113 protein-coding genes and 3 tRNA genes (1 of these 116 only partly in view) are annotated in these 115,343 nt (G+C 39.0%); 10 read left to right on the top strand and 106 right to left on the bottom strand.

Annotated elements, in window-relative coordinates; translation table 11 throughout:
- The 3 genes in view from T498_RS0110625 to T498_RS0110615 are tightly spaced (at most 18 nt apart) and all read right to left on the bottom strand, a layout consistent with a single transcriptional unit that may run on beyond the window.
- A protein-coding gene (locus tag T498_RS0110625; protein ID WP_028235891.1) for a DUF4097 family beta strand repeat-containing protein crosses the window boundary here: on the bottom strand, window positions 1–21 show its beginning. Its footprint begins 762 nt before the window's first position; the window shows 21 of its 783 coding nt (coding positions 1–21); the start codon lies at window positions 19–21; its stop codon lies off the left edge, out of view.
- Window positions 11–979 carry a permease prefix domain 1-containing protein gene (locus T498_RS0110620; protein WP_028235890.1) on the bottom strand — a complete coding sequence of 323 codons (969 nt, stop codon included), beginning with the start codon at window positions 977–979 and terminating at the stop codon, window positions 11–13. The genes T498_RS0110625 and T498_RS0110620 overlap by 11 nt, the downstream gene beginning before the upstream one ends.
- 18 nt (window positions 980–997) lie before the next feature.
- On the bottom strand, window positions 998–1,333 hold the full coding sequence (locus tag T498_RS0110615) for a PadR family transcriptional regulator (RefSeq protein WP_028235889.1): 336 nt from the start codon (window positions 1,331–1,333) through the stop codon (window positions 998–1,000).
- Between the two features lie 203 nt (window positions 1,334–1,536).
- Between T498_RS0110615 and T498_RS15590 the strand changes: the two genes are divergently transcribed.
- Window positions 1,537–2,265, top strand: a complete 729-nt coding sequence (locus T498_RS15590) for an N-acetylmuramoyl-L-alanine amidase family protein (protein WP_051524715.1) — start codon at window positions 1,537–1,539, stop codon at window positions 2,263–2,265.
- Between the two features lie 62 nt (window positions 2,266–2,327).
- On the opposite strand, the gene purD is transcribed toward T498_RS15590, so the two are convergent.
- The 7 genes from purD to pyrE all read right to left on the bottom strand — a co-directional run bounded on the left by purD (window position 2,328) and on the right by pyrE (window position 9,684).
- Window positions 2,328–3,596 (bottom strand): phosphoribosylamine--glycine ligase, encoded by a 1,269-nt coding sequence (purD, locus tag T498_RS0110605; RefSeq protein WP_028235888.1) that lies wholly within the window; start codon window positions 3,594–3,596, stop codon window positions 2,328–2,330.
- A gap of 383 nt (window positions 3,597–3,979) precedes the next feature.
- Window positions 3,980–4,606 (bottom strand): phosphoribosylglycinamide formyltransferase, encoded by a 627-nt coding sequence (gene purN / locus T498_RS0110600; RefSeq protein ID WP_028235887.1) that lies wholly within the window; start codon window positions 4,604–4,606, stop codon window positions 3,980–3,982.
- A gap of 116 nt (window positions 4,607–4,722) precedes the next feature.
- A complete protein-coding gene (gene purM / locus T498_RS0110595; RefSeq protein ID WP_028235886.1) occupies window positions 4,723–5,748 on the bottom strand; it encodes a phosphoribosylformylglycinamidine cyclo-ligase in 1,026 nt (341 codons plus the stop codon).
- A gap of 234 nt (window positions 5,749–5,982) precedes the next feature.
- The gene (gene purE, locus T498_RS0110590; RefSeq protein WP_028235885.1) at window positions 5,983–6,489 is read right to left on the bottom strand and encodes a 5-(carboxyamino)imidazole ribonucleotide mutase; all 507 of its coding nucleotides are present in this window, start codon (window positions 6,487–6,489) and stop codon (window positions 5,983–5,985) included.
- Between the two features lie 114 nt (window positions 6,490–6,603).
- Window positions 6,604–8,658, bottom strand: coding sequence for an aminopeptidase (locus T498_RS0110585; RefSeq protein WP_028235884.1), 2,055 nt, complete (start codon window positions 8,656–8,658; stop codon window positions 6,604–6,606).
- A gap of 4 nt (window positions 8,659–8,662) precedes the next feature.
- The gene (locus T498_RS0110580) at window positions 8,663–8,998 is read right to left on the bottom strand and encodes a hypothetical protein (protein WP_028235883.1); all 336 of its coding nucleotides are present in this window, start codon (window positions 8,996–8,998) and stop codon (window positions 8,663–8,665) included.
- Window positions 8,998–9,684 (bottom strand): orotate phosphoribosyltransferase, encoded by a 687-nt coding sequence (gene pyrE / locus T498_RS0110575; protein WP_028235882.1) that lies wholly within the window; start codon window positions 9,682–9,684, stop codon window positions 8,998–9,000. The genes T498_RS0110580 and pyrE overlap by 1 nt, the downstream gene beginning before the upstream one ends.
- Before the next feature lie 157 nt (window positions 9,685–9,841).
- Here pyrE and T498_RS0110570 point away from each other — a divergent pair, with 157 nt between their 5' ends.
- Entirely contained in the window at window positions 9,842–10,474 is a 633-nt protein-coding gene (locus tag T498_RS0110570) for an endonuclease III domain-containing protein (RefSeq protein ID WP_028235881.1), read from the top strand.
- Here the strand turns inward: T498_RS0110570 and T498_RS15585 are convergent.
- The 10 genes from T498_RS15585 to T498_RS0110515 all read right to left on the bottom strand — a co-directional run bounded on the left by T498_RS15585 (window position 10,471) and on the right by T498_RS0110515 (window position 21,513).
- Entirely contained in the window at window positions 10,471–11,607 is a 1,137-nt protein-coding gene (locus T498_RS15585) for an AI-2E family transporter (protein WP_051524714.1), read from the bottom strand. The genes T498_RS0110570 and T498_RS15585 overlap by 4 nt on opposite strands.
- Before the next feature lie 744 nt (window positions 11,608–12,351).
- A complete protein-coding gene (locus tag T498_RS0110560) occupies window positions 12,352–13,638 on the bottom strand; it encodes an ABC transporter permease (RefSeq protein ID WP_028235880.1) in 1,287 nt (428 codons plus the stop codon).
- Window positions 13,632–14,363: an ABC transporter ATP-binding protein gene (locus T498_RS15580; RefSeq protein ID WP_036978381.1), complete on the bottom strand. Its 732-nt coding sequence runs from the start codon at window positions 14,361–14,363 to the stop codon at window positions 13,632–13,634. Before T498_RS15580 ends, T498_RS0110560 begins: the two co-directional genes overlap by 7 nt.
- A 10-nt stretch (window positions 14,364–14,373) precedes the next feature.
- Window positions 14,374–15,750: an efflux RND transporter periplasmic adaptor subunit gene (locus tag T498_RS0110550; protein WP_155951058.1), complete on the bottom strand. Its 1,377-nt coding sequence runs from the start codon at window positions 15,748–15,750 to the stop codon at window positions 14,374–14,376.
- A gap of 316 nt (window positions 15,751–16,066) precedes the next feature.
- Entirely contained in the window at window positions 16,067–17,356 is a 1,290-nt protein-coding gene (locus T498_RS0110540) for an ABC transporter permease (protein WP_028235878.1), read from the bottom strand.
- Window positions 17,356–18,066 carry an ABC transporter ATP-binding protein gene (locus T498_RS0110535; protein WP_036978421.1) on the bottom strand — a complete coding sequence of 237 codons (711 nt, stop codon included), beginning with the start codon at window positions 18,064–18,066 and terminating at the stop codon, window positions 17,356–17,358. Before T498_RS0110535 ends, T498_RS0110540 begins: the two co-directional genes overlap by 1 nt.
- Before the next feature lie 36 nt (window positions 18,067–18,102).
- The gene (locus tag T498_RS0110530) at window positions 18,103–19,584 is read right to left on the bottom strand and encodes an efflux RND transporter periplasmic adaptor subunit (RefSeq protein WP_028235876.1); all 1,482 of its coding nucleotides are present in this window, start codon (window positions 19,582–19,584) and stop codon (window positions 18,103–18,105) included.
- A 113-nt stretch (window positions 19,585–19,697) separates the two neighbouring features.
- Window positions 19,698–20,444, bottom strand: coding sequence for a hypothetical protein (locus T498_RS0110525; RefSeq protein ID WP_028235875.1), 747 nt, complete (start codon window positions 20,442–20,444; stop codon window positions 19,698–19,700).
- Window positions 20,444–21,154: an ABC transporter ATP-binding protein gene (locus T498_RS0110520; protein ID WP_028235874.1), complete on the bottom strand. Its 711-nt coding sequence runs from the start codon at window positions 21,152–21,154 to the stop codon at window positions 20,444–20,446. The genes T498_RS0110525 and T498_RS0110520 overlap by 1 nt, the downstream gene beginning before the upstream one ends.
- Window positions 21,155–21,159: 5 nt before the next feature.
- The gene (locus T498_RS0110515; RefSeq protein WP_028235873.1) at window positions 21,160–21,513 is read right to left on the bottom strand and encodes a GntR family transcriptional regulator; all 354 of its coding nucleotides are present in this window, start codon (window positions 21,511–21,513) and stop codon (window positions 21,160–21,162) included.
- A gap of 143 nt (window positions 21,514–21,656) precedes the next feature.
- Here T498_RS0110515 and T498_RS0110510 point away from each other — a divergent pair, with 143 nt between their 5' ends.
- Window positions 21,657–22,589, top strand: coding sequence for a P1 family peptidase (locus T498_RS0110510; protein ID WP_028235872.1), 933 nt, complete (start codon window positions 21,657–21,659; stop codon window positions 22,587–22,589).
- A 154-nt stretch (window positions 22,590–22,743) separates the two neighbouring features.
- Here the strand turns inward: T498_RS0110510 and T498_RS0110505 are convergent.
- The 12 genes from T498_RS0110505 to T498_RS0110450 form a co-directional block, all read right to left on the bottom strand.
- A tRNA-Leu gene (locus T498_RS0110505) sits at window positions 22,744–22,823 on the bottom strand.
- A gap of 126 nt (window positions 22,824–22,949) precedes the next feature.
- On the bottom strand, window positions 22,950–23,363 hold the full coding sequence (gene atpC, locus T498_RS0110500; RefSeq protein WP_028235871.1) for an ATP synthase F1 subunit epsilon: 414 nt from the start codon (window positions 23,361–23,363) through the stop codon (window positions 22,950–22,952).
- Between the two features lie 3 nt (window positions 23,364–23,366).
- The gene (gene atpD / locus T498_RS0110495) at window positions 23,367–24,767 is read right to left on the bottom strand and encodes a F0F1 ATP synthase subunit beta (RefSeq protein ID WP_028235870.1); all 1,401 of its coding nucleotides are present in this window, start codon (window positions 24,765–24,767) and stop codon (window positions 23,367–23,369) included.
- A gap of 2 nt (window positions 24,768–24,769) precedes the next feature.
- The gene (atpG, locus tag T498_RS0110490; RefSeq protein ID WP_028235869.1) at window positions 24,770–25,789 is read right to left on the bottom strand and encodes an ATP synthase F1 subunit gamma; all 1,020 of its coding nucleotides are present in this window, start codon (window positions 25,787–25,789) and stop codon (window positions 24,770–24,772) included.
- A 3-nt stretch (window positions 25,790–25,792) separates the two neighbouring features.
- The gene (atpA, locus tag T498_RS0110485; RefSeq protein ID WP_028235868.1) at window positions 25,793–27,805 is read right to left on the bottom strand and encodes a F0F1 ATP synthase subunit alpha; all 2,013 of its coding nucleotides are present in this window, start codon (window positions 27,803–27,805) and stop codon (window positions 25,793–25,795) included.
- A gap of 2 nt (window positions 27,806–27,807) precedes the next feature.
- On the bottom strand, window positions 27,808–28,290 hold the full coding sequence (locus T498_RS0110480; protein WP_028235867.1) for an ATP synthase F0 subunit B: 483 nt from the start codon (window positions 28,288–28,290) through the stop codon (window positions 27,808–27,810).
- Between the two features lie 41 nt (window positions 28,291–28,331).
- Window positions 28,332–28,553, bottom strand: a complete 222-nt coding sequence (atpE, locus tag T498_RS0110475; protein ID WP_015548814.1) for an ATP synthase F0 subunit C — start codon at window positions 28,551–28,553, stop codon at window positions 28,332–28,334.
- A gap of 12 nt (window positions 28,554–28,565) precedes the next feature.
- Window positions 28,566–29,252 carry a F0F1 ATP synthase subunit A gene (locus T498_RS0110470; protein WP_028235866.1) on the bottom strand — a complete coding sequence of 229 codons (687 nt, stop codon included), beginning with the start codon at window positions 29,250–29,252 and terminating at the stop codon, window positions 28,566–28,568.
- Window positions 29,253–29,541: 289 nt separating this feature from the next.
- Window positions 29,542–30,831: an amidohydrolase family protein gene (locus T498_RS0110465; RefSeq protein WP_028235865.1), complete on the bottom strand. Its 1,290-nt coding sequence runs from the start codon at window positions 30,829–30,831 to the stop codon at window positions 29,542–29,544.
- Window positions 30,832–30,839: 8 nt separating this feature from the next.
- Window positions 30,840–31,106: a hypothetical protein gene (locus T498_RS0110460; protein WP_028235864.1), complete on the bottom strand. Its 267-nt coding sequence runs from the start codon at window positions 31,104–31,106 to the stop codon at window positions 30,840–30,842.
- Between the two features lie 136 nt (window positions 31,107–31,242).
- Window positions 31,243–32,361, bottom strand: coding sequence for a glucose-1-phosphate adenylyltransferase subunit GlgD (glgD, locus tag T498_RS0110455; RefSeq protein ID WP_028235863.1), 1,119 nt, complete (start codon window positions 32,359–32,361; stop codon window positions 31,243–31,245).
- Between the two features lies 1 nt (window position 32,362).
- A complete protein-coding gene (locus tag T498_RS0110450; protein ID WP_028235862.1) occupies window positions 32,363–33,502 on the bottom strand; it encodes a glucose-1-phosphate adenylyltransferase in 1,140 nt (379 codons plus the stop codon).
- A gap of 253 nt (window positions 33,503–33,755) precedes the next feature.
- Between T498_RS0110450 and T498_RS0110445 the strand changes: the two genes are divergently transcribed.
- A tRNA-Glu gene (locus tag T498_RS0110445) sits at window positions 33,756–33,827 on the top strand.
- A gap of 88 nt (window positions 33,828–33,915) precedes the next feature.
- On the opposite strand, the gene T498_RS0110440 is transcribed toward T498_RS0110445, so the two are convergent.
- From T498_RS0110440 to T498_RS0110365, 16 genes are all read right to left on the bottom strand, one after another.
- Window positions 33,916–34,272 (bottom strand): ArsR/SmtB family transcription factor, encoded by a 357-nt coding sequence (locus T498_RS0110440; protein WP_028235861.1) that lies wholly within the window; start codon window positions 34,270–34,272, stop codon window positions 33,916–33,918.
- A gap of 9 nt (window positions 34,273–34,281) precedes the next feature.
- Entirely contained in the window at window positions 34,282–36,153 is a 1,872-nt protein-coding gene (locus T498_RS0110435) for a heavy metal translocating P-type ATPase (RefSeq protein WP_028235860.1), read from the bottom strand.
- Window positions 36,154–36,174: 21 nt separating this feature from the next.
- Window positions 36,175–36,393, bottom strand: a complete 219-nt coding sequence (locus tag T498_RS0110430) for a cation transporter (protein WP_028235859.1) — start codon at window positions 36,391–36,393, stop codon at window positions 36,175–36,177.
- A gap of 134 nt (window positions 36,394–36,527) precedes the next feature.
- Entirely contained in the window at window positions 36,528–37,949 is a 1,422-nt protein-coding gene (locus T498_RS0110425) for a hypothetical protein (protein ID WP_028235858.1), read from the bottom strand.
- 393 nt (window positions 37,950–38,342) lie between these two features.
- Window positions 38,343–39,011, bottom strand: a complete 669-nt coding sequence (locus tag T498_RS15575) for a GDSL-type esterase/lipase family protein (protein WP_207638276.1) — start codon at window positions 39,009–39,011, stop codon at window positions 38,343–38,345.
- Window positions 39,012–39,144: 133 nt separating this feature from the next.
- Window positions 39,145–40,326 carry an ABC transporter permease subunit gene (locus T498_RS0110415; RefSeq protein ID WP_036978377.1) on the bottom strand — a complete coding sequence of 394 codons (1,182 nt, stop codon included), beginning with the start codon at window positions 40,324–40,326 and terminating at the stop codon, window positions 39,145–39,147.
- Between the two features lie 17 nt (window positions 40,327–40,343).
- On the bottom strand, window positions 40,344–41,513 hold the full coding sequence (mmsB, locus tag T498_RS0110410; RefSeq protein ID WP_028235856.1) for a multiple monosaccharide ABC transporter permease: 1,170 nt from the start codon (window positions 41,511–41,513) through the stop codon (window positions 40,344–40,346).
- 14 nt (window positions 41,514–41,527) lie between these two features.
- Window positions 41,528–43,054, bottom strand: a complete 1,527-nt coding sequence (gene mmsA, locus T498_RS0110405) for a multiple monosaccharide ABC transporter ATP-binding protein (RefSeq protein WP_155951057.1) — start codon at window positions 43,052–43,054, stop codon at window positions 41,528–41,530.
- Window positions 43,055–43,147: 93 nt separating this feature from the next.
- Complete coding sequence (locus T498_RS0110400; protein ID WP_028235854.1) at window positions 43,148–44,284, bottom strand: substrate-binding domain-containing protein; 1,137 nt, start codon at window positions 44,282–44,284, stop codon at window positions 43,148–43,150.
- Between the two features lie 172 nt (window positions 44,285–44,456).
- On the bottom strand, window positions 44,457–45,488 hold the full coding sequence (locus T498_RS0110395; protein WP_028235853.1) for a sugar ABC transporter substrate-binding protein: 1,032 nt from the start codon (window positions 45,486–45,488) through the stop codon (window positions 44,457–44,459).
- A gap of 18 nt (window positions 45,489–45,506) precedes the next feature.
- Window positions 45,507–47,096 (bottom strand): response regulator transcription factor, encoded by a 1,590-nt coding sequence (locus T498_RS0110390; RefSeq protein WP_028235852.1) that lies wholly within the window; start codon window positions 47,094–47,096, stop codon window positions 45,507–45,509.
- Window positions 47,097–47,098: 2 nt separating this feature from the next.
- The gene (locus T498_RS0110385; RefSeq protein ID WP_028235851.1) at window positions 47,099–48,577 is read right to left on the bottom strand and encodes a histidine kinase; all 1,479 of its coding nucleotides are present in this window, start codon (window positions 48,575–48,577) and stop codon (window positions 47,099–47,101) included.
- A complete protein-coding gene (locus T498_RS0110380) occupies window positions 48,570–49,616 on the bottom strand; it encodes a sugar ABC transporter substrate-binding protein (RefSeq protein ID WP_028235850.1) in 1,047 nt (348 codons plus the stop codon). Before T498_RS0110380 ends, T498_RS0110385 begins: the two co-directional genes overlap by 8 nt.
- A gap of 17 nt (window positions 49,617–49,633) precedes the next feature.
- Entirely contained in the window at window positions 49,634–51,397 is a 1,764-nt protein-coding gene (gene aspS, locus T498_RS0110375) for an aspartate--tRNA ligase (RefSeq protein WP_028235849.1), read from the bottom strand.
- Between the two features lie 73 nt (window positions 51,398–51,470).
- The gene (locus T498_RS0110370; RefSeq protein ID WP_028235848.1) at window positions 51,471–51,935 is read right to left on the bottom strand and encodes a Fur family transcriptional regulator; all 465 of its coding nucleotides are present in this window, start codon (window positions 51,933–51,935) and stop codon (window positions 51,471–51,473) included.
- A gap of 68 nt (window positions 51,936–52,003) precedes the next feature.
- Window positions 52,004–52,387, bottom strand: coding sequence for a metal-dependent transcriptional regulator (locus T498_RS0110365; RefSeq protein WP_028235847.1), 384 nt, complete (start codon window positions 52,385–52,387; stop codon window positions 52,004–52,006).
- Between the two features lie 246 nt (window positions 52,388–52,633).
- Between T498_RS0110365 and T498_RS0110360 the strand changes: the two genes are divergently transcribed.
- From T498_RS0110360 to T498_RS0110350, 3 genes are read left to right on the top strand one after another with little or no spacing between them, the layout of a single operon-like run.
- Complete coding sequence (locus tag T498_RS0110360) at window positions 52,634–53,071, top strand: zf-TFIIB domain-containing protein (RefSeq protein WP_036978375.1); 438 nt, start codon at window positions 52,634–52,636, stop codon at window positions 53,069–53,071.
- Window positions 53,072–53,074: 3 nt separating this feature from the next.
- The gene (locus tag T498_RS0110355; RefSeq protein ID WP_028235845.1) at window positions 53,075–53,926 is read left to right on the top strand and encodes a DUF5685 family protein; all 852 of its coding nucleotides are present in this window, start codon (window positions 53,075–53,077) and stop codon (window positions 53,924–53,926) included.
- On the top strand, window positions 53,927–54,565 hold the full coding sequence (locus T498_RS0110350; protein ID WP_028235844.1) for a DnaJ domain-containing protein: 639 nt from the start codon (window positions 53,927–53,929) through the stop codon (window positions 54,563–54,565). It begins immediately after the preceding gene.
- Between the two features lie 709 nt (window positions 54,566–55,274).
- On the opposite strand, the gene T498_RS0110345 is transcribed toward T498_RS0110350, so the two are convergent.
- The 21 genes from T498_RS0110345 to T498_RS0110245 all read right to left on the bottom strand — a co-directional run bounded on the left by T498_RS0110345 (window position 55,275) and on the right by T498_RS0110245 (window position 71,170).
- Window positions 55,275–56,330, bottom strand: a complete 1,056-nt coding sequence (locus tag T498_RS0110345; protein ID WP_028235843.1) for an acyltransferase family protein — start codon at window positions 56,328–56,330, stop codon at window positions 55,275–55,277.
- Window positions 56,331–56,335: 5 nt separating this feature from the next.
- Complete coding sequence (locus T498_RS0110340; RefSeq protein WP_028235842.1) at window positions 56,336–57,316, bottom strand: acyltransferase family protein; 981 nt, start codon at window positions 57,314–57,316, stop codon at window positions 56,336–56,338.
- Between the two features lie 17 nt (window positions 57,317–57,333).
- Window positions 57,334–58,050, bottom strand: a complete 717-nt coding sequence (locus tag T498_RS0110335) for a carbon monoxide dehydrogenase (RefSeq protein ID WP_028235841.1) — start codon at window positions 58,048–58,050, stop codon at window positions 57,334–57,336.
- Window positions 58,050–58,208, bottom strand: a complete 159-nt coding sequence (locus T498_RS16945) for a hypothetical protein (protein WP_197019954.1) — start codon at window positions 58,206–58,208, stop codon at window positions 58,050–58,052. Before T498_RS16945 ends, T498_RS0110335 begins: the two co-directional genes overlap by 1 nt.
- A gap of 2 nt (window positions 58,209–58,210) precedes the next feature.
- Entirely contained in the window at window positions 58,211–58,996 is a 786-nt protein-coding gene (locus T498_RS0110325; protein WP_028235840.1) for an acyl-CoA dehydratase activase, read from the bottom strand.
- A gap of 108 nt (window positions 58,997–59,104) precedes the next feature.
- Window positions 59,105–59,869: an ATP-binding protein gene (locus tag T498_RS0110320; protein WP_028235839.1), complete on the bottom strand. Its 765-nt coding sequence runs from the start codon at window positions 59,867–59,869 to the stop codon at window positions 59,105–59,107.
- A 23-nt stretch (window positions 59,870–59,892) separates the two neighbouring features.
- Window positions 59,893–60,519 carry a uridine kinase gene (udk, locus tag T498_RS0110315; RefSeq protein WP_028235838.1) on the bottom strand — a complete coding sequence of 209 codons (627 nt, stop codon included), beginning with the start codon at window positions 60,517–60,519 and terminating at the stop codon, window positions 59,893–59,895.
- Window positions 60,520–60,528: 9 nt separating this feature from the next.
- Complete coding sequence (locus T498_RS0110310) at window positions 60,529–61,398, bottom strand: YitT family protein (RefSeq protein ID WP_028235837.1); 870 nt, start codon at window positions 61,396–61,398, stop codon at window positions 60,529–60,531.
- Between the two features lie 2 nt (window positions 61,399–61,400).
- A complete protein-coding gene (gene pepT / locus T498_RS0110305; RefSeq protein WP_028235836.1) occupies window positions 61,401–62,621 on the bottom strand; it encodes a peptidase T in 1,221 nt (406 codons plus the stop codon).
- A gap of 12 nt (window positions 62,622–62,633) precedes the next feature.
- Window positions 62,634–63,569 carry an AEC family transporter gene (locus tag T498_RS0110300; RefSeq protein ID WP_028235835.1) on the bottom strand — a complete coding sequence of 312 codons (936 nt, stop codon included), beginning with the start codon at window positions 63,567–63,569 and terminating at the stop codon, window positions 62,634–62,636.
- Between the two features lie 81 nt (window positions 63,570–63,650).
- Window positions 63,651–63,887, bottom strand: a complete 237-nt coding sequence (locus T498_RS0110295) for a hypothetical protein (protein ID WP_028235834.1) — start codon at window positions 63,885–63,887, stop codon at window positions 63,651–63,653.
- Window positions 63,888–63,988: 101 nt separating this feature from the next.
- Entirely contained in the window at window positions 63,989–65,089 is a 1,101-nt protein-coding gene (ychF, locus tag T498_RS0110290) for a redox-regulated ATPase YchF (protein WP_015549000.1), read from the bottom strand.
- Between the two features lie 284 nt (window positions 65,090–65,373).
- Window positions 65,374–66,327 (bottom strand): Abi family protein, encoded by a 954-nt coding sequence (locus tag T498_RS0110285; RefSeq protein ID WP_028235833.1) that lies wholly within the window; start codon window positions 66,325–66,327, stop codon window positions 65,374–65,376.
- Between the two features lie 391 nt (window positions 66,328–66,718).
- Window positions 66,719–67,057: a hypothetical protein gene (locus tag T498_RS0110280; RefSeq protein WP_028235832.1), complete on the bottom strand. Its 339-nt coding sequence runs from the start codon at window positions 67,055–67,057 to the stop codon at window positions 66,719–66,721.
- Window positions 67,058–67,079: 22 nt separating this feature from the next.
- A complete protein-coding gene (locus T498_RS0110275; protein WP_028235831.1) occupies window positions 67,080–67,406 on the bottom strand; it encodes a hypothetical protein in 327 nt (108 codons plus the stop codon).
- A gap of 223 nt (window positions 67,407–67,629) precedes the next feature.
- On the bottom strand, window positions 67,630–68,229 hold the full coding sequence (locus T498_RS0110270; RefSeq protein ID WP_028235830.1) for a class I SAM-dependent methyltransferase: 600 nt from the start codon (window positions 68,227–68,229) through the stop codon (window positions 67,630–67,632).
- A gap of 53 nt (window positions 68,230–68,282) precedes the next feature.
- Window positions 68,283–69,029, bottom strand: coding sequence for an N-acetyltransferase (locus tag T498_RS0110265; protein WP_028235829.1), 747 nt, complete (start codon window positions 69,027–69,029; stop codon window positions 68,283–68,285).
- 170 nt (window positions 69,030–69,199) lie between these two features.
- A complete protein-coding gene (locus T498_RS16280; protein WP_051524711.1) occupies window positions 69,200–69,583 on the bottom strand; it encodes an SMI1/KNR4 family protein in 384 nt (127 codons plus the stop codon).
- A gap of 538 nt (window positions 69,584–70,121) precedes the next feature.
- A complete protein-coding gene (locus T498_RS0110255; protein WP_028235828.1) occupies window positions 70,122–70,490 on the bottom strand; it encodes a nuclear transport factor 2 family protein in 369 nt (122 codons plus the stop codon).
- Between the two features lie 4 nt (window positions 70,491–70,494).
- On the bottom strand, window positions 70,495–70,638 hold the full coding sequence (locus tag T498_RS16595) for a hypothetical protein (RefSeq protein WP_330372314.1): 144 nt from the start codon (window positions 70,636–70,638) through the stop codon (window positions 70,495–70,497).
- Between the two features lie 10 nt (window positions 70,639–70,648).
- Window positions 70,649–71,170: a flavodoxin gene (locus tag T498_RS0110245; RefSeq protein ID WP_028235827.1), complete on the bottom strand. Its 522-nt coding sequence runs from the start codon at window positions 71,168–71,170 to the stop codon at window positions 70,649–70,651.
- 103 nt (window positions 71,171–71,273) lie between these two features.
- Here T498_RS0110245 and T498_RS0110240 point away from each other — a divergent pair, with 103 nt between their 5' ends.
- The gene (locus T498_RS0110240) at window positions 71,274–72,161 is read left to right on the top strand and encodes a LysR family transcriptional regulator (protein WP_028235826.1); all 888 of its coding nucleotides are present in this window, start codon (window positions 71,274–71,276) and stop codon (window positions 72,159–72,161) included.
- 134 nt (window positions 72,162–72,295) lie between these two features.
- On the opposite strand, the gene T498_RS0110235 is transcribed toward T498_RS0110240, so the two are convergent.
- The 14 genes from T498_RS0110235 to T498_RS0110170 form a co-directional block, all read right to left on the bottom strand.
- On the bottom strand, window positions 72,296–72,595 hold the full coding sequence (locus T498_RS0110235; protein ID WP_028235825.1) for a helix-turn-helix domain-containing protein: 300 nt from the start codon (window positions 72,593–72,595) through the stop codon (window positions 72,296–72,298).
- 238 nt (window positions 72,596–72,833) lie between these two features.
- Window positions 72,834–72,905, bottom strand: a tRNA-Leu gene (locus T498_RS0110230).
- 100 nt (window positions 72,906–73,005) lie between these two features.
- A complete protein-coding gene (locus tag T498_RS0110225; protein ID WP_028235824.1) occupies window positions 73,006–73,665 on the bottom strand; it encodes a hypothetical protein in 660 nt (219 codons plus the stop codon).
- Between the two features lie 100 nt (window positions 73,666–73,765).
- Entirely contained in the window at window positions 73,766–75,076 is a 1,311-nt protein-coding gene (locus T498_RS15565) for a DUF6557 family protein (RefSeq protein ID WP_036978372.1), read from the bottom strand.
- A 19-nt stretch (window positions 75,077–75,095) separates the two neighbouring features.
- On the bottom strand, window positions 75,096–76,136 hold the full coding sequence (locus tag T498_RS0110215) for an RNA ligase family protein (RefSeq protein WP_028235823.1): 1,041 nt from the start codon (window positions 76,134–76,136) through the stop codon (window positions 75,096–75,098).
- A gap of 151 nt (window positions 76,137–76,287) precedes the next feature.
- The gene (locus tag T498_RS0110210) at window positions 76,288–76,584 is read right to left on the bottom strand and encodes a HigA family addiction module antitoxin (RefSeq protein WP_028235822.1); all 297 of its coding nucleotides are present in this window, start codon (window positions 76,582–76,584) and stop codon (window positions 76,288–76,290) included.
- 18 nt (window positions 76,585–76,602) lie between these two features.
- A complete protein-coding gene (locus tag T498_RS15560; protein ID WP_242839234.1) occupies window positions 76,603–76,818 on the bottom strand; it encodes a type II toxin-antitoxin system RelE/ParE family toxin in 216 nt (71 codons plus the stop codon).
- 22 nt (window positions 76,819–76,840) lie between these two features.
- On the bottom strand, window positions 76,841–77,770 hold the full coding sequence (gene rhuM, locus T498_RS0110200; protein WP_028235821.1) for a RhuM family protein: 930 nt from the start codon (window positions 77,768–77,770) through the stop codon (window positions 76,841–76,843).
- A 55-nt stretch (window positions 77,771–77,825) separates the two neighbouring features.
- A complete protein-coding gene (locus T498_RS17300) occupies window positions 77,826–78,017 on the bottom strand; it encodes a DUF7695 domain-containing protein (protein WP_028235820.1) in 192 nt (63 codons plus the stop codon).
- Between the two features lie 264 nt (window positions 78,018–78,281).
- A complete protein-coding gene (locus tag T498_RS0110190) occupies window positions 78,282–78,998 on the bottom strand; it encodes a sulfite exporter TauE/SafE family protein (protein WP_036978368.1) in 717 nt (238 codons plus the stop codon).
- Between the two features lie 54 nt (window positions 78,999–79,052).
- A complete protein-coding gene (locus tag T498_RS0110185) occupies window positions 79,053–79,835 on the bottom strand; it encodes an aminoglycoside N(3)-acetyltransferase (RefSeq protein ID WP_028235818.1) in 783 nt (260 codons plus the stop codon).
- Window positions 79,836–79,999: 164 nt separating this feature from the next.
- Window positions 80,000–80,950, bottom strand: coding sequence for a ketopantoate reductase family protein (locus T498_RS0110180; protein WP_028235817.1), 951 nt, complete (start codon window positions 80,948–80,950; stop codon window positions 80,000–80,002).
- Window positions 80,951–81,200: 250 nt separating this feature from the next.
- Entirely contained in the window at window positions 81,201–82,160 is a 960-nt protein-coding gene (locus T498_RS0110175; protein ID WP_028235816.1) for a Gfo/Idh/MocA family protein, read from the bottom strand.
- Between the two features lie 522 nt (window positions 82,161–82,682).
- Entirely contained in the window at window positions 82,683–83,366 is a 684-nt protein-coding gene (locus T498_RS0110170; RefSeq protein WP_028235815.1) for a TIGR00266 family protein, read from the bottom strand.
- A 146-nt stretch (window positions 83,367–83,512) separates the two neighbouring features.
- Between T498_RS0110170 and T498_RS0110165 the strand changes: the two genes are divergently transcribed.
- Window positions 83,513–84,376 (top strand): DMT family transporter, encoded by an 864-nt coding sequence (locus T498_RS0110165; protein ID WP_036978365.1) that lies wholly within the window; start codon window positions 83,513–83,515, stop codon window positions 84,374–84,376.
- Between the two features lie 634 nt (window positions 84,377–85,010).
- Here the strand turns inward: T498_RS0110165 and T498_RS16275 are convergent.
- From T498_RS16275 to T498_RS0110090, 15 genes are all read right to left on the bottom strand, one after another.
- Window positions 85,011–86,321, bottom strand: coding sequence for a sensor histidine kinase (locus T498_RS16275; protein ID WP_051524709.1), 1,311 nt, complete (start codon window positions 86,319–86,321; stop codon window positions 85,011–85,013).
- On the bottom strand, window positions 86,314–86,985 hold the full coding sequence (locus T498_RS0110155) for a response regulator transcription factor (protein WP_028235813.1): 672 nt from the start codon (window positions 86,983–86,985) through the stop codon (window positions 86,314–86,316). The genes T498_RS16275 and T498_RS0110155 overlap by 8 nt, the downstream gene beginning before the upstream one ends.
- Before the next feature lie 3 nt (window positions 86,986–86,988).
- Window positions 86,989–87,576 carry a GTP pyrophosphokinase gene (locus T498_RS0110150; protein ID WP_242839233.1) on the bottom strand — a complete coding sequence of 196 codons (588 nt, stop codon included), beginning with the start codon at window positions 87,574–87,576 and terminating at the stop codon, window positions 86,989–86,991.
- Window positions 87,577–87,591: 15 nt separating this feature from the next.
- Window positions 87,592–87,990, bottom strand: coding sequence for a hypothetical protein (locus T498_RS16270; protein WP_051524708.1), 399 nt, complete (start codon window positions 87,988–87,990; stop codon window positions 87,592–87,594).
- Between the two features lie 7 nt (window positions 87,991–87,997).
- Complete coding sequence (locus T498_RS0110140) at window positions 87,998–89,689, bottom strand: amino acid ABC transporter ATP-binding/permease protein (protein WP_028235811.1); 1,692 nt, start codon at window positions 89,687–89,689, stop codon at window positions 87,998–88,000.
- On the bottom strand, window positions 89,689–91,425 hold the full coding sequence (locus T498_RS0110135; RefSeq protein WP_028235810.1) for an ABC transporter ATP-binding protein/permease: 1,737 nt from the start codon (window positions 91,423–91,425) through the stop codon (window positions 89,689–89,691). Before T498_RS0110135 ends, T498_RS0110140 begins: the two co-directional genes overlap by 1 nt.
- 2 nt (window positions 91,426–91,427) lie before the next feature.
- On the bottom strand, window positions 91,428–93,539 hold the full coding sequence (locus T498_RS0110130) for an amylo-alpha-1,6-glucosidase (RefSeq protein ID WP_242839232.1): 2,112 nt from the start codon (window positions 93,537–93,539) through the stop codon (window positions 91,428–91,430).
- Between the two features lie 94 nt (window positions 93,540–93,633).
- Window positions 93,634–94,725, bottom strand: coding sequence for an ATP-binding protein (locus tag T498_RS0110125; protein WP_028235808.1), 1,092 nt, complete (start codon window positions 94,723–94,725; stop codon window positions 93,634–93,636).
- 209 nt (window positions 94,726–94,934) lie between these two features.
- Window positions 94,935–95,477, bottom strand: coding sequence for a glutathione peroxidase (locus T498_RS0110120; RefSeq protein ID WP_028235807.1), 543 nt, complete (start codon window positions 95,475–95,477; stop codon window positions 94,935–94,937).
- 118 nt (window positions 95,478–95,595) lie between these two features.
- Window positions 95,596–97,290, bottom strand: a complete 1,695-nt coding sequence (locus tag T498_RS0110115; RefSeq protein WP_028235806.1) for a phospho-sugar mutase — start codon at window positions 97,288–97,290, stop codon at window positions 95,596–95,598.
- Window positions 97,291–97,311: 21 nt separating this feature from the next.
- Window positions 97,312–98,418, bottom strand: a complete 1,107-nt coding sequence (locus T498_RS0110110; RefSeq protein ID WP_028235805.1) for a cation diffusion facilitator family transporter — start codon at window positions 98,416–98,418, stop codon at window positions 97,312–97,314.
- Between the two features lie 5 nt (window positions 98,419–98,423).
- On the bottom strand, window positions 98,424–98,768 hold the full coding sequence (locus tag T498_RS0110105; protein ID WP_028235804.1) for a helix-turn-helix domain-containing protein: 345 nt from the start codon (window positions 98,766–98,768) through the stop codon (window positions 98,424–98,426).
- A gap of 689 nt (window positions 98,769–99,457) precedes the next feature.
- Window positions 99,458–101,107: an ABC transporter ATP-binding protein gene (locus T498_RS0110100; protein ID WP_028235803.1), complete on the bottom strand. Its 1,650-nt coding sequence runs from the start codon at window positions 101,105–101,107 to the stop codon at window positions 99,458–99,460.
- A gap of 1 nt (window position 101,108) precedes the next feature.
- A complete protein-coding gene (locus T498_RS0110095) occupies window positions 101,109–102,914 on the bottom strand; it encodes an ABC transporter permease (protein ID WP_028235802.1) in 1,806 nt (601 codons plus the stop codon).
- Window positions 102,915–102,968: 54 nt separating this feature from the next.
- Complete coding sequence (locus T498_RS0110090) at window positions 102,969–104,342, bottom strand: hypothetical protein (RefSeq protein WP_028235801.1); 1,374 nt, start codon at window positions 104,340–104,342, stop codon at window positions 102,969–102,971.
- Between the two features lie 237 nt (window positions 104,343–104,579).
- Between T498_RS0110090 and T498_RS0110085 the strand changes: the two genes are divergently transcribed.
- Complete coding sequence (locus T498_RS0110085; RefSeq protein ID WP_028235800.1) at window positions 104,580–105,863, top strand: hypothetical protein; 1,284 nt, start codon at window positions 104,580–104,582, stop codon at window positions 105,861–105,863.
- A gap of 67 nt (window positions 105,864–105,930) precedes the next feature.
- Here the strand turns inward: T498_RS0110085 and T498_RS0110080 are convergent, their stop codons facing one another.
- The 8 genes from T498_RS0110080 to pyrF form a co-directional block, all read right to left on the bottom strand.
- On the bottom strand, window positions 105,931–106,692 hold the full coding sequence (locus T498_RS0110080; RefSeq protein ID WP_028235799.1) for a response regulator transcription factor: 762 nt from the start codon (window positions 106,690–106,692) through the stop codon (window positions 105,931–105,933).
- Entirely contained in the window at window positions 106,685–108,394 is a 1,710-nt protein-coding gene (locus T498_RS0110075) for a sensor histidine kinase (protein WP_028235798.1), read from the bottom strand. Before T498_RS0110075 ends, T498_RS0110080 begins: the two co-directional genes overlap by 8 nt.
- The gene (locus T498_RS0110070) at window positions 108,387–109,454 is read right to left on the bottom strand and encodes an extracellular solute-binding protein (RefSeq protein WP_028235797.1); all 1,068 of its coding nucleotides are present in this window, start codon (window positions 109,452–109,454) and stop codon (window positions 108,387–108,389) included. Before T498_RS0110070 ends, T498_RS0110075 begins: the two co-directional genes overlap by 8 nt.
- A complete protein-coding gene (locus tag T498_RS0110065; RefSeq protein WP_036978362.1) occupies window positions 109,417–111,657 on the bottom strand; it encodes a glycoside hydrolase family 31 protein in 2,241 nt (746 codons plus the stop codon). The genes T498_RS0110070 and T498_RS0110065 overlap by 38 nt, the downstream gene beginning before the upstream one ends.
- Before the next feature lie 91 nt (window positions 111,658–111,748).
- The gene (locus tag T498_RS0110060) at window positions 111,749–112,462 is read right to left on the bottom strand and encodes an adaptor protein MecA (RefSeq protein WP_028235795.1); all 714 of its coding nucleotides are present in this window, start codon (window positions 112,460–112,462) and stop codon (window positions 111,749–111,751) included.
- Window positions 112,463–112,573: 111 nt separating this feature from the next.
- Entirely contained in the window at window positions 112,574–113,482 is a 909-nt protein-coding gene (locus T498_RS0110055) for a dihydroorotate dehydrogenase (RefSeq protein WP_028235794.1), read from the bottom strand.
- A complete protein-coding gene (locus tag T498_RS0110050) occupies window positions 113,482–114,246 on the bottom strand; it encodes a dihydroorotate dehydrogenase electron transfer subunit (RefSeq protein ID WP_197019952.1) in 765 nt (254 codons plus the stop codon). The genes T498_RS0110055 and T498_RS0110050 overlap by 1 nt, the downstream gene beginning before the upstream one ends.
- 32 nt (window positions 114,247–114,278) lie before the next feature.
- Window positions 114,279–115,202, bottom strand: coding sequence for an orotidine-5'-phosphate decarboxylase (pyrF, locus tag T498_RS0110045; RefSeq protein WP_028235792.1), 924 nt, complete (start codon window positions 115,200–115,202; stop codon window positions 114,279–114,281).
- Window positions 115,203–115,343: the final 141 nt, after the last annotated feature.

Here is a 115,343-nt window from a genome sequence, read left to right as displayed (position 1 = left end):
CTTTTTACATTTATTCTCCATCTACAGCCTCCTTCGTAAATACGATTTTCAGTATCTTGTGAAGAATCCCAGCAACAGGCCAAATAATCCATGTAGTTTCCCAATCAAAGGTTATGAAACTGATGACTAGATAAATACAGGTAACTGTTGTCCAATACACTTCCATGATGGCTGTAGCAGCTTTGTTGATATACACATCTTCTTTACCATATGTGCCAGCCATTGTAGACTTATCATTTATCTTGAGGACCTGCTCATAACTTCCCATTCTTGTGCCGGTATAAATCAGAATAAAAACGCCAACGCCAATAGCTGCCAGCATAAACGCAACAAATATATCAGGGTCTGCAACAATGGCAGGAACCCAAGAAAAGGCACATAGAATTACACCAACTGCCATCAAAATCGCATGTGTCAGCTTATAATCTTTTTTTCTTTCTTTTACTGCATCAGCTGTAGTGGCATCTATCTGACAAGGCTCCTTCTTGATAAAATCCCAATCACTACCTCTAGATGACGAAAAAATGAACAACCCAACTGCCACTGCAATAAATGCAAACATCAATACAAATCCGTATGATGTAGTACGCCCGTAATTCATCTCTTCTATGATGATATTTGGCGCAGCTGCTATAATACAAAGCATAACCCCAATTCCAACCAACAAACCATTGCTTTTAGTCACATCAAGATATTCCATTATCTCGCCATAACTAAGCAAGCGGCTAGGATTTGTCTTTTCTCTTTCACGAGTCTCTTTAACCTCTTCTTCAAGACCCAAGTCCTCAGCAAGCTCATCCAAATTTCCGAATTCAGAAATAACAGTTCCAATGGCACTATTTTCGGTTTCACCCTCAGCAATAAGATCGTTATATTTATCCTTCATCATGCAAAATAGCTCTTCCTTTGCCTTTCTAACCTCAGCTGTGTTTGGCATATTGGCAAACATTGCATCCAGATAACTCTTAATTGTTTCCATTTCTTCTCCTTTGATATCCTATCTAATAAACTTTTCAACTACATCCTTTGTCAGTTCCCATTCAGCACATTTGGCCTTATAGAACTCACGCCCTGCCTCTGTAATTCTGTAATAAGTACGCTTTTTACTATTACCTTCCAAGTCCTGACTTGCCACAAATGATTCAATGTATCCATTCTTCTCCATTCTGGTGAAGGCAGAATATAGAGTGGTTTCTTTTATTACATATTTTCCATCTGTAATCTGCTTAATCTGCTTTGAGATTTCATAACCATATGATGGTTCATTCATCAGAATACTAAGGATAATCGTATCATTGTAGCCCCTAATAACATCGCTACTGATTTCAACCATTTGATTCTCCTTACTATGTCTGACGTACTACGACTGTCGTAGTACGTTTGTTGAAGTAAATATACTACGACAGATGAAGTATGTCAAGTCTTATTATCAATAATAAATTTTTCTGACAAATTTTCAGAAAACACATGATTTTTTCACACAAATGTCCGATAATATACTTAGATAATTTTTTGGGAAGGGAGTGTGATTTACATATGAAAAAAACAACAAAACTTAAGGGCAGAAAATGTATAGTTGCAATGCTCCTAGCGGTTATGGTATTCCCTACCATGAATGTTGAGGCAAAACAAGTTACTACAGCTGACCCAACCAAAATAATTGTAATAGACCCTAGTGGTCAAGAAACTGCCAATAAGAGAAAGGAACCTGTAGGGCCTGGAGCATTTAAAACAACAGCTGAAACACCTACAAGTGAAAATGGTGCAAAAACTGGTTGCGCAGATTATGATATCAATCTACAGATAGCACTTAAGCTTCAGGATATCCTAAAAGACCAGGGCTACACCGTTTTACTTACACGTGAATCTAACGATGTAGATATTAGCAACAGCGGCAGAGCAATGATTGCAAACACTGCTGGTGCTGATGTGTTTGTTGTAATCAGTGGTAAAGAAAACCCAGGTATATCAGTTGTATGCCAGTCTGAAGATAATCCTTACAACTACGGCAACTACAAAGACGGCAGACTCCTATCCGATGCTATTGTTGGTTCTGTATCACAAAACACCAACACAAACGATGCCACAGTAGAAGAAATGGATGACAAAGCTGCAATCAATTGGTGCGAAGTTCCTACAGCAATCGTAGAAGTTGGTGCAATCACAAACAAGAATGACGAAGAAAAGCTTGTAACAGACGATTATCAATCAGAAATGGCTCTCGGAATAGCCAACGGAATAGATAGCTACTTTACTCAAAAATAAATATGACTTCTTGCTGACAAAACAGGGGCTGTGGAAAATCCACAGCCCCATATTTATTAGTACTATTTCAATATCGCATTTGCGATATCATGTCTCATATATTTGTTTTCAAACTGAATCCATTCTGTAGCCTCATAAGCTTTTGCTCTAGCTTCTACTAAATCTTTTCCAAGGGCTGTAATGCCAAGAACACGACCACCGTTTGTAACTATCTCACCCTTGTCATTTTTTGCTGTGCCAGCGTGGAAGCAATAATAATCCTTATTATTAAACTTCTCAAATCCTGTTATAGGAAATCCCTTCTCATAAGAAACAGGATATCCATCAGAAGCAAGCACAACACATACACATGCTTCGTCAGAGAACTTAAGATCAATCTTATCGAGTGTTCCATCGATACATGCATTAAATACATCGATAATATCATTCTCAAGACGAGGAAGTACAACCTGTGCCTCTGGGTCACCAAAACGTGCATTGTACTCTAACACTTTAGGGCCTTCCTCTGTAAGCATAAGACCAAAGAAGATAACTCCCTTAAACTCTCTACCCTCTGCCTTCATAGCATCTACAGTAGCCTGGAAGATATTCTTCTGACAGAACTCTTCTATCTCCTTTGTGAAGAATGGAGATGGTGAGAAGTTGCCCATTCCACCTGTGTTAAGACCTGTATCACCATCACCTGCGCGCTTATGATCCTGAGCAGATGACATAATCTTTACTGTGTTACCATCTACGAAAGAAAGAACTGAAACCTCGCGGCCTGTCATGAATTCTTCGATAACCATAGTGTTACCAGCATCGCCAAACTTCTTATCAGTCATGATTTCTGCAACACCTGCAACTGCCTGCTCATGGTTTTCGCAAATAAGTACCCCCTTGCCAAGCGCAAGGCCATCAGCCTTTAAAACGATTGGATACTTGGCTGTCTCAAGATACTTTAAAGCAGCCTCCGGGTCTGTAAAATTCTCATAGCCTGCAGTAGGGATATTGTACTTCTTCATCAAATCCTTTGAAAAAGCCTTTGAGCCTTCGATAATAGCTGCATTCTTTCTAGGGCCAAAGCAGCGAAGGCCAGCCTCCTCAAACTTATCTACAACACCACCTACAAGTGGGTCATCCATACCAATTACTGTAAGGTCAATCTCCTTTTCCTTTGCAAAAGCTACAAGCTTATCAAACTCCATAGCCTTGATATCTACGCACTCTGCAAGCTCTGCAATACCTGCGTTGCCTGGGGCACAGTAAATCTTATCTACCTGTGGGCTTCTCGAAACAGCAAGTGCTATCGCATGCTCTCTTCCGCCACTACCTACTATTAAAACTTTCATGACTTATCCTCCAATATTTGCTCCATTACCACTAGCATAGCTACTTTCACAGTCATGATAGTGGTAATAATTTGCTTGATTACCTCTGTATATTATATTTTTCTTCCTACAGTGGTAATACTGTCCTTCTTTTACCTCTGTATTTCACATTTTTCTTCCTACAGTGGTAATACCTCTCTTCTTTTACCACTGTATTTCATGCTTTTCTTCCTACAGTGGTAATACTGCTCTTCTTTTACCTCTGTATTTCGCATTTCTCTTCTCACAGTGGTAATGTCGCCCTTATTTTACCTCTGTATTTCATGCTTTTCTTCCTACAGTGGTAATACCTCTCTTCTTTTACCACTGTATGTTACATTTTGCTTCTCACAGTGGTAATTGATTTAGTTTTCAGCGATATGTACCTTGCCCTCGACCACGCTTACGCAACCACGGGCGATTAAGTCAATGGCACGGGGCATGATTATCCACTCAGCCTGCTCCATTACGCGGCGCTGGAGGATTTCAGGAGTGTCGCCTTCAAGAACCTCTACTGCCTTCTGCAAGATGATTGGGCCTGTGTCAGTGCCTTCGTCCACAAAGTGACATGTGGCTCCAGTGACTTTTACACCACGAGCGAGAACGCCCTCGTGTACCTTCAATCCATAATATCCTGTACCGCAAAAGCTTGGAATAAGAGATGGATGAATATTGATAATTCTATTAACGTATTTACGAATCATCTCTGGTGGTATCACAACTAAGAAGCCAGCAAGGACAACCAAATCGACATTATAAGAATCCAGCTTCTCTAAAAATGCTTTATTGAATTCTTCACGGGAAGCATAATCCTTCGGGCTAACGCAAACGCCCTCAATACCTGCTTTAGCTGCTCGCTCTAACGCATATGCGTTTTTATTATTAGCAATTACAACTGCAATCTCAGTATTGTGAATTTCGCCAGAATTAATCTTGTCTATAATCGCCTGGAGGTTTGTACCACCTCCGGACACACAAACTGCAATCTTCATTTATTCTCCTAACTGCGGCGCCTTCTTACATCCACAATCCAAAGCTTAATTCATTCGACCACATGTCTCATTCATTAAACTTTGAGATTGTTAACTAGAAGTCACCTTATTTATGATTATACCAAGTCTACGCCCTTTTCACCGTCTACAATCTTACCTACTACGTAAGGTGTATCGCCTGCTGAGCGCATAGCTTCCATTGTCTTATCAACGTCAGCTGGATCAACAGCAACAATCATACCAAGACCCATGTTGTATGTGTTGTACATCATCTGCTCATCTACGTTACCCTTCTTAGCCATAAGCTTGAAGATAGCTGGTACTTCGTATGAGTTCTTCTCTACAACTGCACGCTTGCCTTCTGGAAGCATACGTGGAATATTCTCGTAGAATCCGCCACCTGTAATATGTGAGCAAGCCTTTACACGTACACCTGCATCCTTTACAGCCTTAAGAGCCTTAACGTAAATACGTGTTGGAGCAATAAGTGCCTCACCAAGAGTGCAGCCAAGTTCATCATAATATGTATCAAGACTTTCCTTTGTCATTTCGAAAATCTTACGAACAAGAGAGAAACCATTTGAATGAACACCTGTTGATGCCATACCAATAAGAACATCGCCATCCTTTAATTCCTTACCTGTGATGATGTCCTTCTTATCAACGATACCTACTGCAAAGCCTGCAAGATCGTACTCTTCCTCAGGCATAAGGCCTGGGTGCTCTGCTGTCTCACCACCTACAAGGGCGCAGCCAGACTGCTTACAACCCTCAGCAACACCACTTACGATTGTTGCAATCTTCTCTGGGATATTCTTACCACAAGCAATGTAATCAAGGAAGAAAAGTGGCTCGCCACCTGCACATGCAACGTCATTTACGCACATTGCAACTGCGTCAATACCGATTGTGTCATGCTTATCCATTAAAAATGCAAGCTTAACCTTTGTACCGCAGCCATCTGTACCAGATAAAAGCACTGGCTCATCCATATTCTTAATTGCGCTCAAGTCAAAAGCGCCTGAAAATCCGCCAAGACCACCAAGAACCTCTGGTCTCATAGTGCCCTTCACAAACTTCTTCATGAGCTCCACTGACTCATATCCTGCCTCAATATCCACTCCTGAACTCTTGTAATCCATGTTTCTCTCCTTTTTCTTTACCTTAGTCCGCTAGCACATCCATATTTTTCATGCTCCCGCAGGGCACCCCTCGCACTCGTGCAAGGGAACCTCCCCCGCCGGCGTGGGGGTCCCCCTCCTTGCACGGCGCGATACTTCCCTGCTAGCGCTCGCCAATTTTAACGAGTGCTAGCTCTTTTTAAATATTAAATAAAAAGAAACCCTTGAATAATGCAAGAGTTTCTTATATTTACATCATGATAAAAACGCTTTATAACCATCACGCTGCAAACGTGAATCCTTAGACTCCACCTGTTCCTTCTGCTCTACGATGAAATCGTGTAATTTAGACGCAAGTGCAGAATCTGTCATGGCAAGCATTTTAACCGCAAGGATACCTGCGTTTGCTCCACCATTAATAGCCACTGTAGCTACAGGTACACCTGTAGGCATCTGAACAATCGAATAAAGGGAATCCACCCCACCTAAATCGCTAGTCTTCATAGGGATACCAATAACTGGCCCTTCAAAAATAGCCGCACACATACCAGGAAGATGTGCTGCTTTACCTGCGCCTGCGATGATGCACTGAACCCCACGGTCCTTTGCAGTCTTTGCATACTCAACAAAGATATCCGGCTCCCTATGAGCTGAGATAATTCGCATCTCATAATCCACGCCAAATCTCTCAAGGATTTCCACCGCTTTAGCCATTACAGGCATGTCGCTATCGCTTCCCATAACAATACTTACTTTTGCCATTACATATCCTCCTAGTTGTTCTCTCGCCAGTTACGGCAACAAGCATTAGTGTTTCTACGCTTCGCATGGAAAGCTCCGCTTAAGAAACCTAATAGCTTGTTACCTACTGGCTATTTATACTTGTTCTAATACCTTATTAAGCTCTTCGGTGCCTTCTACCACGAACTTGCCATCTACGATGACGGGTAGCTTTCGACCATCGGCGCAAAGTACGGTGATGTCACCAAGCTCATAATAAGGTATGGTTATATCTGTATGGCAGTTAAAATATGCCTTTGAGATATCTTCATTTCTAAGAATAGAGCAGGAATTATCCCTAGCTATACATTCTTTACCATCTGGATTATACATTGGAACATCTTCTGCGTGAGAATAGCATGTATCTCCCACTGCAAAGTGTGGCCCAGTCTTTTCTGCTATCAAAATAGGTAGCTTGTCAGCTATGCCATACTTCTGTCCCATAACGTAAGCTCTTGTGTTTGTTCCAATTGCAAATTCACCCATTGGAAGTGTGTCATGCTTGAACAATACATTGTCATATATGAATTTTTTATTCTCTTCTTCAGATTCAAAATTGCTACATGTGTATGACGCAATCTTACCATCCTCAAACTTTAACTCAAGATTCTTGTAGCAAAGCTCATTTAAGTAGACCTGAGTCACGTGAAGCACACCATTTGTACCTTCAAGCACTGGTGATGTAAACACCTCCCCAACTGGAATGTTAACATCTGCTACGCAATTTTCAAAATTAGTCTGATGAGCTGGATCATCTAAATGATGAAGCTTTACAACAATATCAGTATGATTATCACCACGGCCTGTGATATGAACACTTTCACCTTGGTCAAGCACATCAATAATGTGCTGCTGAATGTTCTTATATAAATCGTAATCCATTCTGTTAACAGCTACAGTCTCATTGAAGATTTCGTTGAAATCCTTGCCGATTTCTGGGATTGGATAAGCAATAATAGTAAAGCTGCGCTCCTCACCATGGATATATTCGTTTGTAATCTGTCCACTCTGACTTGCATAATAAACATTGATTTCATTCTGCTTGTCAGTGTATTTGGCATTTGCTTCGAAATTGGCTGGCTCGAAAGGCGCCTCGCCAAATGTTTCGATGACCGCAGGGCCGCCAAAAACAGCAGCAAGCTCTTTATGTTTTTCGTATGTATTCTTAAGAACTTCAAGCATTCTATCAGCCATACCCTTATCCCAATAATATGCTCTATCGTCCTTGTGATCGTATAAGCACTGTTTGTTTGGAACAGTAGAATAAAGATTACGGCTTGTTGTGCCACCAAATCTAACTGTACAAGAAAGCCCTGCCTCATTAAACAAGCGAATTGCTTCACGGGTCATAAGCTCAAAGCCTACAGGTGATTCAACTCCAACTGTCTCTTTAATGGAAATGTCCTTGCCACATACCTCAAACCCTTTGATATATCCATCCACGTAGGTGCGAGCCATGGCTACCACATCTTCCTTTGGAAGGCTACGAAGATGAGCTGCAATCTGTCTTTCATTAGGGCCAATGTACATTCCATACTTGTACATATATCTATCATCAGACAAATCATCCTTCATGATGATATTGCTGTAGAAATCATATTCTGAATCAATCATGCTTATAACTTGCTCTGAAATAAACAGCTGGCTATAATCATGCTTAAACGAATAAAGAGCATCTATGATGCTTTCTCTGCGATATTTATCTTCCTCTTCCATCTGGCACTCGCCATATATCTGAAGGAAAAGCTCCAGGTAGATAGTGAATCTATCTGTACGACCTGCAAATGCCGCTGCAATAATGCCTGTAACCTCGTAGAAAACCGCAGATAAAGGTCCACCTAATTCCTGTCCCAACTGAGCAGCTGCGTATGTAGGACATAAAAAGCTTTTTTCGTATCTGTCCTTGGCATAAATCCCAAAGATAGCTGCATTGTCCCTCTCGCACTCTTCTAGTGAGCGCTCACTTAAGCTTCCTGATATTGCCTTATTCATAACAGAAAGAACAGTCATTATAAACTCTGCTACTTCTATAAAATACTGCTGTAACTTTTCAGGCAAATCTCTATCATCTTTGATAGTAGAGATTCGCTCTGTAGCAAGCTCGAAGCGTTCCATTATATCATCTGATTCTTGATAAAATGTCTTACTCATAAATCTATCCTCTAACAAGTCCAATAATAAGAGTACTCATCCAAACAATCATTACAAATGAGCTAACTCCCAAACAAATCAATCGATATTTAAACTCTGTCTTGGTGCTCATCTGCCTGATGTTGAATATCAAGGCGACTGCCGCTGCGATAAATCCCAGGGTGCCAATGCCACCAAGCCACTTTGGTGTCTCACCTGCAAGGTAAACCGCAATAATGATTATTATCACATGCAAAAACAACGTAAAAAGGGACACCCCAGAAGCATACATAGCCTCTATAGGCAGGGCCTTAAGCTGATTACCATATGAACTGCGTCTTCTTTTACGTCCTCGTGCCATTATTTAACTCCGTACTCCTTATAATAAGCATCAATGCGTGACTTCATCTCATCATCGATAACGACTCTGCCCTGGCACTGACGATTGTAAAGGTGCTCAACAACCTCTGACATGGAAACAATTGCACCAGTCTTAAAGCCGTATGTATCTGCAACTTCATCAAGAGCAGTCTTGCTTGTATCTCCTGAAAGACCTACCTCCTGGCGATTAAGCGAAACCATAAGACCAACGATTGTAACATCGCCCTGTGATCTAACGATTGGCACTGTCTCTTCCATGCTCTTTCCAGATGTTGTCACGTCTTCAATCATAACAACTCTATCGCCAGACTGAATATTGTAACCAAGTAAAGAGCCCTTATCTGCTCCATGGTCCTTCTCTTCCTTACGATTGCTGCAGTATTTTACTTCCTTGCCATAAAGCTTATAAAAAGCCTCTGCTGTGATAACTGCAAGTGGAATACCCTTGTATGCTGGACCAAAAAGAACATCGAAATCCTCTCCGTATGCTTCGTGGATAGCCTTAGCATAATACTCGCCTAAGCGCATAAGCTGGCTGCCTGTAACATAGGCACCTGCATTCATAAAAAAAGGAGACTTACGCCCTGACTTTAGTGTGAAATCACCAAACTTAAGGACATCTGCCTCCACCATAAACTCTATAAATTCTGACTTATAATTTTCCATAAAAAATCTCCTATACTAAAGATTCTCACAAACAATGCGATTGTACCATAGAAGACTTATCATTTCAATCGAACAATACCAATTCTTCTTTCTAAATTTTAGTTAATACAGACAAAAGGGAAGGCATTTTACATGGCGGACATGTTATAATACTTTCATGAGAAAAAAAGAATTAGCACTTATCGTAATTGAAAGATTAAAAAAAGAATATCCATATAGCGATTGTACATTGGACTACGACGAAGCATGGAAGCTTTTAGTATCTGTTCGCCTTGCCGCTCAGTGTACCGACGCCAGAGTCAACGAAATTGTCCCTAAGCTCTATGCAAAGTTTCCCACTATCGAAGCTATTGCTGACGCTGATGTAAACGAGGTTGAAGCTATTGTGCGGCCTTGTGGACTTGGCAAGTCAAAAGCGAAAGATATCGTCGGCTGTATGAAAATGTTAAGAGATGTCTATCATTGTCAGGTTCCAAATACTATGGAAGATTTACTGGCTCTACCAGGCGTAGGCAGAAAATCTGCCAATCTTATTTTAGGTGATGTATTTAAGTTGCCTGCCATAGTCACCGACACTCATGCCATCAGATTATCAAATCGAATCGGACTTGTGGACAATATAAAAGAGCCAACGAAGGTCGAAATGGCCCTTAGAAAAATAATTCCACCAGAGGAAGGCAATGAATTATGCCATCGACTGGTGGATCATGGTCGTGCAATTTGTACCGCTCGCACTGCCCCATATTGCGACAGATGCTGTCTTAATGATGTTTGCAAAAAGAGGATTTAATCCTCTTTTTTTATGTCTTCTTCTACTTCTTCAACATCTTCTCTTTCTAGAAAAGCTAAAACATATTCATGGTAAACCATATCTAAAATAGCCACTCCCGGTATTGCAAGCAAAACGCCTATCATACCAAACATACTTCCCAAGGCTACCACGCCAATCAAAATCCATAGCCCTGATACTCCAAGAGAATCTCCAAATAACTTTGGCTTTAAAATATAGCCATCTATAGTCTGAAGCACTAATACGAAAATCAAAAATGCTGCAGCATACCAAGGCTCAACCAATAATAGGAAAAATGCCCCAATTGCGCCTCCAACAAATGGTCCGAAGGTTGGAATGATATTTGTAAGCGCAACGATAATGGATACCAATCCCACATAAGGCATTCCCATCACCGTCATGAATATCGCATTTACGATACCTACAATAATGGCATCAATAAGATTAAAAACGATATAGCAATTTAATATCTCATCACTTCTTTTTATGAAATGTCTAACCTCTGGATAATTCTCTTTAAATACAGCCTTTAAAAATCTTGCTCCACCCTTCTTAAGATTATCTTTGCCTGCCAAGAAATACATAGACAACAGCAGCGCTATAAAGAAATGCCCCATAGATGAGCCAATATTTGCTGTAGTTGAAAGTATTGTGCCCATATTATCTGTCACGTAAGTTGCCATGTAATCAAGAATCTCTGTAGATGAAGATATTAAATCATCTAAATCTACAACTGATGACATCCCTATGATTTCCAAAGTCTTTTCAAGGCTCTTTACATACCCATTAAAATTCTTCGCAAACATACTTATACTATCCACAAGCTGTGGAACCACAAGAAGCAATACCATCATCAAAAAGGCAATCACCGTCATAAAAGCTAGTGTATTCCCAAATGTAGCCTTCAGCTTCTCATTCTTCAGCTTTCCAAAAATCTTCCGTCTATAAAACATAGCCAGTGGATTAATAATATACGCAATAATAGCGCCCAAAAATATAGTTGAGAAAAACCCCAAAAAGGTTCCCACTGCAGATAAAACGCTAGAAAACCTTAATAGCACCACAAACAAAATAACTCCTATACATATCGATACTGTAAGAGAATACCAAGGCTTATTCTTTATGTTTCTCATCATTCACCTCCACATGTCTATCTATTTCTAATATGTCAAAAAGACCTCGCAAAAGCAAGGTCAAAATTCTTAAAAAAATGTTAAATTGTTGCCATTCACAGCGATTATAAAACAGCCCGCCCCCTCATGGATGCCGCGGCCCACCACCCGTGCTAGGCTGACCGCCCACTCTTTGCGTGATTTTGCGAATATAGCTGTTTTTCTTATGGGCCAAATTTATGCATCGCACATGTGTCTTGTTGCGGAATGAACCATTTTGAAAAATGTTTTTCAGGTGGCGGACACTGGAGCTTTTTATGTACTTCTCAGGCTGAGGGGACTTGGTTTCATATTCCGCTTGCTAAGTAACATGACAAAGCAGGTTTTGCATATATAGGTACCGTGGCACATTCAACATCGTGTTTTAAGTGACCACTTGCGCTGCCGTCCATGGCAGCGCATACCTATATATTGCAAAACCTGCTTTTATGTTACTAAGCTCGCTCCAAAATCAACCAAGTCCCCTTCAGCCTAAGAAGTACAAATAGTATTAAGCTGTGTGTCCGCCACCCAAAAACCTTTTTCAAAATTGTACAGGCCTGCAAAAGACACATGTAAATTAAAGATGCATAAATGGCCCATTAGAAAAACACAATATTCTTGCAATGCGCAAAGAGTGGGCGGTCAGCCTGGCACGGGTGAGGGTGGGCCACGGCATCCATGAGGGGGCGGAGCCCAACAGACACAGCTGTGAATGGCACAATTTTATTCGTAGCGGAGGGCTTCGATTGGGTTGAGCTTTGCGGCCTTGTTAGCTGGGTAGTATCCAAAGAAGACTCCGATGGCCATGGAGAAGCCTACGGCTATCACAATGGCGATGACAGATACTGATGCTGAATATCCCATGTAGGTTGCAGCAATGGAACCAAGAGCTACACCAAAGATTATGCCTATTAGGCCACCCATTATGCAGATTACTACGGATTCAGTAATAAACTGCAAACGGATTGAACCGTTTGTGGCACCAAGAGCTTTTCTGGTTCCTATTTCCTTTGTACGTTCTGTGATAGATACAAGCATAATGTTCATAACGCCTATACCACCGACTACAAGGGATATACCTGCGATAATGGCAAGGGCCAGTTCTATGGTGCCTATCATGGTAGTCATTGATTCAATCATGCTGGCCATGCTTGTAACAGTCACCTCGTAGTCCTCGTTGTTTGAATAAAACATGGTGTTAAAGTAGCTTTCCACTGTATCGGCAAATGCTTCCGAATCTGTGTCGATTGTAGTAACTAAGGTGATGCTAGAATAGCCTTCATTTGAAGTGTGAAGCTGGTTGCGTGCTGTATCAAATGGAATATAAAAATCTGTAGTGGTATCTTCTGTTGAATCGCTAGACCAGGTGCTGGCATCATACTGATACACACCTACTATGTAATAAGTGTAGTATTTTCCACTAATGCTTATCTCCACTGCAGAGCCAAGAGCAGCATTGGCGTCACCATCAAACATGTTGTTAACAAAGTAGTCGGATACAATACACACCTTTTGGGCATTCTCATAGTCCTTGTCGATAAATGAACGTCCTGCAAGCATATCCAAATCAGTGTAATCCATGTAGTCCTGGTTGTAGCCGATGATGTTAACATAGGCATATAAATCTCCATCGATGGCTGTTCCGGAACCTACGGAAGATTCTAGCAAGGTGTATTTGACGTTACTGCCATACTCTTCTAAAAATGAATCAAGCATATCATCTGTCATATAGTCATCTGTATCCATGGTTCGCCTGTTGCCGGCTCCAAAGTGCAAACCAGATGAAGTAGTCTCCTCAGAGGTACTTTTAGCTGAAACACCTACAGTAAGGTTGTTAGCCCCCATCTCCTGCATCTGGGTGTTTACCATTACGGTGATAGAATTACCAACAGTCATAATTGCAATAACTGAGGCTATACCAATAATAATTCCAAGCATCGTCAGAAGAGAACGCATTATATTTGACTTCAGTCCGGCTAGAGCAAGAAGGACATTTTCAAGTATTAACATGCAAGTCCCTCCTTTATCTCTTCCCAGCGACCAGCCGTCTCCCCTTTGATGTCGCCGTCTCGTAAAGTAATTATGCGTTCTGTCTCCTGCGATAACTCTGGGGAGTGGGTTATTAAAACTATTGTTTTTCCCTGCTCCTCATGCAATCTATGGAAAATGTCCATTATTAAACGTCCAGTGGCAGAATCTAGAGCTCCTGTTGGCTCATCTGCCAGTATAATTGCTGGGTCATTGGCCATAGCCCTGGCAATTGCCACACGCTGTTTCTGGCCACCTGATAATTCATCAGGATTGTGAATCATTCGGTTTGTCATGCCCACTTGCTCTAATAGCATCTTTGCTCGCTCGTTTCGCTCTGCACGACCTACACCTGCATACATCATTGGTAGTTCAACATTTTTGATTGCGTTGGTTCGGGCAATAAGATTGTAAGTCTGAAAAACAAATCCGATTTTTTTATTTCTAAGAATCGATAACTCGTGATCTTTTGCTTTTTCGATATCCACTCCGTCCAAAGTATATTCGCCGCTTGTTGGCCTATCTAGGGCTCCAATAATGTTCATCAATGTAGATTTTCCTGAGCCAGACTGACCTACAATTGAAACAAACTCACCCTCGCGGACTGAAAAATTAACTCCATGAAGTACTTCGAACTCATTAGGTGTACCTATAAAAAAGCTTTTGTGTATATCACGAAGATCTAACATAATATCTCCTGCTGCCATATCACACCTCCTAGAATCCGCCACCTGGGCCACCCTGGCCACCGCCGCCTGGGCCGCCTTGACCGCCGCCCATGTTTCCGCCTTGGCCACCGCCCATATTCATCATCATATCTCCTGCTGAATCATCTGAGCTTTTGGTTGTGCTAGAAGCTGTAGCTTTTACAAGCATTCCTTCGTATAAATCATCGCTTATAATCTGTACATAATAATCACTTTCAAGTCCAAGTGTGACAGTTACCTTTGTCTCATTTCCTTCATCATCCACAGCTGTAACATAGCTATTTCCATCTGAATCAGTTTCAACGCAATCGTAAGCAACTGCAAATGCTCCTTCTGCAGATTCTAAGATTACTGATGCTTTAGCAGTCATACCAACTCTAAGTCTATCGTCTGTATCATCAAGTGTGATTTTTACTTCATAGCTTGCTGAGGAACTGCTAGATGAACTACTTCCTCCCGAGTTAGAGTTAGATGATGAGCTGGATGAAGTTGTTGTAGAATCAGATGTGACAGCAACGTATGTAAGTGTACCTGTAAATTCTTCATCATCAGTTGCATCGAACTTTACAACCGCTGACAGCCCTTCTGAAAGAGATGCTATATCATACTCGTCAACTGTTGCCTCAACTACATAAGAGTCTGTATTCGATATCGTAAATACGGTATTACCCTGTGTATAGTTGTTACCTTCCTCCACATTGATTGCTGTAATATATCCAGAAAATGGTGCAACAACCTGTGTTCCAGACTGGCTTTCTGTTACCGACTCATACTCATCACTCTTTGTGTAGGTGGTATCATACTCCTGCTGCAACTGAGCCAGCTCATAATTGTACTGAGCTTCCTCAATTTTATCTTGAAGCTCTTCTAGCTCGTCCTCCTTAGATTCATAATCTTCCATAGTAAATCCATACAGAGATTTTACAGCCGCTGCCTGTGTTTCATATCTGGATTTTTCATCTGAATATGGATACTTCTGATAATTCTCATATGCATCCTTCACATCAAGATAATAGATTTCGTATTCATCCAGCCATTCCTGAATTTCTGTCATCTCTTCCTGATAATCTTCTATTTCATCTAAATAATCCTGCAATTCTTTAGCGTTCTTCTTATCAGTGATGTTGTACTTTGCATTTAGCTCCGCAAGCTTTGTTGCGTAGTCATCAGCGTCAAACTCAACAACAACCGCTCCTGCTTCAACGTAATCACCAACGGAATAGTATACTGCTGCAACCTCAGTACCTGTAGCGACAGTAGATGTCACGCTTTGTGACTGACCTGCAGCAAGTGTTCCAGTAACACTTACCGATGACTGCAAGTCCATCACCTCAACTGCGGTTGTAAGAGTTGTCTGCTCATCTTTATCTGATGGCTTAGCCTTCACTAAGAATTTCTTGCCAACAAATGCACCTACCGCAATCAATATCAGTAAAATAATACAAAGCAGTTTATGCCCCTTTATAAATCTTCCAATTTTGCCAAAAAACCTTTTTAGTTTTCCAGGCTTTTTTTTCTTCCTTCGTAGTCTCTTTGGACATAATAAAATCCTCCTGATAATATGTAATACTCACGTCGACTTTACATACTATAGGAGGATTTATCTTACAAGTAAACCGATTCCACATAGGATTCAGAATTATTCAGTTTTTGTTCACATAACCCATCAAATACTCATCACATAACAAGCAATTTTGATGATTTTACTCGTATCGAAGTGCATCGATAGGATTAAGCTTGGCAGCCTTATTGGCTGGATAGTATCCAAAGAATACACCGATTGCCATAGAAAAACCTACAGCTATGATGATACTTTCCACTGATACAAGTCCTGAGTAACCCATAAGCTTAACTGCAAGCAAGCCTAAAGCCACACCAAGGGCAATACCTATTACACCACCAATCAAACAGATTACAACAGATTCTGTAATGAACTGCAATCTGATTGAGCCATTGGTTGCACCGAGCGCTTTTCTTGTACCGATTTCCTTGGTACGCTCTGTGATAGATACAAGCATTATGTTCATAACGCCGATACCACCAACAACAAGAGATATTCCTGCAATAACTGAAAGCGCTAGTTGGATTGTTCCAATCATCGAATTCATGGAATCCATCATTGATGACATACTGATAACCATAACTTCATAGGCATCATTTCTAGCGTAATAGTTCACATTGAAGAAGTCTCTTACTTTTGTAGCGAACTCGTCATTATTTGTATTGACGGATGTAACTATAGTGAAATAATAATCACCCTTATTTTGGTTATGATTCTGATATCTTGCAGTCTCATAAGGGATAACCAATTCTGTAGTTGGGTTGTCAGAAACACCAAAAGAGAATTGATCCTGAACATACTCATATACACCTACAATATAGTAGCTATAATATGTTCCGGAAATATTAACCTCGATTTCCTGACCAAGGGCAGCATCACTATCTCCGTCAAAAACTCTTTCAACAAGCTTATCTGTTACAAGACAGACCTTTTTATGATTTTCAAAATCCTGGTTCAAAAACTGACGGCCGTCTTGAAGCTTTATATCTTTGAAATGGAAATAATCATTGTTATATCCAACTATTTTTACATTGGCATTTTTGTTTCCTCTTGAGACAGTTCCCTTATCACCAACACTTTCCTGTCGAATGATATATTTTACATCATCTGGATACTCCTGTCTGAAAGCTGTAACCATGTCTTCTGTGATAAGATCTTGATCGGTCATATCACGAACATATCCAGCACCGTAGCTGGCACCAGAATCTGTAGTTTCTTTATCAACAGATTTCTGCATTACACCCATTTCAAGGTTGTTTGCACCAAGATCCTGCATGGTGGTGTTAACAATCAAAGTGATAGAATTACCAACTGTCATGATTGCAATAACAGATGCTATACCAATGATAATTCCAAGCATTGTCAAAAGCGAACGCATTATATTCGCTTTAAGACCAGCTAAAGCAACGAGGACATTTTCTGTAAATAACATTACACCACCTCCCCTGCTTTTTTATCCCAGTGTCCCTGGGCCTGACCGATAATATCGCCATCCTTTAGAGTGATAATACGCTCTGTTTCCTGTGATAATTCTGGAGAGTGAGTAATAAGTACGATTGTCTTGCCCTGCTCTTCATGAAGCTTATGGAAAATATCCATAATCATTCTACCTGTAGCCGAATCTAACGCACCTGTAGGCTCATCAGCAAGGATAATTGCCGGGTCATTTGCCATAGCACGTGCAATAGCCACACGTTGTTTCTGACCACCTGAAAGCTCATCGGGATTGTGATGCATTCTGTCTTTCATTCCAACTTCTTCAAGAAGCATCTTTGCACGGTCCGTTCTCTCTCCACGCCCCATTCCTGCATACATCATAGGGAGCTCCACATTTTTCAACGCATTTGTACGAGCTATTAGGTTGTAGGTCTGAAATACGAACCCGATTTTTTTATTTCTAAGAGCTGAAAGCTCATGATCCTTTGCCTTCTCAATATCTACTCCATCAAGAGTATATTCTCCGGATGTAGGTCTATCCAATGCGCCGATGATATTCATCAGTGTGGATTTACCTGAACCAGACTGTCCTACAATGGATACAAATTCACCTTTGTTTACCGTGAAATTAACACCATGCAAAACTTCAAACTCATTTGGAGTGCCAATAAAAAAGCTTTTATGGATATCGCGAAGGTCAAGCATTATATTTGAATCTGCCACTGTTTCCTCCTTAATATCCTAGTACTCCTCGTAGTCTGTGATGTAATCCATAACATCTGTACTTGGAGCATCTGTTACGATTGCCTCTACTGTCATACCTTCCTTAAGGCCCTCACCACTGATTTCAACATAATAGTCGCTCTCTAGGCCTTTTTTCACATCGATATCTTTCTTTGTGCCATCTTTTTCAATGACAGTTACAAAAGTCTTGCCATTGTCATCAGTCTGGACGCAATCATAAGGAACAGCAAGTACATTAGAAACAGAATCAAGCACTACACTTGCCTTTGCTGTCATACCAACTCTAAGTCTTTCATCATTTTCATCAAGCTTAATCTTGATTTTGTATGTAGCAGTTCCTGACATATTTGTTGACGTTGTATTAGAGTATCCTGATACCGGTGCTGTACTTGAACCAGAGATTGTTCCTTCTGAAGCAACAGAAACAAATGTAACTGTTCCTGGGAATTCCTCATCTCCTGTAGCTTCAAATTTGATGTTTGCTGGCAATTCCTGCTTGATGTTCGCTACATCATATTCATTAACTGTTGCCTCTACTACAAACTGGCTTGTATCTGCTATCGTAAATACGGTATTACCCTGTGTATAGTTATTTCCCGCTTCAACGTTCATTGTAATGATATAACCAGAAATAGGAGCTGAAACCTGTGTCTTTTCCATACTCTCGTATATATCATCCTTAGCATCTACCTGAGAATAATTCTGGGCGTAGCTCTGCTTAAGCTCTCCGATTTCGATTAACTTTTCGTAGCTTGCGATAGAATCCTGCAAGGTCTTGATAGTGTCCTTGTTCTTATCAAGTGCCTTTTGCTTAGCCTCATAGCTTTCGATTGTAAATCCATAACGCTCTTGAACAATAGCACTCTGCTCTAAATATCTTTGAGTCTCACCATTGTATGCATCCTTCTGGCCATTCTCGAAGGCATCCTTTATATCCTGATAATAAACAGCATTCTTATCAAGCCATTCCTGATCTTCGTTGATGTCCTTCTGTAAGTCGTCGATTTCCTTCTGAGCATCTACAATCTTCTGCTGATAATCAGAGATATCCTTTGCACTCTGAAGATTATCGATATTGTTCTGAGCATTAAGCTCTACAAGCTTTCTATCGTAATCATCGCCATCAAACTCAACTACAACAGTGCCTGCCTCAACATAATCACCTTCGTGATAATTAACCTTTTCTACCTTGATACCAGTGATTCCAGATCCTCCAATCGTGGATGTAACTGTCTTTGTATCGTTGGCAGTAAGTGTTCCTGTTACGGCTACCGACTGCTGCAAATCCATCTTCTTGATTTCTGCAGTAACTGGCTCATTAGCGGCTGCAAGCATAGCTTCCTGAGCCACCTTAACCTTGTGGCGTACAAATAGCACAATCGCGAGAATAATCGCAAGAATAATTACTAACTTAAGATGCTTTTTAAGAAAACCTCCGATTCTCTTAAAAAAGCTTCCAAACTTTTTCAATACCTTCAATTGTTCATCCTCCGTAAAATGTGTCCCTCTAAACTAATCCATTTGAAGTTAGTTTAGACTTATTAAAAAGCAAAGTAAATATCTCACCTTGCTTTTTAATATATTTTTTATATTTAGACAGACAGTTTATTATCCATAATCCATGCAGAAATTACGTACATAATGCATGAGAGCATAATGTAGTAGAATATGCTGAACATAACAGCTTCAAAAGAGTAGGTTAATATATCACCAAAAATACCCTCTAGAAACGCATGATGTATTTTTCCAAATATAATACATATAAATATGAAGATTAAAAAGCTAATTAACCCATTAAACTTTCTTCCATTCAACAAACTTGCGCAAACTATAACTGCAAAAAATCCTACGACAACAACATATGTCCATGAAGAAAGAGTTTCCAATCCCATCACAATCCAATCAGATGTCTCTATATTTATATTAAAAAACATTCGCAGTAATCTAAAAAATTCATCAACCTCTCCATAATGTGCAGCCAATGTAGTAAAATCTACAACAGCAAGGAGAATAAAAAACAATCCGCCTAAGAAAATGGAAGTTGCATTCTCAATAAGCTTTGCGCCAAGTATTGAATAGCTGCTGTGTGGTGTCATAAAAAGCATATAGCTTCGTTTTGTATTCAAATCCTTACTAAGTGTATAGATTCCAAAAACACCAATGATTAACACACCAAAGAATGTTGCAAGGGTTAATAGTCCCACTGAAAGCCCAATCATATCTTCATCATCAGCCCCAATTCCAATAAGAAACATTGCTTCAAAAATTGCAGTAATAACAAGGATAATTCCTTTTAAAGCCATTGTCTTTCTAAATTCATATTTAATAAGATTTCCCATTATCTTACACCTCCCATACTTACGTTAGAAAATACTTCACGGTATTTATCAGCCAATGAAATGTTATCGTAAACTCTAAGAGCTTCCACATCATAAACTCCAGCAAGATGTGATTCTTTAATAAAGATAGCCTTATCAACAACTGTCTCCAGCTCTTCTACCAGGTGGCTTGAGATAATAAGTGTCTTATCATTTGATGCTGCCTGCAAAATCATATTCATAACAGCATCTCTAGCTAAAAGATCGATTCCATTTAAAGGCTCATCAAGAAGATAAATCTTTGCGTCGCGTGCCATTGTAACTGCAACCTTAAGCTTTGCCATCATACCTGATGAAAGAGATTTAACTTTGAGCTTCCCTGTTAAATCCATATTCTGAATCATAAGATTGTATCTATCCATTGAAAAATCATCGAAGAAATCCTGATAGTACTTACCTACGTTTTCAACTGTCATCCAATTATAGAAATATGGTTCTGTTGACATGTAAGCGATTTCTTTTCTAGTGCCAATACCTATGAGATTTCCATTATATCTGATTTCACCAGAGGTAGGCTTAATCAAGCCTGACACCATCTTCATCCAAGTGGTCTTACCACTTCCATTTGGGCCAAGTAAGGCATAAATATGTCCCTGCTCTAGTCGCATTGAAATACCATCTACTGCTGTTTTTCCTACAAATTTCTTTGTGATTTGTATACTTTCTAACATAAATCTTATTCCTCCCTTTGTCTGATCATGTTAACAGCCTCTTCTACAGAAATTCCAAGTTCATTTATTTTCTTTAGGAATTCCACAATAGCTTCATCTGCCATTTGAGTTCGTATGTCCTTAATTATTGTCTCGTCTTCTGTTACAAATGTGCCCATGCCACGTCTGGTAAAGCACACACCCTCACGTTCTAGCTCCTGATAAACTCTGGCTGCTGTGTTTGGGTTGATTGTGTATGTAACAGCTAACTCTCGGTTGGATGGCAGCTTTTGACCACATTTAATGCGTTCATTAATGATATCCATTTTGATAGCATTAATTACTTGTAAATAAATAGGCAATTTTGAATCATATTGCATAAATACTCCTCCTAACCTCATTCACTAGTGTACTATATAGATAGTACACTAGTGATATATCCCTGTCAACACCATTTTCAAAAATATTTCTATTTATTCATATATGATGTATTATTAAGAAAAAGCTTATAAGGAGGAGGTTTATGCAAGAAATCAATATAACTGATATTGGGAATGTCAAAATTGGACAAGCTGAAAATGAAGCTGCTGGTACAGGTGTGACAGTTATCATTGCTCCTGACAGCGCACCTTGTGGTTTAGATATACGCGGTGGTGGGCCTGCCAGTCGCGAGTCAGGACTTATGGACCCACTTGCTGCTGCAGACATTGTTCACGCTGTAGTATTAGGTGGTGGTTCAGCCTTTGGCCTAGATGCCGCTGGCGGTGTTATGAAATATTTATCCGAACATGGTATAGGCTTCCCTGTTGGGGATGTTGTTGTGCCTCTTGTCTGCCAATCAGACATTTTTGATTTGGGATACAAAGCTTCTAATATATACCCTGATAAAGAAATGGGATACAAAGCTGCCACTGCTGCTTTCGAAGGGGCAGGTGGTAATTTTAAAGCTGGAGATTATGGTGCAGGCTGTGGCGCTACTGTAGGCAAGCTACTTGGAATGGAAAGATGCACCAAAACAGGAATAGCAAGCTATGCTGTACAAATTGGAGAATTAAAGGTGGGAGCAATTGTATGCACCAATGCCATTGGTGATATTTATGACTACAAGACTGGCAAAATGATTGCCGGCATCCGCACCGAGGATGGCTCAGCCTTAAATGATGTTTCCTGCGAAGAAATGATGTATGAAATGCTTAATGCACCACAGACAGATTTTGCAGCCAACACTACCATCGGCATCGTATTAACCAATGCTAAATTCAACAAAACTCAGCTTTGCAAGCTAGCAGGCATGACACACGATGGTTATGCCCGCTGCATTCGCCCTATCCACACATCTATGGACGGCGACAGCATCTATGCCATGTCCTTAGGTGATGTCTCAGCAACACTCGATGCTGTAGGCACTCTAGCAAATCATGTCATGTGCGAAGCTATTAAACGAACAGTTAAATAATGCCAATTATCAAAAAAGAAGCTAACACCTAAATATGTTAGCTTCTTTTTCTATCTTATTCTGTTTCTTTTAAGTCGATTTCACAATTGAAACCACTATCGAAATGATAGTAAATGAAAAAAAGAAATCTCACATACAGATGTATGTGAGATAATGCGGGTGACAGGACTTGAACCTGCACGGTCGCCCACTAGAACCTAAATCTAGCGCGTCTGCCAATTCCGCCACACCCGCTTGTTATCAAGGTTTCGATTAAAATCTACCGCCTCGACGTCGGCTCATCGACGAAGAATAATATATCATAATGACGTTCTAAAAGCAACAAAAAACTGCCAAAAAATTGGCAGTTTTTTTAATGATTTATTTACCTCTACTAACGCTCTTAAGTCGTGCCATAGCACGTGCCATATTTGCGGTAGAAATCTCGTATTCTATGCGGCTTTGTTTCTGCTGGAGTTGCTCTTGGGCACGCTCTAAAGCTTCCTGTGCACGGAATTCATCAATGTCTTCTGGTCGCTCACAAGAATATGCAAGTATCTTCACTGAGCCATCCCCATAAACGGTAATCAATCCATCAGATATTACTGCGTAATGCCACTGGCCTTCACCATCTTTGAAACGCAGCTCACCTATTTCTACTACACCAGTGAAAGTTTCATGATGAGCTAAAATAGCCAACTGTCCATCAATACCAGGCAAAACCAAGATTTCGCAATCCCCATCATAAAAGACGCCGTCGCATGCAGTTACTTTTAGATTATATAATGTTGCCATAAGCTACTCCTTTGCAAGTGCAGCTGCTTTTGCCTTAACATCCTCAATTGTACCTACATTGAAAAATGCTGCCTCTGGATACTCATCCATCTCACCATTAAGGATTGCCTTGAAGCCCTTTACTGTCTCGTGTACAGGTACAAACTGGCCCTTAACACCTGTAAAGTTCTCTGCAACTGAGAAAGGCTGTGATAAGAAACGCTGAACCTTACGCGCTCTGTAAACAGTAACCTTATCTTCATCTGAAAGCTCTTCCATACCAAGGATTGCAATGATATCCTGTAATTCCTTGTATTTCTGAAGAATCTCCTGAACTCCACGAGCAACATTGTAGTGCTCTTCGCCTAAAACATCTGGCTCAAGAATACGTGAAGTAGACTCAAGTGGATCTACAGCTGGATAAATACCCTGCTCAACAATCTTACGAGAAAGAACTGTTGTTGCATCCAAGTGTGAGAATGTTGTAGCTGGAGCTGGGTCAGTTAAATCGTCGGCTGGTACATATACAGCCTGAACTGATGTGATTGATCCGTTCTTAGTAGAAGCGATTCTCTCCTGCAATTCGCCAAGGTCGTTAGCAAGTGTAGGCTGATAACCTACAGCTGATGGCATACGGCCAAGAAGTGCTGAAACCTCTGAACCAGCCTGTACGAAACGGAAAATATTATCAATGAACAAAAGAACGTCCTGATGCTTAACATCACGGAAATACTCAGCCATTGTAAGACCTGTCTCAGCAACACGCATACGAGCTCCAGGTGGCTCATTCATCTGTCCAAACACTAGGGCTGTCTTGTCAAGAACGCCTGACTCACCCATCTCTGACCAAAGATCGTTACCCTCACGAGAACGCTCTCCTACACCAGTAAATATTGAATAACCACCGCTCTCTGTAGCGATATTGTGGATAAGCTCCTGAATAAGAACTGTCTTACCTACGCCGGCACCACCGAATAGGCCGACCTTACCACCCTTAGCATAAGGAGCAAGAAGATCGATAACCTTGATACCAGTCTCAAGCATCTCAACAACAGGGCTCTGGTCCTCAAATGTAGGTGGCTCACGGTGGATACTCCAGTGCTCACCATTTTCAAGGCTCTCACCATTATCTAATGTATCACCTAATACATTGAAAAGACGACCAAGAGTCTGTTCGCCAACAGGTACCTCAATACCGTTACCTGTAGCAACAACCTCCATATCTCTACAAAGTCCTTCAGAAGGAGCAAGCATAATGCATCTTACAACACCAAGTCCAATATGCTGGCTGACCTCCATTACTCTTTTTTCATCCCCTACCATAACATATAGGGCATCTCTGATGGCAGGTAGGTCATTATCTTTAAATTCTACATCGACTACAGGTCCTGAAACCTGTACGATTTTTCCTTTTAGCTCTGACATTATTAACCTCTCTTACCTTTTTCTTTCTTACTCTTAAGTGCCTTCGCTCCTCCGATGACCTCAGTAATTTCCTGAGTAATCTGAGATTGACGCACTCTATTGTATTCTATTGATAATTCATGAAGCATAGCCTCTGCGTTATCTGTTGCAGATTGCATTGCCATCATTCTTGCATTTTCCTCACTAGCCGAGCATTCTACCATAGCACCGTAAATAAATGCAGTGAAATGATTATGAACAAGTCTCTCTAATACTGTTGATAGTGAAGGATAAAATGGATACCAGGAGTCTCCACCATTTTGGATAGCTTCAAGCTCGTAGCTGTTGATTGAGTGTACGTGCTTCGTTCCTTCACTCAACTCTTTAGCTGCCTTACTTGCTCCTTCGGTATCATTGGCAATTTCTTGTGCCTGCTCCTTAAGGAACTTATGTGTCTTAAGTGGAAGTAAACGCTCAACACATGTTTCCTCTGAAACAGAATTCAGCATCTTTGTATAGATGACATCAATTCTATCCAGTTCTTCCTTATTGTATAAATCGATAAGGTACTCTGAGATAATTCTTGCTCTGTGCATTGTAGGGTTGTTTGATGAATATCTAAATGATTCATCTACATTGTAGCCATTGCTGACAAAGAAAGCTCGACCAACTTCACCTACAACGAACAGCTTGTACTCATCCTTTGAGAACTGCTTCACACGCTCTTGGGCAAGCTTGATTGCATTATGATTGTATGCACCAGCCATTCCCTTATCACCTGTGAATACTACAATACCTCTCTTCTTGATTGTCTCCTGCTCATCCTCCACACGGTTATCAAAATAGATATGTCTGATATCTGGAAAATGTGCAAGGTTTTCGGCAATACCTATTTGTGTGCCGATGAAGAAAGGTTCTGTATCTGCAAGCTTTTGCTTAGCCTTGCGAAGCTTCATTGATGACATCATGTACATGGCTCTAGTAATCTTCATGGTATCCTGAATACTATTTATTCTATTTTGGATTTCCTTTGTACTTGCCATGATTTACTCCTGATTCTTCTTAAATTCCTCACAAGCATCGATGATGGCTTCCTTCAAATCATCTGTTAAATCCTTTGAAGTGTTAAGCTGACTAATAATATCATTATGCTCTGCTGCAAAATAATCTAACATTTCTGCTCTGAACTTCTTGATAGAAGAACTATCAACATCACTGAAGATATGAGCGTTTGCTGCAACAAGAATAATAACCTGCTGTGCCATAGAAAATGGCTTACTTAATGGCTGCTTTAGAAGCTCCATAAGAGCACGTCCATGAGCAAGCTGCTTCTTAGTTGCATCATCAAGATCAGATGAGAACTGAGTAAATACTTCCATCTCACGATACTGAGCCAAGTCGATACGAATTGAACCAGCGGCCTTTTTCATAGCCTTTGTCTGAGCTGCACCACCAACACGGGATACAGAAAGACCAACGTTTACGGCTGGACGCTGACCAGCGTTGAATAACTCAGACTCAAGGAAAATCTGACCATCTGTAATAGAAATAACATTTGTAGGAATGTATGCAGAAAGGTCACCTGCCTGTGTCTCAATGATTGGAAGAGCTGTGATTGAACCACCGCCTGCTTCCTCAGTAATACGCGCACTTCTCTCCAATAATCTTGAGTGAAGATAGAAAACATCACCTGGGTATGCTTCACGTCCTGGTGAACGCTCAAGCAAAAGTGAAATAGCACGATATGCAACGGCATGCTTAGACAAATCATCATAGATGATGAGTACATCCTTGCCTGAATACATGAAATACTCAGATAAAGCTGTACCTGCATAAGGCGCAATATACTGAAGTGGTGCTGGATCAGATGCTGTAGCACTGACAATAATTGTGTAATCCATTGCACCATTTTCTTTAAGTGTATTTACAAGCTTGGCAATTGTTGAAGCCTTCTGACCAATGGCAACATATACGCAAACAACATCCTTGCCCTTCTGATTGATAATTGTATCAGTTGCAATAGATGTCTTACCTGTCTGTCTATCACCAATGATAAGCTCACGCTGTCCACGTCCGATTGGGAACATTGAATCGATTGAAAGAATACCAGTCTCCATAGGCTGAGTAACTGATTTTCTGTCAACGATACTTGGAGCTGGGCACTCTACTGGTCTGAAGCCTGCTGCTGGGATTTCGCCCTTTCCGTCAAGTGGCGAACCAAGTGCATCAACGATACGGCCTAAGAAGCCATCGCCAACTGGAAGACCTGCCATCTTACCTGTACGAACAACCTTTGAGCCTTCTTTGATTTCTGTGTCACGGCCAAACAAAATAACGCCGATTTCGTCACGACGTACATCCTGCACCATACCCTTAACACCACTATCAAAGATAACAATCTCACCATAAAATGCATGATCAATACCGTCAACATTTGCGATACCATCACCAACCCATTTTACGATACCAACTTCCTGCTCTTTAGCCTGAAGTTCAAAATCTTCAACGCTTGTTTTTAAGATTGAGAGAATGCTCTCGTCAACAGCACTAACTCCAACTGCTGCGTTAATCTTTGTAGCAAGCTGTTCAATACGACCCTTTTCGCTCCAGTCGTATTCTTTAGTTCCAACTGAAAGGATAAATCCACTCTTTAATGTGGAATCCTGAATTAATTCTACCTCGATTTCCTTACCAAATTCTTTAGCAAGGAATGCCTTGATGCCAGCAAGCTGCTCGTCTGAAGGTGCTGTCACAAAACGTAACTTAGCCTTATCTACAGTAGTTGTCTTCGACTCTATAGACTCTCTGAGAGCAGTGTTTACATCATTAAATAAATCGAAATCGCCATTATCACATAACAGCTTTAAGAAATTACGAATTTCTAGAGGGAAAATTCTATCGATTACTATATGCTTTTTAGCAATAGCAACAGTAGGATCAGATAATTCCTCTCCAATGGCAGGTACAGCCTCTAGTATAGAAGCGGCAGTCTGCATTAAATTCATAGCCTCTGGCTGATTCTGTAAATCACGGGCGTAATTTAAAGATTTCTCTGTCACTTTTATTCACCTGCTTTATCTAAAAATTCATCAAACAGTTCACTGTCAACTTCAGCCCCTGTTTTACTACCAACAACCTTTGTGGTTGCATCAACAACGATATCAGCAATCTCTTTCTTAGCACCAGCAATGATCTTGCTCTTTTCCTGGTTAGCTTCTGCTACTGCTGCATCTTTAATGTTCTTTGCATCATTCTTTGCATCAGCAACGATTTTCTGATACTGAGTATCAGCACTCTTTCTTGCATCAGCAATGATCTGCTTCTTCTCTGACTCAGCCTCAGCTACCTTCTGCTCATACTGTGTTGCAAGGTCTTTAGCTTCGTTCTCCTTTGCTGCAGCCTTTGCATAAATCTCATTTGCTTCTTCCTGGCGCTTGGCAATAATGTTACCAATTGGCTTAAAGAAGAAAATTCTGAAAGCTACAACTAGGATAAGAAGATTGACTACTGTCCAAAGAATACTCCAAAATGAAACGTTAATCATATCTATTACCTATCCTTTAAATTTAAAATAGAAAGTGTTTATTATAATACAAACATAATCATAAGAGCGATAACGAAACCGTAAATAGCTGTTGCCTCGGCAAGGGCACAACCTAAGATAAGGTTCTTCTGAATCTTGCTCTCTGCTTCTGGCTGACGTGCGATACCTTCGCAAGCCTTACCTGTTGCAATACCGATACCAATACCAGCACCAAGACCTGTTACTACTGCGATACCTGCTCCAACTGCGATTAAAGTGTTCATAAATTTTTCCTCCTACTCAATTGCTTCTTTTAAATATAATGATGTTAAAAATACAAATACATACGCCTGAAGTAATCCATCAAACAAATCAAAGTATAATGAAAATACAGCAGGAATAACTGGTGGAACCACTATCTTAAGTAATTCCATGATAACAAAGGCACCAAGTACATTACCAAAAAGTCGCATACATAACGACAATGGTCGTGTAAATACATCAAGAATGTTGAATGGTGTCACTATTGCAACTGGCTCAACAAATGAATGTAACCATTTCTTTACACCTTTCTGATAAATACCAGCAGCTTCAACTAACACAATACTCATAAGTGCAAGCGCTGCTGTAACATTAACATCCTTAGTTGGTGACTTGAAACCAAACAATCCTATTACGTTGGACAAACCAATATACAAAAGTATAGTGATAAGGTAACCAGTATATGCCTTTCCCTCTTCACCTAATGTTGCTCCAACTATAGCATTTAGTTTCTCATAAATAAGCTCGGCAAAAGCCTGCTTTTTACTGATGTTTTGTGTCTTTAGTCCCGTAGTCAAAAAAATGGCCAAGAGAATAAGCACTGCCATTACGATCCAGGTAACAACAACTGATTCCATGATTGGGATTTCAAAACCACCAATATGGAGGCTAAATACCTCTTCGCAATTTAGCTCTTCTACAAGCTTTTCTGCTAAAGTCAAAAAAACACCTCCTTATCTTTATCTTGTCCGGGCAGACATGATTTGCCCGACACAAACCCTATTTTAGACTTTTCACACAAAAATATAAGATACAAATTAGGCAATGTGTATAGATTCCTAAAAAACATCAGTTTTTCAGGAATCGTAAATACCATTACCAGACTAGGCTTTACTTTTCTGCTAAAGTCTAAAACATCTGTTTTCAAGATACACCTAAAAAAGTGTCTAGGCAATGCTAGACACTTTTATTTAACAGTTTTTTCAATTCTTTTTAACATTAGATTTAGCGCTAAATAATTGCACTAAAAATCTTTTTTCCTTTGACAAATTTGTCTCTAATTGATACATCTGCGTCATTGTAACACATGCGCTCTATTCTCTCTCGAACAGACATATCGCGCATTGAAAACATTTTGCTATCATCAATGACTACAGCATCAAAATCATAACCATCCTTGAATGTACCAACCTTGCCAAAATAGCTTCCGCCACCTTCAGTAGCAAGATAAAACATTTCCTCAAATGTAAGTGGCTTTACGCTTGTATCCACTAGGCGATAATACATCTTGGAAGCCTGTAATGAAATAAGCATCGTCTTTAGCATGTTCATAGATGAACCTGCTGCAACATCTGTACCAAGTCCGATGTTAACACCTGCATCCAAAAACTTTTTGATAGGTGCAATTCCTGATGTAAGATTCATATTTGAATCAGCACAGTGAGCAATATACGCGCCATGCTTTTTAAGAATCTGCATCTCCAAACGGTCGGAATATACGCAGTGGGCCATAATTGTTGGAAGCTCCTTTGAACCCATAGTATCAAACATTTCGTATGCATTTGCATAACAGGTGGATTCTGGAACAAGCTCCTGTACCCAGGCAATTTCGGATTTGTTTTCTGAAAGATGTGACTGAATAGGAATTCCTCTTTCTTTGGAAAGCTTTCCTATGCCTCTCATCAATTCATCTGAGCATGATGGGATGAATCTTGGTGTAAGTATTGGCATTGTGTTCTTGTATTTGCCGGCAATAGCATCAAGCCATGCAACAGTATCCTTAAGAGACTGCTCAGCACTGGCTTCCTGCAAATTCTCGCCACCGTTCCTATCCATATTAACCTTACCAACGTAAGTGATTACACCAGTCTTTTCCAACTGATTCATAAGCTCTATGGTAGCTTCATTGTGAAGTGTAGCAAAAACAACTGCTCTGGTAGTGAAGCATCGACGTAAATCCTCAGTGAAATAAGTGTAGGCCTTTATTGCATAGTCAAGATTGGCATACTTAGCTTCTTCTGGGAAAGTGTATCTGCTAAGCCACTCCAAAAGCTCTTCATCCATACCTATGCCACGGAATGTGTACTGTGGAGCATGAACATGCAAATCAGACATACCTGGGATGATAAGATTATTGCCATAATCATATACACGCAATCCTTTATACATATCAGGAAGATCTGCAAAAGCTCCTTTACAAACTCCATCAACACAAACAACGTAGCCCTTGCTATATGTAATTATATTATTCTTTCCATTAGAAAAGGCTATACCTCCTCTAAGGATGAAGCTATTGTTCATAATATCTCCTAGCCCTGAAGACCTCTGGCCTGTCTGTCCATATCTTCAACAACGATATCATAAATCTCGCCAAGTGAACGGCAATACTCAAGTACCTTCCATGGCTCATTTGTATGGTAATGAATCTTGATAAGCTCCTCATCGCCTACAGCAAGTAAGCTGTCTCCAACAAAATTCTCAGTGATGTAATCGTTGATTGCATCCTCATCAAGATCCTCTCCTTCAATAAGAAGCTGAGTGTCATATCTAAATTCAATTGACTGCTCTGGTAACATATTTATATCCCTCCTAAATAAATCATCGGCTCCAATTTTATCATACATTGAAAAAAAAGGCGAGTAAGTCTTCTCTAACCATTTATCTGTATAGACAGAAATATCCCCCTGAATGAACAGGGGGATACTAATAATCTTATAATACGTCGTTTCGCTTTACATAGGCTGGGGTAAGATTTTCAGAGATAATTCTCTTAACTTTATTAACCTTCACCCATTTATCTACTACCGCATTTTCGATATGAGCGCCATCTCCTATATCTGTATAAGAAAGAATAATTGAATTCTTAATAACTGCGCCCTTACCAATATGCACATTACGTCCAATGATTGAATTTTCAACAGTTCCCTCGATGAGACCTGCATTACATACCATTGAGTGAGTAACTGATGCACCATGGAAATACTGTGTAGGGCAGGCATCTGTTGTCTTGGTGTAGAATGGCCAATCTGTCTTGAAGAAATCCATTGCTGTGGAATATTCTAAGAGCTCCATATTAGCTCTGTAATAATCATCCAAGCTTGTGATTGCTGCGAAAAATCCTTTGTGCTGATATCCTCTAACATCAAGTGTGTCACAAGCAATAGCAATCATATCTGCAAGTGAATATGCTGAAGATTCTTTTTTAGCCTTTTTAACCAGGTCGATAAAGATTTCTTTAGACATAACATAGGTATCCATGCTAATGTTCTTTTCCTTAGCAGTACCCATGTTTCTTTCAAGTGACTCAACACCCTTTTGCTTATTAAGAGTCACAACATTGCATGCTCTGTAATATTCTTTAGCCTGATCTACCTTATGATATAGCAAAGTGATATCAGCTCCAGACTCTACATGTGCATTTAAAAGCTGCTGATAATCCTGCTTGTATACCATGTAGCTAGGTGCTACTACTACATAATCCTGAGGCATTCTTTCGATCTGCTCAAGATTTTCAAGATATGAATTAATGTCTGTGTTGTAGATTGAGCTGGCGCCATTGTTCTGTGTAAAGAGAAGCTGTATGTTACCTCTCTTAGAGTTGATATTATAGTGACGGCCATCGCCAATATGCTCAACAATTGAGCGAGGTCTAGAGTTCAAATACACATGGATTCTATCTAAACCACTATTGCTCATATTTGAAATAGGAAAATCGATAACGCGGAATCTTCCTAAAAATGAGAAGGCTCCGATTGGTCTATAATCGTGAAGGCCCTCAACTCTTATATAGTTTGCTGCAGAATTTATAATTCCAAATGCTTTAGTTGCCATATTAATCCTCCCCCTTTACGTTCTTAGCCACGAGAAGGATTTCCTCGCTCTTTTTATTGCCTACTGTCGCATTTTTGCCAATTCTGATATTTGGAGCAACTAGCGCTCTAGTAACGGTAGCACCCTCTTCTACGATTGAACCAGGCATAAGCACTGAATCGATTACCTTGGCGTTAGGTGCGATCTTTACATTACCGAAAATTACAGATTTTGTAACTGAACCCCCGATATGAGCACCCTGATTGATGTATGCACAATCAATCTTTGCTGAATCTGCAATATACTGAGGAATTGTTCCAATGTCCTCTGTATAAATCTTCCATGATGTATCATCAAGATTTAACTCATTGTCACTATCAAGAAGATCCATATTAGCTTCCCATAATGAATCGATAGTTCCTACATCCTTCCAGTAGCCTGAGAATTCATATGCATAAAGCTTTTTGCCAGCATTAATCATCTTTGGAATAATGTCATTTCCGAAATCATGACTTGAATCAGGATTCTTCATATCCTCAACAAGAAGCTTTCGCATTGTCTTCCAATTAAAGATATAAATACCCATAGATGCTAAATTACTCTTTGGCTTTTCAGGCTTTTCTTCGAACTCAATGATTCTACGCTCGTCATCAGTATTCATGATACCAAAGCGACTAGCCTCTTTCATTGGAACACCACGCACTGCAATTGTGGCATCTGCCCCATTTTGCTTGTGGAAATCAAGCATCTTAGAGTAATTCATTTTATAGATATGATCACCAGATAAAACAAGTAAATACTCTGGTTCGTATGCATCGATGAAATCGATGTTCTGTGAGATAGCGTCGGCTGTGCCTCTGTATACATCTAATCCAGAATCAGCCTTCTCTCTTGGTGTTAGGACAAAGACACCACTATCTTTTGTGTCTAGTCCCCATCTGCCACCTGCAGCTACATAGCTGTTAAGTAAAACAGATTCGTACTGTGTAAGTACTCCTACTATATCGATACCACTGTTAGCGCAATTGCTAAGTGGGAAATCGATAATGCGATATTTACCGCCGTAAGCTACCGCAGGCTTTGCGACCTTATTAGTCAACTCATGCAATCTGCTGCCTCTTCCACCGGCTAATATCATTGCCAGCATGTTAGTTTGAGCCATAACTTATACCCCCTTCAAATTCTTTCATGCTCTCAGATTCAGCCCGAAAGCTAAACCCAATCCCTCAAAAATTAATATATTTCTAGTTTAATTGTTTTGCCTATAATACGCAACGAAATACTGATTTTTAAAGGATTTTTTTGTAATAGTTATGGCGAATGAAAACAATATAAAAAAAAATAAAAAAAGTTGTTGACTTATAGAAAATTATACTGTATTATTATCTTCGTTGCTGAGGCAGCGAAACAAATATGGTTCCTTGGTCAAGCGGTTAAGACGTCGCCCTCTCACGGCGAAAACAGCGGTTCGATTCCGCTAGGAACTGCTAAAAGACATCACCTTGGTGATGTCTTTTTTTGTATTGTTTATCGTAAAACAGCCCAAGACCATAATTCAATAGTCTTGGGCTAATTTTATTCTAATATATGATTTAATCCTTGAGCAATAATTGTTACTACATGCTCATCGGCGAGACTGTAATACATCTGCTTACCTTCACGACGCCCTTTAACAAGCTTGTTCGTACGAAGTATCTGAAGCTGATGCGATATGGCTGATTGAGTCATATCAAGAGCTTCCGAAAGATCACATACGCATAGCTCTGATTCAAAAAGAGCAAATAGAATTCTCACTCTTGTACTATCTCCAAATACTTTGAAAAGTTCAGCTAAATCATATAGGACTTCCTCATCAGGGAGCTCAGTTAATACTTTATTTACTAGCTCTGTGTGAACACACTGCTCATCACAGCATTCTGCATGTTTTCCCATTCTATCCTCCTATAAGTTATGTACTCGTAAAGCTCTAATTGCATTAAGCACAGCTATCACCATTACGCCTACATCTGCAAAAATCGCAACCCACATATTTGCCAGGCCTAAGGCGCCAAGGATAAGACATGCAACCTTAATTCCTATTGCGAAGTATATGTTTTCATATACGATTCTCATACATTTTTTTGCAATATTTATAGCCTTAGCTATCTTCTTTGGATCATCATCCATTAACACAATATCCGCAGCTTCTATTGCCGCATCTGACCCTAATGCTCCCATGGCGATTCCAATATCTGCTCGTGAAAGTACCGGCGCATCATTGATTCCATCGCCCACGAAAATCAATTGTTCATTCGCAGTTTTGTCAGCTAATAATTCTTCTACCATTGTCACCTTATCCTGAGGTAACAATTCTGAATATACCTTCTCTAACCCTAAGTCTTTTGCTACAATATCAGCCACCTGCCTGCTATCGCCTGTAAGCATTACAGTACTTCTGATTCCTGAATGCTTCATTGCTGAAATAGCAGATTTTGATGAAGCTTTGATTTCGTCAGATATCAAAATATATCCTGCATACAATCCTTCAATCGCTACATGGATAATTGTGCCTGGCGCTATTATTTCACTTGCTTTCACGCCAATGGACTCCATAAGCTTTTCGTTTCCAACATGAATTAGCTTGCCTGAAACAGTTGCCTTTATTCCTTGTCCTGATATTTCCTGAACATCTGATACCCTGCTGGAATCGATTGGCTTGCCATAGGCTTCCTTAAGGCTCTTGGAAATTGGATGATTTGAATATACCTCAGCCATGGCAGTTAAACTAAGAAACTCATCCTCAGCAATATCATTTGACACCACCTTTGTTACTTTAAATACACCCTCTGTCAATGTGCCTGTTTTATCCATCACTGCAATCTTTGCTTTAGAAAGTGCATCCAAATAATTTGAACCCTTAACTAACACACCCTCTTTGCTTGCACCACCGATTCCTGCAAAAAATGTAAGTGGAATGCTGATAACCAAAGCGCAAGGACAACTGATTACGAGAAATGTAAGGGCCCTATACACCCACTGCGACCACAATGGGTCCATTCCTATAATCAATCTGATTACTGGCGGCAATATGGCAAGAGCCACAGCCAAGTAGCATACAACCGGAGTGTATACTCTTGCAAATTTCGAAATAAAGTTCTCCGGTTTTGACTTCTTTGAAGAAGCATTCTCTACTAAATCCAATATCTTAGAAGCTGTAGATTCACCAAATTCTTTTGTGGTACGAATTGTCAAAACGCCTGTCATATTTATACAGCCAGAAATTACATCATCTCCTGCTTTTGCGCTTCTTGGAACACTTTCACCTGTGAGAGCAGCTGTATCCAAAGTAGAATTACCATCAACTACTACACCATCGATTGGTATCTTCTCTCCAGGCTGAACTACTATTTCGCTGCCTATTTCAATTTCATCTGGATCAACCTGCTCAAGCTTTCCATCAACCATTACATTAGCAAAATCAGGCCTGATATCCATCAGTGCTGAAATGTTTCTTCTGCTTTTTCCTACAGCGTATGACTGGAACAGTTCTCCAATCTGATAAAACAGCATAACTGCTACACCCTCAGTGTATTCACCAAGTGCCATAGCCCCCACTGTAGCTACCGCCATAAGGAAGTTTTCATCAAACACCTGTCTATTCATGATTCCCTTAAAGGCCTTTTTTAAAATGTCGTAGCCTATAGTAAAATAAGGAATCAAAAACAGCACGAATCTTATTGGACTCTTTTCCTTAAGAGGCAATAAAAGCAACACTATCATCATTACAGCTGCTGCAATTATCCTCACTAAAACCTTCTTTTGCTTTTTGTTCATGCCAATTACTCCTAATACTTCTTATAAAAATATTTCGCAGTCATCCTCTACCTTCTTGCAATTCTTAAGAACCTCTGCCATAACAGCCTTTACGTCAGCACCCTCTTCAAATTCTACGTTCATTTTGAGAGCCATGAAGTTTACAGTGGCATCGGCAACTCCTGCTGTCTCCTTAGCAGCCTGCTCCATCTTGTTTGCACAGTTAGCACAATCTACTTCAATCTTGTAAGTCTTCTTCATATTTATTTCCTCCTAAAAAATATATCGTTTTTATATATGAGCATTCGTTCATATGTTTGATTTAAATATAAACCTGCTGACACATTATGTCAACAGGTTTATTGATAAACTATTTCATTATGTCAGGCATTATACTATTGCTGGCCTTCGCTATCATCTGGATCTACTGTAACTGTTGATACAGATCCAAATTTGTTTTCATCATTATAAACACCAACAGTTACATCTATTGTACCATCATTGTTTTCTTTAATGTCCATGCCGACATTGTATTTAGTTGCTTCTGCACCATCCACATCAATACCAGTAATATAATCAGCATTCATTGAAACATCTGGCCTAACATCTGGAGCATAGTTACTGGCAATCCAAGCGTCGCGCTCCTCATCACTTGCAAATGTGTGTGATTGTGAACCATTATCATTTGTATAATAACCTGTCAGCTCGTATGCACCGTTATATAAATTAAAATCTGTAGCTTCTTCCTCAGAATCACTTACGCTACCTTTAACTCCTGACCAATTAACATCAAAACAAGTGCCACATTCTTTTTCAGCTGTATACTGAAATTCGCCTGTAAAAGAATAAGCAGGGGCATTTGTTAATCCAGAAATATTTGTGCTTCCTGTTGAAATCTCACTGTCTCCTTGATAGCTTTTATTCTCATATACAGCTACAATATCAGCTGTTGACATATTAGCTTTTGCAATATAATCTGATGTCTCATAAACTGGAGTCTTGCCATTGAAAAAATCATGGCCAGTCCAATCTTTATTATCATAAGCCGCATATCCTTGATCGCCTTCGATAATAAATAATGTAAGTTCACTATGACCATAAATTTCAGATCGTATTGGTGTCAATCCCTTAGCATCAGCATATGCACTGGCATCTCCTGCTACTAATAAAAATGTCACACCATCTGTTTTAACAACTGCACTAGATGAAGAATCTGATGACGAACTAGATGAAGAATCACTTGATGAACTACCACCAGAAACACTATTTGCAGCTTTTGCAACTACAATATAATCATTTGTTCTCATTGCAGTTGCAAGCTTATAAACCTGAGGAGAAATCTTTACTGTTTCACCAGCAAGTGTCTCTACAGTGATTCCCGCTTTTGCACAGGCAGCAATTGTTGTGAGAGGTCTCTCTCCTGTATCAGCAAATGCTGCGTAATGCACATAATAATCAATGATATTTTTTTGGAATTTTTCCTTCAAATCTGGATATGCACTAGCATAGGCTGCCGGGTCAAAATTTGCGTTACATGTACGTCCCTCAAAAATGCCACACTTATAAAAATGCTCAAACAACTTATCGTAGCTATCCCCTATTCTAGCAACAACCTCCGGATTCTCAGACTTATAATAGTCGTAATCAAACAGCCCCTTAAGCACCGCAATTTCAGACTTTGATAATTTGCCATAAACCACAGCATTTGGATCTGCCGCCTGGGACAAACCTGCAGCCTCAGCTTTTAGTGCAGGGGTGCCAACAGCTCCTGCCATTGCAATTGCTAGAATTAGTGCTAATACCTTTTTGTTTTTCATTATATTTCTCCTCCAAATATAAATTAGTTAATAATATATAACCTTTTTCCAATTTACCACCATATTATCTGAAAATCAATACCATATTTCCTTATACTACATACATTTCCACTATAACCACCAATAATAGGTAGTTTTTGGCGCCAGATGAGTTGTGCGCAATGCAATTCTACATACTATTAGCATTTGGCCATCGATAATATGTAGTTTTCACCCCCAGTCCATGCATGGATTCTGCCACACCATGTATTTTCTACATATTTTTTCTATTAGCCCAAAGAATATATGTAGTTCACTACCTTAAGCACCTAAAAATAGCAAAAAAACTACATACTATTGTAGCCAACAGCTACAATAGTATGTAGTTTGTATTTTTTCTATATGCGGCTCAAACTATTTCACCACATTATAAACTTCATTGGCAATTATCTTGTATCCCTCTGCCTTAAAGTGAATTCCATCAGTGTACAAATCTTCTTTACCAACAGTTGGCGTATACAAATCAATAACTTCTACTCCAGTTTCAGATGCCACTGTGTCAATAATCTCGCCTAGCTGGCCTGAAACTATACTAGGCTGCACTTCGTACTCTGCTATTTCACCACCATTTTTAGCATAGCAATAGGGACTACGCATAAGATAAACCGTAGGTTTAGACTCCAACTGCTGATAAGATTCAACTAATGTCTTAAGACCTTCCTTATAATCAGCCGCGTTCCAGTTGTAAGTCTTTGTATCATTAGTACCAAGCATGAGAATCACAATATCTGGGTTAGATTCTAGAGATTTTTTATATTCCTCAGAATCAATATATGGTAAATCTCCTGATGTGGCTGCTGTGGCATTCCTCAATCCAAAATTAGATACCACGTGTGATGTTCCTAGCTTTGATTGAAGCTGTGCAGGATAGCTATCAAGCTCCCTGGTCTTCAGAACACCACTTCCATAAGTCAAGCTGTCCCCAACACAGGTGATTCTAATACGCTCATCCTTTCCGCCAAAAAATCCAGCATTAAATAAAACAAAAAATACTAATACAATCGCTGCAAGTAATATAACCATTTTTCTTTGAATAAATCCTTTTATATATTCCATATCAATTATAGTAACATTCTTCAATAAAAACCGAAAGCCCGCGGTTTGAATCCGCGGGCTTATAATTAAGAGAATAAAATGAAAAGAATAAATCTCAATCTTATCTTATTGCATTTTTTCTATTGTTAAGAATTTCAAATACTACTGCTCCAAGAAGTACAACACCCTTAACAACTTTCTGCCAGTTAGCATCAATTCCCATAAGTGACATACCAAGGTTGATTACACCGATAAGAGTAGCACCTACAATCATGCCAAATACTGAACCAGAACCACCATATGCACTAACGCCACCAACTACACAAGCTGAAATGGCATCCATTTCATAGTTTGTACCAGCTGTAGAGTTTGCAGCCTGGAAACGAGCCATTGTAAGGAATGCTGATATTACAGTAAGAATAGCCATGTTTAAGTATGCAATAAACATGATTCTCTTTGTATCAATACCTGAAAGTCTAGTAGCCTCAGCGTTACCACCGATTGTATAGAAGTAACGTCCTACATCTGTCTTAGATGTAATAAAGCTGTAGATAAGAACGATTACTGCTACCCAAATAAGTGAATATGGAACACCGCCTGCAAGTGAGAACTTATAAGCAAAGAGCATGATTACGAAATCGATAAGAACACACTTAACAATTACAGTTACAAGTGAGTCAGCAACATATCCCTTCTTAATCTTTGTTGCACGAGTTCTGAAAAGAAGTACAACTACAATAATTGAAGCAATAAGTCCAATGACAATACTTGTCATATTGTACTGAACACCGCCGATTCTTGGACCTCCCAAGAGATCATTCATCTTGCCAGAGAAAAGGCTGCAGAATGCTGGTGGAAGTGGGCTGATATTTGATGCACCGTGCATTAAAGCTACGCCCCATCCACGAAGTGCAAGGAAGCCGGCAAGGGTTGCAATCCATGGTGGAATGTTAAGGTATGCAATAACATAACCAAGCACACATCCATAAACAATACCAATGAGAAGCATGATGAGAATTCCAACAGGTGTTGACATTCCCTTTGTAACCATAACCTTTGCACCGATAACACCTACAAAGCAAACAAATGAGCCGCAGGACAAATCGATGTTACCACCGGTAAGCATACACATAAGCATACCAGTTGCAAGTACATAAACGTAAGCATTTTGAGTTATTAGCGCATTGAACTGACTAGGAAGCAACATAGTTCCATTAGTTTTAAAATTGAAGAAGAGAACAACTAGGACCAGTACAATGAGCATTGTGTTTTCTTTTACTATCTTTAATATTCTGTCTTTCACTTTTCGCTCCTCCCTTCCTATTTCTTCTCTCTCTTAGACAATACGTCAAAGATAACCGCTGCGAGAAGTACAAGGCCTTTTACAACCTTCTGATAGTTGGCATCAACACCCATAATAGACATACCCTGGTTGATAACACCCATCAAAAGAGCACCAATGATTGCTCCAAATACAGATCCTGTTCCGCCGTATGCACTGGCACCACCAATGAAGCAAGCACCGATTGCATCCATTTCGTAGAACTGTCCATAAGTAGGCTGAGCTGATGCTGCACGAGCTACTGTAAGGATACCTGCAATAGCTGTTAAGAATCCCATATTCGTATATGCGAAGAAGTAAACCTTCTTTGTATTGATACCTGAAAGCTGTGTAGCCTTCTCGTTGCCTCCGACTGCATATAGGTAACGTCCCATTGTAGTCTTTGTTGTAAAGTAATGATAAGCAAGGACTATTACAAAAATCCAGATAAGTGATGTTGGAATACCCTTGTATCCTGCAAGCTTATAGAACAGGAATAAAACAACGAGTGAAATGATAATTAGCTTTGCATAGAAGCTTGCTGCACTAGTTGTTGAATATCCTTTTCTTGCAGCTGATATTCTATTCATAAAAGATGTAATAACATAGATTGCTACAATAACTAAACCAGCTATTAAACAGGTAATGTTTAATTTATCGCCACCAAATAAATCTGGGATATAGCAATCTGCACCACCACCAAATACATTAAGGAATGTTGTATTTGAAATAGATACTGCATATCCGTCAAGTACGACATTTGAAAGACCACGGAATGCATACATACCAGCAAGAGTTGCAATGAATGGCGGAACATTTATATATGCAACCCAGAATGCCTGCCATGCGCCAACCAACACACCAGCTAAAAGCATTACTAAAACTGAAACCCAAACATTAATGCCCTTACTCATGAGCACGGCGCCAATACCGCCGACGAAACAAACTACTGAACCAACTGAAAGATCGATGTTACCACCAGTCAAAATACACATCAACATACCAGTTGCAAGCACAAAAACATATGCGTTCTGTGAAAGTAGGTTGTTTATATTCTGTGGTAAAAGGATTGTTCCCTTTGTACCAACATAGAAAATTCCAATTACAACCACCAGGGCGATTACCATGGTGTATTTTTTTAGTATGTTTCCAATATTATTTGAAACCATGTTTTCTCTCCCTTCTATGACTTCAAGATACAAGACATGATGCTTTCCTGTGATGCTTCTGCACCAGCCATTTCACCAACCATCTTGCCTTCATTCATAACGTATATACGATCTGACATACCAAGTACCTCTGGAAGTTCAGATGAAATCATAATTACTGATTTACCTTCTGCAACAAGGTCATTGATAATACAGTAAATCTCGTATTTAGCACCAACATCAATACCACGAGTTGGCTCATCAAGAATAAGCACATCAGGATTAGCAAACATCCATTTAGCAAGCAATACCTTCTGCTGATTACCACCAGAAAGATTACCAACATTCTGCTCTACAGAAGGGCACTTTGTTTTAAGCTTTTCTCTATACTCCTCTGCAACCTGATACTCTTTATCCTGATCAATAACACGGTTTGTACAAAGCTCAGAAAGGTTTGCAAGTGTTGTGTTAATCTTAATTGGATTTGATAGAACAAGTCCATTACCTTTTCTATCCTCTGTAACATATGCAATCTTATGCTTGATTGCATCCTTAATATTCTTTAGATGCACCTCTTGGCCATTAAGGAAAAGCTGTCCTGAGATGTTTGTACCATAAGCCTTACCAAAAATACTCATTGCAAGCTCTGTACGGCCCGCTCCCATAAGCCCAGCGATACCAACAACTTCGCCCTTGCGAACGTTCATTGAAACTCCATCAACTACTTTGCGCTCTGCATACTGAGGATGATACACTGTCCAATCCTTTACTTCCATCGCAACGTCACCGATTTTTACGTCATGACGCTTAGGGAAACGGTCTGTCAAAGCACGACCAACCATGCCCTTGATAATTCTGTCTTCAGAAAAATCATCTACCTTTTTATCCAGTGTCTCAATTGTAGAACCATCACGGATTACTGTAATATGATCTGCTACATAAGCGACCTCATTAAGCTTGTGGGAAATAATAATAGATGTCATTCCCTGCTTTTTGAATTCGAGAAGTAAATCCAGAAGTGCCTTTGAATCTGTCTCATTAAGAGATGAAGTAGGCTCATCAAGAATAAGAAGCTTTGCATGCTTTGCTAATGCTTTTGCAATTTCTACAAGCTGCTGCTTACCAACACCAATATCTTTGATTAATACGCGGCTGCTTTCTGATAAGCCAACCATCTTAAGATATTTGTCTGCCTCAGCATAAGTTTTATCCCAATCAATTGCTGATTTCTTACCCTGCTCATTGCCAAGGAACATATTCTCACCAATTGACATGTAAGGTATAAGAGCCAACTCCTGATGAATAATTACGATACCTTTTTCTTCGGAATCTTTAATCTTTTGGAACTGACAAACCTCACCATTATATACAATGTCTCCTGTGTAAGATCCAAATGGATAAATACCACTTAATACGTTCATCAATGTAGATTTTCCAGCTCCATTCTCCCCTACTAAGGCATGAATCTCACCTTGCTCTACTTTGAGATTAACATTATCAAGGGCCTTAACACCTGGGAACTCTTTAGTGATGTTTTTCATCTCAAGTAATATATTTCCCACTTATGTCTCCCTCCTTAACATAACTTTATTCTTATCAAACTATTCTCTTCTTAAAAATAGGGCGAGCATTGCTCGCCCCATAGAAATGCCAATTTACTTTAACTGATCTTCTGTGTAGTATCCAGAATCGATAAGTAACTCTTTGTAGTTATTAGCATCTGCAAATACAGGATCGCAAAGGTAAGATTCTACAACCTTGTTACCATTGTCATATGTCTCTGTATCGTTTACATCTACTTCTTCGCCATTAAGAATCTGACCTACCATCTTAACAACCTGAGATGCAAGTGTACGTGTGTCCTTGAATACTGACATAGACTGCTTTCCAGCGATCATGTTCTTTGTATTCTCAATATCACAGTCCTGACCTGTTACGATTGGATAGTCACCCTTGTAGTTTGCTGCAAGTGCGTTCTCAACACCAAGTGCTGTAGAATCATTTGAGCAGAGGCAGATATCAAGGTTTGTTCCATCAGCGTAGTAAGAAGAAAGGATATTCTCCATACGTGACTGAGCTGTTTCTGTTGCCCACTGTGCTGTAGCAACTTCTGAGAACTCTGTCTGACCAGACTTAACTTCGATTACGCCGTCATCCATGTATGGCTGAAGTACATCGATAGCACCCTGATAGAAGAAACCAGCATTGTTATCACCTGGGTCACCAGCTGTGATTTCCATTGTGTACTTCTTGCCGTCTGCCTTAGCATTCTTTAAGTCAAGCTCTTTCTCAATGTACTCACCCTGAACTGTACCAACTTTGTAGTTATCGAATGTTGCGTAGTATGAAACAGCATCTGTGTTCATAATCAAACGGTCATAAGCGATAACTGGAATATTAGCTTCTGCAGCCATATCCATTGCCTCACCAAGTGAAGAAGCTTCGATAGCTGCAACTACAAGAACGTCACAACCTGAGTTGATCATGTTCTCAATCTGAGAAACCTGTGTCTGTACGTCGTTTGAAGCATACTGTAAATCTACTTCATAACCAGCTGCCTCAAGCTCTGACTGCATGTTAGCACCATCCTGATTCCATCTCTGGAGATCCTTTGTAGGCATTGCAACACCAACCTTTGTGCCGCCTCCCGCTGTTGAGCCGCCTTCTGTTGTTGTAGCTGCGTCCCCACCTGCAGCACCTGTGTCTGTTGTCTCTGTGCTTGTTCCACAGCCTACAAACATTGAAGCTGCTAAAGCACCTGTCAAAAGTACACTTAATAACTTTCTCTTCATTCTTTAAAAACCTCCCTTTCGTTTAGGTATGTTTGTTACTATAGATACTTTATCATTTAGGCTTCTTAAAATGGTTGTCACTTTCTTCACATTTTTGCCATACTTTTTTAGCACATAAAAAATGGACTAGCACTTTTTTGTGCTAGTCCTATTAATCAACAACAATTTTTTACTATTCAACATTCATATATACATCTTCATGTGCATGGAAGCCGCCCTCTACAACAACTTCATTCATATTGTCCTTAGTAACAGCAATTGGCTCTACTGCCACATATGGAATCTGATAGCTGCCATCATGAATAGATGAATCTATATTGATATCTCCTCCACTTGCAAGTACATAAGATAATTGTGCAGCCTGTTCGGCAAGCTTTCCAACTGGCTTATAGACTGTCATAAGCTGAGTGCCTTCTACAATGTGCTGGCAAGCAGGTAAATCTGCATCCTGTCCAACTACAGGCTTCACCCCTGCAAGCTGACTTACTGCAAGTGCTCTAATTACTGCAGTAGCAACATCATCATTTCCACACATTATAGCATCCGCTTTCTTGATGGTGTCCATATTATCGTATACATAGGCTGCTCCAAGCTCCGCCTTCCAACCCTCACAATAATACGTATCTAGGATTCTGATGTCATTGCTTTCCATTTCTTTTAAGAAACCAGAATTAACCATTGGTACATTGCTATCAGTAAGTGGGCCACAAATCATTACAACATTTTTCACATCTTGGGAGGCAATAGCTTCTCCCATCAATTGGCCTACCATATTATTATCAAATGATATATATAAATCCGTTCCCGCATTTGGAATTAATCTATCATAGCAAACAATTGGTATTCCATTTTCTTTTGCCCTTGCAACTGAATCAGCAAGAGCCCCACCATCTACTGGATTAATCACCAGGCAATCTACACCTTTATCCACAAGATAGTCTATCTGCTCCTTCTGCTTTTCCACATCTCCATTAGCATTTTGAACATTTACAGTAGCGCCCAAGCTAGATGCAGTATCAACAAATACATCTCTATCTCGCTCCCATCTCTCGATGACAAATGAATCGAAACATATTCCTATTTCGATGCTATCGTCCTCCTGCTGCGCCTCTGCCTTTCCTACCACTGGCACATTGCTACAACCTGTCAGTACAAAACATAAGGCTGTGGTAATCCCAAGCACCCTTATTAATTTACTCCTCATTATTCTCCTCCTTAAAAACTAGCCTTTAGCGTAGTCTGTAGGTGTTTTTCCAGTATATTTTTTAAAGTTTCTAGAAAAATAATTTGGGTCTGAATACCCCACCTCTGATGAAATTTCTTTCATAGACTTTGATGTAGTTTTCAGCAAAGTCTTGGCCGCATCAATCCTAAGCTTCGTCAAATAGTCTATGAAATTCTCCCCTGTTTCCTCTTTAAATAACTTCGAAAAATAGTAGGAACTGATATTAACTACCCTCGAAACATCATCAAGGGTAAGCTCCTTCATATAATTCTGATCTATATAAAGCTTTGCTTTATTAACCGCACTCATGGATTGCTCTACCTGCTTGTTTGATACCCAAAATGCTGCATTCTTGATTTTATCTATAAACCAATGCTTCATTTCCGGCAATCCCGACAGGTTTAACAAATCCGAAAGATAATTAGACCTGCTTTGGAATTCATACATTCTTGCAGTCTTTTCATAAGCAAGATGCTCTGCCCACAAAACGAACTCCAAACACTTTAATCTTATACTATCACAATCGCTTGCATAATTCTCCTCCATCCATTCAAAGAATGTCTGGGATAGAGCCACACACTCGTTTACATTGCCAAGCCCAATCTCATCAAATAGCCTCTTTTCCAAGTCCATAGGATAGTTTTCCTCGTACTGACAGGTAACTGGCATATCATCCACATGAGCAACATGGCTTGTGGTTGCAATCAACACTGAATTACCTTCCTCGTAGGATTCCGCCATCCTATCCAAAGGCTTTACCGAACCGAAGCCTATTCTAAAATCCATGTCAAATCTATCAGAAAGCTTTCGACATAAGGCTCTGGCATTTTCTACCACCTGATTTCTTTCATTATAGGAAAGAGTTGGACTATCTGTAGGAATTAATATAGGAATCTTGTTAGACATTACAGCCCCCATTATTCCCTTTATGTAGTCCTCTGTAATCGTATGAATTTCACGATAGGCTTTCTGGGCCTGAATAGAAACAGCAACTGCACTTGTCATGTAATTACCCACAAGCTCCCTACCAAAAACCATGCATGCCATGTAGCCATATTCTGAATCAATGCTAAGTAAAGTCTTGTAATTATCAATATCTTCCTTAAAGTACTCTTTAAAAAGCAGATCCTGGATAAGTCCATTTTCAATAATCGGAACCACTGTTTCAAGCTTTTCACGAACCTGTAAATCATTGCTTCGCTTTTTTCGCTCTCCATCAATCTGTCCCATTGCCTTTTTCAATACTTCTAGAATAGCATCTTTGCTGACCGGCTTGTTCAGATAATCAAGTACCCCAAGTGAAATAGCTTCCTTTGCGTAATCAAATTTGTCGTAAGCTGTCATCACAATAAATACTACATGATTATTTGTACGCCTGATTTCTCGCATAGCTTCAATACCATTAATACCAGGCATTTGAATATCCATAAAAGCTATGTCTGGCTGAAATTCTTCCGCAAGCTCAATCACCTGCCTGCCAGTCTTTGCAGTTCTGATGTCGCATTGGCTTCCAAATTCTTTTTCTATTATAAATTTAAGTGAGTCGATAACGATTCCCTCGTCATCAGCTAGCATTATCTTGTACATTATTATACCCCTTTTGGCAGATACAGAATTGTCTCCGTACCTTTATTTTCTCCGTCAGAAATGATATCTAACACTTCATCTCGCTCATAGAAAATATTCAATCTCTCAATACAGTTATTCAAGCCAACTCCATTAGATGAAGCTTTTTTCGGATCACTTTGATACTCTCCGCTAAGAAGCTTTTCTATCTTATCTTGGCTCATTCCCACGCCGTTATCCTTTATGCTAACACAGATATAATCTCCCAGCTCATATACAGATAGCTTAATTTTCTTGGTCCAATCTATATTTCTAAGACCATAATTAATACTGTTTTCTACAATTGGCTGCAAAATCATGCTAGGTATCTGCACTGATAAAAGTTCTGTATCTATCTCTTTTGTAAACTGTATTTCTCCGGCAAACCTTACATTTAAAATATAAATGTAAATATCTACTAATTCAATTTCTTCTTTCAAAGTAACAACATCCTTGTTCTTTTTTATGTTGTACCTAAAGAAATCTGCCACCTTTTGAATATAATTGCTGGTACGGTCTGCCCCCTCCATCATCGCAAGCTGGGCACCTGCGTTTAAGGTGTTGAATAGGAAATGGGGATTAATCTGAGATTGAAGATATCTAAGCTCAGCATCCTTAATATGATTTTCCATTATAAGCTCATTTTCTCTGAGCTTTCTGGTAGCCTCCATGGATTCGGTAAGACGTTTGATATAGTCCTTGATTGATAACACCATCTTATTGAATGCCATCGTAACTACACCTACCTCGTCGTTACTTCTAACTTGAGGCAATGTAACATCAAAGTCTCCCTTTGAAACACTGTTAGCTGTAGAAGCAAGCTCTACCAAAGGCTTAGCGATTGTTGATGCAATAAGTACAACGAAGGACAAGTTGGCAAGACCGATAATAATGAGAGTAACTATATTTAATTGCTCTATTGTCTGCAAAGCCGACATCATAGATCCGTATGACCTGGAATTGCTTATAAATTGCTTGTTGTTTAGGCTTGTAATAGTAGCGTCTATATAACGATAGGTTCTAGCAACCTCCTCATAAATGCTCTTATACTTTTCAACATTACCACCACGCTTACTCTCCACTGCCTGATTGGTAAGCTCTAGATAGTTTTCTGACATACGCTTTATATTGCGTTCCATTACACGATTCTCGTTGTCATCTTTGTTATCTTCTATTGATGCCAACAAATCGCTATAGTTCTGAGCACAAATGTAGTATTGCTCTAACGCATCACTGGTTTTGGTATTAAGATAGCCCTCTGTAGCGCTCTGCAAACTATCGAGTCCACCGCTAAGCTGATTAAGTGAATTGTTACTTGCATAAACTGCGTTTAATGATTCTAGTACCTGAGCTGTTCCGAAATAAAGCATCATATTAACCAAAAACAAAAGAATTGTTGGCAAACAAAATGCCATAATCATCTTTTTTCTCAGAGGAATGGATCTAAGTCTCTCTCTACTCATTCTCCACCTCCTGAAGCTCATCACCTATATTCTCGCCATCTATTATCTTTGCATCAACGCTGATGTAATCTGATACATATCCAGTATCGCGATATTCAATATAGGCATTTGCTGCAGCTTCACCAATGCTAGCAGCATCAACAAAGACAGTGCTCGCAATAACTCCTTGCTTAATCCCTGTTAAAATGGTAGATGATTTGTTACTTCCAAAAAGCAAAATTGAACCAACTTTATTGTAATCAATCATAGCTTGATAGAAGGATGCAGTTGAATCTTCATCAAGGCAAATGACAACTGGCGCCAAATCATTTTCCTTAAACAGCTTTTGAACATATTCTTCTGTAGCATATGGATTAGTGCTATCCACTGTTCTTACATCGAAAGTTAATGGGCCATTTGGAAGCTCTACATCGCCTAAAGATGTCTGCAAATTATTGACAAATCCATAGGCTGAAGCCTCGCTTCCAGATGTACCGCCCAGCACCATTACCTTTTTTTGTCTACTCATACTATTTACAAGTGAATTGGCATATAAACTAGCTATGGAATAGCTATTAGTACCTATGTAACTAACTCTATATTCACTAACCACATCATTGCCTATTGCAAATACATCAATGCCTTTTTTTCTCGCATCCGAAAGGGCTGCTTCAGTTTCAGGACTATCATCGCCTTCCACCAAAATAGCATCGCATTCTGCCTCGATAGCCATTTCGATAAGATCTGATTTCTCAAAGCTTTCATCCACGCTATTGGAAATCATATCTAAATAGATATTTTTGTCAGCAAAAGCTTCTTTTGCAGAACTATACACCTGCTGCCAAAAATCAGAATTGTCATCTGAAGATATCATGACAACATAAGAATCGTATTGATTGTACTTTGCCTCAGCCATAAGACCTACGGCTTCTTCCATACGTTGCTTGTACAAAACAATGCTGATAATTGTAGCAATAAACATAAAAGCAACAGCGCAACCTGCCGCAATGGCAAGCGCACTGTTGCTTTTAAACTTTTTATTTCCCCCTAATACTCCCATAACATTAAAAATCCCTATTAATCTTCTTTTGGCATTACGATAGCGATGTGAACATCGTCAAGCTGCTTCTGATCTACAGTAGCAGGAGCATCCATCATAATATCCTGTGCGTTCTTATTCATTGGGAATGGAATAATCTCGCGGATTGATTCCTCACCAGCGATAAGCATAATCATACGGTCTACACCAGGAGCGATACCACCGTGTGGTGGTGCACCATATGTGAATGCATTGTACATAGCTGGGAACTTAGCCTTAACATCATCCTCACCAAGACCGACAAGCTTAAATGCCTCAATCATGATTTCAGGATCGTGGTTTCTGATAGCACCAGATGAAAGCTCAACACCGTTACATACTAAGTCGTACTGGTATGCAAGGATATCAAGTGGCTCCTGATTCTTAAGTGCATCCATACCGCCCTGTGGCATAGAGAATGGGTTGTGGCAGAACTCAAGCTCGCCTGACTCTTCGCCGATTTCGTACATTGGGAAATCAACGATCCAGCAGAACTCGTATGTATCCTTCTTCATGTGGCCTTCTGCAGCTGCACCAAGAAGCTTTCTAAATACGCCAGCAGTCTTCTGAGCAACAAGAAGTGGACCTGCTGCAAGACCAACGAAATCACCTGGCTTAAGTGAAAGTGCATCGATAACTGCCTGCTTTCTCTCCTGAAGGAACTTAGCGATACCACCAACGATTTCGCCGTTCTCATCGAGCTTGAACCAGTATGTCTTCTGTGCTGTGGCAACTTCTACCTCAGCGATCATAGCATCGATCTGCTTACGTGTAGCTGTAAGATTATCAACAACGATAGCCTTAACAACATTGCCCTCGAATGGACCAAAACCGCAATCAGCCATAACATCTGTAGCATCCTGAAGAACAAGGTCGATACGAAGATCTGGCTTATCACTTCCGTACTTATCCATAGACTCAAGGTATGGGATGCGTACGAATGGAGCTGTAGAAGCTGTATTGTAAACACCGTATTTTGCAAAGATTGGTGGAAGTACATCCTCGACTACTGCGAAGATATCTTCCTGAGAAGCAAATGCCATCTCCATATCAAGCTGATAAAACTCCCCTGGAGAACGGTCTGCTCTGGCATCCTCATCACGGAAACATGGAGCAATCTGGAAATATCTATCGAAACCAGATGCCATAAGAATCTGCTTAAACTGCTGTGGAGCCTGTGGAAGTGCATAGAACTTACCAGGGTGATTACGTGCTGGTACAAGGTAATCACGTGCGCCCTCAGGTGATGAGCATGTAAGGATTGGAGTTGTAATCTCCATGAAATCGTGAGCAATCATAGAAGCACGAAGCTCTGCTACGATTTTGCTACGAAGGATAATCTTGCTCTTAACGTCTGGATTACGAAGATCAAGATAACGATATTTAAGACGAGTGTTCTCATCTGCTTCCTTTGAACGATTAATCTCGAATGGAAGCTCGTTGTGAGTACACTTTCCAAGAACCTCAATTGATGTAGGAACAACTTCAATCTCACCAGTTGGAAGCTCTGCGTTCTTAGAAGAACGTTCACGAACCTCACCAGTGACAGAGATTGTAGACTCCTTATTAACAGAATCGATAACAGACATCATCTCCTCTGTCTCAATAACTATCTGTGTAGTGCCATAGAAATCACGAAGGATGACGAATCCAAGATTCTTAGACACCTTTCTAATGTTTTCGAACCAACCAACTAAAGTAACCTGCTTGCCAGCATCTGAAAGACGAAGCTCATTACAGTTGTGTGTACGTGACTGAGTCATTGTATATCTCCTCTTCTAATATAAAACATAGGGCTGCCAGTACCCACCGACAGCCCTTTAATAATACACCTTTTTAATATGCAAGTCTAGATATCTTGTGCGACTTGTCCACTTTTCCTGTAGCGTGCAAGCCAGCCTCCAAGAGCTTTTGAAGCTCTGCTCTTCCGATGACAAGCTTCGTATCATCATCCAGAGTAACGACAACATTTGTTTCGCAAGCAACGCAGCTTCCTCCCGGGCATCCCTCCTCGCAATCAGCATCAGCACATAATTTAGCACAGTTGCTGCAATCCACCTGATACATGTTCTTGCGATTAATAACACCTATTTCCTCCAAAGTGTTAACCATTCTATATACCGTGGCGCTACCTATATTTTTATCTATTTTAACAGCCTCTCGATATATTTCCTTAACACATGATGGATCACCGTTAAGAATGATATCCAAAATGGTGAGGCGCTGTTTGGTAATCCTACAGCCTGAATCTCTGAGCTGCTGTATGATTATTTCCCTTTGTTCACTTCCCATTACATCCATTGCTATATCTATCCTCTTTCATTAATGAAAAACCCAGCCCTATAAATGGGCTGGAGTTGTAGGCCTAACTATTTGTTTAGAATTTTGCTATCAGCATATTCTTTGATAGCCTTAAAGCTTTCCTTGCTGATGACATGCTCAATTCTGCATGCATCCTCTGAAGCAATCTCCTCATCAACACCAAGCTTCACAAGAACTTCAGTGAAGAACTCATGACGTTCAAGAATCATCTCTGCGATTTCCTTGCCCTCATCAGTAAGATATATATATCCAGCATCAGTAACTGTAATTTGATTCTTCTCACGAAGATTCTTCATTGCAATACTAACTGAAGATTTTTTAAAATTTAATTCGTTGGCAACATCTACAGAACGAACAACTGGTAGCTTCTTACTAAGAATAAGTATTGTCTCTAAATAGTTTTCTGCAGATTCATTAACAAATGTTCTCAAATTGTACTCCTCCTAATGATGAGTTGAAATTAATCAATTGTACGCAACTCACCTAACTAGACTATCACACTTCTGACTATAGTGCAACCACTTAAACTATAGTTAGTTTACCCTAACTACCATCTTTTTTCAAGTATTATTAATCAAATCTAAAACATTTATTAAATAACTCCTCAAACTGTTGACGCATGTATATTTTAAAGTTAAAGTGCAAATAGATTTTCCGAAACACTCTAGGAGGTGCCTATGAACGATTTCAGATATCGTATGGCAAAATTTTTCAGTGGCCGTGCAGGAGTAGATAATTTAGGTAGAGCTTTTGCAAGAGCAGGCCTTCTACTGATGATTCTCACCATGATTACTCATTCATTAATTATATATCTGCTTGCTATGGGATGTGTCGGCTACTCTGTTTGGAGAATGCTTTCGAAGAATTATCAAAAGCGTTATTACGAAAACCAGAAATACATGGAAAGGACAGCCGGTATCAGAAGTAAGCTTTCCGGATTTACATACAATTTTAGAAATTTTATTACAGATACTAAGTATAAATTTAGGCAGCAGAAGATTTACAAGATTTTCAAATGTCCTAGCTGTAAGCAAAAGCTTAGAGCCCCTAGAGGCCGCGGCAAAATCGAAGTAACCTGTAGTAAATGTCACACAGTTTTTATTAAAAAGGTGTAAGACTTGTTTGGATATATAAACGCTGATTTAAGACAGCTATCAGAAACAGACAAAACTAAATACCAACAGTTTTATTGTGGTCTTTGTCATGCACTAGGTGAAGTCGCAGGTTTAAAAGGACAGATACTTTTGAACTATGATTTATGTTTCTTGGCAATACTCTTGCAGAGCCTTTATGAGCCTGAAATCACCAGTAACAAACATAGATGTATCATTCATCCTTTTAGACAAAGAGATTTTTATCGCAGTGAGGCCATAAAATATGCTGCAGATATGGATATATTGCTGTCCTATCACAGTCTTATGGACCACTATTTGGATGACAATTCAAAGATTGCAAAACTTGCTGCCAATTCCATCAAGAGCAAATACGAAGCGATAAAGCTTCAGTATCCTAGACAGGCTGCTGCGGTTGAAAACTATATTTCTTCCCTTACCGCTTCTGAGCTAGATGGTGAAACAAACATAGATAAAGTATCCAGCTACACTGGCGAAATGCTCGGCACTCTTCTAAACTGGAAAGAGGACTCCTGGGGTAAGACCCTTCATTGCATGGGCTTTCACATGGGCAAGTTCATATACATTTTAGATGCATATGAAGATTTAAAAAAAGATGAAAAACGCGGGCGTTACAACCCATTATCATATATGAAAAACGAATCTCCAAAGGAATACGAGACTTTTGTAAGAATAAATCTTACATCTCTTATGGCAGAATGTGCCAAATCCTTTGAACGATTACCAATCGTGGAGAATGCAGATATTCTTAGAAACATTATCTACTCGGGAGTATGGACTAAATACGAATATCTTCAAATTAAAGAAAACAAAAATACTAAAGAGGTAAAGCAATAGATGTTTGATCCCTATAGCGTTCTTGGAGTTACAAGAAATGCTTCAGACGATGAAATAAAAAAAGCATACAGATCATTAAGTAGAAAATATCATCCAGATGCCAATATAAATAATCCTAACAAGGCACAGGCTGAAGAGCGATTCAAAGAAATCCAAGCTGCCTATAATCAAATCATGGATGAAAGGCAAAATGGAAGCTATTCCAGTGGATACGGATACAGCAACAGCTATTCCAATTCCTACAGCTACAACAATTACAACGATAATTCTTCATCTATTGAAATGCAGGCTGCTGCCAACTATATCAACGCAAGACAATTTGCAGCTGCAATGAATGTGCTTTACTCTATTCCTGATGCTAATAGGGATGGCAGATGGTATTTCTTCGCCGCAGTTGCTTCTCAGGGATTAGGCAACATTATGGATGCAAGGCAATTCATATCACGCGCCATTGCACTTGAGCCAAGCAATTTTAGATATAGACAATTCGAGCAAAGCATCAATTTCACCTCTGGTTGGTACGAAACTACCGGCGCCAGCTACGGCTACACACGGCCATTTGCAGGAGTCGCCAGATGGTGCATCAGCATGGCACTACTCAATCTCCTTTGTAATATGTGCTGTTGCTTTGGAATATAAATTCAGTTAATAACTAGGTCATTCGGACCGTTCATATATTTTCTCCCTTCAAAAGAAACCTCGGGATCAGCCGCCCGAGGTTTCTCAATGTCCATATTCAGTTATCATTCACACTCGTTTTTTGTATAACCATGCTCAACTATGCTGGGCCCGCACTACACACCGGCGTGATTTTGCGAATATTGCTGTTTTCCTTATGTTCCAAATATATGCATCGCACATGTGTCTTGTTGCGGAATGAACCGTTTGAGAAAATGTTTTTATATTTTGGCGGACACTGCAGTTTTTAGTGTACTTCTTAGGCTAAGGAGACTTGGTTTCATATTACGTTTGCTAAGTAACATAACAAAGCAGGTTTTGCATATCTAGGTACCGTGCTCCATGCGACGTCCTGTCGCTTACGCACTTGCGCTGCCATCCGTGGCAGCGCATACCTATATATTGCAAAACCTGCTTTTATGTTACTAAGCTCACTCCAAAATCAACCAAGTTCCCTCTTAGTCTAAGAAGTACATTTTAGTTTTGTATGTGTGTCCGCCAAATAAAACATTTTCCCAAACTGTACAGGCCTGCAAAAGACACATGTAAATAAAGATGCATAAATGGAACATTAGAAAAACGCAATATTCATGCAATACGCCGGTGTGTAGTGCGGGCCCCAGCATGGTTGAGGATGGTTACACATTGTCATGGATGTGAATGATAACTACTATTTTTTTATTAAAGCGACTATGTTTTTGACGAGAAGCGCCATTGCAATCATTATGAACACTTCTGTGGCAAACAATGCGCTTATCTGCTTTAATCCCATTGCTCTTCCTTCAAGATTATCACCGATGTAGTAAATAATAATATGATGCACTAGGAAGACTTCGTAGGAAATCTTGCAAATCTGTTGGCTTAAATCATCAAAAAAATTTTTGCTTGCTTGTGTAGGCTCTAAGGCAAAGAAACATAAGAATAGCATTAGGGCATATACAAGGTTATTAACTGTTATTGTTGTAGGTAATTGTGTTTTTAAGACGATTCCTGTAAGAATAACTACCGCTGAGACTACCAGGCTCGTCACTTTAAATGCCTTTTTGTCCATAAGCCTTGGAATCTCTAAAATCAAAAACATTCCCAAGATAAAATCATATGCCTTTACAAATACATTGGTCCAAGGTGATGTTGTAATTACGTTTCCAAAGATCAATACAACGTAATAGATTGTGGCAACTAAAATAGTGATATATCGATTCTTTTCCATACAGTATCTAAAAACAGGGAAAAGTGCATATAGCATAATGAGTGCTCCTAAGAACCACTCTCCTACATGCAGACTAAATGTAGGAAAAAACTGCTCGAAGTAACCATCCATTCCAAGTAAATTAAAAATAGCTTTTGGCTTTGCTATTAATGGAAAATATCCGAGCCACTCTGGCTTAAGCACATAAGAAGCTACAAGTGTAAACAACTCCACCACGTAAAATGGAATCAAAAGCTTAATAAATCTTCTCTTGTAGAAATCCTTAATATCCCAATGCTTTTTGCTAGACAGCATCAATCCGGCACCTGAAATCATAAAGAAAAGGCTGACACCTATAATCGCAATATGAAGATTTGAATTTGAGTAATATACTGTACCCTTTTCCAGGAAATTGTAGTTTCCTTTTTGTTCCAGCTCTACCATAAAGTGGTACACAATAATAAAAGCAAAAGCTAAAACCCTAAGGTAATTCATTGCCAGGTATTTAGTTTTATTCTCCATCGGCTGACGTTCCATAGGTATTAAGACCTCCATGTAATAAGCTTATGAGATAAATGATTAATTAATATAGCGCAAATAATTGTGATTACAAGCGATATAAGATAGCACATTATAGTTTCTGCATTTGGCATAAGCTCTATAACTCTAAAAATCACAAAATGATGAACTAAATAAATTGCAAATGATATTCCACTGAAATATTTAAGTGCTTTTGATGCGCTGTCGCCATATGGTATCAGCGAGAATATATTCAACATAAGATAAAACAGCGCTAGGCCTAAAAGATTCTTCCAAGGCAATACATTGCCATATACTGGAAGCTTTACAAAAATGACTAGATAACAGCTGACAAGAGCAAGCAGGATTTTAAGTGCTCCTGGCTTAAGCCATGTGCCATGCTCCTGAAACAGCATCCCAATCCAAAACAAAAACATTGCAGTAAACACACTGGAATCTGGTGGGACTACAGGCTGTATTCCATAGAACGATTCCGCAAAATATAGCCCTGCAATTATTATAGTGGAAAGCAAAGGCAGCTTTTTCATTAGCACTCTAAACAGTGGATACAGGCAATATATAAAGAGAATCATTCCTGTGAACCACTCTCCTACACATGCATACGTAAGCACACCGTACAAAGACACATAAGTGTCGATTCCTAAAAACGATAATAACAGCTTTAGCCCATGACCACCCCAGAGCATGCTTTGTTTTTGTATGCTTAGGAAAATATACGCCAGTATAAAGCTAATCCACAAAGCTGGATAAATAGATAAAAACCTCTTTTTGAAATAAGTCTTTATATCTACATTCTTACTGGTCATATGTATTAAATAACCTGACAAAACAAAGAAAATGCAGGTACCAACACTGCCCCAGCCACCATTTTTATATCCATATAAAATAGATTCTTTCAAAACTAATTCATTACAAAAGTGATAATTGAAAATCATTAGAATTGCAAGAATTCTAACAATATCAAATTCTGTTTTTCTTTTCAAAGAAATATCCTCTACTATTATTTATTAAGGGTCGAAAAATGAAGCTCTCTTAAACCTTCTACTTCATCGCATATCTTCTGTAAAGAGCAAGTGCCACAATCCATAACAACATTTTTTAAGATATGATCTATGGTTCCTGTGATGTCTTCCATATGCTTCGATTGCTCAGCTAATGCTTTATAATCAACATCTTTTGCAGTAATGAAAATCAGCTTAACTGCCTGGACATTTTCATTTTGATGATATGCATCGATAAACATTTTGCCTACTTTCGCAAAATCCAGTCCGGCCTTAAGAGAAGCTTTCCCAACACGCACTGGCTCTCGTCCACTGGAAGCAGAAATGCGAGTCATATACCCTTCTGGATTGATGTGGTATTTAACATACTCAATCTTTCTAATTGAATTGTATAGTGTGTTGCCATCGCCTAGGCTATCTTCCTTTACTCTGACTATTGCAATTCTCGCATAAGAAATATCTTCTGTAATGTCTGCTAAATCTGGACCAAGCAAATAAATCTGGTCATTTGGCACTAGGTTATCATCACAAGTAACAGCTGTTGCGCTAACAGCAAATTCTTCTCCGCCTCCTAGCTCATAAGCCATATCAGCTCTAAGAATCAAATTGTGGTCCCCTACATCCTGCCAATCCGTATCTACGATATTTAGTTGTCTAGCTTTTCCCAAGTCAAAGCTTCCAAACAGCCCTCTTATGGCTTCGTCATATAGCTTCATTAGATTTTTCTATCTCTCTTAATCTTATCGTAGTGCTTCTGCAAAAGCGGCTGAATTGCGCTGGCAAGCTTCATATCCAAATTGAAAAAATACACGATAAGAGACAAAACAAATAATGCCACGAATACAATTGCAATAATCAATAATACTTTTAACATAACTAACTCCTTAATCTTGCAAACTCAGCAGCACCAAGAGCTCCTATCAACTGTGGATCAATTGGTAAATCTATAACCTTTAGTTTAAGCACCTGTTCTATTGCAGCCTTAAGCCCTGCGTTTTTTGCACAGCCTCCAGTAAGTGTAATCTTATCTACAGCGCCAGCCTTTTTTGACATTACAAAGCAGCGCTTAGCCACTGAAAGCTCAATGCCTGCAGCAATCTCCTCCATTGGCTTTCCGTCTCCAACCAATGAAATGACTTCTGATTCCGCAAATACGGTACACTGTGCTGTAATAGGAATGACATTTTTTGCAGAAAGGGAAAGATTGGAAAACTCATCCAAATCCATTTCAAAGGCTCTAGCCATTGCCTCAAAGAAACGTCCTGTGCCTGCTGCACATTTATCATTCATGGCAAAATTCAAAACAGTTCCATCTGTATCGATTGCTATTCCCTTAACATCCTGTCCGCCAATATCAATCACAGCCTTTACCGATGGGTCAGCAACATGTACTCCCATGGCATGACAGCTTATCTCAGAGATATTTTCATCTGCAAAAGGGACCTTATTACGTCCGTAGCCTGTACCTACAAGATATGCCAAATCCTTAGCACTATTTAATTCTGGTACCTGAGCCACAGCCTGATCAAGGGCATCCTGACAGGATAAAACCGCATTAATGCGGCTCTTAAGTGTGACATCAGCCACCATCTTTCCATTCTCATCGATTATGACACACTTAGTATATGTACTACCTGAGTCACATCCTCCAAAATATCTCATCTAATCTCCTAATCCTAGTCCGCATGTTACGGTCTCAAGCCTGTCCATACTCCGCTCGACAACACGTCTCGCTAAAGTATCGGCCAGAGCTTGATACCTACATGCTCATTAAATAATATCTAGTTTACGTAATACGGCGTGCATACCTCCCACAATTGGTGCGGTGGTTGGTATGTAGAAAACGGACTCGCCCTTTAGGTCACGCTCAGTAAGATTTGCATCAGCTGTAATCCATCCTAAAAGTGGAATATCTCCTAAATCCATAAACTTCAAAACATCCTCTGATGGGACGCGATTTACTACAACACCAACCTTGTCATACATAACAAGATTATCAGCAACTCCCTTAATTGTCTTAACTACATCGCAGCCTTTTTTACTTGAGTCTGTGACAAGAAGCAGATGTGTGACCTTTTCCATTACTCTTCTATTAATCTGCTCAATACCGGCCTCGCCATCAATGACAATGTAGTCAAAATTATCTGCAATTGTAGAAATCACTTCTTTAAGATAGGTATTGATTTTGCAATAGCATCCGGCAGCCTCTGGCCTTCCTATTGCAATAAAAGAAAAGCCATCCATTTCAACCATGCAATCGAATATACGATATCTGGCTTCGCCAAGCACCTCTACAGTAGCTCTGGCATCTCCATTTTCTGCAGCCTCAACCGCCTCTTTTCTGATGTCATCAAGAGTAAGTGTTGGTTCTACACCAAGTGCCGTAGATAACCCAACAGCTGGGTCTGCATCGATTGCAAGTATCTTTTTATCTGGATAGGCTTCAACTAACAATTTGACCATTACTGCAGCCAAGGAAGTCTTACCGACTCCCCCTTTTCCAGCAACGGCCAACACTATAGGCTTCTTTTCCATAAGTTATTCTCCGTTAATATATCTTAGGCTTCACCATGCAGCTTCTTAGTCATGTATGTAATAAGCATATCAAGACCAGCAGCATTTTCACCACCACGTGGGATAATGATATCAGCATGCTTCTTTGAAGGTTCAACAAATTCCTCGTGCATAGGCTTAACAGTCTTTGAATACTGTTCAATGATAGACTCGATGCTTCTGCCTCGTTCAATCATATCACGCTGAATACGACGCATAAGTCTTTCGTCAGCATCAGTATCTACAAAGATTTTGATATCCATCAAATCTCTTAATTCTTTATTTTCAAGGATAAGAATTCCTTCCATGACAATAACTGTCTTTGGCTCGATTCTAATTGTCTCTGAAGAACGATTGTGATTAACATAATCGTATACTGGCATATCAATGGCATATCCTTTAATAAGCTTTCGAACATCTTCTGCCATCATATCTGATTCAAATGAATCTGGATGATCGTAATTGAGCTGACTACGCTCCTCAAATGACATATCAGGATGTGCTTTATAATAAGCATCATGGCTGATAACAGCAATGTCCTTTCCAAAATAATCCTGTAGCTTCTTGATGATAGTAGTCTTGCCTGAAGCAGAGCCACCTGCAACGCCAAGAACGCAAATTTTCTCTGACATAAATACTCCTTATTGCATTTTAAAACGTTTAAACCCTATACCATACACTGCCTTTGCTTCCATTATGACAATAAATGCGTCAACGTCAATCTTTTTTGCAACGCGATTGACCTGATACATTTGTTTATTTGAGCAGGCACACATGAGTACCTGTCGCTCATCTCCTCTATAACCGCCTTTTGCGGTAAATATTGTTGTACCTCGACTAACTGCTGTATTGATAGCTTCCGCTATTTCCTCTGCATTGTTGGTGACAATCATGCACATCATACCAGCGTCTGCATTAATCATAACATGATCAACAACAATAGCTCCAACGTAGCTGATTATCAAACCATAGCATAACGCCTCGAAAGAATGGGCGTAAGCAATTGTATCAATAACAATAATGACTATATCAACAATTAAAAATATTCTTCCAAGTGACATGTGTGGGTGTTTTGCCTTTACCATCATCAAGATGAAATCAGCTCCACCCGTAGATGAATTTCGCATATAAACTAAAGCGTATCCAATGCCTGTAAGAACACCAACCACTAAAGAATTCAGTAAAATATTAGAAAGCTCTATTCGTGGAATTAAAGGTGCCACAAAATCCATCATTACCATGCCGATGGCCATTGTCTTAAAAGTCTTAAACAAAAACTTCTTTCCTAGCACTTTGTATGCGGCAAAGATAAGCGGAATATTCATAATAATGGTAACTATACCAATCTTCCATCCCCAATACTGGTAGAATATCATGGCAATACCAGATAAACCAGTAAGCGGGAACTTTGCATCTGCTGCAAAATTATATAGGGCAATACCGATGCAAAGACCTGAAAGGGCATCCATTATTATGTCGATAATAAGATCTTTCCATTTTTCTGAAGACATTTTTATTCCTCCGCGAACTTCTTAACGATGCCGTGAATTACACGAACTACAGTATCCATTCCTTCAGCTGTAATATGCTCCATTGGTCCGTGGAAATTGTATCCACCTGTTCCAAGGTTTGGACATGGAAGTCCCATAAATGAAAGTCTTGCACCATCAGTGCCGCCACGAATTGCTACTGCCTTTGGATTCTCTCCAACTTCCTTAAGAGCATCAAATGCATAATCGATAAGGAACATGTGTGGCTTAATCATTTCAAGCATGTTCTGATATTGATCCTTTATTGTAAGCTCGCATGTGCCGTCACCATATTTCTGATTGATGATGTTGGCTGCATGCTCCATAACCTTTTTCTTTTCTGCAAACTTATCAGCATCATGATCTCTGATAATATATGAAAGCTCTGCTGAGGCAACCTCCCCCTTCATATTAAGAAGATGGAAGAAACCTTCGTAGCCTTCTGTCTGGCTAGGTGTCTGAGTAGGTGGAAGTAAACTGTTAAATTCCATTGCTACAAGAGCAGCGTTAACCATGATATTTTTAGCATCACCTGGGTGAATATTTACACCATTAAACTTTACATCAGCAGCTGCTGCATTAAAGTTTTCGTACTCTACAGCACTTTCCTCTCCTCCGTCTATTGTATAAGCAAAATCTGCTCCAAAACGTGCAACATCAAAATTATCTGGACCTGCACCAATCTCTTCATCTGGAGTAAATCCGATGCAAATCTTGCCGTGAGGCTCATTGCTGTTAATTATCTCCTCAGCAAATGTCATAATTTCTGCAATACCTGATTTATCATCTGCACCGAGAAGTGTAGTGCCATCTGTGTGAATAAGTGTACGTCCCTTTAATGTCTTAAGATGTGGGAAATCTGCAACCTTTATCACACGTCCTGATGTACCAAGGACAACATCCTCGCCATCATAGTTTTCAACTACAACAGGATTTACATTTTCACCATTGAAGTCAGGTGCTGTATCCATATGTGCTATAAAGCCAATTGTCTTTTTATTTTCATAGCCAGCAGTTGCTGGGATAGATGCATATACATAGCATTTATCATCAACCTCAGCATTTTCAACTCCAATTTCATGTAGCTCTTCTACAAGTATCTTTGCTAAATCAAACTGTCTTTTAGTGGATGGCACTGTTGTGCTTCCATCATCACTTGTTGTGTGTATTTTTACATATTTTAGTAATCTCTCGTATGCTCTCATTTTTCTCTCCTTTTATATTAGGCCCATACATCTGAGGATGTATAGCCATAGCGTCAAAGTGAACGCTGAAATAATTGTTGTCAGCATAACTATACTTGCTGAAACGGTTCCATTATAACCCATAGATTTTGCCATGACAAATGTAGAAACCGTTGTTGGCGAACTAGTCATAATTAGAATTGCAATCAGCTTATCATGTGTGTAGCCCATTGATATGGCCGCAGGAAGAATGATTGCTCCAAGTCCTACTAGTTTTAAAAATGTTGCCAATAATGTTGGCGAAATTTGTGTTATTGCTGATTTAAATTTAAAGCTAGCCCCAAGTGCCATAAGACCTAGCGGTGTTGCCAATCCTGTAAGATAATTCAAAGTTTTAGGAAGAAGGATTGGTAATGGGATCAGCGTTCTGATAAGTCCTAAAATAATTCCAATAATAATAGGATTTGTAATCACGCCCCACAAAGTCTTTTTAATAAGCTTTAGACTTAGCGTTCCGTCGGCCTGCCCAACAGTTAGCACAATTACCGCAAATATATTATAAAGAGGTACTGCACCTATTATCATAAGAGGGGTCATTCCAGCATTTCCATAAAGATTAGTTGCAATTCCTACTCCCAGTAAAGCCGCACTACTTCTATAGGTTCCCTGAATAAATTCTGGTCTGATTTTCTTTTCCTTAAACAATAAGGAACATAAATAACCAACTATAATCGATACTACTGTCGCCAAAAAGCAAAAGACAACAAATCCTGTGTCCCACATTTCTTCCACATCTGATGTGGCTAGTTCCTTATATACTAATAGTGGCAACGCAACCTTAAATACAAAATTATTCAATCCTCTGGTTAGATTGTCATAAAAAATATTTGTGTACTTAAAAAAGTAGCCTAGTACCATCAAAAGAAAAACTGGTACTGTAGCATTTAAGCAAAAAACAAGATTCTCCATTTCAAGTATTCCTATTATCTTACATAAAACAGGGGTCCAGCATAAAACTAGACCCCGTGCTTAATATCTAATTCAACAAAACTACTGAGAAATCATGAACTCTAAAAGCTTCTTAGCATCATCTGGCTCATAAGCAATAAGCTCAAGCTCTGGAATAGTATCGTTTGTCTGGAAAATATTAGCAAGTGAAACAAACTGAGAAAGCTTTGACTTAAGGTTAAGTCTATCGCCTTCACCTGTAACAAGTTCAACTCTTCCTGCGCAGCTATCTACTACCTTAAAAAATGCCTCAGTATCTTTGATATTTGTGATTTTCATAGTTTCCTCCTTAAATGAAGCTCAAACAATAATCCAACTCTAAACTAATAATAGTACATATTATGTAATGTGTCTAATTAAGATTCTGTGAAATCTTTATATTATACGTTAAATCTGAATGTGATAACATCACCATCAGCTACAACATATTCCTTGCCTTCCATTCTAACAAGGCCCTTTTCCTTTGCAGCTGTCATAGAGCCGTTTGCCATAAGGTCGTCGTAGCTTACAACTTCTGCCTTGATGAATCCACGCTCGAAATCTGTGTGAATCTTTCCTGCAGCCTGTGGTGCCTTTGTGCCCTTTTTAATAGTCCAAGCACGTGTCTCATCCTCTCCTGATGTAAGATAAGAAATAAGTCCAAGTAATCTGTATGATGCAGTGATAAGCTTATCAAGACCTGACTCCTCAAGCCCCATAGCCTCTAAGAATTCCTGCTTTTCTTCCTCTGACTCAAGCTCTGAAATCTCCTGCTCAATCTGAGCTGAGATAACGAATACCTCAGAACCTTCCTTTGCTGCGTACTCACGAACAGCCTGTACGTTTTTGTTATTAGCACCATCATCTGCAAGGTCTTCATCTTCTACGTTTGCAGCATAGATAACTGGCTTTGCTGTAAGAAGATTGTACTCCTTAAAGTATGCTTCCTCATCCTCATCGTTAAGCTCAAAAGTCTTAGCCATGTTACCAGCTTCCATGTGATCTAAAAGACGCTTTTGCATAGCAGCTTCCTTCTGAAGTGTCTTATCCATACGAGCACTACGCTCTGTCTTAGAGTAACGACGCTCCATAACTTCCATATCTGAGAAAAGAAGCTCAAGATTGATTGTCTCGATATCTCTTAAAGAATCGATGCTGCCATCAACGTGAACAACGTTTGCATCCTCAAAGCAACGAACAACATGAACGATTGCATCTACCTCACGAATGTTTGCAAGGAACTGGTTTCCAAGTCCCTCACCCTTTGATGCGCCCTTTACAAGACCAGCAATATCTACGAACTCAATAGTAGCTGGTACTGTCTTTTTAGAGTTGTACATCTTTGTAAGTGCATCAAGACGCTTATCTGGTACAGAAACAACTCCCACATTAGGGTCGATTGTAGCAAATGGATAGTTTGCTGCAAGAGCTCCCGCCTTTGTAAGTGAATTAAAAAGTGTTGATTTGCCTACGTTTGGTAAACCTACGATTCCTAGTTTCATTTTTTCTCCTTCTTTCCCTTAAAATAAGGGTTTTCTGCAATTTATTATCTATTTTTACGCCAATTTTACGCCAATAGGAAATATCTCCCTATCAAAAAAGCCTGATTTTCAAGGCTTTCGAACCATTTTTCAACTGGCGCAAATTGGCGTATTGCTGGCGTAAACCATTCAAAATCTAAGATATATTAACATAATTTGCGGAATATCTCCACCCTGCATAAAGCAATAAATAGACCAGTCCCAACTGAGCATCCAAGACAACGATTTATTAAAAATCATATCTTTTAATTCAATTTCTGAATATCAGTCAAATCTATTCCCATAATATCAAGAATACTATCAAAAGAAACCGTAACAAACTCGCCTCTATATCTTTTTATAATATCCATCAATTCAGAATAAAACTTTTTGAAGTAATTCTTATTAAGCATTACCTTTAAATAGATAATCGCCACAACAATCGCTCTATTATTATAATTAGTCAATCCAAAATGATTGGCTATACTCGCCACTCTAACATTGCCAAAATCTGAATTATACAATCGTTCCTCATGAGCGCACTTATTTCTAACCAAGTTAAATATCTTGAGAGCAGATTGCATATCTTCAATACTAATTCTAAGTGAGCTAGCTGCCCCATATTGTTTAGCATTCTTATCAGAATAATACTTAGCAATAGTATTCTTTTCCATATTCTTCAAAACATTATACAAATGAGACATATTCCCGATTGTTAGATAATTAACCAATACCCACAATGGTACTGAACCATATGTTTCAATATAATGTTTGATTGCGCCTTCTTTATCAACCTGATCATGAATAGTCTTAGTTAGAATAGACACTTGCTTTAAAACATTCTTAGGATTATTATCAACATAATTCTGTAATTCCAAATAAGAATTTGCCTTAGGGTACTTCCTTGAAAATTCATGCGAAAATACAGTTTTAAATGAGTTTTCAAAAATAAGAATATATTTTAAGAACAAAAATCTTAGTTCCCTATCAAACAGAAATATTGCTTTTAATTCTTTAAAATGTGTATTTGTCTGATATTCCTCCGGATCCAACGGAACTCCATTAGTATCCTTTTTAAGAAATAAATCTTTATATCCATTTATTACATTATAGTAATTTTCCTGTTCAAGAAAACGCTTTGGCGTTCCATCAGTTGGAACAATCATTCCTCTTTGCCTTAATATAGTTAATTGCTGATTAAAAGTTTTATATTCTTTCATATTTTTCTCCAAAAAAAATGGCCAGGGCGTCGTACGCTTCCTGACCTAATCTTATGCTTATATTATAGATAGATTGCCTTTATCTGTCAAGCCATAATCATTATCAAAAACAAGCATTACAGAAATAATATAACACTAGGCACTAGCAAAATAAATATTATTTTATTAAATGTAATTACTATAAATTCATTCCAATTTCACAAATAATATCTCACCTGATCACAAAAATACGTAACGATAAAATAATGCGTCCTATCACAACCTTTTCCATATTTTCGAGTCACTTTCTCTAATAATTCAAAAACATATATTGTCTCCATTGCTCAAAATTGCTCTTATTATCGTCCATAAATCGTTCATTCGAATAATAAAACTCTAATAAAAAACTTGCTTACGCATTCTGTTCCGAAAGACATTGAATCTCATCTGTGCAACATGTTTTTATTTCAAAATCATCCGCATGCTTATTAATAAATTCTTTATATTCTTCACTTTCACGATATTGGATAAGTAAAGGCCAACTCTTTATCTCAGCAACTGACATACCATTATCAATTATTCCCCCAAAAATCCTAGATATTTCGGAATAATCATCCAATAACGCAGGTTTAGCAATTGCCAATTTGGGGCTCATTAATGAAACGTCAATCTGCTCAATATCAGTTTTAATGCTATCTATTCCATCTAGGTTTTTGCAAGCATTTTTTTCTCTAATACTGCCTGCCCCCACAAAACTCTTCAAAAAAAAGCAGCTATCTTGCGATAACTGCTCTATCCCGTTTCTGTTTCTTTTTTGTAAGAACTATCGCTCCTATGACAAGAAAAACTAGCCCAATCAAAAGGTATATCCCTGGGAAAAAGAGAAGAGCTAGCCCGGCAGCGCCAGGATCGAGAGGGTCCATTTTAGCGGCTCTATACATTATGTACCGGGTTATCGCATAACCATATGCAAAAGTTATTGCAGCTGTACAAAGCGCATATTTCCACCATTTTTGCATTTTTATCAAAAGAATAATGCAGATGATAGGGATAATAACATATCCGGACGAACATATATTTAAGAGCATTTTGTCAGTCATCTAAGTTTCCTCCAATTCCCACTGCGAATTTCGCTACCTTTAATTATACAGAATCCGTCTCCATCTTAGAATACATAATGTCAGTCGAAACGAAACAATTCCGGTCAAGACTCTTGTAATATGGTTGCAATATCACCATCAATACATATACTTCAGAGGACAATTCTTTTGGCAACAGTTTCTGCATTCCGGATCTTAAATCATTATACTCCGGTATAAAACGCTAAGCTTTGGTTATTACAGCAATAGCGCATGGCATGCGCCCGTCGACCACATGATACTCTACTCCGGTATATCCCTTGTCTTCAAAAAATGCCTTATATGAATCAAGATCAAACTGCCTTTTGAAATCTGCTCCGAGAAGAGTAATGAACTTAACCGCTGCTGTTCCCGTTCCCTTTGACATATTGATATAAGTCGGAATGATGATCTCACCTCCCGGCTTAACTACCCTTTCCAATTCATGAAGTGCCTTCTCCGGGTCAGGCAACAAATGGATCACGTTACCTGCAACCACTTTATCAAAGCGGGCATCTTTGTATTTGATATTTGTAATATCAGCTTTCTTGAACACAGCATTCGGGTAATTTCGGCATTTCTTTGCTGCTCGCCGAAGCATCCCGGTTGCAAAGTCTGTTGCGATCAACTTTTTACACTTCTGCGCAATATATATACTGATAGCACCTGTTCCACATGCGCATTCCAATACTTCATCCGACGAATCTATAAGTTCTGCAACCTTTTTCCCGGTACCGGTATATACCTTGTCGTTATAAATATTTTCAAATATGTCATATAAAGGTGAAATCCTGTCCCAAAACATGTCTTTAATCTCCTAACAACTAGTAGCAAATTATCTTCCAATATAAACGACTATCACTTTCCTGCAAGTTTTAAGAATTTCTTATCGTTCATTTGCTCGTTTGTAACATACTCCCCATCATGGAATAACGCATAATTCGTAATCGGTGTCGGTGCGTTCTGTGCTTCTTCTTTGCTTTCAAGATGTATTGCCTTGAATGCAATACCATTTTCTTTTGCCGTCTGCTCCAAAACCGGGACATATTTTGCATTGAACGGGCACTGATTCGTATAGTACAGAACATATCCCTGCTCTTCTATATGCGGATGTTTTGCACATTCCTTAAACTCCGGAGCTTTTGCATTTTTATCGAACGGCATATACCAAAGCTGAATACCATTATCAGCTTCATCGCTCACGACAAATCCTTTGTACTTCAGAAACTTCGGATCAGCCAGAAACGGTTTCTTCTTTGAAGCGCAAAGAATACAAAGCCCTTTTTTCCCCTTTTCCTTACTATCCTCGATGCAGGCAGTAAGTAGATCAGTAGAATATCCATGTCCTTTGAAAGCCCCGGACACCCAGAGACAGTCAATGTACATATATCCATCTGCCTCTATCGGAATCCATGCGTTTTCCGCCGGGATATATTCGATAAAGCACTTTCCGCGCTCTACGCTCTTTAGGAAAACAAGTCCTTCATCAAACCTCTCCGAAAGCCATGCCTTCTTAGAAGAAACCTGAACATCCTTATTATTTGATATCGCACAGCAAATATGCTCCTCTTCGAGGTTTTCTTTTGTTACATAAACATATTCCATGACCGCTCCTTTCAATGGATGTTTTTCTCTTGAACTCACTACAACGATAATCCCTCATTCCAGATGTCAATCATCTGCTGGCGGTCTTTTTCCTCATATTTTCGTATTATCATTTTAGATACACCTCATCAATTATGCTGAAATATAATCGCTCTACAAATTCGAAGTTGTCAGTCTGCAAGTTCCCCATCCATCTTAATCAAGAATTCTTCAAAGTTGTTAGAAATCGTATAATATGTATCTTCATCTGTATTACAGCTATCTATCTGACAATAGACTTTCTTTTCCGGATTGTATGCCCAAAGTACATCATCTATACCGCCTATGACCACATACCCCGGCCAACTGTTCTGAACATCATATTCTTCGTTGATTGCTTCCAATTCTTCTATCTTGTAAAAACGACCGTAATTGTTCTCTCCCAATGGGCCCTCTCCTCCGTTATGCTTACTTATGAATGCAAGATAGTCATCCGGAAGATTCAGCCCGTTTATTACTGAAATCACCTTTTTAGGCTTTTCATTGAAATCAAATTCTTTGAACATCTCTTTCATTTCCCTATAACACCTTTTCAAACTTCGATTTGTTAATTCACCTTATAAGCTTATCACATCTCATATTTAAAAAAGAAAATATTTTTAAAAAAATTAAGGTTATAAGCTTATAGGTTAAAATTCACCGCTTACTGAAGATATTATTAATAAAACCATTGAAGCTTACCTGCTAGACAAAAAGGTATAACCATCTACTATTTTTGCTCTTAGTTATACCTTGTTCGCTTCAATATAATGTCTCATCGCTCGCCAAAAGGTATAACCTGACATAAAATCCCACTCTGGTTATACCTTTTTGACTTCAATATAATGTCTCATTGCCCGCTAAAAGGTATAACCTGACATAAAATCCTACTCTGGTTATACCTTTTTGACTTCAACATAGTGTCCTATAGCTCACCAAAAGGTATAACCATCTCCCATATCAGCCCATGATTATACCTTCAAAGAAAAAATGAGGGTCCGAAGACCAATGTCATTAAGTTAAGATGACATTGGTGTGACTACCCTCCTAGGTTTACCTATTGTAAAATCCTCCTTAATATGTTGATGCTCTGGAACTTGTAAACTTCCAGCTTCCATTTTCTTTTCTAAGAGTAAAGTCTCCCTGCAATCTCCAGTTTCCTTTACTTCCACCGTAGACAGCAGCAACTACTCTACTTTTACCTGTCATGGATGCCTCATCACCATAAACACTTACTTCAATATCATCATGCTCAGCTGAATAATAATTAAAGGTGCCATTTTTTAATCCGTTTAAAAACTCATCAGCTGACTGCTTTACACCGGTCATATGATAGAGACAATAGTCTGAAGACATAAGACTTCTAAGACCTTCTATGTTTTTCTCTATCATATAGTCCCAGTAGTCTTTATATAGTTCTGAAATCTTTGCTTCTTCACCCATATCCTTATTCCTTCTGCTCTGCTGGATCAAGCATCTTGATTACCTTAGCAGGCACACCACCTACAACTGCATATGCAGGTACATCTTTTGTAACTACAGCACCAGCTCCAACAACTGCATATTCACCAATTGTTACACCATCCTCCATTTCTATTCCTTTACATCAAACCGTTAGCGGAAAACCACTTTTCAACTGCAGCCTTCGCATTTGCAGCCTGACTTCCGGTAATTGCAAGTCCTTTTTTCACCTCTGCACCCTTAGCATATTTTTTAACATCACGTTCACTAGAACCCATTCCACTTCCTTCATTGGTACAAAGCGGAAGTACGGTCTTTCCTGTAAAATCATATCTTTCCAAAAATGTTGCTACTGCCATAGGAAATGTTCCCCAGTAATTTGGATAAGCAAGCACAATGGTGTCATACTCATCAACACCGTCAAAGTAATTTGTAAGCTCTGGGCGAGCATTTTCTCTTAAATCTTTCTTTGCTTCATCAATGCAGGTCATGTACACCGGAGAATAAGGATTTAACATCTCAATCTTGAATGTATCTGCATCTATCAGTTCTTTCATCTGGTTAACAACGATTTCAGTATTTCCCACCTTTACATATCTCATTGCTCCACCAAAATAATTTTCATCTGCTCTAGAAAAGAAAGCGATTAAAGTCTTTGCCATGGTTACTACCTCCTTTGTTGTTTACATTATCTCACGCCTGTTTTATAATATCCAATAGAAACATTAGATAGTTGATTTAATTTTTAAATATCAGGAGTGTGCTGTGACAACAAAGCAGATAGATTATTGTATAGAACTGGCTCGTACAGAGAGCTTTTCCAGAGGTGCTGAGAACATGTTTGTAAGCCAGCCTACATTTTCCTATCAGATAAAGCTACTCGAAGAGGAAGTTGGATTTGAGATTTTTGTTAGAAATGGAAAAGGGGCTACTCTTACTCCTGCTGGAGAACAGTTTGTAACCTTTCTGACAAACATGCGTGAGGAAATGAAGCGCGCCATTGAACAGGGGCAGAACTTCAGTGACAAATACCAAGACAATATTACTATCAGCCTAATGGTTAGACAGGCTATTTACTTTCTCCCAGAAGCTATTAAGGACTTTGAGAAGAGTAATCCTGGTGTTCAAATAACTCCCCTATTCCAATATGAAAACAGCATCGATAGCTTTTTAAAAAATGAATCAGATATCGTATTTGCCCTTGAAGATCAAACAAAACAGCTTGCAGGCACCATCGTCCACAAGCTGTTTCAAAGTCATATTTATTTAATTTGTGCTAAAAATGATCCTCTTGCAACCAAGAACCTTATTACTGATGAAGATATATACGGACATACTCTTATGGTAGGTGGCGGTTCACCTGCTCTACTTCGATCAGTTCAGCAAAAGCTTATTTCATCAGGTAAGATTAAATATTTTAATAGCCCAGATCATGACACCACACTTACTAACGTTGCTTCAGGCAAAGGAATCTGTCTGGCTCCCGGTTTTCTTAATGACCACAGCGGACAGTTTGCATGGATTCCTTATGACTGTGATGATACATTTTCATGTGTCCTCTGCACTCACAAAGCAGATCATCGTCAGAGTCTTGATACTTTTATTAAAGTGTTACAAAAGTTATATAACGAAGCAGTTGCCTTTCCGTTATAAGGCACTGCTTTTCATTTCATTATATTTGGCATTGGCAGCTTCGCTTGCTTTCTTTTCCCGCCATTTATCTACATTGCTGCAAATAGCAAAGTGCCTCTTCCACTATAAATTCTGCAAATCCAAATGCATATAGCCTAAGCGGCTATAATATCCTTTAATATATCATAATAATGCAATACTCTCTCAGGTGTATTCTGATCAATTTTTTCTAGCTTATTACCACATATCATATCATCAATTGATACGTTTAATAAATCGCTCAGAGCATATAAATTGTCAATAGAAGGAAGGCAGCTTCCGTTAAGCCAGTGATATATACTCTGTACACATGCAAGGCCTAAATATTCTTGAATATCATTGACTGAATATCCATTTGCTTCCATGAGCATTCGAATTTTTTCACCCGTTTTCATTTTATCTATAATGGGATACATTTAAATGCCTCCTTTCGAAAATAGCCTACAATACAGCCATGAGGATAACTAAAGACCAACCAGCTTAACGTCTAAAACCTGTGTCATGGATTTCAGCACATCTCTATGCCTAAATAAAAGTTATCAATTATCAGTTAGTAATTTATATGAAAAAGGTTAACAATTCAAGATTAATCAAATACAAATAATAGAAAACAGTTAAATATGCATGGTCATTATGACCATCTCCTGTTATGGGATCCGGAAGTAGGATTCGAACCTACAACATAAGGTATTTACTACCTTTGCGCTACCATTGCGCCATTCTGGAAGTCCTTACTCTTTAATTTGCAATAAAGAATAACTTGATTGTAACTTAACCCTGTTACAGGGAAGCTGGGTTTATAGTTTACGTATTGCAGGCAAAAGCATTATATTTCAATAAAAGTTGTCGCGTTAGAAACCTTTATCTGAGTATCAAGCTCAGATAGTAGTGTATCTCTTTTCTCCTTGAGTAAAGAAATCTTTTCCTTAATATTTAAAGGATCAACAAGCTCAGTTGTATTTTCCTTAACATATGTATCTACAACCTCAAGAGGCTTATCATCCTTTACTTTCGTATCTTTTCCTAGGATTGACATTCTCATACTTTCAGCAGTACTTTGAAGCTGTCTATTTTTCAACTCAATTTGGGTTAAACAATTATTTAATTCTTCTTCCATTTTTTCTTGTAAATTATATTCAAAATCAAGGCTTGAATCATATATATCACTCTTTCTCAATCTGCTTCTAAGAGATATAGCACCTGCTACAGTATATTCACCATAAGATGTTTTAATTACTGTCGCTGCATTAGAAGCAACGATGGCAGAATCAATTTTCTGATAACGAATAATTAAGTCCTCAATCTGCTGATATGCACTATGTGCATTCTTTGCAAATTCATCCTTTAGTATTCTTCCATCAAAAACCTTTTCTTCATTATGTTTAATACTATCGACAAAGCTTGCTTTAGCAATCTTGTCTGAAATCTTTTTTACAAGTAAATCTCTCTCATCAAGAGCCTGTGTAACTAACATTTTTTCTGACATAATCTTCCCTCCTAGAACCATTTTTCTTACCTATAATATAGTCTCACGGAATGTTAGATATGTCATTGAACTTGTAGTATAAAACATTATCAGTATCTTTTTATAGGCCACACAAATCAATGAATCTATTTTTCATTTTCTTCAGTTCCATCTTCTTGCAATACTGAGTGTACTCAATTCCTGCTTTATAAAATGCATCCTTTTTGCTCTCTTCGTCAGGATAGATTTCTTCTTTTGGCAGTCCCCATTTTGCCCTAAGTTCGTCACTGGAATAACTTACTAGGTTTTCTGGGTGTTCTTCAATTTCTTTTATTGATTTGTGCAAGGACTCTAGGTTCTCGCCTAAGTCCTCCTGCTCATATCCGAAAAATGAAACTTCATGCAGAAAAGAAACAACTACATCCAGCAAATTATCCTGTGTAAGTTTAGAATCTGAAACTAGAAATGATAAAGCCTCTGCCTGTTCCGTAAACTCATATGCATATGAATTTACTTCAGATAAATCTTCTGCTGCCATCAATTCATCAACATGTATTAAACCAACATCTGTCTCTAAAAATAAGCTTTCTACTTGAGACTTATAGACAAATAATACACCTTGTTTGCCTGAATCATTTTTGATTTTCATATTTCGAAGTCTTTCAACAAAAGCTCGGAATTTTTTAGACATCTTTCTTTTAAATTCGCCTATAGTAATATCATCCAGTTTGTTCAATTCATGTATTGTAATTGGATGCTCATAAAAATAAGCACTTTCAATTGAATTAATATCAAATTTCCTTATAACATCTTGTATATTACTCAATTGTTTTGATATATTCTCAACATTTATTTCTTTATAGGATTTGCATTTAAATTGACTTTTAGCAGTAGCTCTATCGATTGTTTGCCTATGTATACTTTTAACGCCAGAGAGAATTCCCTCCTTGATTAATCTTCCAAGATTTACTGGCTTGTACCCACAAACATTAGCAGCCAGGTTTAAATGTTCACAATCGGCTGCATAATTTTCAATATTATTATGGTCATGACCATGAATATTTAAACACCATGATAATCCATAGACTGGTTCATGTGAAAGAAGAATCTTGTCCGAAATAAAAAGAGGTCCCTCATAAATCTCATCAAAGCAATCAACATAATCCTTCTTCTTATCATGGTTACCTAACAACAAAATTTTTCTACTCGCCTTTATTCTCTTAATATAGTTGGACTGCCCTACGTCGCCTAGACATATAAATGTGTCATTCTTCATAATAATGGAATTGATTATATCAATTTGTTCATTAGGACTAATCCAGTTTTCATCCATCAATTTGCAGTCAGCATCATCAAGATGTAAATCTGAAAGTATATATATTGAGCCTGTTTCTGCCCACTTTTTAAAAGGTTCATATAAACTTGGTATCATTCTACACCTCTCTGCCTAATTATTCGTTCTTAATCAAATATTTATTACTAACCACCTTCATTGAAAGTGAAGCGCTTATTCGTTCACAATAAACAGGCTCCACCGGACGTATTACAATGCCTTCCTTCTTTCCACCTTTAGGATATTCCCCATCAGCTCTTTCCAATAAGGCTTCAACAGTAGGATACTTTGAAGGTAAGTCATTACCCACTTCTTCAATAGGGACAGTCGATAAATGCAATGTTTTACATATTTCTTGCATTTGCTTAAGTCCTACTCTATTTCCATTTACCCGTATCGTAAATACGTACCACTCAGGTTTAGTTAGTTTTAATCTGTTCTTTTGAATGCCCGGAGCACATAGCTCTCCCTGAATCGTAATTATGTTTAGATTATTAGCCTTATAATAGTCCATTAGTTTTGCTTCAATTCCCAGACTATTTACAAATTCATAAAAAGAACTTTTCCCATCATTCTTGTATTCATAATTGTGTCCTGTTACATGGAAGCCATCATCATCTATAGAAATAGAATGTGATGAACCATCCATCTTGGTCGAAATGTAATAATCTAGCCCTTTAAAATCATTTATAAGCTCAGGTTCTGCTTGAACACGTGTCTCGTCTGTGTGTGGTACATCAATTGGCAACTCTCCTATTATGGTTCCACCTGTGGTAATCTTTTCCTCTACTTCCCACTTTCTTACGCCTAGTGCTTCAGACACATCTGTTCCTATCTCATCGCAAGCATCTAATTCATTAAATTGTCCTAATGGCAACAGCAGGCCTTGAGAAATCTGCCCCCTAAACCTCATAGTCTTTAGTCTAAACCCTTCGCCTAAGATATCGTTTTTACGATAGCTGCTAATTCTAAGGAATTCAAACTCATCACGAATTGGTAAGAAACTATCTATTTCAAAATATACAGCCAAATCCATTGGCTTAAACTGTCCCTTATTAACAACACATTGCCATCCCAAAACAAAGGCTAATTCTATTTTGTCAGCACCTTCTATAGGCTCAATCTTCCATATTCTTTGTATACTTGCTAGTTTTCTCATTATGTCATTCTCCTCACTGTCTCAGTTATTATGATGATATTATTTTCACATGTGAATTCCTTATTGTCATTGAACTTGTAGTATAAAGAAAGCCCAGACTCTATAACTCGAGCCTGAGCTTTCTACATCTACAAACATTATTTGGGATTTATTACCCCTCCATAATATCTGGTAGTGGAAATGGAATTACATTTTTAGGTTCATTCTGACTAGCAGTCCACAATGTCAATTTTAATTGCATATTAAGCCAGCTTTCAGCTGAAGTATTCGTTGCTTTAGCAATACGTAAAGCCATATCAGGGCTAAGTGATGATTTTTCATTAATAAATTCTGACAAGGTCTTCCTACTAACTCCTAACATAAATGCAGCTTCAGTAACTGTTAAGTTAAGAGGCTTCATTACATCTTCTAAAAAAACCCTTCCGGGATGTGTTGGTTTTCGTGTCATTATTCTACCTCCTATTAATTAATGATAATCCGTATAATCAACAAGATATGCATCTAGTCCTTCAAAATAAAAGGTCATACGCCAGTTGCCATTTACTGTAACTGCCCACATATCTTTTTTATCCCCTTTGAGTGGATGCAAACGATACCCAGGTAAATCCATATCCTGTGGATTAGCGCTTGCATCCAACCTATCAAGCATTCTTGACAATTTAGGTGCATGATCTGCCTGCAATGTTTATCCTATCAGGAGTAATCTACAGCTTCAATAAATTCATAACCAATGTTGTCATGATATCTTTTTCTTCTGGTTTTGATTCTGCAATCATAAGCGTAATAGCAACGAGCGCTCCATCGCTAATAACCTTTTGACCATCTCGTATCAATGCATCGTTTTTATCTAAGAACTCTAAAAAAAGAGATGCAGCTATTCTTTTACAACCATCAGCAAATGGATGATCCTTTATCATAAAGTACAAAAGATTTGCAGCCTTTTCTTCTAGCGATGGATATACCTCACCACCAAAAACATCTTGATATACTGCTGCAAGAATTCCCTCTACTTTTCCAGTTTCTTTTTCGACACCAAATACATCTGAGCTAAAACTGTCTTCCATATGATTTATCATATTTCTACAATCTTCATATGTAATTCGATAAACAGGCTTTTTGCCTTTTGGTTTACTCAATGACTGATGATCATACTGATCCAAGAGAACAAGCGCGTCTGTATAAAGTTTTACTGCTCGAAGGACCTCTGCTTCTTCAATCTCCAAAGTGTTTGCAATAATCTTTGATTGAATCTCAACTGTCTTATTTAAGGCTAACAGTCTCTTTTCATTGACTGCATAGCCCTTCATGATATATTGCTTTAGAACATTGTTTGCCCATCGTCTAAAAGCAATACCTCTCTTTGAATTAACTCTATATCCAACAGATAGTATCATGTCCAAATTGTAAATCTTCGGTTTTCTACCTCCAGAACTTTTGTCGGAAAAACCGACAGAAGTCTCATCAAGCTCTCCAGAAGAAAGAATATTGTTAATATGTTCACTTATTGTTGCATGCTTTACATCAAACAATTCTTCCATTTGCTTCTGTGTAAGCCACACTGTTTCCTTATCTGGACTTACTTGAACTTCAATATTCTTTTCACCATCTGTAAATAAAACAATTTCAGTTTTCATAACATCGGCTCCTCTTATATCTATCTTTTATTCTATCGTTTTACGCTTATAAACTCTACTTTGAATTATCTTCCTCCACTACACTCAAATCTTCGTAGTCCTCTAGATAACCGCAACGTCGCAGATAATCTTTCCCTCCATCAACACATACTGCACCGCAAGAACATGATTTAAAATCATGTCTGGATACAGATTCAATAATATCTCCACATTTAAGGCATTTTATACAATTTTTAATTATTACCATCATTTTTCCTTTCCAGTCAATCCCAAATTATTACCGCAAAAGGGAATCTTTTATGTTCTATTATTAACCATCCTCTCTCTCTTGTCATTGAACTTGTAGTTCAGTGGCAATTACTTATTACGGGACAAACAGAGAAAACTCCCACAATAATCTGGCTTCGTCAGATACACCTTTGCCAAAAAAATTGCGACCTCATTTTTAATCAAACAGGAGGCACCGAAGTGCCTCCTGTTCTTTATAAATACATTGTGCAAGCAAACAACACTACAAATTCATTCCAACTAAAAATAAACCTGATATTACCAAAAGAACTATAACAATCTTTTTTACAATTCTTTCATCCAAGACTTTTGAGCTCTCCATTCCAGCAAACAATCCAATAATCATGAACGGAATAAGGGTTGCTGCTTGTTTCAATGAATCAAGCGTAAATACTCCAAGCAAATAATATGTAAAAATTCTTACTGTAGTTTCAACAATAAAAACCGCGCTTATATTGGCTTTAAATTCATCCGTTGTAGTAGTCACTCGCCCAACATAGGCAGCAAGCAACGCTCCTATCCCAAACAATCCACATAAGATGCCAGATAGTACGCCAATGATGCACAATATAATATTTGAATCCTTTGCATTTGTACATTGATATTCTCTAAAAAATATTTCAACAGCAATAAGAATAACAACGATTCCAAAGAACACTTTTAAATATTTAACATCAACACTCTTTAAAAGTATTGCCCCAGGGATACTACCACCTAGAACCAACAATGCTAAAGGAATATAGACTTTTTTATCAAGTTTTTTACGATTATTCCAAGTCAATATTAGATTTGTCGGGTATCCAAGTAATAATTCCACTGGAGATATATTAACGTTTACCACTCCAAATCCTAAAATAGATGTAAAGACTAGTGTATTTGCAAAACCACAAAGTCCCTTTATAAAAAAAGCACATAGCGTGGCAACTATCCACAAAGTCAAACAATAATCCCCCCTTATAAATCCCGATTTTGTCATCGTCTATAAAACTGAAAGTTATTTTCTGTTACATTCTATCCACGATACAGCAAAATCCACTAATTCACGTTGGTTCATCAGCTTTATGTCAGCATTGCCCACTTTTACCTTACATGTAGTATGGGCTACTTCAAATGCCCTTCCTATATCTTTGAAGTCCTCTCCATCAACATACAATGTTTCATAAGCTTTCCAGACACGAACACCATTCTCCATGACTGCACTGTGTTCAATGCAGGTATGTTTGCTTGAGTATTCTGCACGAGCATCCGCTAAATGAATGGAAGTATTCTTATCATAATCAACCCCAATCAGTAAAACTTTCCCATCGAGTTTATAAAGCCTCCCAATTGGTGATGAGTCTCCAAATATATTCGAAAGATCATGGTTCTCAGTTAAATACTTAGCATTCTTTCCCCAAGCCGCAACAGATCTAGCTGGATGGTCACTCCTTAATGTTCCAGGCCATGAACGGAACATTTCGGCAACCGCACCCATAGTGTTTGTCGGAGTAATCGCCTTATCATATGCCGGCCAGTTTTTGCGAATTGTATCCCAGTCAGCCTCATCTGCATCCCAATGAACTCCTGTTTCCGGATCAAGGTTTTTCCATGACTGTGTAGGCATCATAATAGTTCCATTCTGCCCCACAACATCAATCAAAGCTTCAATAATAGTCTGTGCACCACCACATACATATCCAATCTGTCCAAGTGATGTATGTACCATTACTGAATCACCATTCTGGAGCCCAACACTTTTTAATGCACTTACTATATCTGATTTAATGATAGTCTTCATACTCCACCCTGTTAGACATTTTAAATTTGTATTTTTCAAGCATCCGCTGATCAAGAACAGTCTTGCCGGTATGTGACGCCCCAGTAATAATAACAATCATAATTCAAATACATCTCGTCAGTTATCCTGAAATATGATTTGCCTCTAAAATTCCGATTCTATTTCTAAACAATTATTCTTTCTAAACTATTGTAAAACAGAGGTAATTCTAGTCCCAGTTTTTTTCCCTCATCATACACACATCTACAGCCATATAAAATATCATTAACATCACTGTGTAATGTCATAATTCTGTATGTAAGCTCGTTAGAAGAAAAAAGCTTTTTCATTAGAATTCCAGCCAATCCTGCTGGTATCTTATAGGGAAGAAGCTCATTTTTATATAAGCCCAAATTAACCCCTCTGCCTTCAACAACTTTCAATGTTTCCCGTATCGATTTCACTGCTAGTTTTAATGCTTTAGCATCGCCCATTAAATCTTTCGCTAATTGATTTGGATTATCTATCACGCCATTTCTACCAGCAGTTGATGTGACGCCAGCATTAATAGCCATATGAATCCAAATCCACTCAAGCATATCATAAGGAATCTCTTGTTTAATATCTGCAGATGTCAGGAGGGTTATTAAATCTGAGTAATTATCTATTCGAGCTTTTTCTTCAGCTTCAAGCATAATATGATCAAAGAGTACACAGTTAAGGTTCCAATTCTTATCCATATGTCCGCCTGCTGTTGGAAAAGCTAAAATATAAGGCAAACTTCCTACGAGCTGCTCGACTTCTTTTCTTTCGTTCCAAAAATTACAAAATAGTACAATCGTACCTTTGATATTTCTTTTGTTAATAGTATCTAGAGCACTATTAAGATTACCACTTGCAACACTAACAAATATGAAATCAAACTCCTCATTTTCATGTGCTGCCGTCACTCTATAAATGCCTTCTTTTTCTTCACCTTTACTATCATATCGTCCATCTAATAGATGAACAGACACTTCAGATGGTATGTCCTTCTTTCCATCTCTTAAAATATGAAATACTTCGTGTCCTGCCTTTTGAAAGGCGTATGCATAGGTCGTTCCAATAACTCCCAGTCCTAATATTGCCACTCTCATGATGTCTCTCCTATAACTGCGGATTTGTTAATTTAACTGCCTTCAATTATACAGAATCCTCCTCCAGTAAGGAATATACAATTCAAAACAATAACAAAAAAGAACAGCTATCTCTTTCGGAATAACTGTCCTATGTAAAAAACCTTGGTGTGACTCCCCCTCCTAGGTTTACCTATTCTATTTGGCATGAAACGTTTCCAATTTGATTAATATGTGCCATTATTTTACCATTCATGTGCCATTTAAATATCTAACAAGCGCAACTATCAATTATGCCCGCACTTATCTTGCTATATTCAAGGAGCTTGTTTGCAGCCGCAGCATCATTTTCTTCGATTATGCGTTTGAACTCCACAAACTCAAAGTAAAGTCTATGGCTGCCATCGTTAATATCCACTTCCTTGGTTTCGGTTTCTGCATCGTTAAACAGCACATCATATTCTGTCATACCATTTACATGTGGGTAGATGCATATTGTAGCATCTACGCCCTGAATTGTAGCTGGGCCAGGTGCAACACAATCTTTCGCTGCCATGCAGATACATATAAATTTGCCATAGTCGCAAGTTAAGACACCGCTAGTATCTATATCTCTTTCAACATTTGCATCATAATGAACTGATAAAGGCTTGCCAAAAAGACCTACCATAGCAGCAATATTATAAACATTTAAGTCACGAAGTGCTCCGCCATTATGAGCTTTATCAAATACTGCAGGCAATGTTTTTCCTTCGCTGAATGCAGGATATCTTCTAGACATTTGGCTATAATTAAAATTACAAAGCTTCAAAGGACCTACTAAATCTACATCCTTTTGTAGCTGCTTATATGCTGGCAAATGATAGATGCTCATAGCTTCAATGATAAATCTATTCTTAGATTTTGCTAACTTCTCTAGCTCTTCTAGCTGAGACAATGTTATAGTGATTGGTTTTTCACAAAACACATGCTTTGAAGCATTCAACGCTTTCTTAGAATACCCAAAATGCATATCATTTAAAACGCCAATATAAACTGCATCCACATCTGATGCAAGCAGCTCATCATAATCTAAGAACACCTTGTTAAGCTTATACTTTGCTGCCAAAGCCTTCAGCTTATCTTCACTCTGAGCTCTTCCACAAATGTAGATTTCTTCAAATCCTATTTCATCTATAAATGACAATACTTCCTGTACTATTACCCCGTTTCCAACAATTCCTAGCTTCATAATAATAACTCTCCTTGTACCTTCCTCTTATATTATTATTTATATTTTGGCATATATGTTTTGATTGTCAATTCTCTATCTACGGAGAGATTTTATGAAAAAGAAACATGTAGTATCACTTTTATCGTATTTTCCGAAGTGATACTAGAATTTGCCCAAATTCCGTCCCTCTCATAAAAAATGAGTATCACTTTATAGCGATTTCTAAAAGTGATACTTAAAAATGTAAAAAACAGCATGCCTTTGTCTATAATCTAGTATCACTTTTAAAATATTAGCAAAAGTGATACTTATTTTTGAAAAAATGGGCCAGCTTGGAGCAAATCTTAGTATCACTTCTTAAAAATCCCTAAAAAGTGATACTCCATTTTTGCTCACAAGCGTCAACACAACTTCCTTACAGATTTGATTTATGATAATGCAAGATAACAAAAATGAAGCAATACGCCACGGAATGGATATCATATTTACACATGTAAAAACTCCCCATGGAAATGAAATCCATGGGGAGTTAGACAATTCTTAGTTTGATGATGTTGAATGTGGCATGTAATCGTAAAGCTTTAATGCCGTAGAAGAAATAGGCATACTCTGAAGTACTACCTTGCCTGGACCAGTAACTACAGTGTTGAATAGACCTTCGCCACCGAAGAGTACATTCTTAACTCCCTTGATGGTACGAATCTCCATATTACAGTTTTCTGACATGGCAGCAAGATTTCCTGAATCAACCACCTTGACTTGGCCTGGCGCAAGCTCGTAATCATGTGCTGAACCATCAATTTCAAGGAATACTATTCCAGTTCCTGTGAATTTTCTCATAAGAAAACCTTCACCACCGAACAAGCCTCCACTAATCTTCTTTTGAATGAATACCTCTGACTGTACATTTCCAACTGTAGCAAGGTAGGATCCCTTTTGAACAATAAGCCCATTGCCTGGTGTAATCTCGATTGCTCTTATTGAACCTGGGAATTTAGAAGCAAATGCAATTTCACCAGCAGTATTTGCCACATATGTATTCAAAAACATATTCTCTCCAGTAAGCAATCTGCCAAACATCTTACCAAGGCCACCTGCTTCTGTCTGCATCTCGATGCCATCATCCATCCATGACATGGCACCTGCTTCACATTGAATTGCTTCCCCCTGATTTAACTGGCACTTAAGTACAGGTAAACTCTCTCCCGAAATTGTATAATTCATAATACCCTCCTTAAAAAACTATTTTAGCCATTATACAACTAAAATGAGTATTAATTGTTAAAAAAGTTATTTTCTAATATTTGACTTTATCTCCGAAACAACATAATATTTATATTCAATCAGACTAATACAGAAAGAGGCAAAACATGACTATAAATAACAACAAAATAAAAGGCATTATCTTTATTCTACTTGCCGCCTTAGGCTTTTCACTTATGACATTCTTCGTAAGACTCTCTGGCGACTTGCCTACAATGCAAAAAGCATTTTTCCGAAATACCGTAGCCCTAGCTGTTGCAACATATGCAATAATCAAATCACATCAAGGCTTTCACATTGGAAAAGGCAACCGTTTCGACATATTCCTTCGCTCTCTCTTTGGCACAATTGGACTCATTTCTAATTTTTATGCTGTAGACAGACTTGGAATCGCGGATGCAAACATGTTAAACAAGCTTTCACCATTTTTTGCCATAATACTTTCTATCTTCATTTTAAAAGAAGTACCATCAGCATTTGACATCATTACAACTATCATTGCATTTATTGGTGCCCTATTCATAATCCGACCAACTGGCAGCTTCACCGCAGTTCTCCCAGCACTCGTCGGACTACTAGGTGGATTTGGTGCAGGAACAGCCTACGTAATGGTTCGCAAACTCACCAAAAATGGAGTACGCACCCCCATCATAGTGTTTGTATTCTCACTATTCTCCTGCCTAGTAACCCTACCTTACCTAATAATGAACTACACTCCAATGACACCTCAGCAGTGGCTATACCTTTTACTTGCAGGCATCTCTGCATCACTTGGCCAGTTTTCCATAACAACAGCCTACAAATACGCCCCTGCCAAGGAAATCTCCGTCTTCGACTACACCCAGGTGATCTTCGCCGCCCTACTTGGCCTCATGTTCTTCGGCGAAATACCAGTAGCCCTCAGCATCATAGGCTACGCTATCATCATCGGCATCGCCCTCATCCGCTGGCGCCACGACCTCAAGGCCTAGGCCCGCCAGATACACCTTGCCCCACCACTTAGCACAGGGCCCGCACCCAGCCCATAGGACAGCGCCACCACAGGCACTCGCTATTGCCTTCAGATTATGATTTTCTAAATGCACAGTGTCGCTTCTTTATTGGTGGGTGTTCTTTTGATTCTTTGCAATTCTATCACTAAAGTCTGCTGAGGACAGACACAAACAAAGCTTAATAAGTGCATCCAATAAGTTTTAGCATAATTGCATGATTTTGAAATGAACTTAGAAAAACAAAAAACAGGTTTTGAAGAATTTAAGTATGGGCTGCCATGGATGGCAGCCCAAGGCTGATAGTGAAACGGACTGAACTTGAAGCCGGTACTTAAATCTACAAAACCTGTTTTTATGTTTTTCTTAGTGAATGTAATATGAATGCAATTATCCAAAATCTTATTGGATGCATTTTTTAATATCTATATGTCTGTCCTCATCATACATTAGCTCAGAATTGCAAAACCAACAAAAGGACACCCACATGAAGCTCCCTTTGTGCATTAAGAAAATCTATAATCTTCGCAAAATTCGCGAGTGCCTGTGGTGGCGCTGCCCTATGGGCTGGGTGCGGGTCCCTCAATATAAAAGGGGCAAGGTGTATCTGGCGGGCCTAGAACTTACAAGTGAAGGTGATGATGTCGTCGCGCCAGCTGACTTTGATGTCGCCGTGGTAGCGTTCCATGAGGCCTTGGGCGATAGAGAGGCCAACGCCGTAGCCTTCTTTGTCGATGTTGTGGGACTGGTCGCCGCGGTAGAAACGGTCGAAGAACTTGCCGTAGTCTACGTCGCCACCGTTTTTGTAGGTATTGGATACGCGAAGGTAAATGTTCTTTTTCTTTTTGTCGGTGCCTAGTCCGATGACTACTTTTCCATTGTCGTCGCAATATTTGATTGCATTGTCTATGAGTAAAGTTACAATTTGACGGATGTCGCCTTCGTGGGCCAGCATGCTTACACCATCGGAGATTGAGAGTTCCATAGTCTTGCCATCAGATATTGCTACAGGCTCAAAAGTTTTGGCGGTGTCTTTTACGATTGATGTAAAATCTGTTTCGACACGATCTTCCTTACTGTCTTTCTCGCTTGCTCGTGTAACTAATACTAGATTCTGGATGAGGCCTGTAAGACGATCTACTTGGCGCATGGTGGACTGGGTCCACTCATTTTCTGTGCCCATCATTTCAAGCATTTCTGTGTTGGCTTTGATTACCGCAAGCGGTGTTTTGAGCTCGTGGCTGGCGTTTGTGATAAATGATTTCTGAAGCTCAGCATTTTTGATTTCGGGCTGAATCAGTTTTTCTGCCCATGCACGGATGACAAATGCTGAGATAATCATTCCTAATCCAATTAGGATGCAGGCAAGTGAAACAAGTCTTCTGTTGATAGAGATTTGTGTGCTGCAATCTAGAACTACTACTATCGTTCCTCCATTTTCTCGGTCTGATACCATGTAATAATAGTCGTCGTAGCTACCAAATTTGAACCAACGCTTCATTACCGTATTTGCGTAGGTGACGGCTTGATTGGATTCTACAGCTGCTGTATGACTGGTAATTACCTTTTCTACTTCGCCTTCTTCATTAAATGTTACTGCAAAATATCTGGTTGAATAATAAAATTCATCCGAGATGTATCCGCTTTCAACACCAAATAGCTTTTCCAGCTGAGAAATAAAATCATTTTTATCTTTTATAGTTTGGCCATTGTCGGCTGATTTGTCGGATTCGATGCTCTCGTACTGCATAGGTAGGATGCCATCATTGTCGACAATGTACTGTATGTTTCCCCTGATTTGACTTCGAGTCATGAGGGCGTTTATTGCATAAATAAAGCCTGCAATAAATGTCATAACCACAAAGAATGACACCATTGCAGTCATTATGAATTTATTCTTAAGTCTTTTAATTGCTTGCTCACTCATTAACTATCACCTGAAATGGTCCGCCCTTATCGCCTTCTATTGTTACATTGGAATTGATGTATTCAAGCTTTCCCTGAAGGAAATTAACGTAAAGCCATATGGTGTCTTCAGCAACATCTTCCTCGTCGCTCCATACATGCTCTAAAAGATAATTGTTGTCTACTGGATGCTCTTGATTTAAAAGAAGAGCCTGCATTAAAGAAAACTCTTTGATTGATAATCTGACAGTGTTTGATGATATAAGTTCCAAACTGTCTGATTTGAGAGTGATATCACCAAAGGATATTTCTTTTGCGGCGTATTGGCTGCCTCTTCTTGTAAGGGCTTTTACTCGGGCAAGTAGCTCTTTCATTGCAAAAGGCTTGGTGAGATAATCGTCTGCACCTGCATCAAGTCCTTCTACCCTGTCATCCACCTCTGCCTTTGCTGTAAGCATAAGTACAGGAGTTACGATATTTCTTCCTCGTATTTCTTTGAGGACCTCCAACCCTGAAAGCTTTGGCATCATGATATCTAGTATTATTTCATCGTATCCATTGCTAAGAGCTAAATCTAAAGCTTTTTGTCCGTCTAGTGCACTGTCTACATCAAATCCCTGCATCTCAAGCATTTGTGTAACTACCTTGTTAAGGTCTGCGGTGTCTTCTGCAAGTAAAATCTTCATAAGCTATAAATCCTTTCGAATCATGTCGCGAATTGTCTGCATCGACATGTCTGTAGATGCCAATTCATCGGCACATCTTTTTAATTCAGCAATAATCAACTTGTCATTATCACTGGCAGTCTTTTTATAGTGAATGTGGTGCTCTAAAGCCGCCCAAGTATCCATTGATATGGTACGAAGCTGTATTTCCACATAGTATTTATGATCGTATCTAAGTATCATGTGAAGACTGCGATATCCATTTGGTTTAGCCTGCTTAATGTAATCTTTTTCTTCGATTACTTCCACCTTTTCCATACTTCTCAAGTGGTCTCTTACAGAGTAAACATCACTTATAAAAGCACATACTACTCTGATACCTATTGCATCATGAATAGTTTCCAAGGCAGATTCTGTGGTCTCTGGAATTTGCTGGCGCCTGCACTTTTCTCGCATGCTTTCCTCTGACTTGATTCGCGCCAGACAATGCTCTACAGGATCACTGCCAAATTCCTTCGTCATGCGTTCTCTTAGCTCCTCTATTGAGCTAAGTATTATATTCATTACATCTTCCATTGCCCCTTTGTGGGACCCATAAATTGATTCTTCCAAAATTATTCTCCATTTTTATTCTAAAACAGCATCTATTAACACAAAGTATTTTCCCTCACCCTTGGTGTAGGTTGCAAATGTTCCCACGACTGTGATTCCTTCCCCATCATCTGGGTAATCAGCCTCTTCATCCGCTAAAATGTACTCAATACCCTCAGTACAGCATCCCAACGCATCATACACAATGCATGAATGGGTACCGCCGTGGGTTGTGTTGCTGTCGCCATCCATTCTAACTAATTGACCCTTATAATCAGATGGATTTTCTAACATGTCTGCAACATAAGAATAAACCATTGTTGATGACATTGTTGTCAGATCAACATCTACATCTGAAACTTTTTTGCTTCCGCCACATGCTGTAAATGTAATCATCGTACATACAGCAAGTAAAAAATAAGTAAACTTCTTCATAATTACACTAAAACTCTACAACAGAATCGGCAATTCCCATGGTGGATTTTCTATGGGAAACAAGAACTACCGTCTTTTCATTTGCCTGTTCTTTAATCGATTTTAAAATCATTCCTTCATTTATTGCATCAAGAGCGCTTGTTGGCTCATCCAAAAGCATTAGATTGCCTTCACGCAAGAAAGCTCTGGCAAGTCCTATCCTTTGTTTTTCGCCTTCAGATAGAGTACACCCATCTTCGCCAATAACTGTATCATATCCATGTGACAGTCCTGCGATGAAATCGTGAATGCTGGCACATTTTGCTGCGGCCTCGATTTCTTCCATGGATGCCCCAGGCTTTGCTATAGCGATATTGTTAGCTATTGTATCATGGCTAACCCATGTTTCTTGAGAAACAAGTGATTGTGTCTCCCTTAAAGAATCGGTGTTGATAAAATCAACAGTAACCGGACCTTCTTCCTTATCATAATAATAAATCTGGCCTTCATCTGTATCCCAAAATCTCATCAATAGATGCAGCAATGTAGACTTGCCACTACCGCTTGGTCCATGTATACCCAGAATTTTATTTCCCGGTACAGATAGCGATTTTCGCTTTAAAGCTTCTACATTGCCATATGAAAAGGAAACGTTGTTAACAGAAGCGATATTTCCCTTCACACTTTCAACCATTTCAAACTCGACGCCTTCTGTAACCTCATCCACAACTGGCTCTTCGTCAAGTAACGAAAGTATCCTATTACCACAGGCCAAAGTCTGATTCAAAGTGTTTGAAAGAGATGCCAGTGCCACAACCGGTCCGAAAGAACTCATCATAGCCGCAGTTACAATCATAACCTGCTCAAAATTAACTCTTCCATTGCTGTAGGCAAATAACATAACCCCAAGCATTATCAAAGAAAATGCCTGAATGGAAAAATTGGTAAGAAGCCTTTGGCTTTTCTCATGCTTGATTAATGTAGTTCTGACAGCTGATAAATCCTCAGATAAATCATTTAGTTCAGCAGCTGTCTTTTCTTTCCTTCCGAACTGGATAGTATCATCCACACCATAAATAGCTCCAAGTATGAAACTATTCATTTTGCCAAACATATTTCTGTACTTAAGTCCTGCTTTTTCAGTATTGATTTCATTTGATGCTGGAATCATTCCACCAACAGTTACATAGGCAATAGCAGCAATAATTCCGGCAGGCAAATAATGCACTCCAATAAAAATTGACATAAACAATGAGGACATTATTGCAATTGCTATTGGAGAAATCGTATGTGCGAAAAACACCTCCAAAAGCTCTATATCTGCGGTGATTAACGCTATAAGATTGCCCTTTTCCTTGCGTTCTAATTTGGCTGGACACAGTTCACGCAGCTTGTTAAACACCTTGTTTCTTATAATTGCCAGTATCCTAAATGCAATATAATGATTGCAGTATTGCTCGCCATAATGAAGTAGTCCCCTAAGCACTGCAACAGCAAGCAAGGTGCTTAGGATTTTGGGCATTGATTTTAAAAGCATTGGATTAGTCGGGCTAAGCAACGCAATAGCTAATCCTTCAGCGCCTATTACAGTAACAAATATTGCGCACAAACTACCCACCGTTCCAAGCAGTATTCCAAGAAGCATTACAAAAACAAGAGGCTTCACTAACCCTATTAAGTTTTTCATGATTTGAAAACCAGATGGGTTCTTATCCCTCATTAAGCCTCTCCTTTACCGTAGTTTTCCAACTCTCGCTGAGCCTTGTACAGCTTAGCATATTCGCCTCCCATAGCTAGAAGTGCTTTATGGCTTCCGTGTTCAATAATCTGACCTTCCTGCAGCATAAAGATTTCATTGGAAGTTCTAACGTTTGCCAGCCTATGAGTTATTAGGATGATGGTCTTTCCCATATCCTTTGCAAGCTTTCGAATAACCTTCATGATTATTTCTTCTGATTCCATATCGATGTTGTTTGTTGCTTCGTCAAAAATGTAAACTGGAGAATTCTTAAGAAGTGCTCTAGCAAGAACAAGCCTTTGACGTTGTCCTCCTGATAGGTTGGTTCCTCCCTCAACAAGTTCGAAATCAAGGCCACCTCTATCCTCTAGCTCATCATAAAGATTCATAAGCTTTAGCGCACCAATAAGCTTTTTATCACTGGCTTTTTCATTCCCAAGTAGCATGTTTTCCCTTATCGTTCCAGGGAAAACATAACTGTTGTTTGAAACATATGTCATAAGCGACATCAAGGATTCTTCTTTTATATATTTAAGATTCTTGCCTTTTACTCTAATTGTGCCTTTATATCCTCTTAGCCTTCTACAAATCAGCTTTGCAATTGTAGATTTTCCAGCACCAGACAATCCCACCAAGGAAATGAACTGCCCCTCATTAATATTAATACTTATATTTTTGAGCACAGCTTCATCTTCGTAAGCAAAAGATACATCTTCTATAGTGATGTTGTTAGGCTCTTCCCTTAATATGATTTTTCCATCCTGAGGCTCGGATAAATTGGTAAACTCAAGAATCATATCTCCAGATTTTATTCCGTTCATCCCCATGTGATAATATGAACCAAGCTGTCTCATAGGACGAAAGAATTCTATTGCAAGTAACAAAAACATTATGGCTTGATCAAGGCTCATGTTGTTATTCAAAAATTCATTTAAAGTAACTGCTATTCCCAGGGCCGTGCCAACATAAGTTATTAAATCCATGACAATGGTGCTATTTAACTGCAATGACAGCACCTTCATTGTCACTTTTCTAAAGTGCTCAGATTCCTCAGCCATTTCCTCTGCTGCGTCCTCGTCCGCGCCATAGATTTTTAATGTGGTCATGCCATGGAGTTTTTCCAAAAATGTATCTGCAAGCTCATAGTAAACCTGGAAATACTTATCAAGAACCTTTCTGGCTATCTTCATAACAATGACTATAACAATAGGAATAAGAGGAACTGAAGCGACCAGCACAACTGCCACTTTCAGATTGTATTGCTGGAGAACTAAAAACAAAGTGAGAGGCGCACAAAACGCATATACGAATTGACTAATATATTTACCAAAATAGATTTCTAACTGCTCTACCCCCTCGCCCATCATCTGAGTAAGCTGAGCAGATGAAACAATTTGCTTGTAGCAAACTCCTAGCCTAAGGAGCTTGTTATAGATATTGTTTCTTAACACTCTTTTAACATCGTTGCTGGCAGCAAATGCTGCGTCCATATAAAGCCTATCAAAAACATTTTTGGCAAGCACAGAAAACAAAGCAACTGCCACATATATAATCAGCTGCTTTGTATCTAGCCTGTTAAAATATGTCTCCGAGATAACTCTTGCGACACATCCGATTATAATAATCTGTGCAAATAACCCTAATAACTGCCAAATTACTTCCTGAAGAACATATTTAACATCGCCCTTTAACATTCTAAGTAATCTTAGCTTTGTCATACTTATGCCCTATCTAAAAGTGCATATGCACGTAATACCTCTCCTACAGAAATGGCCTGAGCCACGCATCCTCTAGCATTATGAGGCTCATCACCATCAAATATTTCAGCTATGGACCCAATGCATCCCTGTACAAGATGCTTTTCGATTGGATCAAACATAGCTTTAGCTTCTTCGATAGACTGTGCACTGTGGCCACCAGTCTTTAAATATGCTTCTATAAATGCACCAAGTAAAAATGTCCAAGCTGTTCCTTGATGATAAGCTCTATTTCTATCTTCTTCGCTGCCTGTAAAAGTGCCATGATACTGCTCATCGTCCTTATCTAAAGTACGAAGACCTAAGCCCACATAGAGATGTTCTTTCACTGCCTTTACAACAGATTTTTCTTTTTCTGCATCAAGCATTGTAAATGGCAAGCTTACCGCAAAGATTTGATTTGGACGTAAGGTAGCATCCTTATCCTCATCATTTATCACGTCGTATAGATATCCGCCCTCTTCATACCAGAAATCTGTGTTGAAGGCTTCTTTTACCCACATAGCAAGCTGACTACATCCACCTGCATATGCAAGATAGTTTTCTGGCTTATTATGAGTACGTCTAGCAATACCTCTTGAAATCTCTTCCATTGTCATCAATGCGTTATACCAAAGAGCATTGATTTCTACTGCTTTTCCTTGACGTGGTGTGACAGATTCCTCTCCGATTCTCACATCCATCCAAGTCACTCTATCACGGCCATCGCCTGCACGCATAAGGGCATCATCATCCATACCGATAGAATAAGATGTTCCCTTTCTATATGCACCCATTATCTCCTGAAGACTTGGATAAATCTCATCCTCTACAAACTTCCATGCCTCATCGGTATCAACATACTTAAGATAATTGTGTACAGCATAGAAATACCAAAGTGAAATATCCGCTGCATTACGAGATGGCTCTTTACCATCCTCTGGGAATTTCTTTGGAAGCAATCCATTTTTGATATATGAAGCATATGCTAAAAGAATTGATTTAGCATCGTCGAATCTACCTGTCTCAAGACATAATCCTGTGAATGCAAGCATTGTGTCCCTTCCGCACTCAGTATGCCAAGGATATCCAGCAATGATTGTCTTTTTGCCATTTTGCTTATTATCAACGATAAACTGGTCGGCAGCTATGGTAAGCAACTGAGCGAATTCATCATCCTCTTCAAAACTTGACTTCTCCATCAGCTCCTGAATACGCTTTTTATTCTTTTCAAGCTCTATAAAAGCTGTCTCTCTTTCTACTGTAACAAGATTGCCCCATGCCTCTTTTTTCTTAGCACTTGTGTCATTAACATCCACTGTACACACAAATGATGCCTTAGAAACGCCACCTGCAGCCACTTCGATAACAAAATCATAAGGCTTAATATGTGAATCCAACCCATGATCACCATAATCAAGCTCCTGCTGAAGCTCCATATTTTCATCGTAAAGGTTATTACGCTTAACCATCTCACAGCCTGATGCAATCAAAGAAACTCTAACCTTTGAATTACTAACAGGAGTATAGTAGAAACCTACATTTCCACTTGCTTCATCCCTTATCTCTTTAAAGATTTCCTCTGGAAGCTCCCAACGTAAATCCTCTACTGTCATGGTCTTACCATGTGGACGATAATTCATAAGAGGTGTGATAACTATACCTGCAGCTGGGCCATTATTTTCTAACGTATATGCGATAGTGCACTGATTCTTGCCCTGCACCAATGAAATAGTCTTGGTAAGACGCATTCCACCTGCTTCGTAAATATATGTAATATTGCCATCATACTTAAATGACTTTAAATGCATATTGCCCTGATTAAATTCACTGGTATATGGACCCTTATGTGTTGCAGTAGTAAGATCGTAGATACGAGACCCGCAAACTAATCTTTCGTTAGTTTTAGAAAAAACGAGATATCGCTCCAATGGAGCATGTAGACTTGCTATTAAATATCCATGCTGAATTCTTGAGTGTGAGCCAATGACACTAGAGCTTGCATATCCCCCTAAGCCATTAGTCAACAGCCACTCACGATATATATTAGTCTTATAATTATTAAGTTTGTCAAAAACGAATTCGAAATCCATCATTATTCTCCACGTTTAATTATTATCTAGAGTATATTTTACCAAAACGTAGGCAGAAATAAAATAGGACTGGGCAATGAAGCAATTCAATTCTTTTCTAGACAAAATCTTCCATATGATACTGCCTTACAAATTCTCCAAACTGAGGTAGCTCAATTGTGTAATATCCATCCCTATTCATTGATGCTGTTATAATTCCCTTTCCAATCAGGCGTTCCCTGTATATGTTAAAGCTTGCAGATGAAATCGGTTTGACATTAGATAGTTTTTTTATTACATCTTCTCTCTTAACCTTTTCATTGTCTGCATTCAGTTCTACTAATGCTATGGTTATTTCAATCTCTCTATCGGAAAGCTCACTCCAGATTTTCGAATAGCAATACTTTATTAACTCACTCGTGTACTCAAACTCCAGGTTTTTAACTTTGTGATTAAAATGTTGTTCGAAATATAACCATCCTAAGACCTGATATGCAAAGGCATATCCCTTAGTCATTTTGGCGAGCCTTATTGCCTCCTTCTCATCAATATCAAAAACATTCAGATAAGATACTGCGATTTGACTATAATCCAGTGGCTCTACATTAACTTGAAAAGCTCTAGTCAAAAATGTGCAATCTTTGAACTCCGCCTTGTTTGTAACTTCACGATAATTAGACAAAAGACCTGTCATAATAATATGCACTGGCAATTTAGATCTAAGCAAGCCTTGAAATGTATGGGCAAATTCTCTCATTTGGGAAGTTGCAGAAACATCATCAAGAGTTATAAGAACCTTTAAACCTGCATCCGATAATACTTTTATCATCTTCTCTATAAGTACATGGATATCAAAGATAGTTTCTTTATTAAATTCCACTCCAACACTGATTCCTGCAATTGAAATTTCTATATTAGATTTAACAAAACATTTCTGAACTAGCTTGTTTTGGGCTAATTTAGCTGCTAGTTGAACCAACATATCTCCGGTAACATTTAAATCATAAATCAACCAATCTTTTGACTCAGACAAATCATCCACTATCTTAGATAGCATAACAGTCTTGCCACAGCCCCTAACTCCGGTAATCATATAGCATTTCTCACTAGGATTAGGATATGAGAAATTCTCTACAATTTCTTCTTTCTGAACCGTAGAAATATATTGTATTGGTTCCATTCCAAATGTATGTGTAAAAGGATTCTGCATACTGATGCCTCCTGCCATTGTAATATCGTCTTAACATATTATAGCAACCTTTTATATCCTTTTGCAACCTTTTATACTCGTATTAAGTCATTATCAACCTTTTATAACCTTTTATATCCATCGCTAGATATTAGCAACCTTTTATATCAAAAAAATAGACGAATCTAAATAACTAGATTCGCCTATACATACTTCTCTTGGCTTCTGAACTAAATCAATGAAGCAATGCACTTTTCAACTTCTTTCATGTCTGCTGTTGGCTCGAAACGTGCAACTACGTTGCCCTGACGGTCAACAACGAACTTTGTGAAGTTCCATTTGATTTCAGAATTATTCTTGTAATCTTTATCGATTTTCTTAAGCATAGTGCTCATAGCAAGAGCCTTAGGGCCCTTTCCAAAGCCTTCGAATGTCTTCTGTGACTTAAGGAACTTGAATAATTCTATTGCGTTTTCACCGTTTACATCAGCTTTTTTCATCTGAGGGAACTGTGTATTGTAATGAAGTGAGCAGAACTCATGAATCTCTTCATCTGTACCTGGTGTCTGTCCTGCAAACTGGTTGCAAGGAACATCAATAACCTCAAGCCCTTTGTCGTGGAAGCTCTCGTAGATTCTTTCGATATCCTCATACTGAGGTGTGAAGCCACAGCCTGTAGCTGTATTTACAACTAAAACAACCTTACCCTGGAAGTCACTCATTGAAAGCTGCTCACCATTTGTCTTTTCAACTGTTAAATCATAAAATCCCATTTTCTTTTCCTCCTTAATATGTTATCCCAAATAAATAAATTGCGTACAACCGATTTGATGTTTTGATTGTACGCAATTTAATTTAGTTTGTCAACATGTTTTTCGAAATTAGAAAATTTTATTCTACCGAGTTGATAAGAGCGAAGATTTCTTCCTTTATAGCTGCATTTGTCTTAAGAGCATTTTCTCTCGAATCACGATTTGAGTAGAAGTAGAATTTAATCTTAGGCTCTGTTCCTGAAGGTCTGATTGCAAACCAAGAACCATTATCAAGGAATAATCTGATTGCATTCTGAGGTGGAATATCCTCGTAACCATTAATGTAGTCGATTACCTTTTCAACCTTTGCACCAGCGACCTCTGTTGGCAGTTTCTCACGGAACCATTTCATCATTCGCTGAATACGCTGTGCTCCAGGAATTCCCTCTAGGATGATGTTTGGCTCGTCCTCTGCGAAGAAACCGTACTTAGCGTAGATTTCCTGAAGAACATCCCAAAGAGTCTTGCCTTGCTTGCGATAGTAAGCAGCTGCTTCTGCAACCATCATACCTGCTGAAATACCGTCCTTGTCACGGATATCCTCGCAGATAGCATAGCCAACAGACTCCTCATATCCGAAAAGGTATGTATATCCGTTATCGTGAAGATAAGGGATTTTTCCACAAATGTTCTTGAAACCAGTAAGAGTTTCAAACATTTCCACGCCATAAGCCTTAGCCATGATTGTGGAAAGTGTTGATGTAACGATAGATTTAACCATTGCACCCTTTGCTGGAAGTGTGCCAGCATCCTTATGTCCTTCAAGAACATAATTTACAAGAAGGTATCCTGTCTGGTTACCATTAAGTGGCACATAGTTGCCCTCGCTATCGCGAATCTCAATAGCGAAACGGTCTGCATCTGGATCTGTAGCCATAAGAAGCTCAGCGCCAAACTTGCGACCATATTCCTCTGAAAGCTTGAATGCTTTTGGATCCTCTGGATTTGGATAACCTACTGTAGTAAAGTCTGGATCTGGGTTCTCCTGCTCTGGTACGATTGTCCAGTTAGAGAAGCCTCTGTCATTAAGCATCTGTCTAAATGGAATAGATCCACAGCCGTTAAGTGGTGTGTAAACAAGTGGAATAGATAAATCAAGCTCGTCACCTTCATGAATAGCAAGTGACTCAATCTTGTCTAAGTACTCTCTATCATATTCTTCGCCGAGAACGATGATTTTACCATCCTTAACGCCCTGCTCAAAATCAGACTTCTTAACTCCGTTCCACATATCAACAGCGTTGATGCACTCCGTCATACCATCTGCAATCTCAGATGAAACCTGACATCCATCATCCCAATAAGCCTTGTAGCCGTTGTACTCCTTTGGATTGTGGCTGGCTGTAATGTTGATACCAGAAACAGTGCCAAGTCTTCTAATCATGAATGCAAGCTCTGGTGTAGGACGTAAATCAGGGAAACAATATACCTTGATTCCGTTCGCAGCAAAGATTCCTGCAGCAAGCTTAGAAAACTCCTTAGAAAAATGACGTGGGTCGTGTGCAATAACAACGCCCTTCTCCATAGCTTCCTGTCCCTTTGAAACTATAAAATCAGCCACACCTTGTGTAGCTTTTCCTACTGTAAAGAAATTCATACGATTAGTACCAGCGCCAACCTTACCACGAAGACCAGCTGTACCAAATGAAAGATCCTGATAGAATCTGTCCTCTTTCTCTTTTTCATCAGATGCGATAGCCTCAAGTTCTGCTTTAAGTGGGTCATTACTATCTAACTTATTAATCCACTCCTCGTATCTTGATTGATAATCCATTATTTATCCTCCTAAAATAAATTAATCACTTAAATCAATATCCAGATTAAGATTGAAATTGTACTGTGGATACTGCTCTTTTAAGGCATCTATTATCTCATTGAATAATGCCTTTCTATTAGGCGCATCGAAGCTGATTACCAAATCAAAGCTAACAATTGCCTTTGCTTCATCATAGAAAAATCCATGAATCTGTTTAACATAATCATATTTTTTGACAAAGCTTGAAAACTCTTTTCTTAGCTTATCTGCCTTTGAATCCTTTTTGTTCTTGCAATAGATTCCAATACCTTCAAGCCCCACACCAGTTTCATTAAGGACCTTATATGTAATCTCTCGCTGAAGCTGATCAAGCTCCGCCATAGTCATATCTTCATCCACCTCGATATGAATAGAGCCAACATATCTTTCTGGGCCATAATTGTGAAGGCTAAGATCATAAGCACCAAGCACTCTATCGAATTGAACTACAGATCTTTTAACATCATGGGATAACTGCATTTCGATACGTTCACCCAAAATATGAGAAATAGTATCTGCTATCATCTCATAACCAGACTTGATGATAATAATAGAAATGATAGCACCAAGCCAAGCCTCCAAACTTATGTGAGAAAAAATGAATATGATAGCTGCAAGCAGCGTAGATGCTGAGATGATGGAATCAAGCTTTGCATCTTCTCCTGACGCCACCAGTGAATCAGAATTAACCTCTTCTCCAACTTTTTTAACATAAGTACCAAGCACAATCTTTACCACTACAGCCACAGCAACAATAATAAGGCTAGTAGTATTGTAGTTTGGTGTCTCCGGATGAATAATTTTTTTCACTGATTCTATAAGTGATGTGATACCAGCATAGGATACGATAATCGCAATCATCGCTGCACTGATATACTCTACTCTTCCATGTCCTAGCGGATGCTTTTTATCAGGAGCCTTCCCTGCAAGCTTTGTTCCCACTATCGTAATTACGGATGACAAAGCATCACTTAAGTTGTTAACCGCATCAAGAACAATGGCGATTGAGCCCGTTACCGTACCAACAACCGCCTTGAATGCTGCCAACAAGCAATTTGCAAAAATGCCTAATACACTTGTTTTAATAATTCTCTTATTACGTTCCATTTTTCCTACTTCTTATTCTTTAGATTTTTTACATATGTGCAAAGCTCATCCTTTGTCTTTTTATTGAGCTTTTCCATCTTTTTAATAACCTGATATTCAGCAGTCCCCTCGCTTGCAATCAGAAAATCCACTTCTCCTGCACCCTTTGCTGGGATAGAATCCTGCAACAATTCAAAAGGTGATACATCTAACACATCGCAAATAGCCATAATTTTCTCGGCTGATGGATTGGTCTTCTTCCTCTTCCAATCACTAATCGTGCTCTGTGCAATCCCCGTGCCAGCTGAAAGCTGAAGCTGTGAAACCCCTTTTTCATCCATCAACTTAAAAATTCTTTCACTAATGATCATAGTTTACCCCCTCCCAATCATCATTAATATGGTATATACGATAATTATAATCAATTAAATTACATACTACAAGTTAAACGAACATTTAAGAAATCTAATAGCCCCCACAGCGACTACCAGCATATACCAGGCTCACGCTGCCAGGCCAGGCTGTCCTTGAATATTGCAAGAATATTTTGTTCTTCTAATGGGCAATCTAGGCATCTCTATTTACATGTGTCTTTTGCAGGCCTGTACAGTTTGAAAAAATGTTTTTATTGGCGGACACACATTCTAAACTAAAATGTACTTCTTAGACTAAGGGGAACTTGGTTGATTTTGGAGCGAGCCTAGTAACATAAAAGCAGGTTTTGCAATATGTAGGTATGCGCTGCCACGGACGGCAGCGCAAGTGGTCACTTAAAACACGATGTTGAATGTGCCACGGTACCTATATATGCAAAACCTGCTTTGTTATGTTACTTAGCAAGCGTAATATGAAACCAAGTTCCCCTTAGCCTAAGAAGTACAATAAAAACCTCAGTGTCCGCCAATCAAAAAACATTTTTTTCAAACGGTTCATTCCGCAACAAGACACATGTGCGATGCCTAGATTTTGCCCATTGAAGAACTAAAAATATTCGCAAAATCATTCAAGGACAGCCTGGCCTGGCAGCGTGAGCCGCTTAATCACACGGTCGCTGTGGGGGCTATTGAATTTCGAGGCTACCAGCGCAGATGAGACGTCCAGACTTTCTGTCGAAGAGGAGGATGTCTGAGCCTTTGATTGCCAGGTTGGCTTTTTCGCCAATTTGGTAGAGTACGCCGCCAAATACTACGCTTGTGAGGAGGTACTCTCCTACGCGAAGCTTTAGGGTTGACTCCATTCCAGTAGGCATGGCGCCATAGATTTCTGATTTTATGGTGCCATTATCTTCGATATCGATGAATTCTGGTCTGATGCCAAGTACAAAATCTTCGTCAGTGATAACAGGGTCTTCGAGGATGCTCTCGTCTACTTCTTCGACCTTTTGTACATGATATCTGAATACTTCGTCCTTGTTAGATTTTTCTACGGCACCTTTCTTTGATAAGCGTAGGCGCTCTGCTTCAGCTTTGTCTGCGATGCTCTGGTCACGTACATGTCGCCAGGCATTCATATCAAGTGCATACTCTGGTAGGAACCTTGCCTTTATATCTCCTAATATTTTTAGAGAAACCGAGCCATCAGCTTCCTGTAATCCTTTGGCATCTACAAAATTCATTGAAGGATTTCCTACGAAATCGGCAACAAATAGATTTGATGGGCGGTTATAAACAGTGAGCGGTGGTGCATACTGCTGCAATACTCCATTGTTTACAAGGCAAATCTTTGTAGCTAGTGTCATGGCTTCCATTTGGTCATGGGTTACATATACAAATGTGCTGCCTGTTTCTACGTGAAGTCTTTGAAGCTCGTATCTCATTTCAAGACGAAGCTTTGCGTCAAGGTTTGATAGTGGCTCATCCATGAAAAGCACCTGTGGCTCTGGTGCAAGAGTTCTTGCAATGGCAACTCTCTGCTGTTGTCCACCAGAAAGCTCAGCTGGATATCTGTCCATAAACATTCCTATCTTTACTATTCTAGAGCAGGCTCTCACTCTTGAGTCTATTTCTTCTTTTGTGAGTTTTCTCTTTTCAAGTATAACTGCACCGTTTTTGGTCACTTCAAATTTTTCATTTAAAGACTTGCCTTCAGCTGAGTACTTGCTGTTTATAGCTGCAAGCTTCTCCTGGTATTCTGTGAGCTTTGTGCTTGCAAGGGCTGAAGGGTCATTTGCAGTATGAATTCCTAAACTATAAAGTTCTTTTGCAGAATAAATCGATAGATTATAGTTATCAATCAATTTTACATAGGCTTTGTTTTCATCAAGCTTACCATTTTTGTCGAGGCATTCTTCAATGGTCTCTTTGATTTTATTTCCATTAGAAAGAGCCTTAATTATTCCGCTAATCTGCTTTGCTTCCACATCAATAACAGGAAGCTCTTCGTGGATATTCTTTAGGCCAAATGCAATATTGTCATACACTGTCATGTTTGGCCAAAGGGCATAATTCTGGAAAAGGAATCCTACTTTTCTCTTGTTAGCTGGAACATTTATTCCTGCTTCTGAGTCAAAGACAACTTTATTACCAATTGTTATTCTTCCCTCTGTTGGTGTTTCAAGACCGGCTATCATTCTAAGGATTGTGGTCTTTCCACAGCCTGATGGTCCAAGTAATGTAATAAACGAATTATCAGGTATGTCCAAACTTACATTATCTACGCCAAAGAACTTTCCCCAGCGTTTTGTAATATTTTCTAATTTGATTTCTGGCATTTTACTTTCCTCCAATTCCGCTGTCGAGGCTAGCTCCAGTCAGCTTGTTTACCAATGTATTAAAAATCAAAATCGTAACAATCAATATGAGATTGATTGCACTTGAGAATGCATATAGTCCCATCTCGTCAAAGTAATCAAGTGTTGTTGATAAGATAAATCCCTGTGTACAAAGAAGCAGGAATAATGACAATTCTCTAAGGCAGGTCATAAATGGAAGTAAATATCCACTAATGATAGATGACTTTTGAATTGGAATGATGATTTTCACCATTCTCTTTATCCAGGATGCATTCTGAATAATAGCAGCCTCCTCAAGCTCATTACTAATTTGAAGCATTGAATTTAAGGAGCTTCTGGATGCAAATGGAATATATTTTACTACACCTGCAATAATCAAAAGTGTATATGTGTTGAACAGATTAATATGTTCGTTAGAGAACAGGATAAAGAATGCTGCTCCTACTGCAATCGATGGCATCAAATATGGAAGGAATGCCACATTGTTAACGTAGTTCGCCCATTTACTTCTCCTCTTTTTAGCTACCGCATATCCGATAAGTGTTCCGATTGTTCCGGCAATCAGTGCACATATCACTGCAAGTAATAATGTTCCAAAGAACGCATGCCAGATTGTTTTGTTGTACAAAATACCCGACTGGCCATACATACCACTTTCAGTGATATTTTGATTTGTAACCCACCACTTTGTTGTCAGGTGGGCTAAGTTTCCTGAGTATAGGAAACTGTAGTCACCTGGGTTTGGAAGGAAGGTTTCAAGTGCAAAAAGAATAATAGGCCAAATACTTGTAAAGAATGTAATTATCATAAATACAATTCCCACAACATATTTTCCTGCTTTTCCAATTGTAAGTTTTGTAAGCTGACCAGATTTTCCAGTTACAGTCGTATAATTCTTTCTACTCTTAAGGCTCATCTGGTTCATTCCAAGAATCAGTACACCAAATACCATCATGATAATTGCAAGAATTGAAGCCTCACCAGTGTAAGTACTGTTCATTGAGATGTACTTTGTAGAAAGAGTTGTTAGATTCAAATAATGTGGAACCGGGTAACTTCCCATAGCACTACCAAACACAAGCAGGATGGTTGATAGGATTGCAGGCTTTATCATAGGAAGTGTAACCTTGAACATTATCTTCCACTTTGGAGTATCCAAAATTGTGGCTGCTTCTTCCAGGTTTGCATCCATATTTTTAAAGATGCCACCAATCAAAATGTAGGCAAATGGTGCGTAATGAAGTCCAAGTACCATGGCACTTGGGAACACTCCCTGACACCACCAGCTTGGTAAATATATATGAAAAATAGCTGCTAATAATCCATCTGAAGTTCCAGTAACTTTGTTACTGTAAAACATGTGCTGCCACACAACGGCAAGTGTCCACTGTGGCATGATGTACGGAAAAATAAAAATTGAGCTTAAATATCTCTTAAACTTCATATCTGTTCTTGTAACCAAGAACGCAAACAAACCACCAAATAAAATAGAAATAAAGCATGTTAAAACAGATAAAATAACTGTATTTAAAAGTGGATTCCAAAGATTTGTCTTGGCCAGGCGGCTTGTAAACAAATCTATGTAGTTTACAATTGTGTAGCCCTCTACTCGTCCTGTGAGATGTTGGTCGATTGTTCCAGGATGTATTTTTAATGTATCCTGAACTATCGCAACAATGGGAGCCACTGTAGAAAATGTCAAAACTATTCCAAACAACAAAAGAATTATATTCTGCGGCTGCGAGAACCATGTTTTGACTTTATTTTTAAATATTGCACTTTTCATAGTCTCTCCTTTTTAAAAGAGGTGCCACTGGTTCGTGGCACCTCCACAAATTATTTATTCTTCCCCTGTAGAATAATGATCCTGAACATCTATCCAGCTACCAACTGAGAATGAAACTTCTGAGCAATATGTAGGGTCCTCTAATACAAGCTTGCCATCTGTTGTCCACCAATCGTAACCTCTATCGTTCTTTGCTGGGAACTCATCTCCGCCGCCTTCGCTGTGGTGATATGTTTCCTCGATAGCCTTTGCTACTTCTGGGTTAGATGAATATCCGCCCATGTCTTTGCCCCAAGCATCGAAGCCCTGCTCTGTTGTTGTCATGAATGCGATAAATGCACATGATGTCCATGGAAGTGGGCTGTTCTTTGTAAGGAATAAGTAATGGCTATATCCATATCCACCGATTCCTGTGTAGCCATCCTGGTATGCAGCTACGTTAATGTTGCTTACTGAAACTGATGATGACTCTTCTACTGAACGAAGCTTAGAATATACTAACAATCCAGACTGATCTTTTGCTGACTTATCCACAAGTGTATTGCAGATAGGACCATCATCTGTCTGCTCGTTATAGTTGTTAATCCAAAGCTTAATCCATGCAAGTGCATAAGCGCCATTTGCTCCAAGACCTAAGTCGTTAGCGTCAGACTGCATTGCCTTAATTGTTGGCTCGAAATATGCCTTCTTATCTGCATCAAGAGCATCATATGCTTCCTTGAGCCAACCTGCATACTCATCTTTTGTAAGCATCATAAGGAAGTTCTTTCCTACGATTTCTGAATCAACTCCCATGAATAATGGATGCGAGCCTTCGTATACGAAATCCCAGCAATTTGTATATTCAGCTGAGCCTGTATTGTTGTACATAAATACCTTATTGATTGTCTGAAGGGGAAGGAAACCTTCGTACTCATCAGGTGTTGTACCATTTGCCTCTGCCCACTCCTTTGGTACATATGTCTTAAGGATTCCAGTGTCAACCATCTTCGACTGAATCTGGTTACCATCCTGAATAAGAGTCATGGCAAATGTGCCTTCGCTCTTTAATGAATCTGATGTTAGCTGCTCAAAGATTTTATTATTCTTTGGCTGCTGCCACTCAAATTCCATATTGTAATTTGGATCGATTGTCTGTAGATACTCGATAAATAGAGGAAGTGCTGATTTACCACGGCTTGAATTTCCAACCCCATAGAATGTCTTGCCGTTAGACTCCTCAATAGCTTTCTGTGCCAATTCCTCCAAGGTCATTGTTTCTGCCTCAGCTATAATGGCATCAATCCCTGTAAGCTCCTCAGCAGCCTGTTCTGTACCTGTTCCTGCTGAATTTGCACCACCACCTGAACCTCCAGAGCTACCGCAACCCACTAGTCCAGCTAAAAGCATTGATGATGCTACTAATAGTGATAATATCTTCTTTTTCACGTTTTACCCTCCTTTGCATCGTGCATGTTTCACTTGATGTCTTAATTATAGTTGTGCAAAATATCTTAATACAGATGGCAAAACTGATATTATTTGTAAAAAACTGACATATAAACTGTTATACATCGTCTAATCCCCTAACCTATTGCTTATTCCGCCCGTATTTTGTAGACTTGCCACCACACTTTTTGTATAATACTTAAAGATTTTTCAATAATATATTTAAGGAGAAAATGTATGAAAAAGAAATTAGTAGCGGGCCTTTTAGCTATGGCTATGGTGACATCTATGTTCACTGGCTGTGGCAAGGCAAAAGACGATGCGGATAGCACCGAAAAATCGGAGTCATCTGCAGACGAAAAATCAAGCAAGGATTCAAGTAGCAAGCTTGACAATTCAAAGGGCAGAGTTGTAGGCCCTGATTCAAAATGGGACGGTGTATTCACTGATTCTAATGGCAAAAGATTTTGGGCTGGAATGACAATCAACGAAATCATTGAACAAGGATGCGCTGTAAGCCCAAATTATTTTTCTGACGATCACGATGTAATTATGAATGCGGCAACTGAAATGTCAGTGGCACCACTTACCGATAGTGAAAACGCTGGTAGTGGATACGATTGCCTTAGAGTGTGGGATGTTGATGGCGACAGCTTTTCTACCAATCACTTTGATCAGAAGGTATGGTTTTACAACCCATATCCATATGCAGTTCCTTTTAGCGAATGCAAAGTTAGCGGAATTATAGCAGGCCTTGGAGATATAGAAGGCGCCGACGAATGGGACACAAATGGTGATGATTCACTTCAATTCGAAGAATTAGAGGCAGTTTTTGATATTGCTCCAATCACAAACGAATATGATACTCATCTCTATCCTTTTGAAGATTTCGTAGTTGATTTTATGGCTGACGAAGGTCATATCATGCGTTCACCAATTCAAAGTGATTGTCGCGATGTTTTGGTTGGACACGACGATGAGTTAAGTGAATATAAGAGAAATTTCACACGAGAATACAAGACAGAGAATTTAGATACTTCGCTTGATTCATACACCTTCAAAATGGCAATAGGTGAATACACAATTGACTTATCATACTTTGATACTATTGAAGAAATGACCAGAACTTACCTTGAAGAATCTGATTACACCAGCAAATTCTTTGTAAAAGGAATCAATGCAGACGGTGAATATGTACAAGTGACACTTGAGCAGGGTGATGACGAGCTATATTGCTATGATATGGAAACATATGCAAAAAAGAACACTTTAGACTCTGAAGCAGCCGGCGGCGAAACAATTTATTACAGAACTTCACCATACAATTCTGTTTCAAAATTTGCCAACGGAACTATTCTGCTAGATGTTAGTGTTGATGGTGCCCCTGATGCAGCACACACACTTTCAATCAAACATCAAATCGAAAGCATCATTTCTGGAGACGGCTTAGATGCCACAGCAACCCCAGAAGAAGATGTTGAAGCCGAAACTGAAACTGAAGCTGAAACAGAGGCTGAGTAAGCCTAAATAATGGCGGACACGTTTGTGTGCCCGCCATTATTTTATGCATACAGCAGTTTATAGGCTATCACAATCCTTTAGACTGATAATCTGAGGGAGATTTTCCCACTAGCTTCTTAAAAGTGTTAGAGAAATAGGCAATATCCTGATAGCCTACTTTATCCGCAACCTCATATACTTTAGCTGAGACATCTTTAAGATAGTCCATGGCTTTACGTATTCTATATCTGGTCAGATAGTTGTTTATACTTATCCCTGTCTCAGACTTAAATAAGCGACTTAGATGCCCTTCACTAACACTAAGCTTTTCTGCAATTCCAGTGATACTAAAATCGTTATTACTGAAGTTCTTTTCTATATATTCTAGGACATTACATACGTACTTATTCTCCACATTTTCCTTATTCACCAATGAAATCAGCTCATTCTCCAGCTCCATATTCGCAGCATCTTCATTCGGATGCAGATGCATCAATCTTTGCACTGCTGCTTCAAGCTCACCATCTTCAAATGGCTTTAATAAATAATCGGACACACCTATTCTTATAGCAGCTCTAGCGTACTCGAAGTCATCATAGGCTGTAAGAAATATCACCTTAGTGTCAGGATATTTTTCTATTAGCTCCTCAGCCATTTCGATACCAGTCTTTTTAGGCATTTTGATATCTGAAATAACCAAGTCCGGCTTCAATTCCTTGGCAAGCTCAAGTCCTTCCACTCCGTTAGAAGCCTCACCTACAACTTCACAATTTATCAAAGACCAGTCTGTGCCATTCTTGACTCCAGTGCGCACATATTTTTCGTCATCAACTATCATTACTTTAGTCATTATTCTCTTCCTCTTTGTTGAATGGAAGCACCACCATAATCTTAGTGCCCCCCTCTTCTAACCGTTTGGCACTGATTCCATAATCCTTGCCATAATATAGCTTAACTATCGTATTTACGTTATTAAGCCCTAAGTGACCTTCCAAGGAGTCCAAATCGTCTGATTCCAACACCTGTATCATCTCATCACTGATTCCTTTGCCATTATCCGTAATGGTAATTGTTAAGTCATCCTCTACCAAATATGCTTCAACCATAAGTTTTCCATCATCCATTTCTTCCATTCCGTGAATGATGGCATTCTCAACAAGTGGTTGCAATATCAGTTTTGGCACAACCGCCTTTAAAAGATTTTCTGGTACATTTATTTGCAGCTCAAATCTGTCATCAAATCTGATTTTCTGAATATCGCAGTAGTTTTCTACCAGCTTAAGTTCTCTTTCTAATGTACAAAACTGTTTTTCAGAAATACTGGTTCTAAGGATTCCTGCAAGGGATGCAGAAAGTGTGGCTACCTCTGGAACCTGATTAGCTTTTGCTACCCATTTGATTGTGTCTAAAGTATTGTATAAAAAGTGAGGATTTAGCTGTGCCTGCATCATGGCGATTCTTGTTTCGTTTATTTTTCTCTCTGCTGCAACCTGCTCTTCCATTGTATCTTTTAGTTGAGTGGTCATTTTGTTAAAACCTGTAGCAAGCTGTTCAAACTCATCTACGCGATTAAACTCTATTTTTGTATCAAAATCGCCTTTACGAAATTGCTTCATAGCAGCTGTCAGCCTTAATATCGGCCTTGAAAAATATTCGCTAAGTCCTGTTGCAACCATAAAGCAAATCACCACACTAACCAGCGCCAAAAACAATATAATTTGATATCCAGCCTTAATAGCAGCCTGCTCCAACGGCTGGGGTGTCACATAAATGCTTACTAATCCTGTATCTCCAAGTTCATCAATATACACATTTGATGTTATTCCATCTGTGTAAAGTCTGTTGTTTATGAAATTGTACCTTACCTGTGATAATAGCGTTCCATCTTTTGCCATACCAAGCTGGCAATACGGACGCATATACTTATTTGCAAGAATGAATCCATCCTTTGAATTAATGCTCCCCGCCAGGATATTATTAATATCATCCTGCTTTATTCTAACTACCACTGTGCCCTTAACTATTCCATTTGCTATCTGCCTGGCAACTAGAAGGCTGGCGCCTTCATCACTAGCATTGTTAGGATCAAGTGAGTAAATTGTCTTGCCCTGATTGTCACCAGCTTCCTTTAATACAGAATACTCCAAAGGAAGAGATGACGATACTCTGTTTTGACTTGTGTTAAATATACAGCTTCCATTGGCATAAAGCTCTACTGTAGCAAACTCTCGTACAAGTGCTGTCTCATAGTAAAGCTGCTCATATATTTTCTGATTATCCCTTGGCACATCTGAAAATGAATTTTCAAGTGTGTCGTTTTCTTCTATAGCCTCGATTGTTGTTTCAGCCAGCTTAAAAGCATTCAACAACTTTTCATTTATAAGTAAATCCTGCTGCTGATCCTGCTTTTCATAGTCACTTTTTATTCTAGCCTGAAATCCCTGCAGTGTCAGAACACCTCCACCTATGACAAGAGCAAGTGTGATGGCCAAGAATACAAAGAAAATCTGTCTTTTAAAAGATTGATTAATAAAATTAATTTTCTTATTCATCTGCCGCACCTCGCAAGCTTCGCCATTTGGAGAATGTTTTATCTTCCTCTGCAGCTGATTTTGCAATATCAAAATCTACAAGCTCAATAGAATCAAAGTTTCTACTTGAATATATATCCGTCCTAACTGGTCTTCTATAAAATGAATCCATAGCATAGCTTTGGGTGTCGTAATTTACAACAAAATCTATGAATCGGCCTGCATTATAACTATGAGGTGCATTTTTAATGATTGCCACACCATCTGGTACAGCACTTGTCTTGTCTGGAATGACCATAACGATATTGCTACCTGCGTCTATTTCTTTTAGAGCTGTCTCCTCCAAAGTAATTCCTACCAGATAGTTACCATTAGAGACTTCTGATATAACCTGACCGGAAGATGCCAATATATTTCCATCCAGCTGCTTGTAGAATTTTTCGACAGTATCCTCTGGTTTTTCATTAAAAAGCTGAGCCATTGTAGAAATAATGGTGTAGCTTGTTCCCGAGCTTTCTATATCTGCAAATGCAATTTTGCCTTTCCATTTTTCATCATATATATCTTCAAAGCTCCTTGGCACAGCACTTGGCGCCACAAGATTTTTATTGTACACAAACACTATTGGCAATTCTGTAAAAGGTGTCCAAAGGTTCTCATCATCAATATATTCCGCATCCAGTTTATCTAAATCAGCAGCCTCATATGGCAAAAATAAATCTTTACTAGCTTCATATGATTCTACTCCACCACCAAACATAATGTCACACTGACCATTTTCCGCAGCCTCCTCAGCAGCCTGCATCATTTCAGCTGTTCCGCCAGCATGTATATCAACCCAGATTCCTGTCTGATTTTCAAACTCTCTGATTATAGGAAGATATACTTCTTTCTTATGAGATGTGTAAACTATTAGCTGATTGTCCTGTGGCACAGCATATTTATCAGAAAATGCCTGTACCTGAGCATTTCTATCATTATTTCCACAGGAAGAAAGCAGAAGCACTAACGCTTCTGCTAAAACAAGAATTTTGTATTTTATCTTAGATTTTCTCCCACTGAATGTCCGTGTATTTTTCATATCCCTCATGCAGCATATCACAATCCAGCTTGCCATCCTCGTACGTAAAGCTGTAAAGGTTATACTCTCCCTCTAAGTATTCGAAATCTTCTCCGTTGTCCTGATAATGGGTGCCCCAGGCGCTTTCACCTGCTATAAGAAGCTTTAGTGTATCGTATGGTTCTTCCCCAACATACTGAACTTCCTCATACATTGGAATGATTGAACCTTCTTTTATGAAAATTGGCATCATATCAATTGGGGCATCAACAATTATGTGCACCCCACCAGAAAAACGCTGGCCCGTCCAATAGTTGACCCAGGTGCCAACAGGAAGATAAACCATTCTTTTTGTTGCGCCCTGCTCTAAGACTGGAGCAACAAGCATATTTTCTCCAACTAAGAACTCGTTGTTTAGATTAAAAGTGTTTTCATCATCCTCGTAATGAAGCACAAGTGGTCGCATTACAGGAAGTCCTGTTATCTGGCTTTCAAATAACAAATCGTAAATATAAGGTAAAAATCTATAGTGAAGCTTTACATACTTTCTATAGATATCTAGAACTGTTTCACCAAACTGCCATGGCTCCTGATTCATCTGGCCTTTTGCGCAATGATTTCTATAAAATGTGCAGAAAGTTGAAGCCTCTATCCACCTGATAAGCAACTCTGGATTAGTATCGCCGCCAAAGCCTCCAATATCAGTGCCAGCTATTGTAAATCCGCTCATTCCTAGATTACATAGCTGTGGAATCAACATCTGCAAATGTGACCATACACTCTGATTGTCTCCAGTCCATACTGCAGAATACTTTTGCGTGCCAGCATAGCAAGCTCTGGTTATGACCAGTGGCCGCTTGCCAGTAAGCTCTTTCATTCCCTCATATGTAGCCTGACTCATAAAATGACCATAAACATTATGAGCCTCCTCATGATTTGTAAGCCTGTCGTTTACAGAAAACTTCACATCAAGTGGCAATGGGCCATTGAAACTGGCTGGCTCGTTCATGTCGTTCCATATTCCCTGCATACCAATATCAGTTAAAGCTTTATGATTACCTGCCCACCATTTTCTAACTTCTTTTCTACCGAAATCCGGATAAACAGATTCTCCTGGCCACACTTCATTAGTATAGACATTGCCATCTTTGTCATGGGCAAAGTAATCCTTTTTGATTCCTTCACTGTAAATTGAATAAGCATCATCAACCTTTACTCCAGGATCAATAATGCAAACAGCCTTAAATCCATCCTCTTCAAGCTCAGCTATTAATTCCCCTGGCTTGCCATATTCCTTTTCATCCCAAGTGAATACTCTAAATCCATCCATGTAATCAATATCATACTGAATAGATTCACAAGGAATTCCATGTCCTCTCATTTCCTTAGCGACATTTCTAATATCCTCTGCACTCTCATAGCCCCAACGACACTGATGATATCCTAGGGTCCAAAGCTGAGGAAGCGGTGCTCTTCCAGTAAGATATGTATAATGCTCAACTACATCTGCGATATTTTCGCCACCCATGAAATAGAAATCCAGATTTCCATTATCAGCTCCATAGAAGAAATAATTATTATTCTCCTTGCCGAAATCTAAATAACTATGAAATGTATTATCAAAAAACATTCCATAAACATAGCCTGCTCCCTTTCCAATAAAAAATGGAATGGATTTGTAAAGGGCTGGCATATTTTCATGGTGAATCTGAGGGATATCCGAGTTCCAGTTTTCGTATGCATAGCCTCGCTTATTTAGGAATCCGGTCTTGTCGCCCATACCATAAAAGCGCTCTTCGTTTCTAAGATTGAATAGCACTTGAATGGCATACTCATGCTTTTTTAGATTATGAGTATCATGACCTTCCGACTCCAAAAATCCAATGGCCTTGTCTGAATAATTATCCTTAATCACACGCTTGCCCTGATAGCTGGATAGAATCTCATCCCCATATCGGTCTAAGAAAGCAAACTGGAAATTCTCCATTATTTTCAGTGTGACCTGCCCTGTTTTAATTTCAATTCCTTCTTCCGTCTCATCAACATCGAAATCAGTAGGCACTGTCACATCGCCTTCAATTGCTACAGATTTATAATCCGCCTTCCACTTTGGAATCAAAAATCTTATTATCTCATCTGTAATGACTTGAACGATTAGCCTCTGATTATTAGATTTGATTTCCACAGTGCTGTCATTTACTTCCCATGTAAAAACTTTCCCCATCCAATTCTGTCCTCCAAACATCTATCTTAATGACTTTATTTTACTATAAATAGGCAATAAAAAAAGCGCCTAAGCGCTTTTTTCACAAAATCTAAATTTTAGATAAAACATTAACACAGTCGTCACTAATCAGATCTCCATGCTCTAGAAGGAATGCTCCATCAAAGCTTTCTGTAAACATCTGAGTTGCGAACTCTGCAAGAACTAAAATCACTGCAGATATCTGACGACGTGTAAGCTCAAAATTGAGCTTGATGTAATAATCATCACCATAGCGATATAATGCACTCTGCATTCCTTCGTACTTTGGAAGATGCTTGCATAAAACAATTGCTGCATCTAAATCAGGAAGAATAGCCCATAATGGTGTATCTAAATACTGAGCTGTAACCTCATCTGTATCATCGCTAATAGTTTTAGCTGATTGAACAGGTACATCTGCTGTGCCTGCAGAAACAGTATTTGCTGCAGGTGTTGCCGGCGTCTTTGTTGTGGAAAGAGTTTCCTGCAAACCTGTTAAATGCTTTTTCAATTCCTCAATAGCAGTTGCCAGTCCTGTGCTTGAATCTGGAGATATAAGTAGTGCAACATCGCCCTGAGGCATAACTGTCATCTGCACACTATACGCCTTAGCGTGAGTCTCTATTCCAAGAGTCTCACATGCTTCCGCTAAAATATCCCTAATAAAGCTCTGGGTTTTCTCCTGGTCACTGACGAAATCACCAAGCTCCATGCCGCTCGATTCCATTTCTTCTTTTGTGATGACACAACGTATCTTGTCCTCACCTATCTTTTTGAACTTCATCAGCTCCCCTCCTTTCAAATGTGGACGTAAATAAAGTTTAGCAAATCGAATTAAAAGTGTCACGGAATTTTCTGCGTATATTGTGTGAAATTTCAGCGAACATGAGCGGAGTTATTTTACTATTCCGATAATATCATTGATATCATCAATTTTCTTTCTCTCCATGTAGTTTATAACGCCCTGCAGAATATCTGTTGTCGCTGTCGGATTATAAAAATTCGCTGTTCCAATTGACACCGCTGTGGCACCTGCTAAGATCATCTCCACTGCATCTTCCCATGTTGAAATACCGCCCATTCCGATAATAGGAATGTTTACAGCATTTGCACATTCATATACCATTCTTACTGCTATTGGATGGACTGCAGGACCTGACATACCACCGGTCTTATTAGCTAGAACAAAGTTTTGACGCTCGACATCGATTTTCATTCCTGTGAGTGTGTTGATAAGTGATATTGCATCTGCCCCACCTGCTTCTGCTGCCTTTGCCATAACCTTTATGTCTGTGACATTTGGAGAAAGCTTCATGACAATTGGCTGCTTTGCATGGGCTTTAACAAGGCGAGTAATTTCTTCTACTGCCTTTGGATCCTGTCCAAAAGCAATGCCGCCTTCCTTTACATTAGGGCAAGAGATATTGATTTCTAACATATCAACTCTCTTCTCTGAAGCTAATCTATCAACCACTTCAATATATTCTTCGGCTGAATGTCCACAAACATTAACCAGAACACGAGTATCTTTGAAGCTTTCTAGAAATTTTAAATCTCTTTCGCAAAAAACCTCTACTCCAGGGTTTTGTAAGCCGATTGCATTAAGCATTCCAGAGCTAACCTCAGCTATACGAGGGGTAGGGTTTCCAGCCCAAGGAACGTTTGCTACACCCTTTGTAACAACAGCTCCCAGTTTATTTAAATCCACAAATTCTGAGTATTCCATGCCGGAACCAAAAGTTCCAGAGGCTTCCATAATTGGATTCTGAAATTCAACTCCTGCAATCGTAACCTTTGTATTCATTATAGGACTACCTCCGTTGACAAGAAAACTGGACCATCTTTACATACTCTTTTATTATTCACATGGCTGTGGTCATCTTTTTCCTTTGACTCACAAACACAACCTAAACACGCACCAACGCCGCATGCCATGCGCTCTTCCATTGATACATAGCATTTGATATTTTTAGCTGCTGCATACTCTGCTACACCCTTAAGCATAGGCTTTGGACCGCAGGCATAAATCACATCTGCCACTAAATCATTTTCCTTCATGGCATCCACAACGGTTCCATGAACTCCCACTGAACCATCATCTGTTGCAACTATAAGCTCTGATGCAGCATCGATAAACTCGTCAGCAAGGAATAAATCATCATTGCGATAACCCATAACAGCAACAACATCATTTCCAAGCTGCTTTGTAAGCTCAAGCATTGGTGGAACTCCGATTCCGCCACCAACAACGATTGCCTTGCCAGGCTCAAGAGGGAATCCATTTCCAAGAGGTCCCATAACCTCTACTGAATCACCTTCAGTAAGGCTCGAAAACTCTGTAGTTCCCTTTCCCACAACGCGATACACTACTCGCAATGTACCATTTTCTTTATCTATCTCACAAATGCTGATTGGTCTTGGTAAAAGCTTACTGCCATCATTTGAAAAAATGCTGATAAACTGACCTGGAACAGCATAAGCTGAAATTGTAGTTTTAAGTAATAGGCTATAAACACCTTCTGCCAGTTTCTTTTGTCCAATAACTTCGGCTTGTTCTTTTATTTTCATAATGTATGTAGACTCCTTTTTTGAATGCTGTTTTAAGCCTGTAGGGCACTACGAATATCTGCAAGCATATCTTCTACTGCTGCACGGCTTGCGCCTGCAAAGTTTTCTTCACCGTACTTAGCGTACTTCTCCTGCTGATATGCAGCGATGATTCCACGGCTTGAATTTACAATTGCTCCTAAACCATCTTCATTAAAGAAGTTTACAAGGTCTGCTCCTTTACCTCCCTGTGCGCCGTAGCCTGGCACAAGAATATAAGTATGTGGCATAAGCTTGCGAAGCTTTGCTCCCATCTCTGGGTATGTAGCACCAACAACAGCACCAACGTTTGAATAGTTTCCTTCTCTTGTCTCAGCGCCCCATTCTTCAATCTTCTCTGCCATATGCTCATAGAGTGGTCTTCCATCAATCAATCTATCCTGGAACTCACCTGATGAAGGATTTGATGTCTTGCAAAGTACAAAGATACCCTTATCCTCTTCTTTACAAACGTCCACGAAAGGCTTTACACCATCTGTTCCAAGGTAAGGATTAACTGTAGCCATATCTGCATCAAAGCCTTGATACTTGTAATCGCCAACCTGAACTGAACCAAGATGACCAAGAGCATATGCTGTAGATGTTGAGCCAATATCACCACGCTTAATATCTGCAATGACAACAAGACCAAGTTCTTTAGCATAATCAACTGTCTTTTTATAAGCAATCATTCCAGGAATGCCAAAGCTTTCGTACATAGCGATCTGTGGCTTTACAGCTGGAATCAAATCTGCACAGGCATCCATAATCTGACGGTTGTAATCAAACATTGCCTCGCCAACTGCCTCAAGTGTCTGGCCATACTCTGAAATGTACTTATCCACCAAGCTCTTTGGCATAAGCTTCATGGTAGGATCCAAACCTACAACGATTGGTGCGTTCTTCTCTTTAATCTGATCAATAAGTCTTGTTATCATATATCCTCCTAATCCGGTGGTTACGGCTACAAGCCTTATATTTCCCCGTTCGACTACACGTCTCACTAAGGAAATATAAGAGCTTGATGCCTACCAGCTCATCTATATTTTTCACTGCTCTTACTATTCTATAGGATGGTT

The sequence above is a fragment of the Pseudobutyrivibrio sp. MD2005 genome, from assembly GCF_000621865.1.
Taxonomy (GTDB): domain Bacteria; phylum Bacillota; class Clostridia; order Lachnospirales; family Lachnospiraceae; genus Pseudobutyrivibrio.
Note: the sequence above shows the minus strand (reverse complement) of the source record. Positions and strands in the feature narration are given on the sequence as shown.

Coding starts and splice junctions, on each gene's coding strand:
- T498_RS0110065 (WP_036978362.1), bottom strand. CDS start 111,657: ATGGGGAAAGTTTTTACATGGGAAGTAAATGACAGCACTGTGGAAATC.
- T498_RS0110425 (WP_028235858.1), bottom strand. CDS start 37,949: ATGAAAAACAAAAAGGTATTAGCACTAATTCTAGCAATTGCAATGGCA.
- T498_RS17300 (WP_028235820.1), bottom strand. CDS start 78,017: ATGGTAATAATTAAAAATTGTATAAAATGCCTTAAATGTGGAGATATT.
- T498_RS0110440 (WP_028235861.1), bottom strand. CDS start 34,272: ATGGGAAAACATGCAGAATGCTGTGATGAGCAGTGTGTTCACACAGAG.
- T498_RS0110165 (WP_036978365.1), top strand. CDS start 83,513: ATGACTATAAATAACAACAAAATAAAAGGCATTATCTTTATTCTACTT.
- T498_RS0110585 (WP_028235884.1), bottom strand. CDS start 8,658: ATGAGTAAGACATTTTATCAAGAATCAGATGATATAATGGAACGCTTC.
- T498_RS0110105 (WP_028235804.1), bottom strand. CDS start 98,768: ATGATCATTAGTGAAAGAATTTTTAAGTTGATGGATGAAAAAGGGGTT.
- T498_RS0110050 (WP_197019952.1), bottom strand. CDS start 114,246: ATGAAAATAAAAGAACAAGCCGAAGTTATTGGACAAAAGAAACTGGCA.
- atpD (WP_028235870.1), bottom strand. CDS start 24,767: ATGTCAGAGCTAAAAGGAAAAATCGTACAGGTTTCAGGACCTGTAGTC.
- T498_RS0110130 (WP_242839232.1), bottom strand. CDS start 93,539: ATGATGGATTTCGAATTCGTTTTTGACAAACTTAATAATTATAAGACT.
- T498_RS0110535 (WP_036978421.1), bottom strand. CDS start 18,066: ATGCTTGACCTTCGCGATATCCATAAAAGCTTTTTTATTGGCACTCCA.
- T498_RS0110520 (WP_028235874.1), bottom strand. CDS start 21,154: ATGTTAGAAAGTATACAAATCACAAAGAAATTTGTAGGAAAAACAGCA.
- purN (WP_028235887.1), bottom strand. CDS start 4,606: ATGAAGATTGCAGTTTGTGTGTCCGGAGGTGGTACAAACCTCCAGGCG.
- T498_RS0110245 (WP_028235827.1), bottom strand. CDS start 71,170: ATGGCAAAGACTTTAATCGCTTTCTTTTCTAGAGCAGATGAAAATTAT.
- T498_RS0110430 (WP_028235859.1), bottom strand. CDS start 36,393: ATGAAGAAGACTTACAAGATTGAAGTAGATTGTGCTAACTGTGCAAAC.
- T498_RS0110350 (WP_028235844.1), top strand. CDS start 53,927: ATGTTTGATCCCTATAGCGTTCTTGGAGTTACAAGAAATGCTTCAGAC.
- T498_RS0110275 (WP_028235831.1), bottom strand. CDS start 67,406: ATGACTGACAAAATGCTCTTAAATATATGTTCGTCCGGATATGTTATT.
- T498_RS0110515 (WP_028235873.1), bottom strand. CDS start 21,513: ATGCAATATGATTCAAAATTGCCTATTTATTTACAAGTAATTAATGCT.
- T498_RS0110380 (WP_028235850.1), bottom strand. CDS start 49,616: ATGGGAGTATTAGGGGGAAATAAAAAGTTTAAAAGCAACAGTGCGCTT.
- pepT (WP_028235836.1), bottom strand. CDS start 62,621: ATGAGAGCATACGAGAGATTACTAAAATATGTAAAAATACACACAACA.
- T498_RS0110080 (WP_028235799.1), bottom strand. CDS start 106,692: ATGACTAAAGTAATGATAGTTGATGACGAAAAATATGTGCGCACTGGA.
- T498_RS16270 (WP_051524708.1), bottom strand. CDS start 87,990: ATGAAGAAGTTTACTTATTTTTTACTTGCTGTATGTACGATGATTACA.
- T498_RS15575 (WP_207638276.1), bottom strand. CDS start 39,011: ATGGTTATATTACTTGCAGCGATTGTATTAGTATTTTTTGTTTTATTT.
- T498_RS0110450 (WP_028235862.1), bottom strand. CDS start 33,502: ATGGCTCAAACTAACATGCTGGCAATGATATTAGCCGGTGGAAGAGGC.
- T498_RS0110110 (WP_028235805.1), bottom strand. CDS start 98,418: ATGGAACGTAATAAGAGAATTATTAAAACAAGTGTATTAGGCATTTTT.
- T498_RS15580 (WP_036978381.1), bottom strand. CDS start 14,363: ATGGCAGCAGGAGATATTATGTTAGATCTTCGTGATATACACAAAAGC.
- T498_RS0110170 (WP_028235815.1), bottom strand. CDS start 83,366: ATGAATTATACAATTTCGGGAGAGAGTTTACCTGTACTTAAGTGCCAG.
- glgD (WP_028235863.1), bottom strand. CDS start 32,361: ATGGCAACTAAAGCATTTGGAATTATAAATTCTGCAGCAAACTATATA.
- purE (WP_028235885.1), bottom strand. CDS start 6,489: ATGGCAAAAGTAAGTATTGTTATGGGAAGCGATAGCGACATGCCTGTA.
- atpG (WP_028235869.1), bottom strand. CDS start 25,789: ATGGCAAGTACAAAGGAAATCCAAAATAGAATAAATAGTATTCAGGAT.
- mmsB (WP_028235856.1), bottom strand. CDS start 41,513: ATGGTTTCAAATAATATTGGAAACATACTAAAAAAATACACCATGGTA.
- T498_RS0110310 (WP_028235837.1), bottom strand. CDS start 61,398: ATGTCTTCAGAAAAATGGAAAGATCTTATTATCGACATAATAATGGAT.
- T498_RS0110075 (WP_028235798.1), bottom strand. CDS start 108,394: ATGAATAAGAAAATTAATTTTATTAATCAATCTTTTAAAAGACAGATT.
- T498_RS0110180 (WP_028235817.1), bottom strand. CDS start 80,950: ATGAGAGTGGCAATATTAGGACTGGGAGTTATTGGAACGACCTATGCA.
- T498_RS0110540 (WP_028235878.1), bottom strand. CDS start 17,356: ATGTTATTTACAGAAAATGTCCTCGTTGCTTTAGCTGGTCTTAAAGCG.
- T498_RS0110395 (WP_028235853.1), bottom strand. CDS start 45,488: ATGAGGAGTAAATTAATAAGGGTGCTTGGGATTACCACAGCCTTATGT.
- T498_RS0110580 (WP_028235883.1), bottom strand. CDS start 8,998: ATGGCACGAGGACGTAAAAGAAGACGCAGTTCATATGGTAATCAGCTT.
- T498_RS16595 (WP_330372314.1), bottom strand. CDS start 70,638: ATGGAGGATGGTGTAACAATTGGTGAATATGCAGTTGTTGGAGCTGGT.
- T498_RS0110620 (WP_028235890.1), bottom strand. CDS start 979: ATGGAAACAATTAAGAGTTATCTGGATGCAATGTTTGCCAATATGCCA.
- T498_RS0110155 (WP_028235813.1), bottom strand. CDS start 86,985: ATGAAGATTTTACTTGCAGAAGACACCGCAGACCTTAACAAGGTAGTT.
- T498_RS0110435 (WP_028235860.1), bottom strand. CDS start 36,153: ATGAACAAAAAGCAAAAGAAGGTTTTAGTGAGGATAATTGCAGCAGCT.
- T498_RS0110070 (WP_028235797.1), bottom strand. CDS start 109,454: ATGAAAAATACACGGACATTCAGTGGGAGAAAATCTAAGATAAAATAC.
- T498_RS0110270 (WP_028235830.1), bottom strand. CDS start 68,229: ATGTTTTGGGACAGGATTTCACCTTTATATGACATATTTGAAAATATT.
- T498_RS0110325 (WP_028235840.1), bottom strand. CDS start 58,996: ATGAGATATTTTGGAGGATGTGACTCAGGTAGTACATATACTAAGTGT.
- pyrF (WP_028235792.1), bottom strand. CDS start 115,202: ATGATAACAAGACTTATTGATCAGATTAAAGAGAAGAACGCACCAATC.
- T498_RS0110320 (WP_028235839.1), bottom strand. CDS start 59,869: ATGGAAAAGAAGCCTATAGTGTTGGCCGTTGCTGGAAAAGGGGGAGTC.
- T498_RS0110525 (WP_028235875.1), bottom strand. CDS start 20,444: ATGGGAAATCTTATTAAATATGAATTTAGAAAGACAATGGCTTTAAAA.
- T498_RS0110095 (WP_028235802.1), bottom strand. CDS start 102,914: ATGAAAAGTGCAATATTTAAAAATAAAGTCAAAACATGGTTCTCGCAG.
- T498_RS0110360 (WP_036978375.1), top strand. CDS start 52,634: ATGAACGATTTCAGATATCGTATGGCAAAATTTTTCAGTGGCCGTGCA.
- T498_RS0110100 (WP_028235803.1), bottom strand. CDS start 101,107: ATGCCAGAAATCAAATTAGAAAATATTACAAAACGCTGGGGAAAGTTC.
- T498_RS16275 (WP_051524709.1), bottom strand. CDS start 86,321: ATGAGTGAGCAAGCAATTAAAAGACTTAAGAATAAATTCATAATGACT.
- udk (WP_028235838.1), bottom strand. CDS start 60,519: ATGTCAGAGAAAATTTGCGTTCTTGGCGTTGCAGGTGGCTCTGCTTCA.
- T498_RS16280 (WP_051524711.1), bottom strand. CDS start 69,583: ATGAAAGAGATGTTCAAAGAATTTGATTTCAATGAAAAGCCTAAAAAG.
- T498_RS15565 (WP_036978372.1), bottom strand. CDS start 75,076: ATGATACCAAGTTTATATGAACCTTTTAAAAAGTGGGCAGAAACAGGC.
- T498_RS0110255 (WP_028235828.1), bottom strand. CDS start 70,490: ATGGGTGAAGAAGCAAAGATTTCAGAACTATATAAAGACTACTGGGAC.
- T498_RS0110125 (WP_028235808.1), bottom strand. CDS start 94,725: ATGCAGAATCCTTTTACACATACATTTGGAATGGAACCAATACAATAT.
- T498_RS0110345 (WP_028235843.1), bottom strand. CDS start 56,330: ATGGAACGTCAGCCGATGGAGAATAAAACTAAATACCTGGCAATGAAT.
- T498_RS0110460 (WP_028235864.1), bottom strand. CDS start 31,106: ATGTTACCAGAGCAGTCAATTGAATTTAGATATGACACTCAGCTTCTT.
- T498_RS0110615 (WP_028235889.1), bottom strand. CDS start 1,333: ATGGTTGAAATCAGTAGCGATGTTATTAGGGGCTACAATGATACGATT.
- T498_RS0110060 (WP_028235795.1), bottom strand. CDS start 112,462: ATGAAGTTCAAAAAGATAGGTGAGGACAAGATACGTTGTGTCATCACA.
- T498_RS0110390 (WP_028235852.1), bottom strand. CDS start 47,096: ATGTACAAGATAATGCTAGCTGATGACGAGGGAATCGTTATCGACTCA.
- T498_RS0110085 (WP_028235800.1), top strand. CDS start 104,580: ATGAAAAAGAAATTAGTAGCGGGCCTTTTAGCTATGGCTATGGTGACA.
- atpE (WP_015548814.1), bottom strand. CDS start 28,553: ATGAACACTTTAATCGCAGTTGGAGCAGGTATCGCAGTAGTAACAGGT.
- T498_RS0110265 (WP_028235829.1), bottom strand. CDS start 69,029: ATGGAATATGTTTATGTAACAAAAGAAAACCTCGAAGAGGAGCATATT.
- rhuM (WP_028235821.1), bottom strand. CDS start 77,770: ATGAAAACTGAAATTGTTTTATTTACAGATGGTGAAAAGAATATTGAA.
- T498_RS0110400 (WP_028235854.1), bottom strand. CDS start 44,284: ATGAAGAGAAAGTTATTAAGTGTACTTTTGACAGGTGCTTTAGCAGCT.
- T498_RS0110295 (WP_028235834.1), bottom strand. CDS start 63,887: ATGAAAATCACAAATATCAAAGATACTGAGGCATTTTTTAAGGTAGTA.
- T498_RS16945 (WP_197019954.1), bottom strand. CDS start 58,208: ATGTTAAAAGTATTATTGATTATTGCAATTGTATTCGTGGCATTATTT.
- T498_RS0110225 (WP_028235824.1), bottom strand. CDS start 73,665: ATGTCAGAAAAAATGTTAGTTACACAGGCTCTTGATGAGAGAGATTTA.
- T498_RS0110510 (WP_028235872.1), top strand. CDS start 21,657: ATGCAAGAAATCAATATAACTGATATTGGGAATGTCAAAATTGGACAA.
- T498_RS0110140 (WP_028235811.1), bottom strand. CDS start 89,689: ATGAGGGATAAGAACCCATCTGGTTTTCAAATCATGAAAAACTTAATA.
- ychF (WP_015549000.1), bottom strand. CDS start 65,089: ATGAAACTAGGAATCGTAGGTTTACCAAACGTAGGCAAATCAACACTT.
- T498_RS0110285 (WP_028235833.1), bottom strand. CDS start 66,327: ATGAAAGAATATAAAACTTTTAATCAGCAATTAACTATATTAAGGCAA.
- T498_RS0110335 (WP_028235841.1), bottom strand. CDS start 58,050: ATGAAGCTATATGACGAAGCCATAAGAGGGCTGTTTGGAAGCTTTGAC.
- T498_RS0110175 (WP_028235816.1), bottom strand. CDS start 82,160: ATGAAGCTAGGAATTGTTGGAAACGGGGTAATAGTACAGGAAGTATTG.
- T498_RS0110385 (WP_028235851.1), bottom strand. CDS start 48,577: ATGAGTAGAGAGAGACTTAGATCCATTCCTCTGAGAAAAAAGATGATT.
- T498_RS0110300 (WP_028235835.1), bottom strand. CDS start 63,569: ATGGAGAATCTTGTTTTTTGCTTAAATGCTACAGTACCAGTTTTTCTT.
- T498_RS0110465 (WP_028235865.1), bottom strand. CDS start 30,831: ATGAACAATAGCTTCATCCTTAGAGGAGGTATAGCCTTTTCTAATGGA.
- atpC (WP_028235871.1), bottom strand. CDS start 23,363: ATGGCAACATTATATAATCTAAAAGTAACTGCATGCGACGGCGTCTTT.
- T498_RS0110185 (WP_028235818.1), bottom strand. CDS start 79,835: ATGAAGACTATCATTAAATCAGATATAGTAAGTGCATTAAAAAGTGTT.
- aspS (WP_028235849.1), bottom strand. CDS start 51,397: ATGACTCAGTCACGTACACACAACTGTAATGAGCTTCGTCTTTCAGAT.
- T498_RS0110570 (WP_028235881.1), top strand. CDS start 9,842: ATGAGAAAAAAAGAATTAGCACTTATCGTAATTGAAAGATTAAAAAAA.
- T498_RS0110115 (WP_028235806.1), bottom strand. CDS start 97,290: ATGGATTATCAATCAAGATACGAGGAGTGGATTAATAAGTTAGATAGT.
- T498_RS0110055 (WP_028235794.1), bottom strand. CDS start 113,482: ATGAATACAAAGGTTACGATTGCAGGAGTTGAATTTCAGAATCCAATT.
- T498_RS0110370 (WP_028235848.1), bottom strand. CDS start 51,935: ATGGATGTAATGGGAAGTGAACAAAGGGAAATAATCATACAGCAGCTC.
- T498_RS0110215 (WP_028235823.1), bottom strand. CDS start 76,136: ATGAGAAAACTAGCAAGTATACAAAGAATATGGAAGATTGAGCCTATA.
- T498_RS0110235 (WP_028235825.1), bottom strand. CDS start 72,595: ATGTATCCCATTATAGATAAAATGAAAACGGGTGAAAAAATTCGAATG.
- T498_RS15585 (WP_051524714.1), bottom strand. CDS start 11,607: ATGAGAAACATAAAGAATAAGCCTTGGTATTCTCTTACAGTATCGATA.
- T498_RS0110480 (WP_028235867.1), bottom strand. CDS start 28,290: ATGATTAACGTTTCATTTTGGAGTATTCTTTGGACAGTAGTCAATCTT.
- T498_RS0110560 (WP_028235880.1), bottom strand. CDS start 13,638: ATGTTAATACTTGAAAATGTCCTTCTTGCTCTAGCCGGACTGAAGTCA.
- T498_RS0110120 (WP_028235807.1), bottom strand. CDS start 95,477: ATGGGATTTTATGATTTAACAGTTGAAAAGACAAATGGTGAGCAGCTT.
- purM (WP_028235886.1), bottom strand. CDS start 5,748: ATGGATTACAAGAGTTCAGGAGTGGATATTGAGGCAGGATATGAGTCA.
- T498_RS15590 (WP_051524715.1), top strand. CDS start 1,537: ATGAAAAAAACAACAAAACTTAAGGGCAGAAAATGTATAGTTGCAATG.
- pyrE (WP_028235882.1), bottom strand. CDS start 9,684: ATGGAAAATTATAAGTCAGAATTTATAGAGTTTATGGTGGAGGCAGAT.
- T498_RS0110210 (WP_028235822.1), bottom strand. CDS start 76,584: ATGACACGAAAACCAACACATCCCGGAAGGGTTTTTTTAGAAGATGTA.
- T498_RS0110135 (WP_028235810.1), bottom strand. CDS start 91,425: ATGACAAAGCTAAGATTACTTAGAATGTTAAAGGGCGATGTTAAATAT.
- purD (WP_028235888.1), bottom strand. CDS start 3,596: ATGAAAGTTTTAATAGTAGGTAGTGGCGGAAGAGAGCATGCGATAGCA.